At 73.4% G+C, this 112,279-nt stretch carries 103 protein-coding genes; 49 read left to right on the top strand and 54 right to left on the bottom strand.

The window, feature by feature from the left end; translation table 11 throughout:
* Positions 1-43 precede the first annotated feature (43 nt).
* A complete protein-coding gene (locus CHF15_RS09510; RefSeq protein ID WP_089223232.1) occupies positions 44-1,003 on the top strand; it encodes a LysR family transcriptional regulator in 960 nt (319 codons plus the stop codon).
* Positions 1,004-1,030: 27 nt separating this feature from the next.
* Here the strand turns inward: CHF15_RS09510 and CHF15_RS09505 are convergent, their stop codons facing one another.
* Entirely contained in the window at positions 1,031-2,698 is a 1,668-nt protein-coding gene (locus tag CHF15_RS09505; protein ID WP_089223231.1) for a substrate-binding domain-containing protein, read from the bottom strand.
* A gap of 304 nt (positions 2,699-3,002) precedes the next feature.
* Here CHF15_RS09505 and CHF15_RS09500 point away from each other — a divergent pair, with 304 nt between their 5' ends.
* The 3 genes from CHF15_RS09500 to CHF15_RS09490 all read left to right on the top strand — a co-directional run bounded on the left by CHF15_RS09500 (position 3,003) and on the right by CHF15_RS09490 (position 7,818).
* Positions 3,003-3,761: an SRPBCC family protein gene (locus tag CHF15_RS09500; RefSeq protein ID WP_089223230.1), complete on the top strand. Its 759-nt coding sequence runs from the start codon at positions 3,003-3,005 to the stop codon at positions 3,759-3,761.
* A gap of 10 nt (positions 3,762-3,771) precedes the next feature.
* Positions 3,772-4,884, top strand: a complete 1,113-nt coding sequence (locus CHF15_RS09495) for an XdhC family protein (protein ID WP_089223229.1) — start codon at positions 3,772-3,774, stop codon at positions 4,882-4,884.
* A gap of 378 nt (positions 4,885-5,262) precedes the next feature.
* Positions 5,263-7,818, top strand: coding sequence for a tetratricopeptide repeat protein (locus tag CHF15_RS09490; protein ID WP_089223228.1), 2,556 nt, complete (start codon positions 5,263-5,265; stop codon positions 7,816-7,818).
* 76 nt (positions 7,819-7,894) lie between these two features.
* On the opposite strand, the gene CHF15_RS09485 is transcribed toward CHF15_RS09490, so the two are convergent.
* The 4 genes from CHF15_RS09485 to CHF15_RS09470 form a co-directional block, all read right to left on the bottom strand.
* Complete coding sequence (locus tag CHF15_RS09485; RefSeq protein ID WP_089223227.1) at positions 7,895-8,461, bottom strand: cysteine hydrolase family protein; 567 nt, start codon at positions 8,459-8,461, stop codon at positions 7,895-7,897.
* 99 nt (positions 8,462-8,560) lie between these two features.
* Positions 8,561-9,712 carry a glycoside hydrolase family 64 protein gene (locus CHF15_RS09480; protein ID WP_245938770.1) on the bottom strand — a complete coding sequence of 384 codons (1,152 nt, stop codon included), beginning with the start codon at positions 9,710-9,712 and terminating at the stop codon, positions 8,561-8,563.
* Positions 9,713-10,290: 578 nt separating this feature from the next.
* Positions 10,291-10,854, bottom strand: a complete 564-nt coding sequence (locus CHF15_RS09475) for a glycine-rich domain-containing protein (RefSeq protein WP_089223554.1) — start codon at positions 10,852-10,854, stop codon at positions 10,291-10,293.
* 699 nt (positions 10,855-11,553) lie between these two features.
* Positions 11,554-11,967, bottom strand: coding sequence for a hypothetical protein (locus CHF15_RS09470; RefSeq protein ID WP_089223225.1), 414 nt, complete (start codon positions 11,965-11,967; stop codon positions 11,554-11,556).
* A gap of 15 nt (positions 11,968-11,982) precedes the next feature.
* On the opposite strand from CHF15_RS09470, the gene CHF15_RS09465 reads away from it, so the two are divergent.
* From CHF15_RS09465 to CHF15_RS09455, 3 genes are all read left to right on the top strand, one after another.
* A complete protein-coding gene (locus CHF15_RS09465) occupies positions 11,983-12,357 on the top strand; it encodes a hypothetical protein (RefSeq protein ID WP_089223224.1) in 375 nt (124 codons plus the stop codon).
* A gap of 54 nt (positions 12,358-12,411) precedes the next feature.
* The gene (locus CHF15_RS09460; RefSeq protein ID WP_089223223.1) at positions 12,412-12,900 is read left to right on the top strand and encodes a hypothetical protein; all 489 of its coding nucleotides are present in this window, start codon (positions 12,412-12,414) and stop codon (positions 12,898-12,900) included.
* Positions 12,901-13,025: 125 nt separating this feature from the next.
* Positions 13,026-13,448, top strand: coding sequence for a hypothetical protein (locus CHF15_RS09455; protein WP_245938746.1), 423 nt, complete (start codon positions 13,026-13,028; stop codon positions 13,446-13,448).
* A gap of 70 nt (positions 13,449-13,518) precedes the next feature.
* Here CHF15_RS09455 and CHF15_RS09450 read toward each other — a convergent pair whose 3' ends face one another.
* From CHF15_RS09450 to CHF15_RS09435, 3 genes are all read right to left on the bottom strand, one after another.
* Positions 13,519-13,779 carry a hypothetical protein gene (locus CHF15_RS09450; RefSeq protein ID WP_143681544.1) on the bottom strand — a complete coding sequence of 87 codons (261 nt, stop codon included), beginning with the start codon at positions 13,777-13,779 and terminating at the stop codon, positions 13,519-13,521.
* A gap of 15 nt (positions 13,780-13,794) precedes the next feature.
* Positions 13,795-13,992 carry a hypothetical protein gene (locus CHF15_RS09445; RefSeq protein WP_143681543.1) on the bottom strand — a complete coding sequence of 66 codons (198 nt, stop codon included), beginning with the start codon at positions 13,990-13,992 and terminating at the stop codon, positions 13,795-13,797.
* A gap of 568 nt (positions 13,993-14,560) precedes the next feature.
* On the bottom strand, positions 14,561-14,797 hold the full coding sequence (locus CHF15_RS09435) for a DUF5133 domain-containing protein (protein WP_089223219.1): 237 nt from the start codon (positions 14,795-14,797) through the stop codon (positions 14,561-14,563).
* Between the two features lie 119 nt (positions 14,798-14,916).
* Between CHF15_RS09435 and CHF15_RS09430 the strand changes: the two genes are divergently transcribed.
* Positions 14,917-15,243, top strand: a complete 327-nt coding sequence (locus CHF15_RS09430; RefSeq protein ID WP_089223218.1) for a DUF3040 domain-containing protein — start codon at positions 14,917-14,919, stop codon at positions 15,241-15,243.
* Positions 15,244-15,430: 187 nt separating this feature from the next.
* Here the strand turns inward: CHF15_RS09430 and CHF15_RS09425 are convergent, their stop codons facing one another.
* On the bottom strand, positions 15,431-15,670 hold the full coding sequence (locus CHF15_RS09425) for a WhiB family transcriptional regulator (protein WP_089223217.1): 240 nt from the start codon (positions 15,668-15,670) through the stop codon (positions 15,431-15,433).
* 1,505 nt (positions 15,671-17,175) lie between these two features.
* Positions 17,176-17,808 (bottom strand): HD domain-containing protein, encoded by a 633-nt coding sequence (locus tag CHF15_RS09415; RefSeq protein WP_378358189.1) that lies wholly within the window; start codon positions 17,806-17,808, stop codon positions 17,176-17,178.
* Between the two features lie 449 nt (positions 17,809-18,257).
* Between CHF15_RS09415 and CHF15_RS09405 the strand changes: the two genes are divergently transcribed.
* Entirely contained in the window at positions 18,258-19,475 is a 1,218-nt protein-coding gene (locus tag CHF15_RS09405; RefSeq protein ID WP_220093276.1) for a damage-control phosphatase ARMT1 family protein, read from the top strand.
* A gap of 12 nt (positions 19,476-19,487) precedes the next feature.
* Here CHF15_RS09405 and CHF15_RS09400 read toward each other — a convergent pair whose 3' ends face one another.
* On the bottom strand, positions 19,488-19,778 hold the full coding sequence (locus tag CHF15_RS09400) for a DUF6295 family protein (RefSeq protein WP_089223216.1): 291 nt from the start codon (positions 19,776-19,778) through the stop codon (positions 19,488-19,490).
* Positions 19,778-20,515: a dienelactone hydrolase family protein gene (locus CHF15_RS09395; protein WP_089223215.1), complete on the bottom strand. Its 738-nt coding sequence runs from the start codon at positions 20,513-20,515 to the stop codon at positions 19,778-19,780. The genes CHF15_RS09400 and CHF15_RS09395 overlap by 1 nt, the downstream gene beginning before the upstream one ends.
* A gap of 113 nt (positions 20,516-20,628) precedes the next feature.
* Here CHF15_RS09395 and CHF15_RS09390 point away from each other — a divergent pair, with 113 nt between their 5' ends.
* Positions 20,629-21,615: a phosphotransferase gene (locus CHF15_RS09390; protein WP_179279713.1), complete on the top strand. Its 987-nt coding sequence runs from the start codon at positions 20,629-20,631 to the stop codon at positions 21,613-21,615.
* Positions 21,616-21,631: 16 nt separating this feature from the next.
* Here CHF15_RS09390 and CHF15_RS09385 read toward each other — a convergent pair whose 3' ends face one another.
* The gene (locus CHF15_RS09385) at positions 21,632-21,904 is read right to left on the bottom strand and encodes a DUF1905 domain-containing protein (protein ID WP_089223214.1); all 273 of its coding nucleotides are present in this window, start codon (positions 21,902-21,904) and stop codon (positions 21,632-21,634) included.
* A gap of 389 nt (positions 21,905-22,293) precedes the next feature.
* Here CHF15_RS09385 and CHF15_RS09380 point away from each other — a divergent pair, with 389 nt between their 5' ends.
* Together CHF15_RS09380 and CHF15_RS09375 are read left to right on the top strand one after the other, a co-directional pair.
* Positions 22,294-23,052, top strand: a complete 759-nt coding sequence (locus CHF15_RS09380; protein ID WP_089223213.1) for an IclR family transcriptional regulator — start codon at positions 22,294-22,296, stop codon at positions 23,050-23,052.
* Positions 23,053-23,150: 98 nt separating this feature from the next.
* Entirely contained in the window at positions 23,151-24,287 is a 1,137-nt protein-coding gene (locus tag CHF15_RS09375; RefSeq protein ID WP_179279712.1) for a PP2C family protein-serine/threonine phosphatase, read from the top strand.
* A gap of 29 nt (positions 24,288-24,316) precedes the next feature.
* Here the strand turns inward: CHF15_RS09375 and CHF15_RS09370 are convergent, their stop codons facing one another.
* The gene (locus tag CHF15_RS09370) at positions 24,317-26,755 is read right to left on the bottom strand and encodes a SpoIIE family protein phosphatase (RefSeq protein ID WP_089223548.1); all 2,439 of its coding nucleotides are present in this window, start codon (positions 26,753-26,755) and stop codon (positions 24,317-24,319) included.
* Positions 26,756-26,965: 210 nt separating this feature from the next.
* Here CHF15_RS09370 and CHF15_RS09365 point away from each other — a divergent pair, with 210 nt between their 5' ends.
* The gene (locus CHF15_RS09365; protein ID WP_089223212.1) at positions 26,966-27,556 is read left to right on the top strand and encodes a TIGR03086 family metal-binding protein; all 591 of its coding nucleotides are present in this window, start codon (positions 26,966-26,968) and stop codon (positions 27,554-27,556) included.
* On the opposite strand, the gene CHF15_RS09360 is transcribed toward CHF15_RS09365, so the two are convergent.
* A complete protein-coding gene (locus CHF15_RS09360) occupies positions 27,519-28,382 on the bottom strand; it encodes a class I SAM-dependent methyltransferase (protein ID WP_089223211.1) in 864 nt (287 codons plus the stop codon). The genes CHF15_RS09365 and CHF15_RS09360 overlap by 38 nt on opposite strands.
* A gap of 327 nt (positions 28,383-28,709) precedes the next feature.
* Between CHF15_RS09360 and CHF15_RS09355 the strand changes: the two genes are divergently transcribed.
* Positions 28,710-29,168, top strand: a complete 459-nt coding sequence (locus CHF15_RS09355; RefSeq protein ID WP_089223210.1) for a lamin tail domain-containing protein — start codon at positions 28,710-28,712, stop codon at positions 29,166-29,168.
* Positions 29,169-29,431: 263 nt separating this feature from the next.
* Positions 29,432-29,617: a hypothetical protein gene (locus CHF15_RS09345; protein ID WP_089223208.1), complete on the top strand. Its 186-nt coding sequence runs from the start codon at positions 29,432-29,434 to the stop codon at positions 29,615-29,617.
* Positions 29,618-29,678: 61 nt separating this feature from the next.
* Here CHF15_RS09345 and CHF15_RS09340 read toward each other — a convergent pair whose 3' ends face one another.
* Together CHF15_RS09340 and CHF15_RS09335 are read right to left on the bottom strand one after the other, a co-directional pair.
* The gene (locus CHF15_RS09340; protein WP_089223207.1) at positions 29,679-33,971 is read right to left on the bottom strand and encodes a discoidin domain-containing protein; all 4,293 of its coding nucleotides are present in this window, start codon (positions 33,969-33,971) and stop codon (positions 29,679-29,681) included.
* 243 nt (positions 33,972-34,214) lie between these two features.
* Positions 34,215-35,240, bottom strand: a complete 1,026-nt coding sequence (locus CHF15_RS09335; RefSeq protein ID WP_245938745.1) for an AI-2E family transporter — start codon at positions 35,238-35,240, stop codon at positions 34,215-34,217.
* Between the two features lie 289 nt (positions 35,241-35,529).
* Between CHF15_RS09335 and CHF15_RS09330 the strand changes: the two genes are divergently transcribed.
* Complete coding sequence (locus tag CHF15_RS09330) at positions 35,530-36,312, top strand: glucosamine-6-phosphate deaminase (protein WP_089223205.1); 783 nt, start codon at positions 35,530-35,532, stop codon at positions 36,310-36,312.
* A gap of 10 nt (positions 36,313-36,322) precedes the next feature.
* On the opposite strand, the gene CHF15_RS09325 is transcribed toward CHF15_RS09330, so the two are convergent.
* Complete coding sequence (locus tag CHF15_RS09325) at positions 36,323-37,477, bottom strand: TDT family transporter (protein WP_089223204.1); 1,155 nt, start codon at positions 37,475-37,477, stop codon at positions 36,323-36,325.
* Between the two features lie 70 nt (positions 37,478-37,547).
* Here CHF15_RS09325 and CHF15_RS09320 point away from each other — a divergent pair, with 70 nt between their 5' ends.
* A complete protein-coding gene (locus CHF15_RS09320) occupies positions 37,548-38,573 on the top strand; it encodes a LysR family transcriptional regulator (protein ID WP_089223203.1) in 1,026 nt (341 codons plus the stop codon).
* Here CHF15_RS09320 and CHF15_RS09315 read toward each other — a convergent pair.
* Positions 38,458-39,519 carry an NAD(+)/NADH kinase gene (locus CHF15_RS09315; protein ID WP_143681542.1) on the bottom strand — a complete coding sequence of 354 codons (1,062 nt, stop codon included), beginning with the start codon at positions 39,517-39,519 and terminating at the stop codon, positions 38,458-38,460. The two genes, CHF15_RS09320 and CHF15_RS09315, sit on opposite strands and share 116 nt — an antisense overlap.
* 164 nt (positions 39,520-39,683) lie before the next feature.
* Between CHF15_RS09315 and CHF15_RS09310 the strand changes: the two genes are divergently transcribed.
* Entirely contained in the window at positions 39,684-40,181 is a 498-nt protein-coding gene (locus CHF15_RS09310) for a cupin domain-containing protein (RefSeq protein ID WP_089223202.1), read from the top strand.
* Between the two features lie 472 nt (positions 40,182-40,653).
* Here the strand turns inward: CHF15_RS09310 and CHF15_RS09305 are convergent, their stop codons facing one another.
* Both CHF15_RS09305 and CHF15_RS09300 read right to left on the bottom strand, forming a co-directional pair.
* Entirely contained in the window at positions 40,654-43,095 is a 2,442-nt protein-coding gene (locus CHF15_RS09305) for a SpoIIE family protein phosphatase (RefSeq protein ID WP_089223201.1), read from the bottom strand.
* Between the two features lie 153 nt (positions 43,096-43,248).
* Positions 43,249-45,327 carry a SpoIIE family protein phosphatase gene (locus CHF15_RS09300; protein ID WP_265737393.1) on the bottom strand — a complete coding sequence of 693 codons (2,079 nt, stop codon included), beginning with the start codon at positions 45,325-45,327 and terminating at the stop codon, positions 43,249-43,251.
* 202 nt (positions 45,328-45,529) lie between these two features.
* Here CHF15_RS09300 and CHF15_RS09295 point away from each other — a divergent pair, with 202 nt between their 5' ends.
* Positions 45,530-46,891 carry a hypothetical protein gene (locus tag CHF15_RS09295; protein WP_089223200.1) on the top strand — a complete coding sequence of 454 codons (1,362 nt, stop codon included), beginning with the start codon at positions 45,530-45,532 and terminating at the stop codon, positions 46,889-46,891.
* Between the two features lie 734 nt (positions 46,892-47,625).
* Here the strand turns inward: CHF15_RS09295 and CHF15_RS09290 are convergent.
* Entirely contained in the window at positions 47,626-47,904 is a 279-nt protein-coding gene (locus CHF15_RS09290; RefSeq protein WP_089223199.1) for a helix-turn-helix domain-containing protein, read from the bottom strand.
* Between the two features lie 65 nt (positions 47,905-47,969).
* On the opposite strand from CHF15_RS09290, the gene map reads away from it, so the two are divergent.
* A complete protein-coding gene (gene map / locus CHF15_RS09285; RefSeq protein ID WP_089223198.1) occupies positions 47,970-48,737 on the top strand; it encodes a type I methionyl aminopeptidase in 768 nt (255 codons plus the stop codon).
* Here map and CHF15_RS09280 read toward each other — a convergent pair.
* A complete protein-coding gene (locus CHF15_RS09280) occupies positions 48,724-49,638 on the bottom strand; it encodes a helix-turn-helix domain-containing protein (protein WP_089223197.1) in 915 nt (304 codons plus the stop codon). The genes map and CHF15_RS09280 overlap by 14 nt on opposite strands.
* Before the next feature lie 96 nt (positions 49,639-49,734).
* Between CHF15_RS09280 and CHF15_RS09275 the strand changes: the two genes are divergently transcribed.
* Positions 49,735-51,258 carry an alpha/beta hydrolase gene (locus CHF15_RS09275; protein WP_089223196.1) on the top strand — a complete coding sequence of 508 codons (1,524 nt, stop codon included), beginning with the start codon at positions 49,735-49,737 and terminating at the stop codon, positions 51,256-51,258.
* Between the two features lie 3 nt (positions 51,259-51,261).
* Here CHF15_RS09275 and CHF15_RS09270 read toward each other — a convergent pair whose 3' ends face one another.
* The 9 genes from CHF15_RS09270 to CHF15_RS44765 form a co-directional block, all read right to left on the bottom strand.
* Positions 51,262-51,753 carry a universal stress protein gene (locus tag CHF15_RS09270; RefSeq protein WP_089223195.1) on the bottom strand — a complete coding sequence of 164 codons (492 nt, stop codon included), beginning with the start codon at positions 51,751-51,753 and terminating at the stop codon, positions 51,262-51,264.
* A 46-nt stretch (positions 51,754-51,799) separates the two neighbouring features.
* Positions 51,800-52,333 (bottom strand): hypothetical protein, encoded by a 534-nt coding sequence (locus tag CHF15_RS09265; protein ID WP_089223194.1) that lies wholly within the window; start codon positions 52,331-52,333, stop codon positions 51,800-51,802.
* A gap of 99 nt (positions 52,334-52,432) precedes the next feature.
* Complete coding sequence (locus CHF15_RS09260; RefSeq protein ID WP_089223193.1) at positions 52,433-54,376, bottom strand: APC family permease; 1,944 nt, start codon at positions 54,374-54,376, stop codon at positions 52,433-52,435.
* A 176-nt stretch (positions 54,377-54,552) separates the two neighbouring features.
* The gene (locus CHF15_RS09255; RefSeq protein ID WP_089223192.1) at positions 54,553-55,620 is read right to left on the bottom strand and encodes a zinc-dependent alcohol dehydrogenase family protein; all 1,068 of its coding nucleotides are present in this window, start codon (positions 55,618-55,620) and stop codon (positions 54,553-54,555) included.
* An 88-nt stretch (positions 55,621-55,708) separates the two neighbouring features.
* The gene (locus CHF15_RS09250; protein WP_089223191.1) at positions 55,709-56,356 is read right to left on the bottom strand and encodes a CBS domain-containing protein; all 648 of its coding nucleotides are present in this window, start codon (positions 56,354-56,356) and stop codon (positions 55,709-55,711) included.
* A gap of 83 nt (positions 56,357-56,439) precedes the next feature.
* Positions 56,440-57,396 (bottom strand): GerMN domain-containing protein, encoded by a 957-nt coding sequence (locus tag CHF15_RS09245; protein WP_089223190.1) that lies wholly within the window; start codon positions 57,394-57,396, stop codon positions 56,440-56,442.
* Between the two features lie 56 nt (positions 57,397-57,452).
* Positions 57,453-58,211 (bottom strand): class I SAM-dependent methyltransferase, encoded by a 759-nt coding sequence (locus tag CHF15_RS09240; RefSeq protein ID WP_089223189.1) that lies wholly within the window; start codon positions 58,209-58,211, stop codon positions 57,453-57,455.
* A gap of 237 nt (positions 58,212-58,448) precedes the next feature.
* Positions 58,449-59,261 carry a polyphosphate kinase 2 gene (ppk2, locus tag CHF15_RS09235; protein ID WP_089223188.1) on the bottom strand — a complete coding sequence of 271 codons (813 nt, stop codon included), beginning with the start codon at positions 59,259-59,261 and terminating at the stop codon, positions 58,449-58,451.
* 66 nt (positions 59,262-59,327) lie between these two features.
* A complete protein-coding gene (locus CHF15_RS44765; protein WP_107418541.1) occupies positions 59,328-60,101 on the bottom strand; it encodes a hypothetical protein in 774 nt (257 codons plus the stop codon).
* A 397-nt stretch (positions 60,102-60,498) separates the two neighbouring features.
* Between CHF15_RS44765 and CHF15_RS09225 the strand changes: the two genes are divergently transcribed.
* On the top strand, positions 60,499-61,470 hold the full coding sequence (locus tag CHF15_RS09225) for an aldo/keto reductase (RefSeq protein ID WP_089223546.1): 972 nt from the start codon (positions 60,499-60,501) through the stop codon (positions 61,468-61,470).
* Between the two features lie 61 nt (positions 61,471-61,531).
* Here the strand turns inward: CHF15_RS09225 and CHF15_RS09220 are convergent, their stop codons facing one another.
* A complete protein-coding gene (locus CHF15_RS09220; RefSeq protein ID WP_089223187.1) occupies positions 61,532-62,902 on the bottom strand; it encodes an FAD-binding oxidoreductase in 1,371 nt (456 codons plus the stop codon).
* A 284-nt stretch (positions 62,903-63,186) separates the two neighbouring features.
* Here CHF15_RS09220 and CHF15_RS09215 point away from each other — a divergent pair, with 284 nt between their 5' ends.
* From CHF15_RS09215 to CHF15_RS09195, 5 genes are all read left to right on the top strand, one after another.
* Complete coding sequence (locus tag CHF15_RS09215; protein ID WP_089223186.1) at positions 63,187-64,083, top strand: glycoside hydrolase family 19 protein; 897 nt, start codon at positions 63,187-63,189, stop codon at positions 64,081-64,083.
* Positions 64,084-64,426: 343 nt separating this feature from the next.
* Entirely contained in the window at positions 64,427-66,190 is a 1,764-nt protein-coding gene (locus tag CHF15_RS09210; protein WP_089223185.1) for an endonuclease/exonuclease/phosphatase family protein, read from the top strand.
* 29 nt (positions 66,191-66,219) lie between these two features.
* Positions 66,220-68,187, top strand: coding sequence for a phosphocholine-specific phospholipase C (locus tag CHF15_RS09205; RefSeq protein WP_089223184.1), 1,968 nt, complete (start codon positions 66,220-66,222; stop codon positions 68,185-68,187).
* Positions 68,188-68,304: 117 nt separating this feature from the next.
* A complete protein-coding gene (locus tag CHF15_RS09200) occupies positions 68,305-69,084 on the top strand; it encodes a GntR family transcriptional regulator (protein WP_089223183.1) in 780 nt (259 codons plus the stop codon).
* Complete coding sequence (locus CHF15_RS09195) at positions 69,085-69,609, top strand: hypothetical protein (protein WP_089223182.1); 525 nt, start codon at positions 69,085-69,087, stop codon at positions 69,607-69,609.
* Between the two features lie 590 nt (positions 69,610-70,199).
* Here the strand turns inward: CHF15_RS09195 and tmpA are convergent.
* Positions 70,200-71,837 carry a 2-trimethylaminoethylphosphonate dioxygenase gene (gene tmpA / locus CHF15_RS09190; RefSeq protein WP_089223181.1) on the bottom strand — a complete coding sequence of 546 codons (1,638 nt, stop codon included), beginning with the start codon at positions 71,835-71,837 and terminating at the stop codon, positions 70,200-70,202.
* A 421-nt stretch (positions 71,838-72,258) separates the two neighbouring features.
* On the opposite strand from tmpA, the gene CHF15_RS09185 reads away from it, so the two are divergent.
* Positions 72,259-72,930: an enoyl-CoA hydratase-related protein gene (locus tag CHF15_RS09185; protein WP_089223180.1), complete on the top strand. Its 672-nt coding sequence runs from the start codon at positions 72,259-72,261 to the stop codon at positions 72,928-72,930.
* A 34-nt stretch (positions 72,931-72,964) separates the two neighbouring features.
* On the opposite strand, the gene CHF15_RS09180 is transcribed toward CHF15_RS09185, so the two are convergent.
* Entirely contained in the window at positions 72,965-73,693 is a 729-nt protein-coding gene (locus tag CHF15_RS09180; protein WP_179279711.1) for an SMI1/KNR4 family protein, read from the bottom strand.
* 243 nt (positions 73,694-73,936) lie between these two features.
* Between CHF15_RS09180 and CHF15_RS09175 the strand changes: the two genes are divergently transcribed.
* Entirely contained in the window at positions 73,937-74,539 is a 603-nt protein-coding gene (locus CHF15_RS09175) for a GNAT family N-acetyltransferase (RefSeq protein WP_089223178.1), read from the top strand.
* A 9-nt stretch (positions 74,540-74,548) separates the two neighbouring features.
* Here the strand turns inward: CHF15_RS09175 and CHF15_RS09170 are convergent, their stop codons facing one another.
* Together CHF15_RS09170 and CHF15_RS09165 are read right to left on the bottom strand one after the other, a co-directional pair.
* Positions 74,549-74,737, bottom strand: coding sequence for a DUF4236 domain-containing protein (locus CHF15_RS09170; protein ID WP_089223177.1), 189 nt, complete (start codon positions 74,735-74,737; stop codon positions 74,549-74,551).
* A 96-nt stretch (positions 74,738-74,833) separates the two neighbouring features.
* Entirely contained in the window at positions 74,834-75,574 is a 741-nt protein-coding gene (locus tag CHF15_RS09165; protein ID WP_089223176.1) for a TetR/AcrR family transcriptional regulator, read from the bottom strand.
* Positions 75,575-75,635: 61 nt separating this feature from the next.
* Here CHF15_RS09165 and CHF15_RS09160 point away from each other — a divergent pair, with 61 nt between their 5' ends.
* The gene (locus tag CHF15_RS09160) at positions 75,636-77,060 is read left to right on the top strand and encodes a hypothetical protein (RefSeq protein WP_089223175.1); all 1,425 of its coding nucleotides are present in this window, start codon (positions 75,636-75,638) and stop codon (positions 77,058-77,060) included.
* Between the two features lie 11 nt (positions 77,061-77,071).
* Here the strand turns inward: CHF15_RS09160 and CHF15_RS09155 are convergent, their stop codons facing one another.
* Positions 77,072-78,223, bottom strand: a complete 1,152-nt coding sequence (locus CHF15_RS09155) for a serine hydrolase domain-containing protein (protein ID WP_089223174.1) — start codon at positions 78,221-78,223, stop codon at positions 77,072-77,074.
* Positions 78,224-78,405: 182 nt separating this feature from the next.
* Between CHF15_RS09155 and CHF15_RS09150 the strand changes: the two genes are divergently transcribed.
* Complete coding sequence (locus CHF15_RS09150) at positions 78,406-79,668, top strand: FAD-dependent oxidoreductase (RefSeq protein ID WP_089223173.1); 1,263 nt, start codon at positions 78,406-78,408, stop codon at positions 79,666-79,668.
* A gap of 37 nt (positions 79,669-79,705) precedes the next feature.
* On the opposite strand, the gene CHF15_RS09145 is transcribed toward CHF15_RS09150, so the two are convergent.
* Positions 79,706-80,296, bottom strand: a complete 591-nt coding sequence (locus CHF15_RS09145) for a TetR/AcrR family transcriptional regulator (RefSeq protein ID WP_089223172.1) — start codon at positions 80,294-80,296, stop codon at positions 79,706-79,708.
* Between the two features lie 300 nt (positions 80,297-80,596).
* On the opposite strand from CHF15_RS09145, the gene CHF15_RS09140 reads away from it, so the two are divergent.
* From CHF15_RS09140 to CHF15_RS09100, 10 genes are all read left to right on the top strand, one after another.
* Positions 80,597-82,045 (top strand): MFS transporter, encoded by a 1,449-nt coding sequence (locus CHF15_RS09140; protein ID WP_089223171.1) that lies wholly within the window; start codon positions 80,597-80,599, stop codon positions 82,043-82,045.
* 76 nt (positions 82,046-82,121) lie between these two features.
* Positions 82,122-83,177, top strand: coding sequence for an aldo/keto reductase (locus CHF15_RS09135; RefSeq protein WP_089223170.1), 1,056 nt, complete (start codon positions 82,122-82,124; stop codon positions 83,175-83,177).
* A gap of 143 nt (positions 83,178-83,320) precedes the next feature.
* Entirely contained in the window at positions 83,321-83,920 is a 600-nt protein-coding gene (locus CHF15_RS09130) for a sulfite oxidase-like oxidoreductase (protein WP_089223169.1), read from the top strand.
* Complete coding sequence (locus CHF15_RS09125) at positions 83,890-84,645, top strand: ferredoxin reductase (protein WP_089223168.1); 756 nt, start codon at positions 83,890-83,892, stop codon at positions 84,643-84,645. The genes CHF15_RS09130 and CHF15_RS09125 overlap by 31 nt, the downstream gene beginning before the upstream one ends.
* Positions 84,646-84,682: 37 nt before the next feature.
* Positions 84,683-85,018 carry a hypothetical protein gene (locus CHF15_RS09120; protein ID WP_089223167.1) on the top strand — a complete coding sequence of 112 codons (336 nt, stop codon included), beginning with the start codon at positions 84,683-84,685 and terminating at the stop codon, positions 85,016-85,018.
* 152 nt (positions 85,019-85,170) lie between these two features.
* A complete protein-coding gene (locus tag CHF15_RS09115) occupies positions 85,171-85,488 on the top strand; it encodes a hypothetical protein (RefSeq protein WP_143681541.1) in 318 nt (105 codons plus the stop codon).
* Positions 85,476-85,607, top strand: a complete 132-nt coding sequence (locus CHF15_RS46380; protein ID WP_265737392.1) for a hypothetical protein — start codon at positions 85,476-85,478, stop codon at positions 85,605-85,607. Before CHF15_RS09115 ends, CHF15_RS46380 begins: the two co-directional genes overlap by 13 nt.
* A 206-nt stretch (positions 85,608-85,813) precedes the next feature.
* On the top strand, positions 85,814-87,451 hold the full coding sequence (gene abc-f / locus CHF15_RS09110) for a ribosomal protection-like ABC-F family protein (protein WP_089223165.1): 1,638 nt from the start codon (positions 85,814-85,816) through the stop codon (positions 87,449-87,451).
* Between the two features lie 82 nt (positions 87,452-87,533).
* On the top strand, positions 87,534-89,150 hold the full coding sequence (locus CHF15_RS09105; RefSeq protein ID WP_089223545.1) for an ABC-F family ATP-binding cassette domain-containing protein: 1,617 nt from the start codon (positions 87,534-87,536) through the stop codon (positions 89,148-89,150).
* A gap of 90 nt (positions 89,151-89,240) precedes the next feature.
* Positions 89,241-89,756, top strand: a complete 516-nt coding sequence (locus CHF15_RS09100) for a CGNR zinc finger domain-containing protein (RefSeq protein WP_245938744.1) — start codon at positions 89,241-89,243, stop codon at positions 89,754-89,756.
* 93 nt (positions 89,757-89,849) lie between these two features.
* Here the strand turns inward: CHF15_RS09100 and msrA are convergent, their stop codons facing one another.
* Both msrA and msrB read right to left on the bottom strand, forming a co-directional pair.
* Positions 89,850-90,362, bottom strand: coding sequence for a peptide-methionine (S)-S-oxide reductase MsrA (gene msrA, locus CHF15_RS09095; RefSeq protein WP_089223163.1), 513 nt, complete (start codon positions 90,360-90,362; stop codon positions 89,850-89,852).
* 1 nt (position 90,363) lies between these two features.
* Positions 90,364-90,831, bottom strand: a complete 468-nt coding sequence (gene msrB, locus CHF15_RS09090; protein ID WP_089223162.1) for a peptide-methionine (R)-S-oxide reductase MsrB — start codon at positions 90,829-90,831, stop codon at positions 90,364-90,366.
* Positions 90,832-90,984: 153 nt separating this feature from the next.
* Here msrB and CHF15_RS09085 point away from each other — a divergent pair, with 153 nt between their 5' ends.
* Both CHF15_RS09085 and CHF15_RS09080 read left to right on the top strand, forming a co-directional pair.
* Complete coding sequence (locus CHF15_RS09085) at positions 90,985-91,662, top strand: RNA polymerase sigma factor (RefSeq protein ID WP_089223161.1); 678 nt, start codon at positions 90,985-90,987, stop codon at positions 91,660-91,662.
* On the top strand, positions 91,659-91,874 hold the full coding sequence (locus CHF15_RS09080; protein WP_089223160.1) for a hypothetical protein: 216 nt from the start codon (positions 91,659-91,661) through the stop codon (positions 91,872-91,874). The genes CHF15_RS09085 and CHF15_RS09080 overlap by 4 nt, the downstream gene beginning before the upstream one ends.
* A gap of 6 nt (positions 91,875-91,880) precedes the next feature.
* On the opposite strand, the gene CHF15_RS09075 is transcribed toward CHF15_RS09080, so the two are convergent.
* Complete coding sequence (locus tag CHF15_RS09075; protein WP_089223159.1) at positions 91,881-92,810, bottom strand: pyridoxamine 5'-phosphate oxidase family protein; 930 nt, start codon at positions 92,808-92,810, stop codon at positions 91,881-91,883.
* Positions 92,811-92,879: 69 nt separating this feature from the next.
* Positions 92,880-93,752: an alpha/beta fold hydrolase gene (locus tag CHF15_RS09070; protein ID WP_089223158.1), complete on the bottom strand. Its 873-nt coding sequence runs from the start codon at positions 93,750-93,752 to the stop codon at positions 92,880-92,882.
* Positions 93,753-93,970: 218 nt separating this feature from the next.
* Here CHF15_RS09070 and CHF15_RS09065 point away from each other — a divergent pair, with 218 nt between their 5' ends.
* Complete coding sequence (locus CHF15_RS09065) at positions 93,971-94,567, top strand: GNAT family N-acetyltransferase (protein ID WP_089223157.1); 597 nt, start codon at positions 93,971-93,973, stop codon at positions 94,565-94,567.
* Positions 94,568-94,680: 113 nt separating this feature from the next.
* Here CHF15_RS09065 and CHF15_RS09060 read toward each other — a convergent pair whose 3' ends face one another.
* Positions 94,681-95,319, bottom strand: a complete 639-nt coding sequence (locus CHF15_RS09060) for an LAETG motif-containing sortase-dependent surface protein (protein WP_179279710.1) — start codon at positions 95,317-95,319, stop codon at positions 94,681-94,683.
* A gap of 167 nt (positions 95,320-95,486) precedes the next feature.
* On the opposite strand from CHF15_RS09060, the gene CHF15_RS09055 reads away from it, so the two are divergent.
* On the top strand, positions 95,487-96,641 hold the full coding sequence (locus CHF15_RS09055; RefSeq protein WP_245938743.1) for a HEAT repeat domain-containing protein: 1,155 nt from the start codon (positions 95,487-95,489) through the stop codon (positions 96,639-96,641).
* A gap of 23 nt (positions 96,642-96,664) precedes the next feature.
* Here the strand turns inward: CHF15_RS09055 and CHF15_RS09050 are convergent, their stop codons facing one another.
* The 6 genes from CHF15_RS09050 to CHF15_RS09025 all read right to left on the bottom strand — a co-directional run bounded on the left by CHF15_RS09050 (position 96,665) and on the right by CHF15_RS09025 (position 101,986).
* Entirely contained in the window at positions 96,665-96,982 is a 318-nt protein-coding gene (locus CHF15_RS09050) for a hypothetical protein (RefSeq protein WP_089223155.1), read from the bottom strand.
* 58 nt (positions 96,983-97,040) lie between these two features.
* Entirely contained in the window at positions 97,041-97,850 is an 810-nt protein-coding gene (locus CHF15_RS09045; protein ID WP_089223154.1) for an ABC transporter ATP-binding protein, read from the bottom strand.
* On the bottom strand, positions 97,847-98,983 hold the full coding sequence (locus CHF15_RS09040) for a FecCD family ABC transporter permease (RefSeq protein WP_245938742.1): 1,137 nt from the start codon (positions 98,981-98,983) through the stop codon (positions 97,847-97,849). Before CHF15_RS09040 ends, CHF15_RS09045 begins: the two co-directional genes overlap by 4 nt.
* Positions 98,980-99,984, bottom strand: coding sequence for a FecCD family ABC transporter permease (locus tag CHF15_RS09035; protein WP_089223153.1), 1,005 nt, complete (start codon positions 99,982-99,984; stop codon positions 98,980-98,982). Before CHF15_RS09035 ends, CHF15_RS09040 begins: the two co-directional genes overlap by 4 nt.
* A 110-nt stretch (positions 99,985-100,094) precedes the next feature.
* Positions 100,095-101,150 (bottom strand): ABC transporter substrate-binding protein, encoded by a 1,056-nt coding sequence (locus CHF15_RS09030; protein ID WP_089223152.1) that lies wholly within the window; start codon positions 101,148-101,150, stop codon positions 100,095-100,097.
* Between the two features lie 101 nt (positions 101,151-101,251).
* Positions 101,252-101,986 carry a hypothetical protein gene (locus CHF15_RS09025; protein ID WP_089223151.1) on the bottom strand — a complete coding sequence of 245 codons (735 nt, stop codon included), beginning with the start codon at positions 101,984-101,986 and terminating at the stop codon, positions 101,252-101,254.
* Positions 101,987-102,086: 100 nt separating this feature from the next.
* Here CHF15_RS09025 and CHF15_RS09020 point away from each other — a divergent pair, with 100 nt between their 5' ends.
* From CHF15_RS09020 to CHF15_RS09010, 3 genes are read left to right on the top strand one after another with little or no spacing between them, the layout of a single operon-like run.
* Positions 102,087-102,536 carry a MarR family winged helix-turn-helix transcriptional regulator gene (locus CHF15_RS09020; protein ID WP_089223150.1) on the top strand — a complete coding sequence of 150 codons (450 nt, stop codon included), beginning with the start codon at positions 102,087-102,089 and terminating at the stop codon, positions 102,534-102,536.
* Positions 102,533-104,296 carry an MFS transporter gene (locus CHF15_RS09015; RefSeq protein WP_089223149.1) on the top strand — a complete coding sequence of 588 codons (1,764 nt, stop codon included), beginning with the start codon at positions 102,533-102,535 and terminating at the stop codon, positions 104,294-104,296. The genes CHF15_RS09020 and CHF15_RS09015 overlap by 4 nt, the downstream gene beginning before the upstream one ends.
* The gene (locus CHF15_RS09010; RefSeq protein ID WP_089223148.1) at positions 104,272-104,832 is read left to right on the top strand and encodes a cysteine hydrolase family protein; all 561 of its coding nucleotides are present in this window, start codon (positions 104,272-104,274) and stop codon (positions 104,830-104,832) included. Before CHF15_RS09015 ends, CHF15_RS09010 begins: the two co-directional genes overlap by 25 nt.
* Here CHF15_RS09010 and CHF15_RS09005 read toward each other — a convergent pair.
* The 3 genes from CHF15_RS09005 to CHF15_RS08995 all read right to left on the bottom strand — a co-directional run bounded on the left by CHF15_RS09005 (position 104,813) and on the right by CHF15_RS08995 (position 110,361).
* Entirely contained in the window at positions 104,813-105,601 is a 789-nt protein-coding gene (locus CHF15_RS09005) for a hypothetical protein (RefSeq protein ID WP_089223147.1), read from the bottom strand. The two genes, CHF15_RS09010 and CHF15_RS09005, sit on opposite strands and share 20 nt — an antisense overlap.
* Positions 105,602-105,628: 27 nt before the next feature.
* A complete protein-coding gene (locus CHF15_RS09000; protein ID WP_245938741.1) occupies positions 105,629-106,198 on the bottom strand; it encodes a GNAT family N-acetyltransferase in 570 nt (189 codons plus the stop codon).
* Positions 106,199-106,293: 95 nt separating this feature from the next.
* Positions 106,294-110,361 carry a discoidin domain-containing protein gene (locus CHF15_RS08995; protein WP_089223145.1) on the bottom strand — a complete coding sequence of 1,356 codons (4,068 nt, stop codon included), beginning with the start codon at positions 110,359-110,361 and terminating at the stop codon, positions 106,294-106,296.
* A gap of 293 nt (positions 110,362-110,654) precedes the next feature.
* On the opposite strand from CHF15_RS08995, the gene CHF15_RS08990 reads away from it, so the two are divergent.
* Complete coding sequence (locus CHF15_RS08990) at positions 110,655-111,365, top strand: Type 1 glutamine amidotransferase-like domain-containing protein (protein WP_089223144.1); 711 nt, start codon at positions 110,655-110,657, stop codon at positions 111,363-111,365.
* Between the two features lie 41 nt (positions 111,366-111,406).
* Here CHF15_RS08990 and CHF15_RS08985 read toward each other — a convergent pair.
* Positions 111,407-112,279 (bottom strand): ABC transporter ATP-binding protein (locus CHF15_RS08985; RefSeq protein ID WP_107418539.1); only part of this gene is annotated, 873 nt, incomplete at its 5' end.

The following is a 112,279-nucleotide window of genomic DNA, read 5'->3' as shown; positions in this document are numbered from 1 at the left end:
TACGGACTGCGACAGTTGACGCTCGAACAGATGTAATGTCCTCATGACGCTCACGCAGTTGAGGGCCTTCGTCGCCGTGGCCCGACTGGGATCGGTCAAGGCCGCCGCCGAGTCGCTGGGCGTCACCGAGCCCGCGGTGTCCGGGGCCGTCGCGGCGCTCCGGCGCGAACTGGGCGACGTCCTCTTCATCCGCGCGGGCGGCGGCATCAGCCTCACCCCGGGCGGACAGCGCCTCGCCGCGGGGGCCGCCGAGATCGTAGGCCTCGCCGAGGAGACCCGCCACCGGGTACGGCAGGCCAGCGCCGGCACCGCCCAACTGCGGGTCGCGTCCACCGAGACCGGCGCCGAACAGGTGCTCCCCGCCCTGCTCGCGTCCTTCGGGCGGCGCCAGCCCGACCTGGACGCCGACACCCTGGCGGTACCCGTCGGCGTGTTCGGCGAACTGCTCAGGGACCGCAGGGCCGACGTCACGATCGGGCCCGCGCCCGCCCCGCACCCGGCGATCGAGTCCGTGCCCTTCCTCCGCTTCCAACTGGTCGTCGTCGCGGCGCCCGGTCACCCCTTGCGGCAGCAGTCCCGCATCGTCCCCGGCCGGCTCAGCCGCGAACCGTGGCTCTTCGGCCCCGCCGGGATGGACCCCGACACCCTCGCCGGCGCCTTCCTCGCCCGCATCGGCGTCGACCCCGCCAAGGCCACCGCCTTCCCGAGCGTCACCGCCTCGCTCAACGCCGTCGCGGCGGGCGACGGGCTGACGCTGGCCCTGCTGCACGTCGTACGCGAGGAACTGCGGCGCTCCCACCTCGTCGTCCTCGACGTCCTCGGCATGCCGGTCAACGGCATGCTCTACGCGAGCACGCTCGCCCCCGACCGCCGCTCCGCGGTCGCCGCCGCGCTCTGCCGGTTCGTCACCACCCCCGCCGCCACCCAGGCCCTGCTGGCCCGCTCCAACGGCGTGCCGCTGACGGAGTTCCGGCCGCCCGTGCACGTCACGCTCTGGAGCTGACCGGCCGCTCGCACACGTCGGTGCGCGTCAGCCGGCACCGCACCTCATCGCCTCCACCCTGGAGTCCTCCAGCTCCCGGCACGGCAGGAAGCCCCGTCCCTCCAAAAGCTTCGAGACGCCCCGGCTGCGCAGGAAGTCGAGGAAGTCGCGGGTGATCCCGGTCGCGCCCTCGCGGGTGTAGAGGACCTCGGAGGCCCAGAAGGGGTAGTCGCCGGCGAGCACGTCCTCCTTCGTGGGCGCGGTGCCGTTGACCGGCACGGTCCGGACGTGCGGGAAGAAGGGCAGGGCGTCGGCCTCGGCGTAACCCACGGCGTTCTCGGTGCGGTTGACGTAGTCCAGCAGCTCCATCGTGGACCCCACGGAGCAGATCCTCGGGGCCTCCGCGGGGCCCTCGCCGCCGGCCCCGTCGCTGTCCCGCCGGGGGACCGGGCAGGGGGAGGCGGGCGTGGTGGGGCGCGTGCCGAGCACCCGCTCCTCGAAGACGTCCCGGGTCCCCGAGCCGTCCGCGCGGACGACCGCCACGGGCGCCCCGGCGAGCCGCTCGTCCTCGTCGTCGACGGCGCCCCCGGTGAAGACCTGCCGGAGCTCTTCCTGGGTCAGCCCCCGGTCCCACAGCGAACGGTCGCGGGAGAGCTTCTCGTTGGCCACCACGGCGAAGACGAGCACCCCGACGTGGTGGCCGTCGAGCCCCTTCTCCGGCGCCAGCCCGGGCACGGTGTCCACCATCGCGATGGTCTCGTCGGTCCTGTTCGCCCGCAGCTTCGTCAGGCCCTCGCGGCTGCCGGTCGCCTCCAGCAGCACCTCGGCCTCCGTGCAGCGCTCCTCGTACGACTCCTTGACCTGGTGGGCGAGCGGGGAGAAGGCGGTCGAGCCGGCCACGGTGAGCCGGCTGCTGGAGCAGGTCGCGTTCAGTGCCAGGCTCCGGTTGTTCGCGTAGGTGCCCGCGCCGAGGCTCAGCGCCGCCACCAGCGTCACCACGATGGCGGCCGCCCACCGGCGCCTGGCGCGGCCCGCGGTCCGCTTGATTCGCCCGCCCCGGACCTTCCCGCCCGCGGTGATCTTGGGCGGTTTGACCGAGGAGCCGTTCCGGCCGTCCTCCAGGAGCACCAGCAGACGGAAGCGGTCGCGCCGGTTGAGGGTGAACAGCGGCAGGGTGATCGTGTCCGTACGCTGCTCCGTGCCCTCGCCGGCGGACTGCCGGACGGTGGAGACGGAAGCGGAGCCGGAGACGGATCCGGAGCCGGAGGGGTGGGCGCCGGCCGGATGGGTGTCCGCCGGCACCGGGGCGGCCTGCGCGGGCACCTGCGGCCGCAGGGCCGTCTCCAGCGTCTCGTTGGCGTCCCGGACCTTGAAGTGCACGACCTTGCGGCCCTCGAAGGTGAAGGTCAGCGGCCCGGGAAAGTGCTCCGGTTCCAGCGTCTGCACACCCGAGTTGCGGACCTCCAGGATGACCAGGCTGCCCTCGCTGATCTGCTGGCCCTGCCAGTGGATCTCCCACATCCCCGGTGGCGGCTGGCTGTTGATGTGCTTGTTGATGGGACCGTTGTAGACCTCGCTCCAGCTGATGCGCCGCCAACCCTGGTACCGGTCCAGCCAGAAGGCCACGACACTGGCGCTGACGGCGCAGACCACGGCCCCCGCCCACATCTGCCCGTCGCTCAGCCCGCCGAAGAAGTCGGCGATCGTGTCGAACACTCCCGTCCCCCTGCCCGAGTGCCGTCCCGGAAGCAACGAATGATCGGCAACTGAGGCTCATGGGGCGCCACGGCACGCCGTACGGCGTGTGAACAGGTCACCAACACCATGACGGTCCGTCAATTATGTGACAGCGAACGCCGTTCCGGCGGTCCGGTGCGCCGCGGAAGCCGTGCGGCCTCGGGAATCGACGTCTTAAGCGAACGCTGAACTGCGCGTTGACGGCCCGTGACGGCAGGCCCAAGGTGTGGGCACCGTCCGGGACCGCCGATGACGTCACGACCGGAAGAGAGGTCTGCCCTCGATGGACTTCACCAACGAGTTCCGAGTGAGCCTGCCGCCGGATCAGGCGTGGGCACTGCTCACGGACGTCGAGCGGATCGCGCCGTGCATGCCGGGTGCCCAGCTCACCGGGCGGGACGGCGACACGTACAACGGCCTCGTCAAGGTGAAGGTCGGCCCCGTGACCGTCCAGTACAAGGGCACCGCCGCTTTCGAGGAGCAGGACGCCGGGACCCGGACCGCGGTGCTGCGGGCGCGCGGCCGCGACGCCCGGGGCCAGGGCAACGCCGACGCGCGGATCACCGCGCGGCTGGTTCCCGAGGGCGACGCGACGATGGTGACGGTCGAGACCCGCCTGACGATCACCGGCAAGATCGCGCAGTTCGGCAAGGGCATGATCGAGGAGGTCAGCAGGAAGCTGCTGGGCCAGTTCGTGGAGGCCCTGGAGCGGCAACTGGCCGAGGAGCGGGCGCCCGAGCCCGCCGCGGTCGGCGGGGGCGAAGTCCTGGCCGCGGCACCGGCGCCGACTGCGTCCACGGCCGCGGAGAGCGCCGGGGCGGAACGGGCGGGTGCCGCGGAAGACGTCGTGGAGGGGCCCGCGGAAGGCGATGAGGCCGCGCCGGCGCCCGCGGTCGAGCCGGCGCCCGCCCCGGTGCGGCCCGCGCCGGAGCCGGAGCCGATCGACCTCATGGGGGTCGCCAGGGGCGCCGTGCTCAAGCGGGCGGTCCCGGCCGCCGTCGCGGTCGTCGTGGTGGTCCTGCTCGTCGTCTGGCTCGTCTGAGGCCCCCGCGATGCGTGAACTCGAGGGCCCGGTCCGCGCCTGGTACGCGGCGGGACGCACCTTCGGACTCGCCACCGTCGTCGCCGCCTACCGCAGCGCGCCCCGGCCCCCGGGCGCGGTGATGGCGGTGTCCGCCGAGGGCGAGGTCGCCGGGAGCGTGTCCGGCGGGTGCGTCGAAGCCGCCGTGTACGAGGTGGCGCGGGAGGTCGTCCGTACGATGACGCCGCAGCTGCACCAGTACGGGATCAGCGACGACGACGCCTTCGCCGTCGGCCTCACCTGCGGCGGCACCATCGACGTCTACGTCGAGCCGGTCTCCCCGGCCACGTTCCCCGAACTGCCCGGCGTCCTCGACGACATGGCGGCGGGCCGGGCCGTCGCCGTGGCCACGGTGGTCGCCGGACCCGGCGCCGGCACCCGCCTGGTGGTGCGCCCCGGGGAACGCGTCGGCGGCCTCGGCTCCGCCGAACTGGACGACGCCGTCACCGAGGACGCCCGCGCCATGCTGGCCCGCGGCACGAGCGCGCAGCGCCGCTACGGCGACCGGCGGGTCTTCGTCCGTGCCTTCGCTCCGCCGCCCCGCCTGCTGGTGTTCGGCGCCACCGACTTCGCCTCCGCCCTCGCCCGTCAGGGCGCGCTCCTGGGCCATCGGGTCACGGTGTGCGACGCGCGCCCCGTGTTCACCACCGCGGCCCGCTTCCCCGAGGCCCACGAGGTCGTCGTCGAATGGCCGCACCGCTACCTCGCCGCGGAGTCCGCGGCGGGCCGTGTCGACGCCCGCACGATGGTGGCCGTCCTCACCCACGACCCGAAGTTCGACGTGCCGCTGCTGGAGGTGGCTCTGCGGCTCCCGTACCTGGGGTTCGTCGGGGCGATGGGCTCCCGGCGCACCCATGAGGACCGTCTCCAGCGGCTCCGCCGCGCGGGCCTGACCGAATCCGAACTCGCCCGCCTCAGCTCGCCGATCGGCCTCGACATCGGCGCCCTGACCCCGCAGGAGACTGCCGTGTCGATCGCGGCCGAGATCATCGCCGGCCGGCGCGGCGGCTCCGGGTCCCCGCTGCGCGGCACCGCGGGGCCGATCCACGCCGTGGCCGCCCACGCGGGACGCGGCGCCGGCTGACGTGCCGTGATCCGCGGGGCAGCAGGGCCCCGCGGATCGGGAGCGTGAGCGTGCCGGCAGGGTTCCCATCCGCCGTGCGCGGTCCCGCAACATTGCGCGGCCTCCAGGAGTGGTGGGCCCGCGCCTTCCGAGGTCGCTCGCACAGTGGGCCGCCACGCGGAGCGAGCCCGGCAGGTACCTCCAGGCGGCACCGGACGAGGACCGCGTCCAACGTCCTCGACAGGGGCGGGCTTCACGGTGCCGTGTGCCTGCTTGCTGCCGGCCTCGGGAGTGTCATGTATGCCGCGATGATCCTGTTTCCCCGGAGACCGCATCATGCGTCCGTATGGGGCGCCATAATTCTGTTCCACGACATGACCGGTAGCCGGGGGGCTGGGCATGAACGACTTCGACCGGATCTTCGACCCGCAGTACACGGCGACCGAGTTGTTCACCAACAGAGTGGACGAGCACACGGCTTTCACCACGGCTCTGCAACATCACGTGAACCGGGTCCTCGATGGCTCCGCGACGCTGGGGGTCACCGCTCGCCGCAACGTCATGAACTTCTACGGTGTGGGAGGCATCGGCAAGACCGAACTGTCACGGAGACTGGAGTCGTGGTGTGTCGGGGGATCGGCAGATCCGGCGGGCTGGTCGGAGGTGCCCCGGCTCGATCGACCGCTGTCCACGGTACGGACCGATTTCCACGGTAGCCGCACGGTCAACCCGGCGGACATCGTGTTGCGTCTGCGTGCGGCCGCAGCCGGCGGACGGCGCCGGTTTCCCGCGTTCGATCTGGGATTCGCGGCTTGGTGGTCGCTGGCCCGTCCGGGAATGCCGCTTCCGGACCTCTCGGCAGGTGGCTTCGACGTACGGGAACAGATCACCGACACGCTGAACGACATCCTCAGCGACGTCGGCGCCGGTTTCGGCGTGGGACCCCTCACCGCGCGAACCGGAATCCGCATCGTCGAGGCCGTTCGGGAGAACAGGTTGCGCAGTCGGACGGTGCGCGAGTGCACCCCGCTGCTCCACGTCCTCAACCAGGCTCGGCAAGACCCATCCGAGTACGTGGCTGCGACCCTGGCCGGACTGCTCTCCTGGGACATCGAGAACCTGTCGCCTTCGCGGCGTCCCATCACGGTGGCCTTCGCGGACGCCGCGGAGTACATCCAGGGAGAAGACCGCACCCAAGAGCGGCTGTTCAACCGGATCGTGCACCTCACCCCCGGAACGCTGTGGGTCGTCACCTCTCGCAACCGACTGGACTGGGAGGCGCCGCACCTCCAGCAGATCCTCCCGGCATCCGGCCCGCATGTGTGGCCGGGGTTGCGTCTGGGAGCACAACACGATCCCCGTCAGCACCTGGTGGGCAATCTGTCCGACGCCGACGTCGAGCAGTATCTACGTGCTGCGTCCGGAGTGGCGGGGACGCCGGAGCTGCCCGAGGGGGTGATCAACAACATCCGCGCAGGATCGCACGGGCTCCCGCTCTACCTGAGTCTGTCCATCTCCGTCGCGCGATCGTTGCGGGGGAACGCGATGGATGAGAGTGCCTTCGGCGGCCCCCTGCCGGAACTCGCCACCCGGGTGTTCGCCAATCTGCCCCGGGACGAACGCGATCTGGCTCGGGCTGCCAGTCTGTTACCGCGCTTCGACGAGGAACTGATCGCCCGGGCCTCGGGGGAAACGGTCGGCGACGCACATCGGTTGTGCCGACGAACCCTGGTCACCAGAGACGACCATCCACTGTTCCCCTATCGGCTTCATGACGCTGTCCGTTCGGCCATCGCGCATGAGCCCATCAGCAACCCCGGGGCTTGGGCACCCGGCGACCGGAGGGAGATGGCAGCGAAGCTGCTCACCGCATTGCGTGATCGAAGTGACGCGTTGCTCGGAAACAGCGAGCGGCGGCTCGACGTGCTGGAAATGGCGGCATCCCTGTGTGCCGGTCAGGATATGGCGGCTCACTGGTTGGCGGACGCGCTGTCGGACATACCGGGTTTCGCCAAGACCGCCGACCGCTTGCCGAATCCCGGATCGACGACGTGGGTGGGGCAACTCTCGGGGATATACGAAGCATGGCGCCGCGGGCGGGGAAGGCGCGATCGGATCTCCTACTTGGAGGATTTTCTGGCGCAGCCCCTGTTACCGGATATTCGCCGCCGTGCGAGTCTGCGACTGGCCTACGTCTACCGGGACGGGGACTTCGACGACGCGCTGCGTGTTCTGCGCGCGTTGCTGGCCGCCGATCCCGACTCGGAGCTGGTGCGGTACCAGGTGGCCAGGACACTGCGCACCATGGGTGAGTACGAGGAGTTGGGGCGCCATCTCGACCGCTATCCGCTGAGGGACTCGACCACTTCCCAGCGCATCCGCAGTGATCTTGCCTTCGATCGCGGGTTCCTGGACGAGGCCATACTGGGCCCGACTGTGCGTGCCGGCATCCTCAGGGCTCAGGGGGAGCACCGTGTCGCCCTGGAGAACGAGTCGTCCGCTCTGTGGCGCCGCACGCTGCACGACCGAAGCACGCTCCAGGAATGCGAGGCCGTCCTGGCCGACGCCGACCGCTTTGGTGAGGTGCTCTCGATGCGTACGGCTCTGGCGGCCAAAGTCATCTGCCTTCGGCGGGAGCGTGCCGCGGCACGTGTGGTCGTCGACGAGGCTCAAAGCCTGATCGACGCGAAGGGGCAGCGGACGGGCTGGCGCGAGTGGGTGAGCCGTGGCGTTCTCGCCTTGTACCAGGAGGAGCCTGACGCGGTCGAGGAACTCCACGAGTCTTGGTTGGCGGCCTCCAGACGATGGAGTCCCAACTATCAACTGGTCGACCGCGTATTCGTCTTCGCCGGGTATCCCGCGCACTACGAGAGCCGGCGCGTGTCGCCGTCCGAGGCGCCCGCTGTGATCGATGAACGGTGGCGCTCGATCATTGAGAAATTGGTCTGTCCCTGAGACCGCCAAGGCCTCCGTCGACTGCGCTTGCCCGGGCGGGAGAGGCGCGGCGGACACCTCTCCCGCCCCCTACCGCTCAGCCCGCGTCGGCCGCCGCGAAGGAGACCTCGGCCGTGTCGACGGTGCCGCCGCGGCGCCCGGGGGCGCTCTGGAACTTCCAGTAGAGGTTGGTGTGCGCGATCACCAGTTCCGGGCCGGGCGCCCCGTACGGGCTGAGGTCCTCCGTGGTGTGCGCGTCGCCGACGAGCGTGACGTCGTAGCCGCGGACGAGGCCCCCGTGCAGGGTCGAGCGGATGCAGGCGTCCGTCTGGGCGCCCGTGACGACGAGGCGGCCCACGCCGCGGTCGGAGAGCACCGCCTCCAGCTCGGTGTCCTCGAAGGAGTCGCCGTAGAGCTTGTGGATCAGCGGCTCCGATTCCTCGCGCACGAGCTCCGGCACGTACTGCCAGCTCTCGCTGCCCTTCTGGAGGTCCTCGTCCGAGTGCTGCACCCAGATCACCGGCACGTCCTCGGCCCGCGCCTTGCCGATCAGGGTGTTGATGTTGGCGATGACGTCGTCCCGGTTGTGGGAGCCGGTCACCACCCCGTTCTGGACGTCGATGACGAGCAGCGCGGTGTTCGGACGGTCGGAAAGGGTCGTCATGGGACTTCCAGTCTCTCGTCGCGGTTCCAGTGTCGTCCCCACCCTAGGCCGGGCCACCGACAATCGGGCTCCGGCGGCCCGGCCAGGGGTCTTCGGGCCCTAACCGAGCGGGTCCAGCGTGATGTACGCCTGTTGCGGATCGGCGTCGTTGACCAGGGACTCGTGGTTGCCGACGTCGTCGAAGGCGAAGGCGTACGCCTTGCCGTCGGCCATCCGCGCGTGGATCTCGCGGGCGTAGTGGTTGGTCACGGGGTCCTGGTAGAAGCCGGCCGCGCTGGTGTCCGGCTGCGCCGGATTGGTGAGCAGGGTGGAGCGGTTGAAGCCGGCGCACAGGGTGCGTGAAATCGGCCCGCGGACCCGGTCGTTGGGCGCGTCCAGCAGTTTGTGGCAGCCGAAGACGCTGTCCGCGTCCGGTTTCTGGAACGAGGTGACCACGGCCCCTGAGGCGTCGGTGAAGCGCATGACGCCGCCGGAGACCCGCCCGTAGTACTTCGTGCCGGGCCGGTCGCCGAAGGGTGTCACCGTCAGGGTCGCCGTGGAGTACTTCTGCCAGACGCGATTGACGTAGTCGTCCATGACGGTGCGCGGGAGCGCGCCCGTCTCGGTTCCGTGGCCCGGGGAGAGCGCGCGGAGCACCGTGCCGTCGGAGCGGGTCTGCACGAGGTTCGCCCAGCCTCCCGTCCGGCCGCGCAGGGCGGCGAAGAAGCCGTTCCAGCCGCCCGGCACGAGGTGCCCGGTGGTCGTGGTGCTGCCGTCGGCGCGCTTGAGGCCGACGGCGTACGGGGCGGAGAACATGTCCACCTGGGTGCTGTTGATCCACAGCCCGGAGTCGCCCAGCGTGTACTCGGACCAGTTGAAGAGGATGTCCCGGTTGGGGTCGGATGGGTTCTGCACCGCGGGCTGCACCAGGCCGCCTGTGGTCAGCCTGAAGTCCAGTTTCCGACCGTACGAGAAGTAGATGCGGCCGGAGAACTTGGGGAGGCGGATGGTGACGGACCTGCCGTTGGCTGGGCCGGGGATCGAGGCGTCGGGCGCGGGGGTCGGCGGGTTGCCACCGGCCGGCCAGGGGTGGAAGGTGCCGCTCGCGTCGGCCCAGCCCTGGCGGCCCGTGGCGAGTTCGGTGCCCAGGTCGTAGAGGTAGACGGGTTCGTCGCGGCCGGAGTTGTTGGTGAACGTCAGCGGGATGGTGGCGGGGACGGCGGCCTCGGCGCGGGGGGACCAGGTGCCGAGGCCGGTGAGGCCGACCGTCATCAGCAGCGCGGCCAGCAGGGCCGCGACGGGCATGCGTCGGATGTGCACGCGCTTCCTCCTTGTGTGGGGGGTGGAGGGACGCCAGGAGCGGCGGAAAAGTGCGTGAGAGCGCTCTCAAGCGTCAACGCGTGAGGCGGACATGTCAATGCATCGCGTCGGGGTTGTCGGTGGGCGCGCGCCTTTGCGCGCAGCCGGGAGCGCCCGGCCCCCGGGGGTGCCGCCCTGAACAGGTGGCGATGCCCGCCTACCACGCCTCCGTCACGCGGGAGCAGCCCCATTGCGCGACGCGGCAACCCGCGCGGTCTGCGGCTCCCCATCGACTGAGGAGCGCAAGGTCAAGGCCCATGGAGATCCGGGCGTTACGGAACGATTTCTTCGCCTGCTCCATCACGCCACTGCTCTGCCGGCGCCAAGCGGTGACTATCGGCCCGGCTTGCGCGCTGGACGTCGAAACAGTCGGGGACGAGAGGCGATGTGGCCACCGCCGGCGCCGTCGCCAAGTGCTACCCGGACAGTCAGGTCCGCGAGAAGGGTCAGGAGCCGGACCTCCGGCTCCTGACCCTCCGGGCCGGGGCGGTCTACCACCAGATGACCACGTATCCGTTGCCGCCGTTGTCACCGGTGGTGTCGGCGCCGGCAGCGCCGCCGGTACCACCGGTGCCGGCACTTGCCGGCGCCGGCTGGATGATGCCGTCCACTGCCGGACGGCCTCCCAGGCCGCCGGGCGCAGTGTTCGAGAACGTTCCAGGGCTGCCGTCGGCGCCTTGACGGACCGTGCCCTGGATGCCGTTGCATTCGCCCATGCCGCCCGCACCACCAGCTGGGGGCAGGAATTTCCCACCGAGGCCCCCGCGGCCGGCCGCGAAATTGCCGAGGCTGTTGATCGCCCCGCTGTTTCCGCCGACAAGACCGTCCGATTCTCCGGACTGGCCCACGCCTCCTGCGGCTACGAACACCGTGACGGGTGTACTGGGCTGGACAGGGAGGACGCACCAGGCGAAGCCCCCGGCGCCACCACCGGATCCACTGACGGGGTTGAATCCACTCGCACCACCTCCGCCGCCGCCCCACGCCTGGACGAAGACCGTGGTGACATTCGCGGGCGGGACGAACAGGTGGACACCGGGATCGTCGTAGTCCATCAGGCCGTGAGCCGGGGCGACGCCAGGGGGCCCCTGCGGGCCGGTGTCGCCCTGCGGCCCCTGGGGACCGGTGTCACCCTGCGGCCCCTGCGGGCCGGTCTCACCTGGAGGGCCGGCGGGACCGGCGGGACCAGCAGGGCCGGCAGGACCAGCAGGGCCGGCAGGACCGGGAGGCCCAGGCGGGCCGGGAATCCCGGGACGCCCCGGGTGCCCGTGATACCCCGGGCGGCTGGGGCAGTACCCGGGGAAGTACGGGAACAACCGGCACGGGTCCGCGAGACCGGTCTCCGCGCCGGGCTTCACAGCGGCAGCCAGACCGCTGTCGGCGCTCCCTGCGTGCGCGGCACCTGTCAAAGCACTGGACGCCAGGGCCGCGCACGCGGCCACTGTCCACATCCGCATACCGCCTCGATGCCGCCGCACAGAGGCTTGAGGCATGGCTATTCGGGACAACAACGTCACCTCCAGCAAGGGGGCCCGCAACTCGCAGCGGACGCCGCTCACCAGGAGAGAAGAGCTGTCGGGGGACAGCGGCGAGCCCACAGCAAGAATCGCGCTGGGTAGCGAGCTGTGCACATTGAGTAGCCGACCGGGTGACCCCCGCAGGAACTGGCGCGAGGCATCACAGTCGCCGCGGCCGTAGCGACCTTCCGGAAGACCGGGATCGCTGGCTCCGGACCGACGCACGTGGCCACCGGGTCAATCGCGGATGCCGAGACGCCGGTCGAGCCCGCTGCGCAGACGAGAAGAAGCGCCACGGAGAGCCCCCAGCCGGCGCACCTCCTCCGCCTCGATCTCCGTACGCCCTGCAAGCGTGAGCACGGCGGCATAGGGTCGTTCGCCCTCGGCAAGCTTCGCCGCCACGGCGGCGTGGACGGCTCGCAGGACTGCGTTGTCGGCACGAGGATGGCCCGCAAGCAGACAGAGGAGCTTGTTGTCGTTCCAAGCGCTGTCTCGGGCCGCGCTCAGTTCTGTCAACGTGCCGGGCTCCGTGTGGGGATTGGCGGCCAGCGCCTGCCAGACAAAGGGGTACGTGCAGTGCGCAAGTCGATGCAGGACGGAACCGTCGCTCTCGATCCTGGCCAGTTCGAGGTGGTCGGCGGGCGTATGCACGTACGGTGGCCTCGCATGATCGCCGGGAAGGGGAAGAGGGCGGCCTCTGATCGTAAGCGGCGTGGAGTCGCCTACGGGGCTGTCCTTGGCGAGCTGCCGGACGGCATGATCGGAACCATGGAGGCATCCCCTGGAGCGGGCGAGACCGGTGGGCTCGTGGACGATGCCTTTCGCCAGGTCCGCGATGAGGTACCGGACCTTGTCGTCGAGCGGTCAACCGACTGCGGGTCTGTCTGGCTGCTCCGTATTTCGGGGAGCCTCGAAGTCGTCGAAGTCGAATGCCCGCCTGGCGCCCAGCCTCTGTTCATCGTCTCCGGCGAGTACTCGTGGCTTCAGGCGACTGATGCCGCCACCGCTGCCCAAGCCATCCTCGAACTCCTCCAGGCCTAGCCCGGCCGCTCCGGCCGACCTGCGCAGTAGGGTGCAGGCCTCATAGGGGGTGGGATGGCTTCTCTCGCGATTACTTGGACGCTGCGCCATCACGGCTGGGCCTTCATCAGGGTCGCCGACGACCACGGCGAGTCTGAGGTGTTCGCCTCGTACGTCACGGATGGGCCCGAGCAGTTCCTGTACGCGATTGCCAGGCTTGTGGGTGGCGATGAAGACGCACGAGCCGAGTTCGAGGGGGAACCTCAGGTCTACCGGTGGTTCTTCCACCGAGACGGGTCCGACGTCGACATCCGACTGGTCGAAGCAAAGGACCTTCGAGCGCCCGACAGCTCAGGGACTGTTCTGTGGTCCGGACGGCACGACGCTACCGCGCTGGCGCGGGCGGCTGTGCGCGCCTTCGACCAGGTCGCTCATGAGCTGGGCGAGGAGGGCTACGCGTCGCAATGGGGCCGTCCGTTCCCCCGAGCGGAGCTCGAAGCGGTGCGGACCGGGATGCGCACGCATGGCGACCCCACGGAACCTCGGCAACCGCGACACCCGTAGTCCGCGTCGAGTGGCGCGTGCCAGATACGTGCCACGTCGGGCGGGGCAGGACGGGAACGACGGCGAAAGCGCCGCATGGCCGCAGTCGGAGGCCGCCCATCTTTCGGGACCCGTAGTGTTCCCATGTGCGCTACCTGGCGGAGTCCTTCATTGTCGGAGCCCTGAGAAGGGGCCGTTCGGTCGAACAGTTCCTGGGGCCGATCGGTTCGTCCGAGCGTCGCGGCGTTACCTACGTCGAGGTTCGGCCGACGAAGGCGGCCTACGAGGTCTACGTCCATGCGGTGGAGGACGTCGGACACGAGGCCTTCTGGGATCTGGAGGAGTTTCCGCCGTTCGATGTGGAATCCGAGGAAGAGACTTTCGGTCACCTCCTCGCCCAGGCCGAGGGCCCGCAGGCCGCGCTGGTGACCGCCGAAGCAGCCACGAGAGCGCTCCGGACGCGATGGGTGAACGAAGGCGTGGTGCAGGACGAGTACCGGGACTTCGTCAGGGCAGGTCGGCCCGCCGTCACAGCCCCAGATGGGCAGCCGTGGCCGAGCATCCGGTGACATCCCGATGAGCTGACGCGAAGGGACAACTGCCCGGGGGGTCTGCCTCGTATTCACGGCATCGGGCCGGTCAGCGGGCGAGGCGCTTCACTTGGCTGGTCGGCTTGCGCTGAGTGTCCCGCACGATATGAGGCTGACGGTGACGCTCGTTGTACCTGCGGAAGTCGAAGAAACGGAGGCCCTCAATCGCGGTCCCTGACTCGATCTCCCCCAATGTCCAGGCGTGCTCGGAGTAGTCGTCGAATGCGACGCCGCCTTCCCGCAACAGCACGCCGGCGAGGTGGCGCACCTCAGCGGTTCCATCGATGCGTCCGGATATGTCCATCAGCACTGCCCACGTTGGGCGTTACCCAAGGGCGGCGTCAACCAGGGCCAGTTCACCGGGCTCCCAGTCTCGGAACAAGCAGCCGGTTTCCTCGTCATCGATCGCGACGTAGACGCGTTCGGCGAACGTCCACGACCCGTTGCCCGCCACCAGGTGCTGGTTGAGGCAAGCCGCTGTGCCGGCGCGATCACCAGCGGGGAACATGAACACGGTTCGCATGGACACAGCGTAGGAGCGGCAACCACCAACACCACGAGGTGGCAGGACCGCAAGGCCGGGGACGGGGATCAGCGGGAAATCACGGTGGGAACCCGGGCTCCACTCGGATCGGCGTCGACACAGCTCAAAGAAACCCGTCCTCCGGTCCGAGACCTCCTCCGCCGAGCAAGGCGCCGGTGTATCGGCGCCTTGCGTCCCGCTCGCCGTGGTGCGCGGGCGGGCGGCGTCCGCGGGCGCGGTTCGCCTTGCTCAGGTGGCGGGCTGCGGGGCGGGGCCCGGTGAGGGGAGCGGCCCCGGTTCGGGCCCGGGGCCCGGCGGCGTGGGGTCCGGGGGGATGGGGTCCGGCCCGTGCGGCGGGGGCGTCGGCGGCAGCGGGTCCGGGCCGCCCGGCGGGATGGGCCCGGGTGCGGGACCCGGCTCCGGTCCCGTGGGGCCGGGCGACGGAGTGGGGCTCGGGGGCACCGGATCGTTGGGGGGCGTGGCGTTCGTCGTCATGCGTTCCTCCCGGTTCGGGCCGTCTGCGCTGAGGGGCGCGTACCCGGGAGGCCGCCGCTCACGCTGCCCGCCCTCATGAACCGGGAACGGCGCCGTCCGCCGGCCGTGCCCCGGGCAGCCTGCCGCGGGCGGCCACGAGCGCGGCCTCCACGTCTGCGGTCCCGGTGGCCACGCACAGCGTGTACGCCACGTCCTCCAGCCGTCGGCGCGCCTCGGGGTCGTCGCTCCCGCCGTTCACGGCGTCCGCCGCCCGCAGCGCCTCGTACTGCTCGACCAGCATGTGCAGAACCACGGGATGGGCCATCAACATGATCGGGATCCCTCCGTCACGACACGGGCACATTCTGCGACTCCGCGACCGGGTACCCCTCATCCCTTCCGCCATTCGGGGTAAGTGACAGGCATGGGCGGGTGGTGGAGGGGGCGGTGATGGAGGGTTCGGGGCTCACGGAGCGCGAACGGCGTGCGCTGGCGGAGATCGAGGACCTGATGCGCGACGACGACGTGCTCGAACGTCAGTTGCGCACGATGCGGCTGGACCCGGAGCCGGACCCACGCCCGGGCCCGGCCGACCTGTTGCGGCGGCCGCGCGCCCTGCTGCTGGCGCTGCTGGCGATCGTGTGCCTGGGGTTGCTGATCGCCGCGACCGTGACGACCCTGCTGGCCGTCGTCTGCGCCTTCGTGGTGACGTGGCTGGTCACCCTGGTCGTGGCCGTCCGCCTGCCGGGCACGGCTCGCCGTCGCCGCCGGCGCTGACCCGGCGCCGGCGGCGGCGACTCGCGGCCGCGAGAGCACCTCGGCGGCCCCCGCCGGACAGGCGAGGGGCCGTCGTCGCGGTGGGGTCTGCGCCCCGGGTACCGCGCTGCGGGGAGAGCCCGCCGTCTTCGGCGCCCGCAGGCGCCGGCTCGCGCCCCGTGACGCCGGGAACGGGGCCGCGGAGCGCTCACCCGGTGCGGGCGGCGCGGCGGCGCATGGCGCGGCGCTCCTCCTCGGACGTGCCGCCCCAAATACCCGGGGACTGCCCGGTGGTGAGTGCCCATTCGAGGCAGTCGCCGATCACCGGGCACCTCTCGCAGACCGCTTTGGCACGGGCCTCCTGCCCCGCACCCGGGCCCGACGAGCCGACCGGGAAGAACAGTTCCGGATCCTCTTCTGCGCAAGCGGCGCTTCGCCACCAGCCCATCGTTTCGACTCCTTCCGGAGGAAGCGTTCGGGGGTGCCACGGACATTGCCGTGATGCCTCGCGTACCCGATGTGCCGAAGGCGATGCCACTCGATCCGCCGCGGATTCACGAACGTTCGGGAAGGCCCTCCGCCGCAGGGCGCCTTCGGGTGGATGAGGGGATCCGGTGTCGAAGCCGGTTCGCGGAGGTGAGGCCACGTGACGCAGTACGACCACGCCGCCCAGGAGGAGGCCGTCCTGGCCGTGCGCGAGCGGGTGCGCTCCTGGTAGGCCCGCATGGCCGAGCGCCTCGGGCTCGCGTCACCACCGACCTGCGCGCCGACACCCGGGCCGTCATCGCGGCCAAGGCCCCGCCCCGTGGCTGACTCCTGCTCAGTCACCCGGTCGGCCGGCGGAGGTGCAGCGGTGAACGCCCGCGGTGAGTCTTGCTGAGGGCCGCTGGTCTGGTGACGTGGAGCGGCCTGCCCCGCAGTACCGCTCTTGGAGGACACATGTGGAACCGCATGGCCGCGCTCTCGGCGGCGAGAAGGCGACGGGTGCACAAGGTGGGCGCGTGCACGGCGGCAGTGATCGCGGCACTGACGTCCAGTGCCGTTGTCGCCATGGCGTCCACGGGAAGTGCCGGGGAGACACCGGCAAGCCTCGCTGCTGCCAGTCCCGGGCAGAGTGCCGCCCACCCGTGTTTCTTCATGCCGGCGATGCCCGGCTACTGCCCGAACCGGCCGGGTCGCCATGGCCCGCCAGGCCCGCCAGGCCCGCCAGGCCCGCCCGGCCCTGCGGGGCCCTCGGGTCCGCCTGGTCCTTCCGGCCCTGCGGGGCCGTCAGGTCCTGCCGGGGCGTCGGGTGCGCCCGGCCCTGCGGGGCCCTCGGGGCCGCCCGGTCCATCGGGCCCGCCGGGACCTGTCAGCACTTCAAGGGTCAGCAGTCAGCCGGAACCCACAAACGATGAGGGTGACTCTGTGGCGACCGCTACGTGCCCACCAGGTACCACGGTGACCGGGGGCGGATTCCACTTCCTCACGGGGCCGCCCGTTCCGGTGCGGTCCTCGGACGTGGTCGGCAACGGTTGGATGGTGGTCGTCCCCGCTTCGGCCCAGCCCGGCAGCTTCATCGCGTTGGCGATCTGCGCCGGGTGAGATGCACGTGTGCGACAAAGTGGGGCCCTGGGCAGACCCAGGGCCCCTCTTACGGCCGGTGGCCGAGGGCTGTGCCGACATCGCGTACACGGCCCTCGTCGCGAGCACGGCTCGGCTCTTGAGAGCCGCGGCACGTACAACAGGACAGGCGCCAACGCAGCGCGACGTCGAACGCGAAGGACTGCGCGGTGTGCGCGCTGCTCGGCAACGAGGGCATGACCGTGCCGACCGACGCCATCCTGTCGGGCCTGGTCGACGTGGTGGAGTGGCCGCGGCGCAGCGGCGACGCCGGGACGTGGGTCGGCGGGCTCCGCGACGGCCACGCCACCCGGTGCGGCCCGCCGGCGTGCCGCCGCCCTCGTGCGCCCTTCAGGCGCCGCCCGGTTCGGGCCCCCGGGCGGCGGCGGGGCTTCCCGCGCCCCCGACCACGGGGAACGCCGTGTGGAAGGCCAGGCGCCGGTCGGCGTCGGCGGCGACGCCGCCGAGGAATCCGTCCAGCGCCAGGAACACCTCCCAGCGCTCCTCGCCGGTCGCCCCGGCCAGCCGGTCGACGACCAGGTCCTCCAGCTCCGTGACGCGCTTGCCCTTCCAGACCTTGTCGGCCACGCTCACCAGCAGGTCCTCCAAGGTGACGGCCCCGTCCGTCCACGACGCGTGCGTGGCCGCGAAGCGCGCCAGGCGCGGCGCGACGCCCCGCGCCAGCAGCAGCGCGCGGCCCGCCGTCTCGTGCGCGCTGCCCGGCCCCGACAACTCGGCGACGTGCAGTGCCTTTCCGATGTCGTGGGTGGCGGCGCCGAAGAGCACGGCCTCGCGGTCGACGACCAGGTCCGGGCTGTACTGCCGGACCCAGTCGACCAGTTCGCAGGCCACGTCGTGCACGAGCCGCAGGTGGGCCGCGAGCCGCGGCGGAGCGCCGACGTCCCGCAGCAGCCGTTCGACCTCGGGTGGCAGCGGCCGCTCCCGTCCCTGTGCGAGGGCCCGGTCGAGTTCCGACGCCGGCACGGAACGCCCGGCCCCGGCGGATCCCCGGGCCTCCGCGGTGGCCCCGGCGGCGCGCAGTGCGGCGACGGCCGCCCCGGCATCCTCCTCCGGCACGTCGCCCAGCACCACCACCGGCACCCGGCCCGTGAGGACCCGGCACTGCTCCGCGCCCCGTCCCGTCAGCCTGCCCAGCACGGCCACGACGTCCGCCACCCGCGGCCCCACCTCCACGAGCACCACCGTCGCCGGCGGCGCGCCGCCTTCCGCCCCCACCTCACGCACCACGGTCATGCGCCCTCCCCGTCGCTCCCTGTCCCCCCGCCGCGGACAGCGTGCCCCATGCCGCGCCGGAGGGGAACCGCGCCTGCCGCGGCCCCGCGAACGGCCGGGGTGCCCCACTTCCCCTCCGCTTCCTGTGAGAATGCCCGCGACCGCTGCCCCCGCCCCCGACCGCTGGAGGACGACGACGCATGGGTGGACACCCCGAAGGACATCCCGAAGGACATCCCGAAGGCCTCCCCGGCCCCGCGCTCCCGCAGGCACCGCCGATCACCTGTGACGAGCCCGGGTCCTTCGCCCGGAGCGTCTTCCAGGACCGGCACCCCGTGCTGATCCGCCGCATCCTGGACGCCGTCCCGTACGGACCGGAGCGCCGCCGGGACTTCGCGGCGCTGCTGGAGGAGTCGCGCTCCGGCACGGTCGCCGGGCTGCCGCGGGACGCGCCGGACCGGGCGGCGTGGGAGGAGTGGGGCGAGGGCCGCTTCGGTCGGAGGTGGGCCGAACTGCCCTTCCTGTGGTCGGAGTCGTACTTCTACCGCCGGCTGCTCGACCCCGCCGGTTACCTCGCCGCGGGGGCGTGGCACGGCGTGGACCTGTTCGCGCCGTTCAAGGACGCCGAGCTGGACGGTCCCGGCTTCGCCGCCGACCTCGCCGCCCTCGACGAGTTGCCCGGGCTCGCCCCCGCCGACCGCGAACACGCCCTGCTCGCGGCCGCGGTGTGGGGCAACCAGGCGGACCTCGGCTTCACCATGGTGGCCGAGGCGGCCGCCCCCGAGGCCTCCGGGACACTCGTCGCCGACGAGTCGGAGCGGCTGTGGTCCCTGCTGGACGGCGGCACGGTCGTCGTGGTCACCGACAACAGCGCCCGCGAGATCCTGGCCGACCTCGCCCTCGTCGACGACCTCCTCGCGAGCGGACGCGCCCGCGAGGTCGACCTGCTCGTCAAACCCCGCCCGTACTACGTCTCCGACGCCACCACCCAGGACGTCCTGTCCTGCCTGCGCCGGATGACCGCCGCCCCCGGCGAGGCGGCCCGCACCGGCGGGCGGCTGCTCGCCGCCCTGCGCGAGGGCCGGCTCACGCTGACCGCCCACCCCTTCGCCTGCGCGCCGCTCGGCTACCGCGACATGCCGTACGACCTGCGGGAACGTTGCGCGGCCGCGCGGCTGACGGTGATGAAGGGCGACCTCAACTACCGGCGCCTGGTGGACGACCGGCTCTGGCCCGCGACGGTGCCGTTCGCGGACGTCACCGCCTACTTCCCGGGGCCGGTCGCCACCCTGCGCACCCTCAAGTCCGACACCGTCGCGGGGCTCGCCCCGGAGACCGTGGCCCGGCTGGACGCCGGCGGCACCGCGTGGCGCACCAGCGGCACGCACGCCCTGATCCAGGTCACGGTCCCGGGGTGACGGCCCGTTCCGTCAGTGCGCCGCCGGCGCGGCCTGCCCGGACGAGGCCAGCCCCGGCGGGGCGGCCGCCAGCGCGGAGCGGATCGCGTCGACCAGGGCCAGTGCCGCCTCCTCGGTGAGTTCGACTGCGACCCGGGCCGAGGGCCCCAGCGCCGGGTTGAGGAAGTCGATGTTGACGGTGTGCTCGTACGGCGCGTGCTGCGGGTGGTCGACGTAGACCATGGCCTCGGTCAGCCCGAAGTAGCCCTGGGCGCCCTTGCCGCTGCCGTCGATGCGGATCTTCTCGGTGAGGTACGTGCACATCAGAGGTGCTCCCTGAAGAAGGCCAGGACCTTCGACCAGCCGTCGACCGCCGCCTCGTTGCGGTAGCTCGGGCGGTTCACGGCGAAGAAGGCATGGCCGGCGTTCTCGTAGGTGTGGAACTCGTACGGCTTGCCCTGCGCCTTGAGCTCGGCCTCCAGTTCGGCGACGTGCTCGGGGGAGGGGTAGCTGTCCTCGGCGCCGAACAGCCCCAGCAGCGGACCGTGCAGGTCCTTCGCCAGGTGGACGATGGGCTCGACCTGGAGCGGGAAGCCCTCCGGCGGCCGGCCCGCGACGAAGGCGCCGTAGCAGTCGACGCCGGCCTGCACGTCCAGCGAGGCCAGGGCGAGGAAGGCCTGGCGCCCTCCGGAGCAGTAACCGATCACGCCGACCTTGCCGTTGGCCGACGGAAGGCCGCGCAGGTACGCGGCGGTGCCCGCGGCGTCCCCCAGGAACCGCTCGTCGGGCACGCCGCCCCGCGCGCGTGCCGCCGCGGCCGCGTCGTCCGGCGAAGCGCCGGGCGCCTCACGGCTGTAGAGGTTCGGGCAGACGGCCGCGAAGCCCTCCGCCGCGAACCGCCGGGTGATCTCCTTGGTGGGGTCGTCGTAGCCGGGCATGTGGTGGATCACCACGACGCCGCCGAAGGGACCGGGGCTCATGGGGCGGGCGGAGTACGCCTCGATGCGGTCGCCGCCGTGGCCGGTGACGGTCACGGTCTCGGCGAGGAGTGCGTCATACATGTACGTCGATCCTTCCGGGGGGACGGATGATCAGCACTCTATGCCGCATGCGCTTTCCCCCCGCCGCCGCCCCGCCCTGGACCCCGGCGGAAGCCGCTTCGTAGGGTCGCCGTATGAGAGAACGGCCCGAAGGGATCGGCGAACCGGAGCTGGGTGAGGCCCTGCGCGAGTGGGGGATCGACGTGGCGTCATGGACGCACGAGCCCGTGGGCTTCGGCGACCACCACTGGACGGCGGCCGACGCCCGCGGCCGCCGCTGGTTCGTCACCGTCGCGGACCTGGCCCACAAGAGCCACTGCGGCGCGGGCGCCGACGCCGCCTTCGAGGGACTGAGCCGGGCCATGGACACCGCCCTCGCCCTGCGGGAGCGGGCCGGACGGGACTTCGTGGTCGCGCCGGTCCCCGCCGCGAGCGGCGGTACGGTACACCGCGTCGGCGCGCGGTACGGGGTGAGCGTCTTTCCCCACACGGACGGCGTCGCCGGCCGTTTCGGCGACCGCCTGGGCGCGCGCGAACGCGGCGCCGTGCTGGACACCCTGGCCGTGCTCCACCGGACGCCGCCTCCGGAGCCCACCCCACGCGTGCGGCTCGCGCTCCCCGGGCGCGCCGCCCTGGAGTCGGCACTCGCCGGGCTGCGCGACCCCTGGCACGGGGGCCCGTACGCCGGGCGGGCCAGGGAGTTGACGAGGGAGCACGCCGGGGTGCTCCGGCGGCGGCTCGACGAGTTCGACCGGCGTGCCGGCGCCCTCGAAGGCGGGGGAGGTGAACGCGTCGTCACCCACGGCGAGCCGCACCCCGGCAACCTGCTGCGCCAGGGCGCGGGGTACGTGCTGGTCGACTGGGACACCGTGGGCCTCGCCCCTCCCGAGCGTGATCTGTGGCTGGTCGCCGGCGGGCCCGAGGACCTCGACCGCTACCAGGACGCGGCCGGCCGCCGCCCGGACCCGGACGCCCTCGCCCTCTACGAGCTGCGCTGGCGACTGGACGACGTCGCCGCCTTCCTCGGCGACTTCCGTTCTCCGCACGCCGCCACGGCCGACTCCGACCTGGCCTGGCGGTCCCTGGCCGGCACGGTGCGCGCCCTGGCGGAGGCGGGCTGAACGGGCCGCGCGCCCCTCAGCGGTCGAGCCGTTCCTCCAGGTGCACGGTGACGGTGTCCCCCTCGCCCTTGCCGATGGCCTTGCGGATCCCGGCGTTCACCGGCAGCTTGTGGGTGCCGTCGCCCAGGGCCATGAACGAACTGCGGAACGGCTGCCCGTCGATCGTGCCCCGTACCTTGACCAGCCCGCGGGTGCCGAAGAACTCCGCGGCCTCGGGCCAGACGACGTAGGTCCAGCCGCCCTTGGCCGGGCTCTTCCGCAATGTGGCGGTGAACTGCTTGTCGATCATCGAATGCCTCCGGTGGTGTCGCCCTCACCCTTGATGACGGAGCGGGCCCCCGGAACTCATCGTCGCGGCGGTCGGCGGGGTTCACGGGCCGCTGGAGCGGAGTGCCCCGAGGCCACGGGGTGGCGGTCCCGATGTCCTGCCCGGACAGGGCGACGGTGACGCCGTCGTGCTCGAAGGTCATCTACGAGCGCAGCTCGTCCCCGGCGTCCGCGCCTGTGTCGTGACGACGATGTCCATCGGCACCGTTCCCCCAGGGACGAGCACCGTACTGCCCACTGCGGCACTGCGGCGCGCGGCGACGCGGGCATCCGCGCACAGAAGGGCACGGGACCTGCGGTGGGGTCTTCCCGTCGCTTGCCGGGGCCCGGCGGGGGGCGCAGGCTGGAGGCATGGCTGCTCAGGGCGGGCCGACGCTCATCACGTCCGTCCAGCGGGCCTTCCGCCTGCTGGAGGCGGTGGGCGCACACGAGTCCGGCGCGCCGGCGAAGCAGTTGGCGCGCGAGACGGAACTGCCGCTCGCCACCGCCTACCACCTGCTGCGGACCCTCACCCACGACGGCTACGTGCGCAAGCTCGACGACGGCTGCTTCGCCCTCGGCGAGAAGCTCGAGGCCCTGCACGCCGCGAGCCGTCCCCAGATGCCGCTCAGCCGCGTCCGGCCGGCGCTGGCCGCGCTGCGGGACGACCTGTCGGCCGCCGCCTATCTGACCTTCTACGAGGACGGCGAGATCCGGGTGGCGGACATCGTCGACGGCCCCCGCACACCGCGGGTCGACCTCTGGGTGGGCTTCGACGACGCGGGACACGCCACCGCTCTCGGCAAGTGCGTGCTGCGCGAGCTGGACGAGGAGTCCCGCGACGACTACCTCTCCCGGCACCCGCTGGCCGATCTGACCCCGCGCACGATCACCCGCCGCACCGAGCTGCTGCGGCGCCTGGAGGACGTGCCCGCCCCTCCCGCCGTCATGGACCTGGAGGAGTACGCCCTCGGCACCGTCTGCATCGCGGTGCCCGTCTACAGCGGCGGCACCCTGGGCTCGCTCGGTGTGTCGCTCCGCGCGGACCGGGTCGCCTCGCGCGACGAGGTGCGCGCCAAGCTGCTCGCGACGGCGAGCCGTGTGACCCGTGGGCTGTCGCTCACTATCTGAAATCCCCGCCCTTGTGGGCGGGCCGCATACACCCATTAACTGGTCGAAACAGACAGCAGTGGTGTGACGCCTCACACAGGCAGGGATTGCGGACGAACATGAGTCAAGCCCCGGACCAGCGGCACGGCGGCCGGCCGGCGTGGCATGCCGCCACGGGAACACCCTTTCTGGTCATCTCCGCGGTGGCCCTCGTCGCCTTCGTCAGCGGCAGCGGCCCGGACTGGCTGCCGCTGCTCGCCGTCGGCCCGGCGCTCGCCGCGGCCGTCGGCGGGCCCTGGCGCGTGCTGCGGGCCGGTGTGCTGGCCGTGGCGCTGGCCGCCGTCCTCGGCGCCTACAACGACACGCCCGGCGACAAGCTGGCCATCGTGCTGGGCGCGCTGACCGCGGTCACCCTGGCGAGCGGGCTCGGCGCAGCCGTCCGCAAGCGCCGTGAACGTGTGCTCGCGGCCGTCCGCTCGGTCGCCGAGGCCGCGCAGCACGCACTGCTGCTGCCGGTGCCGGAGACCGTCGGGCCCTTCCAGGTCGCCGTGCGCTACAGCGCGGCCGCGGCGGAGGCCCGGATCGGCGGCGACCTGTACGCCCTGGTGCCCACGCCGTACGGGGTGCGGCTGATCGTGGGCGACGTCCGCGGCAAGGGGCTGCCGGCGGTGAGCACCGCCGCCCTGGTGCTGGGCGTGTTCCGCGAGGCGGCGTACGACGAGCCCGACCTGCTCGACGTCGTCGACCGGATCGAGCGCAGTCTGGCCCGCAACCTCGGCCCGGACGACTTCGTCACCGCCGTCGTCGTCGGGCACCCCCGCCCCGGCCGCATGGAGGTCGTCAACTGCGGCCACGCCCAGCCGCTGCTGCTGCGCGGGGGCGACGTCGTCGCCGTCGAGTCCTCCGGCCACGTCCCGCCGCTGGGGCTGCGCGCGCTGGCCGGGGAGGAGCCGCAGCTCCAGGTGCTGCCGTTCTCCGAGGGCGACCAGTTGCTGCTGTACACCGACGGTGTCGTCGAGGCCCGCGACCACGGCCGCCGCTTCTACCCCCTGGACGAGCGCGTCACGCGCCATCTGACCGACGACCCGGCGCGCACCCTGGCCGCGCTCCACGAGGACCTGCTGCACCACGTCGGCGGCAGGCTGCACGACGACGCGGCGCTGCTCCTGTTGCGCAGCACCTCAGGTGTCGCTCCCGTCACCGAGCTGCCCGTCCCCGCCGTGACCGGCGGCGCGTGCGGGACCGGGGCCGCCTGAGCCACCGGCCGCCGCGGCGTCGACGGCGGTCAGGTGTCGTCCGGCGCGCCGTCCGGTGCGGGCAGCGGCTGCTCGGCCCAGAGGGTCTTGCCGCGGGCGTGGTAGCGCGTGCCCCAGAGCGACGCGAGCTGCGAGACCAGGTAGAGCCCGCGGCCACCCTCGTCCGTCTCCAGGGCGCGACGGACGTGCGGCGAGGTGCTGCTCCCGTCGCCGACCTCGCAGATCAGCCGGCGGTCGCGGATCAGCCGCAGCCGCACCGGCGGCGAGCCGTAGCGGATCGCGTTCGTGACCAGCTCGCTGACCAGCAGCTCGGTGGTGAACTCCAGCTCCGCCAGCTCCCATTCGGCGAGTTTCCCGGTCACCAGCCCGCGCGCCCGCCCGACCGACTCCGGCGCGTCCGGCAGGTCCCAGGTCGCGTACCGGTCCGGCGGCAGCCGGTGCAGCCGTGCCACCAGCAGCGACACGTCCTCCCCGGGATGCCCGCCCGGCACGAGCCGGCGCAGGGTCTCGTCGGCGACCTCGCCGGGTTCGCTCCCGGCGGAGGCACCGGCCCCGGCCAGCGCCTCGCCCAGCCGGAGCACCGCCCCGCCCCCGGACTCCGGGGCGAGCAGCCCGTCGGTGTAGAGGGCGAGCAGGTCACCGTCGGCGTGGGCCATCTCCGCGCACTCGAACGGCACGCCACCGGTGCCCAGCGCGGGTGTCGCCGGGGTCCCGGTCACCGACACCTCGCCTTCGGGGCTCAGCCGCGCCGGCATCGCGTGTCCGGCGCTCGCCATGAGCGAGCGCATGGTGATCGGGTCGAAGATCGCGTACAGGCACGTCGGGGCCGCGGCCCCGGGCGTGGGACCGCCCTGCTCGTCCTGGAAGCGCTTGACCTGGTCGCTCAGATGCGTCAGCAGTTCCTCGGGCGCCATGTCCAGGTCCGCCAGCGTCCGCACCGCCGTCCGCAGCCGGCCCATGGACACCGCCGAGTGCAGCCCGCGCCCGCCCGCCTCGCCGATGACCAGGGCGGTACGTGCTCCGGAGAGCGGGATGACGTCGAACCAGCTGCCGCCGAGCCCGGCGTGGCTGCCGCGGGACAGGTGGCGCGAGGCGGTCTCCACGGTCGCCAGCAGCGGCAGCCGCTGCGGCAGGAGGTTCCGCTGCAGCGTCATCGCCGTGGCGCGTTCACGGGTGTAGCGGCTGGCGTTGTCGATGCAGACCGCGGCACGTGCGACGAACTCCTGGGCGAGCAGGACGTCGTCCGCCTCGAAGGAGTGGGCCCGGCTGAACCGTACGAACAGCACCACGCCCAGCGCCGCCCCCCGCGCGAACATCGGCACCAGCAGCCAGGACCGCACGGCGAAGCCGCGGATCAGCTGCGCCCGGACGGGATCGGCGGCCTCGAGCTCGACCAGCAGTTCCTCGCCCGTCAGCAGGACCGGCTTTCCGGTGGCCAGGGCCCGGGCGGCCGGGGTGCCGGGCATGGAGGCGAAGTGGTCCACCTCACCCGGCGAGACCACCGTCCGCGCCGGGCCGTCGGGGACCATGGTCGCCGCCGCCCGGCGCAGGGGCACCGTCTCGGCGACCGGCCCCGGCCGCGGCTCCTCACCGCCCAGCACCGTGTCCAGCAGGTTGACGTAACTGAAGTCGGCGAACCGCGGCACCGCCACGTCCGTCAGCTCCTGCGCCGTGTGCAGCACGTCCAGGGTGCTGCCGATCCGCGCGCTGGCCTCGTTGACCAGGTCGAGCCGTTCCCGGGCCCGGGCCTCCGTGGTGAGGTCGAAGACCATGTGCGCCAGGGCCACCACGTCACCGTCGGCGCCGCGCAGGGGCAGGATCGTCTCCGACCAGACGGTGTCCCGGTCCGGGTCGCGGGGGTCGCGGCCGCGCACCTCGCTGCCGATCATCGCCCGCCCCGAGGTGAGCACCAGGCGCTGGCGCGCCTCGAAGGCGTCCGCGTCCAGCAGGCCGGGTGGCGACACCTCGCGCATGGTGCGCCCGACGAAGTCGTCGGGGAAGCCCGTCGCGCGGATCCGGGAGTCGTTGCGGGCCAGGAAGCACAGGTCCGTGTCGAAGACGTCGATGATGAACGGGGACTCCGTGAACAGGCCGTGCAGCAGCGCACCGAGCAGGTCGTCGTGCCGCACCGCCTCGGCGTTCTCCGCCTGCAGCAGCCACTGGTCCGGCGCGAGGGGATGTCCCCACAGAACCACCCCGACGGGCGTGCCCTCCCGGTGCCGCAGCAGCAGGGGGCCGAGGAAGACCGAGTGCTCGGGGCAGACGAGGCCCGCCAGGCGGGCGCCGTCGGCGCGGGACCACAGCAGCCGGGACACCGGCCCGCGGGCCTCGGCGGCCGCCCAGCCGAGCAGCCGTTCCGCGCCGGGGGTCCAGTTCGTCACGGTGCCCCGTGCGTCGACGACGGCGAAGGCGTCGCCTCTGGACCGGGGGAAACCGTCAGGGGCGTCGGCGAACAGCGTGCCGCGCATGTCCACCCGTCACGCCCACCCGGCCCTGGCACACCCAAGGATTCCCACAGACCAATACTGCCCGCCGTCAAGATCTGAGGCACGCGGTGCGTGCCCCACCGCCGTGACCAGCCAGAACACGACCGACGGAGGCCGTTTCGGCGTACGGCGATGAGTTCGGCGCACCGCACCGGTCGTCAACGGTGACGACAACCGACCCAGGGGATCCCCATGACGTCTCATCCCGACCTCCGTCCGGCCGCCCGGGACGTGAGCGCGCTGCTGGAGCAGATCGGCGACAAGCACCTCGACGCGCCCACACCCTGTCCCGACTACACCGTGGCGCACCTCATCGGGCACATCGCCGGGCTCTGCGCCGCCTTCCGCGACGCCGCCCGCAAGGACTTCGGCCCGACCACGGACACCGGCCCCGGCGCTTCCCTCCCCGAGCTCCCGGCCGCCTGGCGCGAACAGCTGCCCGTCCTGCTGACCGAGGTGGCGGAGGCCTGGAACGCCCCCGGGGCGTGGGAGGGCGAGACGAGAGCCGGCGGGATCTCCCTGCCGGCGGATGCCGCGGGCCGTTTCGCCCTGAACGAGCTGCTGGTCCACGGCTGGGACCTGGCCCGGGCGACGGGGCTCGGCCACCACCCCGACGAGTCGGGCGCGGAGGTCGTGCTCGCCCTGCTCACCGCTGTCGGTGCGGCGTCCGGCGACGGCTCGGGGCCCTTCGGCCGGCCCGTACCGGTCCCGGACTCCGCGCCGGCGCTCGACCGGCTGGTAGGTCTCACCGGCCGGGATCCGGGGTGGACCCCGCCGCGCTGAGCGGCCGGCGGCCCCAGGCGGAGACCATGGGCGCCGTGGCCAGGTCGAGCGTGCCCGTGGCCACGTTCGCCAGATGGCGGTCGACCTCCTCGTCGGTGGCCAGCCCGGCCGCCACGAGCCGCTCCCTGATGTGGCGCACCGTGGCCGCCTCCAGGACGGCGCACGCCGGTGACGTGATCGGGAAGTACGCGTCGGCCCCGACCTCCTCCAGCCCGGCCTCCCGCAGCAGGCGCGGCAGCGTCCGCCCGTAGGCCAGGTCCGCCCCGCGCTCGGCCATCAACGCGCGGAAGCCCGAGCGCAGGCGGTTGGCGAGCCGCTGCTCAGGTCCGGACTCGTCCGGGCAGAGCAGCGGCTGCAGCCCGGGATCGGCGTCCTCCAGCAGCAGCCGGCCGCCCGGGCGCAGCGCGCCGACCATGCGCCGCAGCGCCTCCGCCCGGTCGGTGACGTGCACCAGCACGAGCCGGGCGTGGACGAGGTCGAAGCCGCCCGGCGGGGCGGGGTCGGCGGCGACGTCGTGCCGCAGCACCCGGACGACCCCGCCTGCGGCGTCACGGGCCCACGACACGTCGATGTCGGTGGCGACCACGGTGCCGCCCGGACCGACCCGCGCGGCCAGTCCGAGAGGCACCGACGCGCCCCCGGCACCCACCTCCCAGCAGCGCATTCCGGCTCCCACGCCGAGCGCGTCGACGTGCCGGAACGTCACCGGGTCGAAGAGCTCGGCGAAGGCCTCGAAGCGTGTCCCCGCCTCGGCCCGGCGGTTGTCCAGCAGATAGCCGTGGTCGTGCCCCGGTACGTCCCCGTGGTCCGTGCCGCGTGTCGTCATGGCGCGATTCTCCGTTACCGGGGCCCTTCTCCGGCTGCCGGGGGCCGCCCGGCGATCAGGCCACTCGTGTGGGTGACACCGAAAAGCCCGCTCAGCGGTGCCCGGCGGGTGGGTGCATCACGCAGGCAGTCGATATTTCATCCGAGATTGACAGATGTCGCTTACAGCTAACAGTTACGGATATGTCCGCATTCTGTAACGCGAAGCGATTGTTCCGCTTGTGCGCGCCGCCACTGGGTCAGAGTTGGGTCATCGGCAACCGCCGAAGCATCCGCACCGCGGGAACGGCCCGAAAGGGCCTGGAACGCACCTTGTTGAGGGGGCATCATGTCTGCTCGTATCACCCGTCGCGTCATCGCCACCGTCCTCGCCTCCGGAGCGGTCGTCGCCGGCGCCGCCCTGCCGGCCACCGCGGCGGACGGCCGTGACCACGGCCGCGACCGCGGCCGGTCCTCGGTGGTCATCGGTGAGGTCAACACCCGCGACGGCCACGGCCGTTTCGGTCGCGGCGGCGGCGAATGGATCGAAGTGGTGAACACCGGCCGCGGCTCGGTCAACCTGCGCGGCTGGACGCTGTCGGACCGCGACGGCAACCGCTACCGCTTCAACAACGTGTGGCTCGTCGGGCACTCGAAGGTGCGCGTGCACACCGGCTTCGGTCGTGACACCCGGCGCGACGTCTTCCAGGACCGCCGCAACTCCGTCTGGGACCGCCGCGACGCCGCGACCCTGCGCAACGACCACCGCCGGGTCGTCGACGTGAAGTCCTGGAGCGGCCGCCGCTGACCGGCACCCGATCCGGGCCGTGCCGCCGCATCCCCGTGGCCGGCACGGCCCACCCCGTCCCCTCCACGGCGTGCCGCGGCGAAATCCTGCTGCGGCACGCCGTCGTGCTGCGCGAGCATGGGGGCATGGACCGTGAACCTGACGCATGGGTGACCCTCTTCAGCTACCAGAACCTGCCGGGCTGCCCCCGGCCCGCCGAGCTGACGGTGCGTTGACTGCGGGACCGGGGGATCGACTGGTGGCCGTTCGCCGGCCATGAGCTGATGATCGACCACGTGTGCGGGATCGGGGAGGACGGGCACTGGCACGGCACCCACGTCGTACGGGTCGACGCGGCCGCCCTGCGCAGGCTCGGACTCCACCCGGACCAGCCGACCTCCGCCCCCGCAGATCCGCCGATCCCCGCGTGGTGGGGCCCTTGGGCGTACGGCCGCGGGCGCCGCGGATGACGGAGCGCCGTGGTCCCGGCCGGAGAACCGGCCGGGACCACGGCGCCTGCGCGTCCCCGCGCTACGGGTTGACGTTGATGGTGAAGGCGGGCGTGGTGTTCTTGATGTTCAGGTAGTTGTCGTTCATGGTCAGGTTGTTGAAGGTGACGGAGCCGACCGCCGGACCCTGTCCCGACTCCGGCATCTCGTTGGCCCACAGGCCGAAGCCCGACTTGGCGTCGTAGGCGTCACCACTGCGGTGGGCGCCGGTGATGGACACATTGGTGAGGACCGTGTCCTTGATCGGGTTCTGCGGCTGACCGCCCACGTAGTTCGTCTGGAACATGATCCCGCTGTAGGTCGGGTCCACGATGTCCACGTCGCTGACGCGGATGCCCTGGAAGACCTTCGAGGCGGAGAAGAGCCAGATGCCCGGGAAGGTCTGGCTGCCCCAGAAGTGCCCGCCGCAGCGGACGATGGAGATGTTCTGGAGGTTGGTCGGGTCGGTCCCGAAGCCGTTCATCGGGTAGCCGAAGTCCAGCGAGCTGATCGTGACGCCCGAGTAGACCAGGGTGTCCGCGACGAGGATGTTGCGGAAGGTGTTGGCGTAGCCGCCGTAGACGGCGATGCCCGCGGCGCGCCAGGTCAGCAGGGACGTCAGGTTCTCGTAGAGGTTGTTCTTCTCGTCCGCCCCGCCGGCGTCGATCGCCGAGAAGAGGGCGAAGCTGTCGTCACCCGTGGCACGGGCCTCGATGTTGTCGAGGTGGTTGTCCGTGCTGCCGTTGGTCATGTTGACGCCGTCGGCGAAGGTGTCGCGGATCCGGGAGTTCTTGATGGTGACGTTGTCGGTGTTGGCGCCCCAGTAGAGGCAGACCGTGTGCTCGTTCCAGACGTTGTCGATGGTCATGTCGGCGACGCCTGCGAAGTCGAAGACCTTGCCGGGGCCGTCGATGCGTGAGGTGTAGTTGCCGAAGAAGGAGAAGCCCGAGAAGGACGAGCCGTTGGCGGTGGAGTCGGCGCGGAAGCCCGCGTCGGTGTTGGACTGGCCGGCCGGCGTGTGGAAGCGGGAGTACCAGGGGCCCGCGCCGATGATCTTCACGGACTTGCCGTAGACCTGGAACTTGCTCCCCGTCTCGTAGTCGCCCGGCGGCAGGTAGACGCCCTTCAGGGTGCCCGTGGTGTCCATCCGGGCCTTGTCCAGGGCGTTCTGCACGTCCTGGTGGGTGAACCCGGTCGGCGCGGTGTAGGCCGCGGGGTCGGGGTTGGCGATCGGCGAGACCTGCTCGGTGTTGACGAAGTCGATCGCGTACTGGCTGCCGTTGGCGGCGTCCTTCTGCAGCTTGATCTTCGACCCGGCCGGCACGGTCGTGCCGAGCATCATGTTGGCCTCGTCGTAGATGTGGCGGGGGCTGCCGTCACCCGGGTTGTTGCCGGGGGCGGTCTCGCTGCCGTACAGCCACGCGTACTTGGAGGTGAGGTCGATGGCCTTGAGGAAGCTGCCGTTGACGTAGACGTTCAGGGTGGAGTCGATCCCGCCGCCGCCCGCGGCGTCGGGGATGGAGTAGCGCACGACCAGGGTGTTGGTGCTGGCCCTGGTGGTGAACTCCACCGAGCTGCCGGTGCTGTTCAGCGTGACGGCCTTGCGGCCGGACGCCTCGCCCGCCGGGTCGCCGACGGTGCGGTTGGGGCCGACCAGGGCGGCGCTCCCGCCGAGGACCCCGTCCTCCGCCTCGTACATGTCGTACGGCATGTTGGCGCCGCGCCCGACGAAGAGGGACTGGGTGCTGGTGTTGTTCTGCTGCTTGACCGCCAGTTCGTTCGTGTCGGGCGCGATGACGGTCTTGACGGTGTACTTGCCGTTGGCGGCGGTCCAGGTGCCCAGCGAGACGGGGCTCGTGGTGCTGCCCGCGGCGATGGCGCCGTTGTAGGAGCCGGTCAGCGTCTTGACGACGGAGCCGGAGACGGAGTCGGTGACCGTGACGGTGATGCCGTGGGAGCCGCCCGCGGAGGCGACCGTTCCCTGGTTCCTGATCGCCACCGAGAAGGTGACGGTGTTGCCCTTGGCGGGGTTGCCGGGGGACCAGGCGGTGGGGGAGGCGATGAGGTCGGAGCTGTCGACCGGCCTGACGACCAGCGGGCTCGGGCTGCTGTAGGCGTTGTTGGTGTCGTTCTGCTCGATGACGTCCCCGGCTTCGTCGACCTTGGCGCTCAGCGGGTAGCTGCCCGCGTCGCGTACGCCGATGTTCGCCGTCACCGTGGTGGAGGCACCGGCGGCCAGGGCGCCGACGGCGGCGGTGCCGACCTTGGTGGTGCCCAGGTAGAAGGTGACGTTCGTGGCGCCCGAGGCCAGTTCGCCGATGTTGCGCACGGTCGCGGACAGGCTGACCGAGTCGGTCTCGACCGGCGCGCCGGGGGAGACGGACATGCCGGTGACGGTGAGGTCCGGGTTCGGCGCCGGGGTGCCGATCACCTGGAACTCCGCCAGCTGGCCGGCGGCGGCGCCGCTGTTGGCGGTGAACTGCAGCCGTACGTCGGCGACCCGGGCGCTGACCGGGATGGTCACCGTGTTCGCGGAGGACGGGTTGAAGGTGTAGCCGGCGGCCGCCTTGAGGCTGGTGAAGCCGCTCGCGCCCTGTTCCCGGCCGAGCACCTGGACGGTCTGGGTGCGGGTGCCCCAGGCGCCGTCGGGGTTGAGCTTGAGGACCAGCGAGGTGACGTCGGCGTTCGCCCCGAGGGAGACGGTCAGCGTGTTCGGGTAGCTGCCGCCGGCGCCCTCCCAGTAGGTGGTGACGCTGTTGTCGTTGGCGTTGGCCGCGACGAAGTTCTGCGTGCTGGACGACGCCGTGATCGGCTTGCCCACGGCGAGGTTGGAGCCGGTGCCGCCCGAGCCGTTGCGGGTGACCGTGGCGCTGGCGACGCTCCGGTTGCCCGCCGCGTCCTTGGCCCTCACGTAGTAGGAGACGGTCGCGCTGTCGGGCTGGCTGTCGGTGTAGGTGAGCGTCGTGCCCGACACCGTGGTGCGCAGCACCTCGTTGGCGTATACCTCGTAGCCGGTCACGCCGACGTTGTCGCTGGAGGCGGTCCAGGTCAGCTTGACCTGGCCCGAGGCGGGCTGGGTGAGGGCGAGACCGCCCGGCTGGCTGGGCGCCTGCGTGTCGCCGCCGGAACCCGTCCGGGTGACGGTGCTGCTGTTGCCCGAGACGTTGCCGGCCGCGTCCTTGGCGCGCACGAAGTAGCTGACGGTGGCGCTGTCGGGCTGGTTGTCGGTGAAGGCGAGCGTGCTGCCGGAGAGGCTGGTGCGCAGCTCGCCGTTGGCGTAGACGTCGTAGCCGGTGACGCCGACGTTGTCGGTCGCGGCGTTCCAGGTCAGCCGGATCTGGCCGGAGCCGGGCTCGGTGTAGGCCAGGCCGGTGGGCGCGTTCGGCGCGGTGGTGTCACCGGTGGCCGGGCCGTAGACCTCCAGCTGGGACAGCTGCGCGGCGGCCCATCCGGTGTTGCCGGTGACGTCGACCCGCAGATAGCGGGTGGTCGTGCTGCTCAGGCTGATCGTGACGGTGTTGTTGTCGGCCGGCTTGAAGGCGTAGTCGCGGGACGCCACCAGGTCGCTGAAGGACGAGCCGTTGGTGCTGCCGCGCAGGGACAGCGTCTGCGTCCGGGCCTCCCAGGAGGGCGGCAGCTTCAGCACCACCTTGGTGACCGCGACGGAGGAGCCCAGGTCGGCCTGGATCCACTGCGGGAAGGTGCTGCCGGCGCTCTCCCAGTAGGTGGTCTGGTTGCCGTCGTTGGCGTTGGCGGCCGCATAGGGCGCGTTGGCGCTGCTCGCGGTGAGGGTGCGGCCCTGGGCGAGGTCGTCGGTGGAGGTGGCGGAGCCGTGCACCTCGAGCTCGGAGATCTGGGCGGCGGGCCAGCCGGTGTTGGCGGTGATGTTCAGCCGTACGAACCGGGTGGGGGTGGCCGCGAAGTCGATGGTCACCGTGTTGCCCGAGCCGGGGCCGAAGTTCCGCCCGGCCGAGCCGGAGAGCGTGGAGAAGGTGGTGCCGTCGGGGCTGCCCTGGACCGCGAAGGTCTCGGTCCTGGCTTCCCAGGAGGCGGGGAGCTTGACGACGACCTGGTCGATGCTGGTGCTGCCGCCCAGGTCGACCTGGACCCACTGCGGGAAGGAGCTGCCCGCGCTCTGCCAGTAGGTGTTCTGGTTGCCGTCGGTGATGTTGCCGACCCCGTACTCGGCGTGGGAACTGCTCGCGGTGGCCGGCGCCCCCGCGGCGAGGTTGGGGCCGCCGGCGGCCGCGGCGGGCAGGGCCGACTGGCCGAGCAGCACCAGGCCGGCCGCGATCACCCCCGCCAGCAGCCGTCGGATGAACCGTTTCCTTGGCATGTCGTCCCTGTGCCTCTCGTCAGAGTTGTTGGTGCCATGACACGTCACATGCGGTACGGCTGCCACGCTGCGAAAATTGCGTTGATTGCTTTGGTAATTGCGCGGCCCGAGCCGATAGTTGCAGAGGTGTTTCCAGGCGTCTATGCCCTCGACCGGGCTTTCATCTCAGCTGACATGGGCTTGCGCTGGAGTGTCGTCCAGCCGACAGGGGTGTTGCGGAAGCACCGCAAAAACTTGCGCGTCCTACTCCGCGGTGCGCAGCGCCTGGTACATCGACCAGAGGACGGATACCAGCGGGACCGCCACCACCGCGCCGATCACCCCGGCGGCGATGGCCCCGCCGATGACGGTGAGGGCGACGACCACCGGATGCAGGCGCACCGCCCAGCTCATCACCAGCGGGTGCAGCACATGGCCCTCGATCTGGCCGATGACGACGATCAGGCAGACGACGACCGCGGCGATGATGGGCCCCTTGGCGGCCAGCGCCACCACGGCGGCGACCGCCAGGGCGATGGGCGAGCCGATCAGCGGCACGAACGCGGCGAAGAACTCCAGCAGTGCCAGCGGCAGCGCGAGCGGCACCCTGAGCAGGTACAGCGCCACCCCCACCAGGATCGCGTTGGTCGCCGCCACCAGGACGATCCCGTGGGTGTAGCCGGTGAACGTACGCCATGCCGCACGGCCCGCCAGCGACACCCGGCCGCGGACCCTTCGCGGCAGCTGCCCGCAGAACCAGGACCACTGCCGGTCGCCGGAGTGCAGGAAGAACACCGAGCAGAACAGCGCCAGCGCGAAGACCGTCAGCACCTCGACCAGGCGCCCGGCACCGCTGAGCGCGGTGCTGATCAGGGCCGCCCGGTGACTGGAGAGCCACTGCCCGATCTTCGACTGCAGGTCGGTGAGCGCCTCGGGGTCGAGCCGGAACGGCGGGGCCTCCAGCCAGCGCTCGATCCGGGTCAGTCCCGCGCTGAACTCGCGCTGCAGCCCGCCGGTCTCGCCGGCGACCACCTCGCCGACCAGCGCCAGGATGCCGAACACGACGAGGATGCTGCCGATCAGCGAGACGGCGACGGCCAGCGAGCGCGGGATCGCGCGGGCCAGCAGATCGGTGAGCGGCCGCAGCATGGCGGTGCCGACCAGCCCGAGGAAGACGGCCACCGCGATCTCGTGGAACCGCCCCAGGGTGGCGAACACGGCGTAGACGACGGCCCCCACGACGAGCAGCCGCCAGGAGTAGGCGGCGGCCGTGTTCAGTGCGGGGAACACCCGGACACCGGGCCGCCTCGCGGGCCCGCGCACCTCCCGGCGCCCCGCGCGGATCCGGATCCGCCGTCCTTGGGACACCGTCCCGCACCTCCCCGTCGCGCCACGGCCGCACGCCCGCGTCAAGCGCGCCTGTCCCTGCTTGCTACCACCGGCGGCGAGCGGTCCAACGCGGTGCGCGCCGCATTCGCCCGAAGGCACCCCCCGGCCGGCGGTGGATCTCCGGGGGTCCCGGCTGCTAAATTGGTCTAAACCAGTTTGCGGTCTCTCTCACCAGATCGGCGGTCCCGAAGTGGAAGTCGTCATCGTTCCGGACGCAACCGCGGGCGGCGGACTCATCGCGGGCGCCATCGCGGACCTGCTGCGCCGCAAGCCCGACGCGCTGCTCGGCGTCGCCACCGGATCGACCCCGCTCCCGGTCTACCGGGCCCTCGCCGGACTGGCCGGCGAGGGCCGCACCGACGTGTCCCGCGCCCGGATCTGCCAGCTGGACGAGTACGTCGGCCTGCCCGCCGGGCACCCGGAGTCGTACCGCTCGGTGGTGCTGCGCGAGGTCGTCGAGCCCCTCGGCCTCGCCGAGGAGTCGTTCATGGGACCGGACGGCACCGCCGAGGACATCGTCGAGGCGTGCGCGGCGTACGAGCGGACGCTCGCGGAGGCCGGCGGGGTCGACCTCCAACTGCTCGGCATCGGGACCGACGGCCACATCGGCTTCAACGAGCCGTGCTCCTCGCTGGCCTCGCGGACCCGGATCAAGACGCTGACGGAGCAGACCCGCAAGGACAACGCGCGCTTCTTCGACCGCCCCGAGGACGTGCCGCACCACGTCATCACGCAGGGCATCGGCACCATCCTGGAGGCACGGCACCTCGTGCTGCTCGCCACGGGCGAGGCCAAGGCGGAGGCGGTCGCCCTCGCCGTCGAGGGCCCGCTGGCGGCGGTCGTCCCCGCCTCCGCGCTCCAGATGCACCCGCACGCCACCGTCGTCGTCGACGAGGCGGCCGCGTCCAAGCTGAAGCTGGCCGACTACTTCCGGGCCACCTACGCGGCCAAGCCGGCCTGGCAGGGTCTCTGACCCCGTCGGTTCACGCGCGGGGCGCCGGGACGGGCGGCAGGAACAGCGTCCCGCGCGCCCCGGCGCGTACGGTCCGCAGCGCGACCAGCGCCCACGCCGCCACCAGGCCCGCGTAGAGCACCAGCGCCGCCCCCTGGAAGGCCGTCGAGTGCAGCCGCAGTGCCAGGGCGCTCGTGCCGGTCACACAGGTGCCCAGCGGGAAGGTGAAGCTCCACCAGGTCAGCGTGAACGGCAGACCGTTCCGCGCGGTGCGCACGGTCAGAGCCGCCGCCAGGGCAAGCCACATCATGGCGAAACCCCAGACGGGCACGCCGTAGAGACAGCCGAACACCTCGGCCCCGGTGGCGTAGGGCCGGGGCAGGGCGGTGGGCGCCGCGTGCCCCAGGAGGTTGGCCGCGGTGACGGACTGGCCCAGCGGGCCGAGCACGATCCACAGGGTCGGCACCATGGCCGCCGGCCCCGTCTTGTGGCGCACCAGCCTGCCCCAGATCTGCGGGATGATCACCAGGCTCGCGAGCAGGCTCATCCCGAACATCGCGTAGCACGCCAGCAGAAGCGTCAGCCGGGCCTGCCCGGCGGGCAGGTGCGGGACCAGGGCGGCCCCGGTGGCGGCGGACACCATCGGCGGGACGACCGGCATCAGCCAGCCGCCGAACGCCGAGTCGTCGGAGACCCGGTGGTCCGTCATCGCCCGGTACGGGATCCACACCCAGGTCACCAGCCCCAGCGCGGTCCCGGCCGACCAGAGCACCGCGTCCACGGCCAGCGCCGCCTGCGGCCCGATCCAGTCCGAACCCAGCGCCAGGGTGCCCGCGCCGACGGTCAGCAGCGCCATCGCCGGTGCGCCCCAGAAGTGCGCCATCACCGGATGGCCGGCGTGCGCCCGCGCCCGCTCGCGGTGACGCGTCCAGTGCACTGCCCAGGCCGCGGAGAGCACCACCAGCCACACGGCCGCCAGCGCCCACACGACCGTGGCGGCCGTCCGCAGCCCCGGTACGTGCGCGGGGAGTCCGGCCGCCGCCGTGGCCACGATTCCGGTGCCCATCACGGAGGCGAACCAGTTGGGGCCGAGGTCGCGGAAGAGCCGGGAGCGGTGGTCGGGCTCCGGCGGCCCGGTGCGGGGGTGGGCGCCGGGCGGGGAGGGGACGGCGAGCGTCGAAGGCATGTCCTCAGCGTCGCCCCGGCCGGGTCCCGCCGGTAGGGAGCACTTCCGGATGGGGTCATAGACTGGACTTATGCCCCTGCCCGAGCGTGTGAGCGACCTCGCGGCGTTCGACCTGCTGCTGTCGGTCGCGAGCCTCGGCAGCGTCGGCGCGGCCGCGCGTGCCCACGGCGTCAGCCAGCCCGCCGCCAGCTCGCGCCTCCGGCACCTCGAACGCAGGCTCGGCCTGCACCTGCTGGAACGGTCACCGCGCGGCTCGCGGCTCACCGAGCACGGAGCGCTGGTCGCCGACTGGGCGCGCACCGCCGTCGACGCCGCCGCCTCCCTGGACGCCGGGATCACCTCGCTGCGCGGCACCACCGAGTGCCGGCTGCAGGTGGCGGCCAGCATGACCGTGGCCGAGTACCTGCTGCCGCAGTGGCTGCTGGCCCTGCGGGCAGGCGCGCCGCGCACCACGGTCGCGCTCACCGCGGGCAACTCCGAGGACGTCGCCGCCGCCGTCCTGGCCGGCGAGGCCCACCTCGGCTTCGTCGAGGGCCCGGACGTACCGCGCGGCCTGGTCGCCCAGCCGGTCGCGCACGACGAGCTGACCGTCGTCGTCGCCCCCTCCCACCCCTGGGCGCGCCGCCGCTCCGGCATCGGCGCCGCCGAACTCGCCGCGACACCCCTGGTCAGCCGTGAACGCGGCTCCGGCACCCGCCGTCACCTCGAACACGCCCTCGCCCGGGCGGCAGGGCTCGCGCTCGCCGACCCGCTGCTCGAACTCCCCTCCACCACCGCCATCAAGACCACCGTCGCCGACGGGCTCGCCCCGGCCGTCCTCAGCTCCCTGGCACTCACCGCGGAACTGGCGAGCGGCAGCGTCGTCGCCGTCCCCGTGACCGGACTCGACCTGACGCGGACGCTGCGCGTGGTGCGGGCCCGCGGGCGTGATCTGACGGGGCCGGCGCGGGAACTGGCCGGGATCGCGCGACAGGGCGGGGTCAGCGTCCGCCCGGCGGCGGGAAGCGCAGATTCCGCAGATCAGGGGGAACGGGCGCGGACGGCCGGTACAGCGGGGGGACCTCACCGTCCGCGGCCGCGGCCGGCGCGTCACTGAGCCGGAAGCGGTCGCGCACCCGCCCGTAGAAGTCGGTCGGCCCCAGCCGGACCAGCCGCAGCCGGTGCCGGGCCTTGTACACCCCGACCCAGTCGCCCGGATCGAGGACGCCTCTCAGCTGGCCGTCGATGCTGACCGCGACCCGTCCCGAGCGGGTCAGCACCCGGACCCCCAGGACCTCGTCGGGGGCCGCCACCAAGGTGCGGTCGAAAGCCATGTGCGGCGCGACCGGGGTGAACACGATCGCGTCCATGTGCGGCGAGACCACCGGCCCGCCGGCGGCGAAGCTGTACGCGGTGGAACCCGTCGGCGTGGCCGCCACGACCGCGTCCGCGGAGTAGGACGCGAACAGCCGGCCCGCCAGATACACCGCGAGGCTCGCCTGCCGGTCCCGGGCCAGCTTCTCGAAGACCACGTCGTTCACGGCGTTGACGGCCATCGGCACACCCCAGCCCACCTCCTCCGGGTCGCTGGGCCGTACCCGCGGCGGCGGGAGCGCGGGCCCGCGCCCGTACCGCAGCAGCGACTCGATGCCCTCGGGGATCTCCAGCGGCCGCGACGCCCGCAGCGTCAGCGTCATGCGGTCCTCGACGGTGGCCCGGCCCTCGTGCACGCAGTCGAGCGCCCGCTCCACGTCCTCGGTGCACACCTCGGTGAGGAAGCCGACGCGCCCCAGGTCCACGCCCAGCACGGCCGCCCCGCACGCCGCGGCCACCCGCGCGCCGCGCAGGAAGGTGCCGTCGCCGCCGAGGGTCACGACCAGGTCCGGATAGCCGGCCGCGGCCGCCTCCTCCTCACCGCTGTGCCGGGGGCGGTCCTTGCGCCACACGTCGATCTCCACCGCGGGGACCCCGTGCCGCGCACACCAGCGCTCCACCGCCGCGGCGGCCTCGCTCGCGTCCTCGCGCGCCCCGTGCACGACCAACCCGATCCGGCCCACTGGCATCACGGCCTCCCCGGCGGCGTCCGCTGCGGCGTCATGCCCCCATCGTCCGCCTCCCCGGTGCGCGCGTCGCGTCGGGTGCCGCGCGTCGCCGCTCCCCGCCGCCGTGCGGCGGCGCGCGCGGCGGAGTAGCGTTCGGCTGTTCCACAGGTGCAGGGAGGACGAACGTGGAGACCAAGCCCGCGCCGGGTGTCCTCGCCCAAGTGGCGGACCTGATCGGCCGTACGCCCGTCGGGCAGCGCGGAGCGCTGTGGCGGCTCGGTGCGGACCGCCGCCAGCTCGACGCCAACGTCATCCGCCTTCCGGCGGGCACCGAGGTCCGGCCGCACGTCGAGGCCGACCTGGACGTCCTGCTATACGTCGTGGACGGCGGCGGACACCTCTCCGGCGACGACGGCGGACGCCAGACGACCTTGGCGCCCGGCGCCCTCGCCTGGCTGCCGCGCGGCACCTGCCGCTCGCTGTCCGCGGGCGCCACGGGCCTGACCTACCTCACGGTGCACGCCCGCCGCCCCGGCCTCACCATCGCCGGCCCCGCCCCCGCGCCGGAAGCGGGCGACGCGGCCTGCCTGCTGCACCGCGTCTGCGTGGAGTGCGGCCGCCTGTCCGGCGAGAGCGACGCCCTGTACTGCTCCCGCTGCGGCACCGCACTGCCACCGCGCTGAGCCCGCCCGGCGGGCCCGGCAGGCATGTACGGAGGCCGCCCCCGGTCCGCCGAGCGCGGGCCCCGGCAGCTGGGAGTGCGGCGTCGTGCGGAAACAGGTCGACGCGCCGGCCGTCGGCGCGATCACGCCGCAGTCGTGCTCGGCCCCGCAGCGGGCAGCGGCCGGGCTCCTTCCGAAAGGCGACGCGGTCCGTGGCGACCCGTCCGCACGGCCGTCGCACCGGACGCGGCAACGGGATGGGCGATTCCGGCGGCCAGCCGACCGCATGGCGATCGCGCCGCGGTCGTGCCCGCGCGGCGCCGCGAGCCGCGGGATCCGGCTTCGGGGGGCCGGCCGTCGTGGGGGAAGCGGCTGACGTGGTCGCGCGGTCGCGGCCGTCGCGCCCTCGGGCCTTCCGCCCCCTGGGGCGGAGCCCAGGCGCGGGGCGCGGTACGGCGGGCGCACGGGCCGGAAGCCCACGTGCCGTACCCGGTCAGAAGTCCCCCTGCAGGGGCTGCTCGGTCCAGATCGTCTTGCCCTCGCGCGTGTAGCGGGTGCCCCAGCGCTCGCTGAGCTGGGCCACCAGGAACAGCCCGCGGCCTCCCTCGTCCGTCGTCCGCGCACGCCGCAGGTGCGGGGACGTGCTGCTGGTGTCGGAGACCTCGCAGATGAGGTGGCTGTCGCGGATCAGCCGCAGCGTGATGGGCCCGCCCGCGTAGCGGTACGCGTTGGTGACCAGCTCGCTGACGATCAGTTCGGTCACGAAGGCCGCCTCCTCCAGCCCCCACTCCGCGAGCCTGGACTCCACGAGGGAGCGGGCCTGCCCGGCGGCGGTGGCGTCCGGGGCGAGGTCCCATGTGGCGACCTGCTCCGGCGCGAGGACGCGGGTCCGGGCGACGAGGAGGGCCACGTCGTCGGCGGCCTCGGTGGCGCGGCGCCCCTTGAGGAGGGTGTCCTCGACGGCGCCGCAGGTCTCCTCCAGCGAGCCGGACGGCGCCGTCAGCGCCCCGCACAGCATCGCGATGCTGTCGTCGACGTCGCGGCAGCGGGTGCAGAGGAGGCCGTCGGTGTACAGCGCGAGCGTGCTGCCCTCGGCCAGTTCGATCTCGGCGGTCTCGAAGGGGAGGCCGCCGAGGCCCAGCGGCGGGCCCGGGGGGATGTTGACCAGACTGGCCCGTCCCTCCGGGGTGACGACCACGGGTGGCGGATGGCCGGCCCGGGCGAGCGAGCAGCGCCGGGAGACCGGGTCGTAGACGGCGTACAGGCAGGTCGCGCCGACGACCGGCGGGGCGTTCTCGTCGGTCTCGCGCTGCTCCGAGGCGAGCCGGTCCACGAGGTCGTCGAGGTGGGACAGCACCTCGTCCGGGGTGGGGTCCAGGTGGGCCAGGGTGTGCACGGCGGTACGCAGCCGGCCCATGGTGGCCGCCGCGTGCAGCCCGCGGCCGACGACGTCCCCCACCACCAGCGCGATGCGGAGCCCGGAGAGCGGGATGACGTCGAACCAGTCGCCGCCGACCCCGGTGGCGGTGTTGGCGGGCAGGTAGCGGTGGGCCACCTCGGCGGCCGGGTGCCACGGCACGTTTCCCGGGAGGAGGCTGTGCTGCAGGGTGAGGGCCGCCTGGTGCTGCTGGGTGTAGCGGCGGGCGTTGTCGATGCTGAGGGCCGCGCGGGCGGCGAACTCCTCGGCCAGGGTGAGGTCGTCGGCCTCGAAGGGCTCGCGGCGGCGCGTCCGCCAGAGGCTGATCAGCCCGAGCACGAGCCCGCGGGCGACCAGCGGCACCACCATCAGGGAGTGCGCGCCGACCTCGCGGGCCGCCCTGGCCCGCGCGCGGTCGTCGTCGAGCCAGGCCATGGCCCGGTCCATGTCCGACTCGAAGACCGGGCGGCCCTCGGCCAGCGAACGCGCCTGCGTGGAACCCGGCGGGATGCCGATGGTCCGGCCCACCGGGTACATGATCTGCTCGGTGTCCGGGAAGACCGACTGCACCGCCGCGCGGCAGACCACGGGGAAGGCGTCCTGGGCGGGTTCCTCCCCCTGCGGCACGGCCTCCAGCAGGTCGACCGAGGCGCTGTCGGCCAGCCCCGGCACGGCCACCTCGGCCAGTTCGCGGGCGGTGCGGCCGACGTCCAGCGTGGTGCCGATGCGGGCGCCTGCCTCGCTGAGCAGGGCGAGCCTGCGGCGGGCCCGGAAGCGCTCGGTCACGTCCTCGACGGTCTGGGTCACCCCGAGCACGTGGCCGTAGGTGTCCTCCATGCGGAACGCCGAGACGGCGACGTACAGTTCGCGCTGCGGGTCGCGGCGCAGCCGGCAGGGCTGCTCGGAGAAGATCGAGGACCGGCCGGTCTCGAGGACCCGCCGCAACTGGTCGTCCACGGCTTCGGCGTCCGGCCCGAAGAGGAAGTCCGCCGTGCGCAGGCCCTGGTGCTTCTCCGCCGGGACGCCGCTGAACTTGGTGATCGCCCGGTTCACGCGAAGGAAGGTCAGGTCGGGCGCGAAGACCGCCAGCCCGATGGGGGATCGGCGGAACAGCCCGTCCAGCACCCAGCGGTCGGTCTCCCACTGCACGACCTCCGAGGCGGGCGCCGCGACCACGTACCACTCGCGGCGGTCGTCCTCCCGCGCGACGGCGCGGACCCGGCAGCCCACTTCCACCCGGCGTCCGTCACGGTGCAGCACGGGCACGACGCCGAACCAGCCGCCCTCGCGCAGGCACGCCGCGCTCACGCCGAGGACCAGCTCCAGATCGGCGGGGTGGACGAGGAGTTCGGGGGCCGGCCGGCCCAGCACGTCCCCCGCCCGGTGGCCGAGCAGCGTCTCGGCGCGCGCGCTCCACCCCACCACGGACGCGTCGTCGTCCAGTACCACCGAGGCCGCGCCGTGCACCGAGAACGGGTCCTCCGGTGACTCGCTGAACGTCTTGGCCGGGTTGTCCATCGCTACCACCGTCGCACGTGCGGGAGAACCGGGCGAACTGCGTCACGTGGGGTGGTTCCCCGCCGGGGCCCGGGAGGGGCGCCCGTAAGGGCACAGCTCCGGTATCGGCCCGTCCGGCCGGTGGCGCGTGGCCCGCCGGGCGCCGTCGCGCGCTCAGTCCGGGGGCTCATGGCGGGTGGCCGGGTGGAGTGGCCGGGCCAGCAGGATCGCGACGTCGTCCTGCGCGCCCCGGGGCAGCAGGCGGGCGAGGACGCGGTCGCAGACCCGGGAGAGCGGCCGGCCGCGATGGCGCAGGGCGCGGGCGAGTTGGAGCATCCCCTGGTCGAGGTTGCGGTCGCGGGCCTCGATCAGTCCGTCGGTGTAGAGCACCAGCACGGCGCCCGGCGGCAGCGGCACCCGTTCGGTCTGGAAGTCCCGGCGGCCCACGCCCAGCGGCGTCCCGCTCGGGCCGTCCAGGAAGGCCACCTCGCCGCCCGCGCCGGCCACCGCGGGCGGCGGGTGCCCGGCGCGCGCGACCAGGCAGCTGCCGTCCGCCGGGTCGTGGACGGCGTAGACGCATGTGGCCATCTCGTTCTCGCCGACGTCGGCGACGGCCGCGTCCAGCGACCGGAGGAGCTCGACCGGGGGGATGTCGTGCCGGGCCAGGGTGCGCACCGTGGTCCGCAGCTGCCCCATGACGGCCGCCGCGTGCACCCCGTGGCCCATGACGTCCCCGATGACCAGGGCGGTCCTGTCACCGGGCAGCGCGATGACGTCGAACCAGTCGCCGCCCACCTCCTGGTCGCTGGCGGGCAGGTAACGGCCGGCCAGTTCCAGCCCGGGCACCGTGGGCAGCGCGGTGTTGGCGAGACTGCGCTGCAGGGTCAGTGCGGCGCGGCGCTGGGCGGAGTACATCCGCGCGTTGTCGATGCCGAGCGCCGCGCGGGCGGCGAGTTCGTCGATGAGCAGGTTGTCCTGGTCGTCGAAGGGTTCGCGCCTGCGGGACCGGGTGACCATGACGATGCCCAGCACCGTGCCGCGGGCCACCAGCGGGACCATGCGGGCGCAGCCCAGGGTGCGCAGATAGCTCCGGAGCCGCTCGTTCTCCGGCCCGGGCACCAGCCGGGGTATGTCGGCCCTGGTGAGCCTCATCGGCCGCCCCTCCACCATGACCTGCTCGTACGCCGACGCCCGGGGGACCTGGTGCGTCATGCCGACGGCCAGGTCCTCGGCCGGGGCCGCGGGGTCGGCGAAGGCGACCGCGAGGCGGCGCACCATGCCGTGGGCGGAGGCCGTCGCCTCGTCCGGGTCGAGGACCTCCTCCAGCAGGTGCACGTCGGCGGAGTCGGCCACCCGGGGCACGAGCACCTGCACCACCTCCTCGGCGGTCTGCCGCAGGTCGAGCGTGGTGCCGATGCGCGTGCCCGCCTCGGCGAGCAGGGCGAGCCGCTGCCGTCCGCGGGTGGCCTGGAGCTGCGCCCGCTCCTCGCGGGTGATGTCGATCAGGCTGGCGATCACGCCGAGCCGGCGGCCGCCGCCGCCGAGGAGCGGCGAGAAGGAGCACGACCACACCCGCTCCATGCGGGGGTCGGCGCCCGTCCGCCCCAGGCCCCGGAAGTCCACCACGGGTTCGCCGCGGGCCAGCACCTGCCGCATCACGGTCTCCAGCGCCATGGTGTTGAGCCCGGGGACGACCTCGCTCACACGCCTGCCGATGTGCTGGGCGGCGGGGACGCCGTTCATGCGCGCCAGCGCCTCGTTGACCCGTACGTAGCGCAGGTCGGGCCCGAGCATGGCCAGACCGATGGGGGACTGGGTGAACAGCCCCTCCAGGGCCGCCAGCGAGTCCCGCATGCGCAGCACCGCGGAGGTCTCGGCGGCGATGCCCATCAGCCCGGTGCGCCCCTGCGGATCGGCGGTGGGGCAGATCCACATCTCCATGGTCACCAGATGGCCGTCGCGGTGGCGTACCGGCAGCGTGCCCACGACGGCCTCGCCCGACAGCACCCGGCGCGTCAGCTCGTCGGCCAGCTCCCAGTTCGCCACCGGGACCAGCAGGGGGGTGGCGCTGCGCCCGAGCACCTCCTCCGCGGTGTGGCCGAAGAGCTCCTGGGCGGCCAGCGACCACTGGGAGATGCGCCCCTCGGAGTCGATCCGCCACATCGCGATGGGCAGCAGGTCGCGGAACACACCTGCCTGCCCCACCGCCGTCTGGGGCTGACCGACATCCTTCGCCGACTGCTGTATGTCCACCGCGACGACCCATCCCCGGGAACGAGGGGTTCTCATCCGGTCGAGCACCGTCGGCGCCACGCGCCGGAGCCGACCGGTCGATGTCGCTCATTGTCGGGTAATCCTGACAGAACAGCCTATCGGAGATGCCGGACACCGCCCGGGGAGCCGGGAGCGGGTTCCCGCGGGCCGCGGCGGCCCGATCTGGGTTAGCGTCGTAGACATGGGGACCGTCCGGCGGATCCTCCGCCTCGTGCCGGTACTCGCCGTGATCTGCGGCGTGCTCTGCCTCGTCGTCGCGACGGGCGCCGGGGCACGTGCCGCGGGCGGTCTGGACACGGCGGCGGCCGCCCTGCGCGAGGGACCCGTGTACGTCGACCCGCGGGCGCGCGACGTGCTGTCGCAGGGCGAGGCGGACACCCTGGCCGGGCGCATCGAGAAGGCGGACCGGCCGGTCTTCGTCGCCGTCCTCCCGGACACCGCGGAGTTCCCCGCCGCCACACTCCTGCAGGACCTGCGGACCAAGGTCGGCATCACCGGCGTGTACGCCGTCGCCCTCGGCGACCGCTTCGACGCCGGCGCGGACCCCGCCGTGATGTCGCGCGACTCCGTCGAGAACCTGGCCGGCGCCGTGCGCCGGTCCGACCCCGGCGACCCCGCGGCGATGGTCACGGGCTTCGTCGACCAGGCACTGCCGCAGGCCGGCGGCCACGCCCCCGCCTCGTGGGGCGGCGGCTCGGTCGGCGTCGGCACGGGCGGCGGGACCGGAGTCCTCGTCGCGCTCGGCCTCCTGGTCCTCGTCGGGGGCGGCGGGGCCGTCCTGGTGTCGCGGCGCGCCAAGCGGCGCCGCGAGGAGCAGGACCGTGCCCGGCTCGACGAGCTGCGCCCGGTGGTGGACGAGGACATCACCGCGTTCGGCGAGGAGCTGAGCCGGATCGGGTTCGACCCGGGCGGCGCGACGGCCGACGACGCCATGCGCGAGGACTACACGCGTGCGCTGGACGCCTACGACACCGCGAAGACCGCCATGGACCGGGCGCACGCCCCCGGCGACGTGCGGCAGGTCAGCCACGCGCTGGAGGAGGGGCGCTTCGCGCTCGCCACGCTGGAGGCGCGCATCGACGGCGGGCCTCTGCCGGAGCGCCGCCCGCCGTGCTTCTTCGACCCCCGGCACGGGCCGTCGGTCCAGGACGTGCCGTGGACCCCGGACGGCGGCGGGGCCGAGCGGACCGTGCCGGTGTGCGCGGCCGACGCCGCGCGGCTCGAGGACGGCCTCGAACCCATGGCCCGCCAGGTCGACACGCCCCGCGGCCCCCGCCCGTACTGGGAGGCGGGCCCGGCCTACGCCCCCTGGGCCCAGGGCTACTTCGGCGGGGGGATGCTGCCCGGGATCCTCGTGGGGACGCTGCTCGGCGGTTCCCTCGGCGGGTACGGCGGCGGGCCGCCGTACGACCAGGGCGTCGACTACTCGGGGGGTGACTACTCGGGCGCCGACTTCGACCCCGGGGATTTCGGGGGCGGGTTCGGGGGCGGGTTCGGGGACGGTGGGGGGTTTGGTGACGGTGGGGGCTTTGGGGGCAACTGAGGGGGCGCCCGGTTGTTGTGGTTGCGGTCCGTCGTTGTGTGCGGGTGCGTTGTGGTTGCGGTTGGGGGTTTCCCCGCCCTCCCGCCCGATTGCCCCGGATGGTTGGTGCGGGCCTCGCGCGGTGCGTGGTGGGCCGGGGTCGGGGCCTCCGGGGCTGGGCATTCTGTACCGCATATTTATGTGCATGGCGGGCGGTCCAGGTCGGACCCCGGATGCCGCACAACAAATACACGTCGGCGTCCAGAACGCCCACCCCTACGACCCCGCCCCCTCCGTACCGTCGGGCGACCAACGGCCGGAGGGTGGTGATGGGGGGCGCCCCTCCCCGCACCGCTGACATCCGCCTCACCAGGGAGTCCCCCAGCCGCAGGCCGAGACAGGGTGCACGCGCCAGTGGCCGGGGGCACGGCGAGCGCCGGGGTGGGGGCCGCATCGGCCCGAACGCCCCTCTGGCCCGCGCCTGACGGCCGTTGGCGTTCGGTGAAGCGTGTACGGCAACCCCGGACCGCCTTCTCACCCCCCTCCGGCCGTCATGCCGGGAGGGGGTGTGGCGGGGTGCTCCCCCCTGCCGAAGGTTGGGGGAGACGAGCGGCGGACCCGGGCGCCGAATGATGTGGGCGTAAACCGCGAGCGTTCTGGGGGTCCCCCCGGCCGAAGGCTGGGGGAGGGCGGGAGGGCGGGTGGACGCCCGCCGCAGGCGCAACGCACCCGCACACGACAACCGGCCGCAGCCGCTACGCGGACAAGGCGCCGTCCGCCGTCGCGTCCGCCTCGGGGACGCACGCGAAGGCGAGCTCGTCCAGGGAGACGTCCAGCGCCGCGGCCAGCGCCGCCACCGTGAAGAACGCCGGGGTCGGCGCACGGCCGGTCTCGATCTTGCGGAGGGTCTCCGCGGAGACGCCGGCCGCCGCGGCGACCTCGACCATGCTGCGGTCGCCGCGCGCCCGGCGCAGCAGCGCGCCGAAGCGCTCGCCGCGCTGCCGTTCCCAGGGGGTCAGAGGAGTTCGCACCATGTCCGTGATACTAATACCGGTATAAGAATTGGGTGCCCCCGGGGGCGGAACGAGGAGCCACGGACATGGTGGAGATCAAGACGGACGCCGCGCTGGCGGCCATGCGGGAGGCCGGGCGGGTCGTGGCCCGTGCGCTCGCCGCCGCCCGTGAGGCGGCGCGGGTCGGCGTGTCGCTGCGGGAACTGGACGATGCGGCCCGCGCCGTGCTGGACGAGGCGGGCGCGCGGTCGCCCTTCCTCGGCTACCGGCCGTCGTTCGCCCCCACACCGTTCCCCGCGGTGCTCTGCACGTCCGTGAACGACGCCGTCGTGCACGGCATCCCCACCGGCTACCGGCTGCGGGACGGCGACCTGGTGAGCGTCGACTGCGGCGCCGAACTGGAGGGCTGGACCGGGGACGCCGCGATCAGCTTCACCGTCGGCACGCCCCGCCCCGCCGACCTGCGCCTCATCGAGGCCACGCGGCGGGCCCTCGACGCCGGTATCGCCGCGGCGACCGTCGGCAACCGGATCGGCGACATCTCGCACGCCATCGGCACCGTCGCCCGCGAGGCCCGGTGCGGAATGCCCGGGGACTTCGGCGGCCACGGCATCGGCCGACGGATGCACGAGGACCCCCATGTGCCCAACCAGGGCCGCCCCGGGCGTGGTTACCCGCTGCGGCACGGACTGGCCCTCGCCATCGAGCCGATGCTGATGGCGGGTGGACGCGGCGGCTACCGCACGGCTACCGACGGCTGGACGCTGCACACCGAGGACGGAAGCCGCGCCGCCCACTTCGAGCACACCGTCGCCGTGACGGACGAGGGCCCCCGCATCCTCACCGCGCTGTGACCTCGCCCTCGAGCGCGGAGCGCAGCCAGGTGTGGGCGGCACCCGGGGTCGGTTCCCCCGGGCCCCTGAGCTCGCCCACGAGCTGCCAGTAGCGGTCGATACGGGGTTCCACGGCGAGCATGCCGCTCAGCCGGCGGCGGAAGCCGGGGGTGTCGCGCGCCTGGAACGACCGCGCGTGGGCGGTGACGAAGCAGTCGAGCGCTTCGCCCGCGCCGGGGGCGCGGCCGGCCAGGACGTCCGGCGCGGCCAGTTCGTAGGCCTCGTAGAGCCCCTCGTACAGGACGGCCGGTCGGGGGCCCGCGTCGGGCCGGTGCGCCGCGAGCCGGTGCACGGCACCGGGCGGGCAGGAGGCCGAGGTGAAGGCGTGCAGCTTGGCGAAGGCGAGGACCTGCGCCGGGCCGGGCTCGTCCGGAGGCTGCGGCACGGCCAGTTCGACGACCCGGGACAGCACGGGAGCGGGCAGCCGCGCGGGCTGCAGCCAGCGGCGCCAGAAGCGGGCCATCGGGTCCGTGCTCGGCGGTACGGGGACGGCGCCGACGAGTTCGAGCCGCTCGGCGCGTTCCTCGGCGGTGCAGTCCTGGAGCAGCCGCAGAGCGGCCTCCCGCCAGCGCAGGGCGGCCAGTTGGGAGCCGAGGGCTCTCAGGTGGCCGGCGACGGCGTCCTCCAGGGCGTCCTCCCGCTCCAGGGCCCGCGCCACCTCCGGCACCGGCAGGTCCAGGGCGCGCAGGGAGCGGATGAGGCGGAGGCGGGCCAGCGCCTCGGGGGCGTAGCGGCGGTGGCCGCCCGCGCTGCGCCCGGACTCGGGGAGCAGTCCGCGGTCCGAGTAGAAGCGGACGGTCTTGACGGAGACGCCGGCCCGCTCGGCGAGCTCCCCGATGCCCAACGTGCTGTCGGCCTCCACCGCTTGAACCTCCCTCAGGGGGAGTTCCTACCGTACCGGCGAGCGCGGACGGCCGGGACGGCCGGACCGCGGACCACCGCGTGCGGGGAGGCACACATGACCGTGTTCGTACTGGTTCCCGAGGCCCACACGGGCGGCTGGGTGTGGGGGGACGTCGCCGGGCGGCTGCGGGAGTCGGGCGCCGGAGCCCGTCCGGTGAGCCTCACCGGTATGGCCGGCTCCGGCAGCCCGGCCGGGCCCGGCACCGACCTGGAGACCCACGTCGAGGACGTCCTGCGCGTCATCGACGGCACCGGCTCCCCGGACGCGGCGGACGTCGTGCTCGTCGGCCACGGCTACGGCATCCACCCGGTGGTGGCCGCAGCCGACCGGCGGCCCGGACGCGTCGCCCGCGTCGTCCACCTGGACGCGGGCATGCCCCGGGACGGCGACCCGCCGCTGGCCCTGGTGCCCGACCAGGAACTGCGCGCCCGGCTCTCGGACCCGGCCGCACCGCGTGACGACGCGCGGCCCGTCGCCCCGCCCGCGCCCGGGGCGTGGGAGCACTGGGGCAGCACGGCCGGCGTGCCCGCCGCGGCACTGGCGCGGCTCGCCGCCGACGCCGAGCCCCAGCCCGCCGGGACGCTCACCCGGCCGCTGCGCCTGTCGGGGGCGGCCGCCGCCCTGCCGACGACCGGCGTCCTGTGCGCGGGCAACGGTTCGAGCATCGCGATGGTGGAGGCGCTGGTGGGCCTCGGGCACCCCGAACTCCAGGCGCTCACCGACCCCCGCGTCACCTTCTTCGAACTCGCCACCGGCCACTGGCCGATGCTCTCCGCCCCCGGCGAACTCGCCGGAGTCCTGCTGAAGGCCGCCGCCGGGGAGGGCCACCGCATCACCGCGACGGGCGAACCGCCCGCGCACCTGCGGCCGTTCCTCCTCGACGTGCCCGAACGGCCCCGCGAGCGCCGCGGGCGGACCGACCTGTACCTCCCGGATCCCGCCGACGGCGACGGACCCCGACCGGCCGTGGTGTTCGTCCACGGCGGCCCGGTGCCGGCCGGCGCCCGGCCGACCCCGCGCGACTGGCCGGGCTTCGTCGGTTACGGCCGGCTCGCGGCGGCTCTCGGAGCGGTCGGCGCGACCGTCGACCACCGGCTGCACGCACTCGGCGACTTCCCACGCGCCGCCGGGGACCTCGCCGAGGCGGTCGAGAACGTCCGCGCCGATCCGAGGGTCGACGCCGACCGCGTCGCGCTGTGGTTCTTCTCCGCCGGCGGCCTGCTGTCCGCGGACTGGCTGGCCGCGCCCCCGCGATGGCTGCGCTGCGTGGCGGCCACCTACCCCGTCCTCGCACCACTGCCCAACTGGGGCCTGACCGGCCCCCGTTTCCGGCCCGCTGCCGCTGTGCACGCCGCGGGCGCGCCGCCCATCGTCCTGACCCGGGTGGGGCGGGAGCGGGCGGAGATCGCGGCGACGGTCGAGGAGTTCCTCTCCGCCGCCAAGGACGCCGGGGCGGACGTGGAGGTCCTCGACCTCCCCGACGGTACCCACGGCTTCGAGACGACCGACCACGGCGAGGCCGCGCGCGGCGCCGTGGAGCACGCGATGCGCACCGTCCTGGAGCACCTGCGGGGCTGAGGCTCAGACCCCGGCGGGCAGCCGGGACGGCGGTACGGCCAGCACCGGGCAGGCCGCGTGCGCGACGCAGTAGCGGGCGACCGAACCGCGCAGCGCACGCGGCAGCAGTCCGCGTGACCCGGTGCCGACGACCAGCAGGTCCTCACCGCGGGCCGCCTTCACCAGCACGTACCCGGCGGGCCCGCGCCCGGTCCCGGCGCGGAAGTCCGGCATACCGGGCGGCTCGTCGGCGCCGAAAGCCGCCTCCAGGGCGGCGCGCAGGCGCTCCCGCGCCTCCTGTTCCCAGTCGAACGGCCGCGGCGGAAGCGGTACCCGGCGATGCGCGAACTCCTCGGGGGGCGGTTCCCACGCCAGCACCGCCAGCAGCCCCGCGGAGCGGGACCGGGCCTCCGCGACCGCCCGGTGCAGCGCGGCCAGACTGCCGGGGGAACCGCTCAGGCCGACGACGACCCGCCGGCCCGCACCTGATGCGTCCCGATACGGCGACTCGATCACGGACTGCCTCATTTCTCGACGTACCACCAACGACTGACGCGGCCGGTCAGCCGATCCCGGACGCATCGAGCACCGCGCGCGCCGCGGTGCCGTCGATCCGCTCGCCGAGCCGCCTCAGCACCTCCGCCCCCTCACGGAACGTGCCGGCGGTGCGGGAACGCCGCGCGCCGGCCTCCAGCCGGTGCCACAGCAGCGGATTCGCCTCCAGTACGCGCGGATCGAGCTCCAGCCACCGGCCGTGCGCGTCGCACAGGAGCAGAAGCCGCGACACCCCGGGGGACTGGCGGACCACGGTCAGCGCGTCCGTCCGCACCCGCCGCTCCCGCAGCGGGCCGCGCACCGCCAGCCACCCGTCGCCCGCGGTCACCCGGTCCGGGTGGAGCAGGGCGAGCACGATCACGGCCAGGAGCAGCCACAGCGCCGCACGCCGCGGGGTGAGCGTGCCCGCGACCGCGTCGAGCGGCACCGTCAGGGAGAGGAACGCGAGCGCGCAACCCAGCGCGCGTCGCAGGTCGGCACGCCAATGGCGGTCGCCGATCGTGCCCCGCCGTTCGGGCCGGGGAGCCCTTCGCCGTTCCATGGGGCCGACCGTAGACAGGACCGGACCCTTCCGGCGCGGCCCTGACGGCCCCTTGACGGGGGCCGGTCCGGTCTTTGCACGCCCCTGACGTGCGGGGGCTCAGCCGACGTGGACGCGGGGCCTGCGGCTGCGGTCGGGCTCGGCCTCGCGCAGCACCTCGCGGGTGACCGGGGCGACCTCGCCCTGCCCGAAGAGGAAGAAGCGCCAGAAGTTGGCGAACGGGGTGCCCTCGGTCCACTCGAAGTAGATGTGCGGACGCTGCCCGGTGGTGTCGCGGACGTGCAGCAGGAACGCCGCCAGCGCGTTCGGGATGGAGGAGCTCTCCAGGGTCAGGACGCGGTAGCGGTCGTGGAGGACCTCGCCGCGGACCACCAGGCCCGCCTCGAACTCGGACGGGTCGGCGACGGTCACCTCGACGAAGACGAAGTCCTCCTCGGCCGGCAGGTCGTTGTCGGACCGTATCTGCTTGATCTTGTCGCGGTACTCGGCGGCGTCCCGCCGGTCGGGCTCGTTGGCGATGAAGCGGATCGTGCGGTGGGAGATGTCCCGTATGAAGCGCTCGGCCATGTCGTCCGTGCTGATGCCGGTGATGCGCAGTTCGAAGGCGCGGGCGAGCCGCGACAGCAGCGAGATCAGCATGATGCCGACGATGAAGCAGGCGCCGATCTTCACACCGTCCGGCCGCTCGAAGACGTTGACGACCGTGGTGTAGAGGAAGACCGCCGAGATCACCCCGAAGGCGATCGTCCAGTTGCGCTGCCCCGCCTTGCGGGCGGCGATGGTCACCGCGATCGCCGCGGAGGAGATGAGCACCAGGACACCGGTCGCGTACGCGCCGCCCTGGGCGTCGACGTCGGCGTCGAAGATCCACGTGACCAGGAACGCGACAAGGGTGAAGACCAGCACCATGGGCCGTACCGCGCGCGCCCAGTGCGGCGCCATGCCGTAGCGCGGCAGGTAGCGCGGCATGAGGTTGAGGAGCCCGGCCATCGCCGAGGCACCGGCGAACCACAGGATGCAGATCGTCGACACGTCGTACACGGTGCCGAAGACGTTGCCCAGGTACTCGTGCGCGAGGTAGGCCAGCGCGCGGCCGTTGGCCTTGCCGCCGGCCTCGAACTCGTCCGCGGGGATCAGCAGCGTGGTGATGAAGCTGGTCGCGATCAGGAAGCAGCTCATGATCACGGCGGCCGTGGTCAGCAGCTTCTTCGTGTCGCGGATGCGCCCGGCGGGACGTTCCTCGGTGTCGGACGCGTCGCCCTTGACGTGCGGCATCACCGCCACACCGGTCTCGAAGCCGGACAGGCCCAGCGCGAGCTTGGGGAAGACCAGCAGCGCCACCCCGACCATCACCAGGACGTTGCCGTGCTGCGTGGTGAGGGCGTTCGACCAGTCGGTGACCACGTGCCCGGCCGTGGCCACGTGCCACAGTCCCACGACCACGACGACCACGTTGAGCGCGAGGTAGACGCCGACCAGGGCGACCGCGACACCGATCGCCTCCAGGAAGCCCTTCATGAAGACCGCGCCGAGCAGCGCGACCAGCAGCAGCGTGATGAGCATCTGCTTGCCGTGCAGCGCCTCCGTCAGGTGCGGGTTCTCCACCAGGTGGGTCGAGGCGTCGGCCGCCGAGAGCGTGATCGTGATGAGGAAGTCCGTCGCCGCGAAGCCCAGCAGCGTCAGGACGAAGAGCTTGCCCTTCCAGAACGACAGCAGCCGCTCCAGCATGGCGATCGAGCCCTCGCCGCGGGGGCTCTCCTCCGCCACCCGACGGTAGACGGGCAGGGCGCCGGCCAGCGTGACGACGACCAGCACGACGGTGGCCACCGGCGAGAGCAGGCCCGCGGCCAGCGCCGCGATGCCGGGCTGGTAGCCGAGCGTGGAGAAGTAGTCGACGCCCGTCAGGCACATCACCCGCCACCAGCGCTGGCCGTGGTCACGCCGTTCCGGGACCGCCTGTCCGCCCTGCTGGTGCCGGGCCATGTCGGACAGGCCCTCGAGCATCCACGCGCGCAGGCGACCCGTAGGGACGGGGGAGGTCATGGAAGCTCCTGACGTACTGCGACTGGTTCCCGCCACCACGAGATGGCCTGGTCAGCGTACGCATCGGCCGGCATCCGATCCCCCGTACCGGCGCCTCACGCCGTTAAGATTCCGTCAAGAGTCGCCGCCGTGTCCCTGACGCGCCCCTTACGCCCCGCTCCGCCCGCCCGCTCCGGTCAGAACCTGGGCACGAGGACGTCGTGGTGCGGCCCGCCCAGGACGACCTTGAGCGCGCCGGTGTCCGCCGCCGCCGCGAACACGTCGTAGGCCTCCGCCATCTCGTGCAGTTCGAAGGTGTGCGTGACGAAGGGGCCGGTGGGCAGCTTCCGGGCCTCCAGCAGGCGCAGCAGGGTGGGCGTGGAGTAGGTGTCGACCAGGCCCGTGGTGATGGTGACGTTGCGGTTCCACAGCTTCTCCAGGTGGAGCGTGACGGGCCTGCCGTGCACCCCCGCGTTCGCCACCCGGCCGCCGGGCCGGACCATCCGCGTGCACAGCTCGAAGGTCTCCGGCAGCCCCACGGCCTCGATCACCACGTCCGCGCCCAGCCCTCCGGTGAGGTCGTCGACCAGCTGCTCCGGCTGCTCGCCCGCCGGGACCACGGCGTCCGCGCCCAGGTTCTTCGCGGCCTGCAGACGGGACGCCGCCAGGTCGACGGCGATCACGGTGTGCGGGGAGCACAGCTGGGCGGTCGCGACGGCGGCCAGGCCGATCGGGCCGCAGCCGACCACGGCGACCGTGTCCCCGGGCCGGACCCGGCCGTTGAGGACGCCCACCTCGTAGGCGGTGGGGAAGACGTCGGAGAGCAGGACCGCGTCGTGCCCGGTCACGTTGTGCGGCAGCGCGTGCAGCGAGGTGTCGGCGTACGGCACGCGCACGTACTCCGCCTGCGTGCCGTCGGCGAGATGCCCGAGCACCCAGCCGCCGCCGTCCAGGCACTGCCCGTAGGCCTGCTCACGGCAGAACCGGCAGCGTCCGCACCCGGAGACGCAACTGACGAGTACCCGGTCGCCGGGCCGGACGGTGTCCACGTCCGCGCCGGTCTCGACGACCTCGCCCACGGCCTCGTGGCCGAGCACCGTGCCGGGAGCGACGTCCGGCACGTCGCCCTTGAGGATGTGCAGGTCGGTGCCGCAGATCGCGACGGTGTCGACGCGGACGATGGCGTCGCTCGTTTCCTGGAGGACCGGATCGGCCACCTCCTGCCAGGCGGCCCGTCCCGGACCCTGGAAGACCCATGCCTTCATGGCGTTCCGCTCCTTCGGGCTGAGCTGTGTCCCCCCTCCCAGCGTGGGCGCGGCCGGCGGCCCTCGCATCCGGCGCCGGGACCGCCCGTCACACGCGGTTCGGCGTCAGCTCGAAACGCACGTCCACGACGCCCTCCACGGACCGCACCAGGCGGTCCGCGACCGGCACCAGGGAGCGGTCCCCGAGCAGCCCGCTCAGCGTGACGACCCCTTCCTCGACCTCGACCTCCACGGACCGCCACGCGCCGGGGAAGAGCCGGCCGACCACGTACTCCCGGACGTCGCGGGCGATGTCCTCGTCGGACCGCAGGAAGACCTTCAGCAGGTCGCCCCGGCTGACCACACCCTTGAGCATGCCCCGGTCGTCGACGACGGGCAGCCGCTTGACCTGGTGCCGCGCCATGGCGCGGGCGGCCCACGCGAGCGAAGCGTCACCGCGCACGGTGACCGCGGGCGAGGTCATCAACTCCTCGGCGGTCGGCGCGGCCGCCCTGCGTGAGGCGGCGGACGCGCCCACCGGGGGCGGCCCGTCCTCGCGGTGCTCCTCCTTGCGCAGCAGGTCGGCCTCGGAGACGACGCCCACGACGCGCGTGCCGTCCTCCACCACCGGTACCGCGCTGACGTGCCACTGCTCCAGGGCCCGCACGATCTCCTTGAACGACGCGCGGCGGGTCACCGCGACGACCCTGCACGTCATCACGTCGTCCACCGTCATCGGCTGCCGGACGGCGTTCATGGCGGCCTCCTGAACCCGGGACGTGCCCCCTGGTTCCAGTCTCGGCCGGTGCGGCGGCGCGCGCACGGTCCGGCCGGGCCAGTTCACCGCGCGAGCGTGAGCGGCACCGTGTCCAGGACGACCCGGTGGCCGTCCTCGGCGGACAGGACGTACGCGGTGAGGGTGCCCGGTCCCGTTCCGCCGGTCGCGCGGTAGGGCACGGTCACGTCGAAGGTGCCCCGGGTGCCGCTGCCGGAGGTGGCGGCCACCCGTACGTCGGCGACCGCGCGGCCGGAGCCGTCGGAGACCCGCAGCCGGAACTCCGCCTCGAAGGTGTTCGCCGTGCCGTGCACGCGCAGCGGGGCGGTGACGGTGTCGCCGAGGAGCGGTGACTCCACGAGGACGGCGGGGGAGAGGTCCTCGAAGTCGCCGCGGCCGAGCGGGCGGCCGCCGGCCGCCGGACCGAGGCCGGCCGCCGGCCTGCCGTCCACACGGAAGCGCACCCTCTCGACGCCGGGGAACCGGGTCGCGGTGAACACCACTTGGGCCAGCCGGGCGTCCGCGGAAGCGCCGGGGGCGTCGTCGTAGCGGCCCGAGAGGTCCACGGTGGCGACGCGGTCGCGTACGGCCAGGGACCGCAGCGCCGTTCCGGAGGGGATCGCCGTCGCACGGTCGTGGCCGCGCTCGACGCCGTTCGGCCCCGCGAGCAGGGCCCGCAGGGCCGCGGCGGCGGTCGCCGGGCCGGTCACCGTGCGCGGCGCCGCGGACAGCTTGCCGTCGTGGAGGAAGTAGACGGCCGCCCGGACCGGGCGGGGCGCCGCCGTGCCGGTCCCGGACGCGGGCGGGGGCGCGGAGGCGGGGGTGGTCGGGTCCTGCGGTGTGCCGCTCGATGTGCCGCTCGATGTGCCGCTCGGCGTGGCGACCGGTGTGCCGGTCCGGGACGGGGCCCCGGAGGCGGCTTCCCGGCCGGAGCCGCCGCAGGCGGACAGCAGGGCCAGGGACAGCAGCGCGGCGGCGAGCGCCCGCGCGGGGCGTGAGGCGGCGAGCCGGGCACCGTCCATGTGGAACCTCCCCTCCGGCATGTGCACACAGTGCCCGCTCCCGCCCCCGTGCGCCATCACCCGGGAGGGTCACCCGCCGGCCCCCGCGGTGCCCGGAACAACGCCGCCCACAGGAAGTCCTCGCCGAAGCGCGCGGAGTCCGCCGGTTCGTCGCGCATGCGGCGCAGCTCGACCTCCGTCAGACCGGAGAAGATCCGGCGCAGCGCCTCCGGGGTGTAGGCCAGGCCGCCGTGCAGCCGGGACTCGCGGTAGAAGTCCGCGTCGTCGAGCTCGGACCCCATCGCGCCGGCGGCGAAGCAGGTCAGCGCGAGGTGCCCGCCGGGTGCCAGGACCGCGTCCAGCAGCGCGAGGTAGCTGATGCGCCGGTGCGGCGGCAGATGGTGGAAGCAGCCCGAGTCGTGGACCAGGTCGTACGGGCCGCGCAGCACCGTCCCGGCCAGGGCGAAGGCGTCACCGCGGTGGAACCGCACGGCCGCCCCGGCCTCGCGGGCCCGCTCCTCGGCCCAGGCGATGGCGGCGGCGGAGAGGTCGACGGCGTCCACGGTGAACCCCCGCGCCGCCAGGTAGCGCGCGTTGCGCCCCGGACCGCACCCGAGGTCGAGGACCCGGCCGCCCGGCGCGATCAGGCCCCGGTCGAGCCACTCCACGAGGTTCTCGTCCGGCTTGTCCACGAAGAACGGCACCGGCCGGGCCCGGTCCGCGTAGAACGCGTCCCACCAGCCGGCCGCCCCGTCCGTCCAGCGGTCGGCGCCGGCGGCGAACAGGTCGTCCAGGAGCCTCAGCACATCGTCGACGTCTCGGATTCCACGGTCCATCAGTTCCCCTTTCCCGATGGGGAGACGCTAGGCCGTGCGAGCCCGAAAGCCCAGCTCAGCGGCAGTGTGCGAACCCCGCGTACGCCCGTCTCCCGCACCCCGGCCCCGCCCTGCGCCCGCCCTGTCCGCACCCCGCCCGCGGGCACGCCCCCGCCCCCTTCGAGGCCCCTCCGCGGTGCCTTTCCGGGGCACGCCGGGCGTGGTTTTCCAGGGGATTCCCAGCGGATCCGGGCGGCGTCACCGGCGCAGGGTCGCCGCGTGGTCCGGGACGTAGGTCTGCAGGTCGCGGGGCGGGCGCTGGTAGCCGGTCGACTCGGGGCGGGGCGGGAGTTCGATGGCGGGGAGCGGGACCTCCTCGTACGGGATGCCGGCCAGGAGGTGGGCGATCATGTTGATGCGGGCGGCGCGTTTGTCGTCGCTGCCGACGACGTGCCAGGGGGCCTCGGGGATGTCGGTGTGCACGAACATCTCGTCCTTGGCCCGCGAGTACGCCTCCCAGCGCGTGATGGACTCCAGGTCCATCCCCGACAGCTTCCAGCGGCGCGTCGGGTCCTCCAGGCGGGCCCGGAAACGCTGCTCCTGCACGGCATCGCTGACGGAGAACCAGTACTTGCGCAGGATGATGCCGTCCTCGATCAGCAGCCGTTCGAAGATCGGGCACTGGTGCAGGAAGCGCACGTGCTCCTCGGGGGTGCAGAAGCCCATCACGTGCTCGACGCCCGCGCGGTTGTACCAGCTCCGGTCGAACAGCACGATCTCCCCGGCGGCCGGCAGATGGTCGACGTAGCGCTGGAAGTACCACTGGGTGCGCTCGCGTTCGGTCGGCGCGGGGAGCGCCGCGATGCGTGCGATGCGGGGGTTGAGGTGCTCCGTCACCCGCTTGATCGTGCTGCCCTTGCCTGCCGCGTCGCGCCCCTCGAAGACCACGACGAGCCGGTGCCCGCCGGCCCGCACCCACTCCTGCAGCTTGACCAACTCGACCTGCAGCCGCAGCAGTTCCCGCTCGTACACACCGCGCGGCAGGCGGTCCTGCCGCTTCTTGTCACCCATGCCCCGGCGCCCTCGCTTCCGTAGGACGCCCACGGTACGGCTCCCGGGGCGGCCTCCGGGGGAGGCTCAGCCGACCGGGCCGGTGCCGCCCGGGGCGCCGGCGGAGTGACCGGGGGCGGTCGCCGGGAAGGGCAGCCAGGGGCCGTGGGCGTGCCCGCGGCCGTGGAGGTGCGGGATCCCCGCGAAGGGCGGCGGCAGCTCGGTGTCGGCGAGTTGCGGGGCGGTTCGCGGGGCGGACGCCGCCGGGGGCTTGGCGGTTTCGACGGCCGGGGGCGCGGGGGTGTACGGGGCGCTGGTCGTGGGTGCCGGAGTCGGGGCCGGGGTGGTCGCCGGCGGGGTGGGGTCCGGTGTGTGCGTCGGCGTCGGAGTCGGAGTGGGCGTCGCCGGCGGGGTGGTGGAGTGGGTCGGCTTCGGGGTCGGCGTGCTCGCGGGAGGCTTCGGCTGGGCCGGCTTGGTGACGGTGGGCCTGGCCGTGGTCTTCGCGGGCTTCGGCTTCTTGGCCTTCGTCTTCGCCTTCGACGTGGCCTCGGTCTTCGCCGGGGCCGGGCGCTCGGAGGGCGCCGTGCCGGTGTCCTTCTTCTCCTTCGCCTCCGGGGCCGCGTCGCGGTGACCGCTGTCGGCCTCGACCAGCCCGTGCTCCGGCTGTTCGGACGCGCTCGGCACGATCGAGGTGACGTGGACCTTGGAGGAGCCGGACGAGCGGTCCGCCCCGGAGCCTTCCGAGCCGGACTGCTGGAGTGCCCATGCGGTGCCGCCGAAGGCCGCGGCGGAGGCGACAGCCGCGGCGGACAGCTTGAGCCGCAGGGAACGCCCGCGGCGGTGCTTGGCCTGGTTGCGCATGTGAGACGAGGACCCTTTCGGCTGGCCCCCCGCCCGGAATGCCGGCTGCCGCGCTGCGCGGCCGGGGCCGGATACGTCAGGACTCTGCGCGAGCATTCCCGCGGGCGCAAGGGCCTGACCTGCGCAGTCGCCGGAAGCGGAGTGGCATGTTCCGGAAAGTCGCAGGTCAAAGCCATGATGAACGTCGCAAATCGGTGCATGTGACATCGCCCACGTCGCTCACGGGATGGAAGTCCCTCAGTGGTGCACAGCGGACATCCAGTCATTTTCCGGGTGATGCGGACGGATGCCTGCGTCCGTCGGGCAGGGGCCGTCGACGCGAAGATCCACCGGCTTGCATACTCGGGTGCGCCGTTCGGCGATCGAAGCCACCACACCACCACGCGGAGGCATGGACGTGGAGTACACGAAACTCGGCAGCACCGGTCTGGACGTCTCGCGGATCTGCCTGGGCTGCATGAGCTACGGCACACCCGACCGCGGCAGCCATCCGTGGACGCTGGAGGAGGACGCCGCCCGCCCCCTCATACGCGCCGCGGTCGAGGCCGGCGTCACGTTCTTCGACACCGCCAACGTCTACTCGGACGGCACCAGCGAGGAGATCGTCGGCCGGGCCCTCGGGGAGTACGCCCCGCGCGAGGAGATCGTGCTGGCCACCAAGGTGCACGGCCGGATGCGCCCGGGCCCCAACGGGGGCGGTCTGTCGCGGAAGGCCGTCCTCACCGAGATCGACGCGAGTCTGCGCCGCCTCGGGACGGACTACGTGGACCTCTACATCGTCCACCGCTGGGACCCGCACACCCCCGTCGAGGAGACGATGGAGGCCCTGCACGACGTGGTGAGGTCGGGCAAGGCGCGGTACATCGGCGCGTCCTCCATGTACGCCTGGCAGTTCTCCAAGGCCCAGTACACGGCGGAGCGCCACGGCTGGACGAAGTTCGTCAGCATGCAGAACCACTACAACCTCCTCCACCGCGAGGAGGAGCGCGAGATGCTGCCGCTCTGCGCGGACCAGGGCGTCGGCGTGACCCCGTGGAGCCCGCTGGCCCGGGGGCGGCTGACCCGTGACTGGGACGCCGGCAGCGCCCGGCAGGACACCGACGAGTTCGGCGGCACCCTCTACCTCGAGGAGGACCGGGTGATCGTCGAGGCCGTGGCGTCCATCGCGGCACGGCGCGGGTTGTCGCGGGCGCAGATCGCCCTGGCGTGGCTGCTGGGGAAGCCCGGGGTGACGGCGCCCGTCGTCGGCGTCGGCAAGGAGGCGCATCTGCGCGATGCCGTCGCCGCGCTGGACGTGCGCCTCACCGAGGAGGAGCTGAAGGAGCTGGAGAGCCCGTACCGGCCGCACGCCGTCGTGGGCTTCTCCTGAGCCGCCACCGGGGCGGGACCGGGGCCGGGATCCCGGCCCCGGTCCCGGCCGGGGCGGCCGTTCAAGGCGTGATGTTCTGGTTGAGGTGGAACAGGTTCCCGGGGTCGTAGGCCCGTTTGACCTCGACCAGGCGGTCGTAGTTTCCCTTGTAGTTGGCCCGGATCCGCCCCTGGTCGTCCCCGGCCATGAAGTTGACGTACCCGCCCTCCTCGGAGAGCGGCGCCAGGTCGCGGTAGTAGTCGCGCACCCAGGCGATGTTGGCCTCGTTGGCCGCGGGATCCGGCCACATGCCGGCGATCACGGTGGCGAAGGACGCGTCGCGGTAGGCGAAGGCGGTCGCGTCCGCGGGGACGCGGTGGCAGGCGCCGTCGATCGGGTAGATGTGCACGGTCGAGTTCACCGCCGGCAGCCCGGGCGCGTGCTCGAGGTGCGCGGCGACGGCCCCGTCGGTCAGCTCGGTGACGAAGTTGGCCTTCCAGTAGTGCTGGAGGCCGGGCGGCACGAGCCCGTCGAAGGCGGTGTTGAGCGCCGGGTACGGCATCGGGCCGACGTGCTCGGCGACGACCGGCGCCATATCGCGGAAGGGCCGCAGTGCCCGCTCGCCCTCCTCCAGCGGTCCGGCCCAGCAGGTCACGGTGGCGACGTGGACCCTGCCGTGCCGCTCCGGCGGGATGAAGGGCAGGGGCGGGGCGATCTGGAACGCCGGGAAGGCACCGAGCTGTTCGGGGGCGTCGGCGATGACCTCGCGGTACGCGTGCAGCACGCCGCGGGCGTCCTCGAGGTCGTAGAAGATCGGGCCGCCGTAGATGTCCCTGACCGGACTGAGCCGGAACCGGAACGAGGTCACCACGCCGAAGTTGCCACCACCGCCACGCAGCGCCCAGAACAGGTCGTCGTACTCCTTCTCGCTGGCGACGAGGAAGCGTCCGTCCGCGGTGACGACGTCCGCAGAGACCAGGTTGTCGCAGCTGAGTCCCAGTCCCCGGGACAGGTAGCCGATGCCGCCGCCGAGGGTGAGTCCGCCGACGCCGGTGGTGGAGATGATGCCGCCGGTGGTGGCCAGCCCGAAGGCGTACGTCGCCGCGTTGACGTCGGCCCAGGTGGCGCCGCCCTCGGCGCGGGCGGTGCGCGATCCGGGGTCGACGCGTACGGAGCGCATCGCCGACAGGTCCGCCACCACCCCGTCGTCGCAGGTGCCGAAGCCCGGTACGCAGTGCCCGCCGCCGCGCACCGCGAGGTCGAGCCCGTTCTCCCGGGCGAAGTCCACCGCCGTGATGACGTCGCCGGCGTTGGCGCAGCGCACGATGACGGCGGGCCGCCGGTCGATCATCGCGTTGTGGACCTTCCGGGCCTCGTCGTAGGCGCTGTCGTCCGCGGTGATCACCGCCCCGTACGCACGCTCCCGCAAGTGGTCGATTGAGGGCTTGCCCATGGCCGACGCTCCTCGTGCGCTTCCGACGCGGGCTCCGCCCGGGGGCGCGGCCCGCCTGGGGCCGGCGGCGCGGCTCGACGTGGCGCGCACCCCGCCCCGCGGGCCCGCCCGCCCACCGGCGCCGGCCTGATTCCACGCTACGCCGACGGGGCGGAGCCTCAACCCGGGGCCGTGGCCGGGCACACGCGGGATGTTGGTCTAGACCTTGACAGGTATAGGCCAATCCGGTTCATTGCTCAGTGCGAAGCGCAACAACTCCCCCCACACAAGGAGCAGTTACGGTGATGCGACGTATCCTCGCGGCCCTGACGACACTCACGGCCGCCGCCGGCCTGGCGGTGGCCCTCCCCGCCGGCACGGCCTCCGCCGCGACCTGCGCCACGCCCTGGAGCGCCGGCGCGGTCTACACCGGCGGCATGAGCGCCTCCTACGGCGGCCACAACTGGCAGGCCAAGTGGTGGACGCAGGGCGAGACCCCCGGCACCACCGGCCAGTGGGGCGTCTGGGCCGACCAGGGCACCTGCGGCGGCACGACCGACCCGGGCAACCCCGGCAACCCGTCGGGATTCGTGGTCAGCGAGGCCCAGTTCAACCAGATGTTCCCGGGCCGCAACTCCTTCTACAGCTACAGCGGCCTGGTCGCGGCCCTCTCCGCGTACCCCGGCTTCGCCAAGACCGGCAGCGACACGGTGAAGAAGCAGGAGGCCGCGGCCTTCCTCGCCAACATCGCCCACGAGACCGGCGGACTCGTCCACATCGTCGAGCAGAACACCGCCAACTACCCGCACTACTGCGACACCAGCCAGCCCTACGGCTGCCCCGCCGGCCAGGCCGCCTACTACGGCCGCGGCCCCATCCAGCTCAGCTGGAACTTCAACTACAAGGCCGCCGGCGACGCCCTCGGCATCGACCTCCTCCGCAACCCCTGGCTCGTCGAGCAGGACTCCGCCGTCGCGTGGAAGACCGGCCTCTGGTACTGGAACACCCAGAGCGGCCCCGGCACCATGACCCCGCACAACGCCATGGTGAACCAGGCGGGTTTCGGCCAGACCATCCGCTCCATCAACGGCTCCCTCGAATGCGACGGCCGCAACCCGGCCCAGGTGCAGAGCCGCGTCAACAACTACCAGCGCTTCACCCAGATCCTGGGCGTCGCCCCGGGCGGCAACCTCACCTGCTGAACGACCTCACCTGCGCACAGCAGAGCGTGCACCGTTGAACGGTGCATGACGCCGCCTCCCCCCGAGCGGTGGCCCGGGGGGAGGCCGCGGCTTCGCGCGCGGAAACCGTGGTGGAGCGCCCCGTTCTCCGTGACACGGCTGTTCAGAGTGGGTACGGGGGCGGCGGGCAGCCCGCCCCGCCCTGAGCTCGGTCCTCAGATTTCCGTCTGATTCCCGGACGGCGGCAACCCCTCGTTCATGGATTCGTCGCCATGGGACGGCTTGCTGGGAGCGAAGTTATCTAGACAACTTTGCCCACCCGTACGCCGCCGCGGCGGCGCCGGGGCGGAGAGGACCCAACACCGTGCCATCCCTCTCACAGGTCGCCGCATCCGGGAGCAGCGTCGCGCTCGACTCCACGACGCCTCCGCAACGCGGTGACAAACTCACCTTCACCTGGTCGACGGACGCTCCGGACCCCAAGAACTGGATCGGCGTCTACGACGGCGACCGGCAGCCCGGCAGCGGCAGCGGGTCGCTGGTGTGGACGTACGTCACCGGCACCTCGGGGAAGACGACCCTCGACACCTCCGGCCTGAGCGGCGGCCCGTACACCGTGTACCTGCTGGCCAAGGACGGCTACGGCATCCTCGCCAAGACCGAGCCGTTCACCTTCGCCGGCCCGCCCACCGGCGACTCGGTCGAACTGCGGACGCCCCACCCGTTCGAGGGCGACAAGGTCTCCTTCCACTGGACGACCGACGCGCCCCACGCCAAGAACTGGATCGGCGTCTACGACGGCGACCGGGTCCCCGGCAACGGGGGCTCCCTCGCCTGGGAGTACACCCCCGCCGCCTCCGGCGACATCACCATCGACACCTCCGGGCTCAGTGGCGGGCCGTACACCGCCTATCTGCTGGCCAAGGACGGCTACGGCATCCTGGCCCGCACCGCGCCCTTCAGCTTCGTACCGCGCCCCGTCATCCCGCGCCCGCACGCGGCGGTGGACGCCGTCACGACCGCCGCGCAGACGGCGGGCAGCGCCTTCTCCGTCGAACTCGGCGGCCTGTGGATCCGGCCGGAGGGCAACGCCGAGGGCGGCGCCACCTTCAAGCGCGCGGGCGGCGACCCCTGGCTGACCGTCGCCGCCGACGGCACCGTCAGCGGCAAGGCCCCGTCCCTCGCGCCGCGCACGCCCGGACGGCTGGTCGTCACCGTCACCGACAGCGCCGTGGGCACCGACACCGTCACCGTGCAGGTGCCGGTCCGCGCGAGCAGGGACCGGCTGACCCTCAAGGTCGCCACGCTGAACCTGTGGGACGCAGGCGGCCACATCGACGGCGCGCTGGAGAAGCAGCTGCGGCTGGTGCTGACCCAGGGCCTCGACGCCGTCGCGCTCCAGGAGTGCGGTGACGACGCCGCCCAGCGGCTCGCCACCGCGCTCGGCTGGCACGTGCACCAGGCCGGCGGCCTCGGCATCGTGAGCCGCCACCCGCTCGGCGACACCGTCGCCCCCACCGCCTCGCTGCCCGCTGCCGCCGCGACCCTGCGGCTGCCGGGCGAGCGCACCGTGCGACTGTGGACGGCGCAGCTGGACGAGGCCGGCTACGGGCCGTACGCCGTGCTCGCCGGCCGTACCGCCGCGCAGGTCGAGGCGGCGGAGAAGGGCAGCGCGCGCTACCGGCAGACGCAGGCCCTGGTGGCCGCCATGCGCCGCGACATCGCCTCGCGCGGTCCCGTCGTGCTCGCCGCCGGCCTCGCCTCGCCGTCGCACCGCGACTGGACGAACCGCACGTCGTCCGCGCACGGGGGGACCGGCCGGCTGCGCTGGCCCGTCACCGAGGCGCTGGAGGACGCCGGCCTCACCGACGCCTTCCGCGCCGAGCACTCCAACCCCGTGAAGGACCCGGGCACCACCTGGTCGCCCGTCAGGCCGCAGCACGAGGGCGGCGGCGCGGAGCCGCAGGACCGCATCGACCAGATCCAGTACGCGGGCCCGCTCAAGGTCGTCGAGGCGCACACCCTGGTCACCGGCCGGCCCCGGGCCCTCCCGGACACCGCCGGCAACGGCTGGCCCTCCGACCACGCGGCCGCCGTCGTCACCTTCTCCCTGTCCGCCCGCGGCTGACCCCGAACGACCTAAGGACACATTCACTCATGACCGAGTTCAGCCGCCGCGCCTTCATCGGCACCGCCGCGGGAGCCGCCGCGGCCGTCGGGCTCTCCGGCACGGCCGAGGCCGCCGGGCACGGCCCGCGGCACGGCAGCATCGAGGACGTCAAGCACGTGGTGATCCTGATGCAGGAGAACCGCAGCTTCGACCACTACTTCGGCACCCTCAGCGGCGTACGGGGCTTCGGCGACCGCCAGGCGGCCGTCCTGTCCAACGGCGACCCCGTGTTCCGCCAGCCCGCCCGCGGACGCGAGGAGGGCCACCTCCTGCCGTTCCGCATGGACACCACCAAGTACAACGCCCAGAACGCCGGCGGCCTGCCCCACGACTGGGACAGCGGCCACTCCGCCGTCAACAACGGCGCCATGGACAAGTGGGTGTCCGCCAAGGGCGAGCGCACCATGGGCTACTTCACCCGCGAGGACATCCCCTACCAGTACGCGCTCGCCGACGCCTTCACCCTCTGCGACGGCTACTTCTGCTCGCTGAACGGGCCCACCGACCCCAACCGCCTCTACCTGTGGACCGGCACCGCCGGCCCCGGCGTCGACGGCACCACCGGCCCGTGGACCGACAACACCCCCGTCACCGGCAACCCGGTGGCGGACTGGACGACGTACGCGGAACGGCTGCAGGACGCCGGCGTCACCTGGCGCGTCTACCACAACCCGGACGGCTCGGACGACCGCAACGGCGACTACGACGACAACGCCCTGTCGTACTTCAAGCAGTTCCACGAGTTCCCCAAGGACGACCCGCGCTACGTCAACGCCATGACGAAGTTCGACCTCACGGCGTTCGACAAGCACTGCAAGGACGGCACCCTGCCCACGGTCTCCTGGCTGGTGGCGCCGTACCTCTTCTGCGAGCACCCCGACGCCAGCCCCGACTACGGCGCCCACTGGGTCAACACGGCGCTGCAGTCGCTGTTCTCCAACCCCGACGTGTGGAAGCACACCGTCTTCCTGCTCATGTACGACGAGAACGACGGCTACTTCGACCACGTCATCCCGCCCTTCCCCGAGCCCGGCACCAAGGACGAGTTCGCGAACGGCAAGGCCATCGGCCTGGGCAGCCGGGTGCCGCTGTGGGTCGTGTCGCCGTGGTCGCGCGGCGGCTACGCCAACTCCCAGGTGTTCGACCACACGTCGGTGCTGCGCTTCCTCGAGCGCGTCACCGGGGTGAAGGAGCCCAACATCTCCGACTGGCGGCGCACCGTCTGCGGCGACCTCACCAGCTGCTTCGACTTCACCAAGCCCGACTACAGCATTCCCGCGCTGCCGGACACCGTCGCGCTGATGGCCAAGGCCGACGCCAACCAGTCGCTGCCCGCGGTGAAGGTGCCCGACCGTTCCACCATGCCCGGGCAGGAGGAGGGGCGGCGGCCGCACCGCCCGCTGCCGTACCGGCCGTGGGCCGACGCGACCGTCGACCGCGACACGGGCAAGGTCACCTGCCGGCTGACCAACGACGGCACCGTCGGCTACCACTTCACGGTGCTGCCCAACACGGCGCTGCCCTTCACCGGGACGCCGTTCACGGTGCCGCCGCGCTCGACGCGCACCTATGTGTGGGACGCGGCGGCCACCGACGGCCGCTACGACTTCTCCGTGCACGGCGCCGACGGCTTCGTCCGCCGCTTCTCCGGGACGATCGTCCCCGAGGGGCAGGACGACGTCGCCGTGCCCGGCGTCACCGCGACCCTGCGGCACGACGGGCGGCCGGAGAACGCGAACGTCGAGTTCTACCTGCGCAACGACGGCGGCACCGAGGTGGCCTTCACGCTCACCCCGAACGACTTCGCGGGCAAGGAGCAGACCGTGTGGGTCCGGCCGGGCGACCGGACCCGGGTGACCTGGCGCACCGACGGCGGCCGCTACGACGTGACCGTCACCGCGGGCACCGGCACCCGCTTCGTCCAGCGGTACGCGGGAACCGTCCACGCGGTGTGACGCACGGCGGAGGGGACGGGGGACGGGCCGACGCCCGTCCCCCGTCCCCTCCGGGTAGGGTCGGGGGCACCGGCCGCGGGCGCGGCCCGCACGGCACGAGCAGCGCAGGAGAGCACGGTGCGGCAGGAGCAGGGCACCCCGGACGGCGAGCTGCGCTACCGCAAGGTCGCGGCGGAACTGCGCGAGGCGATCATCGCGGGCGAGTACGCCGCCGGAACGAAACTGCCCCCCGAAGGCACCCTCGCCGAGCGCTACGGCGTCTCGCGCGGCACGGTCCGGCACGCGCTGGCCGTGCTCCGCTCGGACGGCCTGGTCACCTCGCGCCGCGGCACCCGGCGCACCGTGCTCGGCGGCCCGCGCGCGCAGAGCTTCTCGGAGCTGCTGAGCTTCACCAACTGGGCCCGCTCCATCGGGGAGACCCCGGGCGGCCGGGTGGACAGCGTGGTGCGGCGGCCCGCCGAGCCCTTCGAGGCCGGCCAGCTCGGCCTGGCGGACGGCGCCGAGGTCCACCTGGTGCTGCGGGTCCGGACGCTGTCCGGGGAGCCGGTGATGGTCGAACGCTCCCTCTACCCGGCCCGGATCGGCGAGCTGGTGGCCGAACTGCCGCCCGACACCGTCTCGCACACCGAGGCCCTCGTCGCCCACGGCGTGCTGTTCACCGACGCCGACCACACCATCGACCTCGCCTGGGCCGACGCCGACGACGTCCGCCTCCTGGACTGCCCGCCCGGGCAGGTCCTGCTGCGCGAGCGGCGCCGCACCACCGACCCGGAGGGCGCGCCGGTGGAGTGGTCCGAGGACCGCTACCTCCCCGGCACCATCGCCTTCACGGTCCACAACTCCGTCGCGGCCTCCACCCTCGGCCGCCACCACAGCCCGCGCGGCGGGAAGGGCTGAGTGTCCCGGAGCCTGGGCCAGGTCACCGCGGCCCTGGCCCATCGCCTCGGCGCCGCTCCCGGCGACCTCTCCGGCCTCCTTCACGACGAGCACGAACGCTGGGCGCTGTACCGAAGGGCCCTGGAGCACCCCGCCTGCCTGCCCGACCTGTTCGACGCCGTGGCCGTCGAACCCGACCCGAGCGTGGCCCTCGGCATCGTCCTGCAGGTCCTCGGCGGCCTCCCGCCCGACGAACGCGCGGCCTGGACCGACCGCCTCGGCACCGAGCGCGGCCGTGCGTATGCGGCCCGGCGCGCCCGTGAACTCGGCATCCTGCAGGGCGCGTCGGTGACCGCCCTGCTCCAGGACGCGTCCGTTCCGGAGTCCTGGTCGGACTGGCTCCAACTGCGCCTCGCCGAGTCCTCGCAGGAGCCCGCGGTGCTGAACCGCCTCGTGGCCGCGGGCCGTACGAAGCGCATCCGCCGCCTGGCGTCCGAGCGGGAACGTGCGATCCGCCGCCACAGCCCGCGTGCGGAGGGGGCCTGAGCGCGCAGACGCAGTGGACGGGTGCGGGTTCGTCTCGCGCCCTTCGGGCGCAAAGCGGCGGGCTGCGGACGGGGAGGGTGCCGGTCTGGGGCCGGTCTCCGCTGCGTGGGTGGTGGGTGGCGGGGGTCAAGGCTCCGGAGCGGGTGGGCTTGAGGGTGGGCGCGGGTCTCGTCGCCGTCCGCGGGTGCAGATGGCCGCTTCCACGCCTTCGGTGGGTGGTGGGCGCGCCCGCCGTAACCCGCGTCCGCCGATGCTTCGGGGTGCTGCTGAGCCGTTGGCAGGAGATCGGGCTCGCTTTCGCCGACACGTTCGGTGAAACAGAGCCCGATGTCGGGGAAGCACCCGCAGACGCCGGTTACGGCGGGCGCGCCGCCCACGAACGGTGGGCGTCGCAACCGGCCATCTGCACCCGCGGGCGGTGACGAGACCCTCAGCCACCGGAAAGGCGAACCGCTCCGGCGCCTGGACCGTGGCCACGAACCCACCCGCACCGCGCCCACCAGCCCCGGACCGGCACCCTCCCCGTCCGTAGCCCGCGTCTTTGCGCCCGAAGGGCGCGAGACGGTGCGACAGCCGGACCACCAACCGTTCTAGCCGCGCATCAGCGCGGTGAGCAGCGGGAGGAAGTGCTCGAACGGCGGTGTGGCGGCGTCGGGGTCCTTCGCCTCCTCGTCCCAGCGGCGGACGGCGACCGCGTCGGCGGCGCCCGGCAGGCCGGCGAACTCCGCCGCCTGGACGGGCGTCATCACACCGCCCTGAACCTCCAGGGTGTACTTCGAGGCATCCGACAGCCGGTCGTGGTAGCCCGGCTCGACCGCGCAGAGGTAGCGCTTGGCGGCCACGTGCAGCCGCACCGGCTCGGTGACCTCGGGACCGAACCAGCGGCCCAGCAGGTCGGCGCCCGTGTGGCTGTGCCGGTTGTCGTTGCCGGTCATCAGGTCGCGGCCGGTGACGACGTCGCCCCGCACGTGGCCGACGTCGTGCAGCAGCGCGGCCGCCACCAGGTGCGGCGGGGCGCCGGCCGCCTGGGCCAGTGCCCCGGCCTGCAGCATGTGCTGGGCCATGGTGACGGGTTCGCCCAGGTACTCCGCGGACACCGCGCCCGCGAACAGCTCGGCGAGCGGCTCCAGGGTGTCCGCGCGGCGCAGCACGGCCAGGGTGCTCGCCAGCCCGTCCAGATCGGCGTAGCAGCCCTGCAGGTGGCGCGCACCGTCCTGGGCGAAGGCCGTGCGGGCGTGCAGCAGCCGGGTGTTGTCGAAGACCAGGCAGTCGCCGGGCGCGAGCCGCAGGTCCAGCTGCAGTTCGGGGCGGAGCAGCAGCTCGGCGAAGGTGCGGTAGGCCGCGTAGAACGCCTCCAGTTCGTCCGCGGCGAGCCGCAGGGTGCCGATCGAGCGGTTGTTGAACCGCACCTCCCGTACGCGGCCCAGCGGGTCGGTGCCGATCAGCGGGCGGTCGGCGCGCAGTTCGGTCCCCGCGTCACGGAAGACGAACGGCACGGGCGTGCGGGTGAGCACGTCGAACGCCTCCGGGTCCTCGCGGCGCAGCAGCGCGGCCGCAGCGAAGCCGTCGACGAGGCCGGAGTCGCCGCCGGCCGCGTCGTTGACCAGGCAGTGCAGCAGCTGGAGCGTCGGAACGGGGTCCCGGTACGGGTTGTCGGTGTGCGGCGTGATGGCGGCCGAGGTGAAGGCCAGATTGTTCGGGTCCGGCTCGACGCGCACGTCGAAGAGCTTCCCGTAGTTCGTCTCGCGGACGTACCCGAAGGTCTCCGCCACCTCGAGCACCTGGCCCTCGCGCCCGGGGACGCCGCGCAGCAGCATGAAGCCCAGCCGCAGCACGGACTCCAGCATCCGGGCCCGTATACCGGGCTCGCCGAGGTACTCCTCCCAGTCCGCCTCGGGCAGCCGTCCGGCGACCTCGCGCGCGGTCCACAGTTCCTTCCCGGCCTCTGTGCGCAGGTCACCGTGCCCGGTCCGGCCGGGCCGGACGGCCTCCAGCCACGCCAGCGGGTACGACGAGCGGTGCCCGTCGGGCTCCCAGACGACCTCCACGGCGGGTGCCGCCTCCCCGGCAGCGTCGGCCGCCGAGCCCACCCGCAGCCCGGGGGGCAGGGCACCGATCTGGAACAGCTTCTGCCCCGACCGCGGGTCGCGGCACCCGGCGCAGGGGCAGTTGTCACGAAGCCACATCGCCGGCAGATCACCGACGGGGAAGCTGGGCAGGGTGGACATGGTCACTCCTCTGGGCAAAGTTGTATAGCCAACTTTGCCGACCGTCACAGGCGGACACGACCGGGAGGTGACCCCGGCGTGTCGCGGCGGCGAACACCCGCCCCCCAAGGCCGGACCGGCTCGCCGACCTGCTCGGTCCCGATGGGGCCGCCGGTTCCTTCTGCTGCGCGAGCGGGTGGAGGCGGTCCGAGGGGACCCCGGCGACCAGGGGCCTCGCGGTCACCCGGCGCAGGGCTGCGTCTTCGACGGCGTAGAGCGGTACCCGCGGGTGGGGACAGGCCGGGCCGCTCCATGTACGATGCGGACCATCGAGGTTACCGGCTGGTAGGTACGCGGTCCGCGGAGCCGGGGCGAAGGCGACGGCCCGGCCGTGGTTCCGGCAGCCTCCCGGCCGTCCGGCCCTTCGCCCCAAGGAGCAACCATGCCCACGCTCGACCGCCAGGACGACGTCTTCATCCTCGACCTCGGGGACAGCGAGAACCGCTTCCATCCCGACTGGCTCGCGTCCGTCGACGCCCTTCTGGACGAGGTGGAGAAGGCGGAGGGGCCGCGGGCCCTGGTCACCGCGGCCACCGGCAAGTTCTGGTCCAACGGGCTCGACCTGGAGTGGCTGTTCGCCCACGCGGACCGGGCCGGCGCGTACGTCACCGGCGTGCAGGCGCTGCTCGCCCGCTTCCTGACCCTGCCGGTGGCCACCGTCGCCGCCCTGCAGGGCCACACCTTCGCCGCGGGCGCGATGCTCTCGCTGGCCCACGACTTCCGTGTGATGCGCGCCGACCGGGGCTACTGGTGCCTGCCCGAGGCGGACATCAACATCCCCTTCACCCCGGGCATGTCGGCCCTCATCCAGGCCCGGCTGCACCCGCAGACGGCCCACGAGGCCATGACCACCGCACGCCGCTACGGCGGCCTCGACGCGCTGGCCGAGCGCATCGTGGACCGTACGGCGGGCGAGGACGAGGTCCGCGAGGCGGCCGTCGCCCTCGCCCGTCCCCTGGCCGGGAAGGCGGGTCCCACCCTCGGCACGATCAAGACCCGCCTGTACGGACCCGCGCTGGAGGCCCTCCGCCAGGAGGACGTGCCCCTCGGCTGACCCCTGCGCCGGGGGCCGCCGGGGGCCGCCGGGGTCAGCGGGGGTCGTTGAGCCAGTCGCCGGGGAGGTCGTCGCGCACCCGGTCGAGCGCCTCCTCGGTGCGGGCCCGCGCCCACAGCCAGGTGCGGTCCTCCTCGCGGAGTATCACGTCGGTCCCCGCGTACCAGCGCGCACCCGGGTCCTCGCCGGGCGGGTACGCGGGGAACGGCAGCGGGGTGAACCGGCCGCCCAGGGACTCGGACTGGGCCTCGTCGAGGTCGTCACGGAAGTCGCCGAGCTCGAACGGCGCGTGCAGCGACTCCGACAGGACGATCTCGACGCACGCCCACGAGAAGCGGTCCAGCCACGCCGACCACCTCTCGGCCTCCTTGTCCGCGAGGTCCGGCTTCATGACGACCGGCGGATCGGCCTTGTGCAGGTCGGTGAGGAGGATGCCCCACGACGCGGCGCCCTGGTTCTCGTACCGGAAGACCAGCGCCTCCTCGCGCGTGTCCACATGCAGCTCCGCCGGTGCGAGCAGCCTGTCGTGATTGCTCGTCAGGTCCGGACGCCGGCCGAGGAGCCGGTAGGCGTCGCGCAGTACGGCGGGGAGGGCGAAGCCCAGGCGCTCCTCGGCGGCGGCCAGTTCGGGCTCACCGCACCCGTCGCCCTCCTGCAGGGGCGTGAGCCAGTGCCGGGCGAAGCCGCGCACGAACCGCAGCGCCCCGGCCGGGTCCGTCATCCCCGCGGCCAGCTCCCGCCGCACGTCGAAGTCGTCCTTCATGCCGCGCACGTTATCGCGCCGCCGCCCGCCGCCCGCCGCCCGCCGCCCGCCGCCCGCCGCCCGCCGCCCACCGCCTCGGCCGCCGCCCCGGCCGCGTCCTGCCCCCGGGCGCGGGCCGGACGTCCCGTATGCGACGACACTCCGTATCCGAGACGTGACCCGGGGGTGATGGGGCGCATGGGGCGCGTGGGCGGGAATCCGCGACTTGGTGCGGTGGCGAGCGCGCCGGATTAGCGTGCGGATATGGCAGTTCGCTTCCCCGCTTCGGTCACCATCGACGGCCGGTACGCGCGGCTGGTCCCGCTCTCGCCGCTGCACGTCCCGGCGCTGTTCGCCGCGGCGCGCGCCGACGAAGGGATGTGGCGCTGGCTGTCGACGACACCACCCGGTTCACCGGGCGAGATGGCCTCGCTGGTGGAGCAGCGGCTGGCCCAGGCCGCGGCGGGGGAGTCCGTGGTGTTCGCGGTCGTCCCGCACACCACGGAGCGCCCGTCGGGGTGGGCCGCGTACATCGACATCTCGGTCGTCGACGAGCGCGTGGACATCGGCTGGAGCTGGCTGGACCCGGCCCTGTGGGGCAGCCCGGTGCACCTGGAGACCCACTTCATGCTGGTGTACTACGCCTTCGAGGACCTGGGCTTCGGCCGCGTCCAGTGGCGCCTGGACGACCTCGACGTGGCGACCCAGGACGCGGTGTCCCGCATCGGCGGCATCCGCGAGGGCGTGCTGCGCCGGCACTGCCGCCGGATCGACGGATCGTGGCGCGACACCGTGTACTACTCGCTGGTCGCCACGGAGTGGCCGGCCGTGCGGGAGCGCTGGATGGCGGGCTGGATCCTCGAATGACGACGGGCGTCAGTGACCCTTGCGGGTGCGCCGCCAGGAGAACGGCCCCGGGAGGTCGACGGATTCGGTGCGTTCACCGCGGGTGTTGACCGTGTGGTGGACGCCCTTGCTGCCCGTGGTGACGGACAGCGAGCGCTTGTTGATGTTCAGGCGGACGCCGGGCAGGATCCGGAACGACTTGCGGAAGCGAAGAGGCATGTGGTGCTCCTTTCCGAGGCTTCGGTCTGGAGTACGTGTGCCCTGCTGACGGCCTTTCAACGGAGGCCGCCCCCACGCGAGTCGCGCAGGCCCGTCTCAGGCCGGGGGGCCGCCCCGCGGGAGGCGGGCGGCGATGCCGTCGACGAGGAATCCCAGGCTGAGCGCGAACTGCTCGTCGAGGCCGGGCCCGGAGGGTGCCTCCATCCACCGCGCGAGCAGCGGGTGCCGCCCGCCCTCCGCGGCCAGTTCGCGGGCGGCGGTCACGGCCGCGGCGAGCTGCCCCGGGGTGTGGATGCCGTGGCGGCGCCGCATCGCGAGCTCCTCGGCCTCCTGCTGGGCGCTGCCGAGGATGTGCCGGTCGAGGAGTGCCGCGTAGGTCATGGCCTCGCCCAATGTGGCGCCCCGGCCCACGAGCACCTGGAGGACGAACTCGGTGCGGCGCATCATGTGCGGCCCCAGCGGCGGGCGAGTGGGGGCGAGCTGGGCGAACCACAAGTGCCGTTTGACCACGGCCCAGCTCCCGTCGGCCACCGTGTGCAGATCGGCCCGCCAGTCGGCACCCGGCGCGGCGGGCAGTGGGATCTCCGCCGTGACGGCGTCGAGCATGAGGTCGACCAGACCGTCCTTGCTCAGCACATGGCGGTAGAGGGCCATCGGCGTGTACGGGCCGAGCCGCTTGGCGACCGCGGCCATGGTCAGGCCCTGCGGGCCGCCCTCGTCGGCGACGGCGATCGCGGCGCGCACGATGTCGTCCCGCTCCAGCGGGCTGTGGCGGCGCCGCGGCGCGGGCCGCGTCCAGATCAGGGGGGCCGGGACGCCCTCCGGGTTCTCCTTCACGGAGGGAGTTTACAGCGTCAGGTAGAGTTTATGACGTATACGCAAGAGCGAGGGAGCAGTCATGAGCCGGCACACCGCCCCGGCCGGGGTCCGCCTCGGCGTCGTCCGGGGCATCAGCTACGGCATGTTCGGGGCACCGGACAGCTTCGTACCGGAGGCACGGGAGCTCGGCGCGACGCTGGTGCGCGTCTTCCTCTACTGGGGCCAGGTCGAGCCGGAGCCCGGACGGTACGACTGGTCCGTCGTCGACGCCGTCCTCGGGCAGCTCGACCCGGCGGCCGAGCTCTGGGTCACCGTCTGCTCCAGCTCCCCGTGGGCGACCCGGCAGCCGGCCGGCTTCCTCCCGTCCTCACCGGCGCTCGACCCCGCCGGGTACGAGCGCTTCGTCGGCGACCTGGTCGCCCGGTGCCGGGGCCGCGTGGACCACTGGCAGTGCGGCAACGAGCCCAGCAACACCGGGCTGCTCTGGGCCGGTACGGCGTCGGAGTACGTCGGGCAGCTCACCGCCTTCCACCGCGCCGTGCGGGCCGCCGACCCGTCCGCCTCGGTCGTCCTCGGCGGCTGCGGCCACGACGTGCTGTCCGGCCCCGCGGACAGCGAGGCCCGGCGGTTCTTCGACCACGTCGTCGAGCACGGCCGCGACGCCTACGACCTCTTCGACGTCCACCTGTACGGCGACCCGCACGCGATCCCGGACCAGGTCGCCCAGGTGCGCGCGATGATGCGCCGGCACGGGTACGAACGCCCGGTGGTGGCGGGGGAGTACAACGGTCCCACCCTCTTCGAGTTCCCCCGCGCCCAGGCGGAACTCGAACGGGCCATGACGGCCGCCTTCACGGGTGCGGCGGAGCCCGGCGAGGCCCCGGACCGCGCGACCATGCGCCTGCTCTACGAACGCGCTCCCGAACTCCCGCCGGAGCTGCTCATGTTCATGGAGGACTGCCCGCCGGAGCTCGCCGCCCGCCGCGACCGCGTCAACCGCCGCCAGATCGTCACCCGCACCCTCCTGGCCCTCGCCTGCGGCCTCACCCGCACGGCCTGCTGGAACCTCGCCCCCGAGATCCCCGGCTACCGCGACCGTCTCAACCTGATGGGCTTCCTCTTCGGCAGGCTCGCCCTGATGGACTACGAGGGCACCGCACTGACCCGGCGCCGCCCCTCCGCCGACGCCTTCGCGCTCCTGACCGCGTACCTCGACGGCGTCACGGACGTCCGCCGCCTCACCACGGAGGACCACCCCGGCCTGTACGCCTTCGAGGTGTCCCGGGAGGGCCGCGGCCCGCTCCGGGTCCTCTGGCGCTCCGGCGACCCCTTCACCGGCGAGGACGGGCCCGCCACCCCCGTCGACCTCCCCTGGCCCCACGCCACCGCCCATGCGGCCGACGTCTTCGGCGCCGCCGTACCGCTGCGCCGCGCCGCGGGCAGGGTGGGCGTACCGCTCTCGGTCACCCCGGTCTTCCTCTCGACGGAACCGCGGGAGGGGTGACGCCCCCGGGCTCAGATCCCGGCCGCGTAGGACCAGAAGGCGCGCATCGTCCCCGGCGCGGCAGGGCCGGTCAGTTCGACCTGTGTGAGCAGCACCGCCACGGTGTCCGTGGCCGGGGTGATGTGCGCCGCCGTGCCGGTGCCGCCGATCCAGCCGTAGCGTCCCGGTACGTTCCACGGGGCGATCGGCGCGACGTCCACCGAACCTCCGAAGCCCCAGCCCTGCCCCTCCAGGAAGATCTCGTTCGCGGCACGCTCGGCGGGCGGCAGGTGGTCGGTGGTCATCAGCCGCACGGACTCCGCCGACAGCAGCCGGCGGCCGTCCGCGGTGCCTCCCGCGAGGAGCATCCGGCCGAAGGCGTACCAGTCGTCCACGGTCGACACCAGGCCGCTTGCTCCTGACGGGAACGCCGGAGGCCCGCTCCACTGCCCGTCGGGCGCGTCCGCCAGCTCCAGCCCTCCCCGCGGATCCGGACGGTAGAAGGCGGTGAAGCGGCCGAGGTCGGCACGCGGCACGGCGAAACCGGTGTCGGTCATGCCCAGCGGCTCGAAGATCCGCTCGGCCAGGAACTCGGGCAGCGGCCGGCCCGACGCGCGCGCGACGAGCACGCCCTGGATGTCCGAGCACGTGTTGTACAGCCAGGCCTCGCCCGGCTGGTGCAGCAGGGGGATCCCGGCCAGTGTCGCCATCCAGGCGTCCGGCGCCATGACCTGCTGCGGCCGCGGCGGGCCCTGTTTCAGCTCGCCGAACAGCGGGGCGAGTGCGGGCAGGGAGAAGTCCGCGGGGAAGCCGTAGCCGGCGCGCGAGGTCAGCAGGTCGAGGACGGTGATCGGCGCCGCGGCCGGCACCACGTCGTCGAGCGGGCTCGCCGGGGTGCGGACGACCACGGGCCCGGCCAGTTCGGGCAGCCATGTCGCGACGGGGTCCGACAGGGCGATCCGCCCGTCGTCGACGAGCATCATGACCGCCGCTGCGACCACCGGTTTGGTGATCGAGGCGATGCGGAAGACCGAGTCCCTGGCCATGGGGGCCGGGTCCCCGACGCCCAGGGTCCCGACGGCCGCCACCTCGACCCGGTCGCCGTGCGCCACCAGGCCCACCGCCCCGGGCACCGATCCATCGTCCACGAACGCCTGCAGGACGTCGCGCAGCTGCCGCTCCATCGCTCCACCTTCCCTCGTGTGCCGTCAGGGGGAGGACTCCCGAAGCGGCGCGGACTCATCGGTGTGCGGGAGCCGGGCGCCCCGTTCGGCGGTGTGTGGCAAGGGGCGGCCCCGGGCACCCGCGTAGCGTACGGAAGGCCGGCCCGTATCGGGGTGTACACGGAGGAAAGGGCACCGGATCCATGCAGCAGGAACGCGGTGGCCACTGTGACGTGATCGTGGTCGGGGCGGGCGCCGCCGGTCTCGCGTGCGCGGCGGACCTCGCCGTGGCGGGCCTGGCGGTGCGGGTGCTGGAGGCCTCGGACGCCGTCGGCGGGCGGATGCGTACCGACCGGCACCGCGGCTTCCTCCTCGACCGCGGCTTCCAGGTCTTCAACACCTCCTATCCCCAGGTGAAGCGGCGCCTGGAGCTGGAGCCGCTACGGCTGCGGCCCTTCACCCCCGGTGTGCTGGTGCACACCTCCCGCGGGCGGCTGCGCTTCGCCGACCCGACCCGCCCGCCGTACGCGACCGCCGACCTGCTGCCCGGACGGCTCGCGTCGGGGCGCGACCTGGCGGCGCTGGGGGTGCTGAGCGCCCGTGACATGGTGCTGCCCGCGGGAAGGCTGCGCGCGGGCGCCGACACCACGACGCTCACCGCGCTGGCGGCCGCGGGCATCTCGCCCGAGCTGGTGGAGACGCTGTTCCGGCCGTTCCTGTCCGGGGTCTTCCTGGAGGACGAACTGGAGACCTCCAGCCGCTTCTTCCACTTCGTCTGGCGCAGCATGCTGCGCGGCACCCTCGCCCTGCCCGCCGAGGGGATCGGCGCCGTGCCGGGGCAGCTCGCCGGGCGACTGCCCGGGGGTACGGTGCGCACCGAGGCCCCGGTGCGCGAACTGACCGGCGACGGGGTGCTGCTGGAGGACGGCACGGACGTCACCGCGCCCGTCGTGGTGGTGGCGACCGGACCGGGGGCGGCCGTACGGCTGCTGCCCGGCCTCACGGCCCCGCCGACGCGGACCGTGACGACGTACTACCACGCCGCCGACCGCTCGCCGCTCGCCGAACCGACGCTGATGGTGGACGAACGCCGCCGCTTCCTCAACACCGTGGTGCTCACCGAGGTGCAGCCCGGACTGTCCCCGGACGGCCGCGCCCTGGTCGCGACGTCCGTGCTCGGCACCCCGGGGCCCGCCGACGAGCCGGCACTGACCGCGGCGCTGTCGGACGTGTACGGCACGGACGCCGCCGCCTGGGAGCCGCTGCACCGCTGCACCGTGCGCGAGGCGCTGCCCGCGATGCCGGCGCCGCACGCGATGACCCGCACCACCCGCTTCGCCCCGGGGCGCCATGTGTGCGGCGACCACCGGGCGACCGGCTCGCTCCAGGGCGCGCTGGCCTCGGGCGCGCGGGCCGCCCGCGAGGTGCTGGCGGACCGCCGCCGGGCGGCGACGCGGCTGCGCTGAGGCGCCGGGACGGCCGGGACGCGGGGGCGCGGGGCGCTCAGTCGATCGCGGCGTCCACAAGGAGCGTGGCGATCGCGCGGGCGTGGGCGCCCGGCCCGGTGGAGTTCAGCGCGGTGCTGCGGGCGACGGCGCCGTCGTAGAGCAGGGCGAGCCGTTCGCCGAGCGCCTCGGGGTCGCGGGCCCCGGCCACCCGTGCCAGGGCCGCCAGCCTGCGGGCGAACTCCCTCTTGTGGGCGGCCGCCAGCAGGTGGACCGGGTGGTCGGGGTCGGGTACCTCGACGGCGGCGTTCAGGAAGGGGCAGCCGCGCAGTGGCCCGTCCGTCCTCGGCGGCGGCCAGTCGAAGATCGCCAGGAGCTGCTCCCGAGGATCCGGGCAGGGCTCCCCGGGGGTCGCCTCGGCGGGGAACAGGCCGTCCTCGAGCGCGCTCAGGTAGGCGTGGACGAGGTCGTCCTTGCCGGCGAAGTGCGTGTACAGGGTGCGCTTGGACACGTTGGCGACGGTGGCCAGCTGGTCCATCCCGGTCGCGTTGACCCCCTGGGCGGTGAACAGCTCCGTCGCCGCCTTGAGGATCCGCTCCCGGGCGCCTCTGCCACTGCGCCTGCGTACGGGGGAGGGTGCTTCGCTCATGCCTCAAGGATACCGATCGTTTTACTTCGCCGGAAACGGCTGCTACGGTGGAGCGCATAAGGAAACCGATCGGTTTACTTAAGCCGGGCGGACCCTCCCACCGGCCCCCGCCGTTCCAGCCCCAGACCCTGCCCAAGCCCTTGCCCCAGCCCTCGTCCGCGTCCCGCGGACGCGTGCCCGGGTCCTCGCGCACGCCCCCGTTTCGCGCCGCAACGCCGCGGCGACCCTCCGGTCCCACCGTCGGCCGGGCCGGCCGGCCCGCGTACGGCGCGACCGCGCCCCTTCCCCGGAGACAGATCGATGACCCGTACCCCCTCGCGCCTCCTCGGCGGCACCGCCGCCGTGCGGGCGCCGGCCCCCGGCCGCCGGGCGGCCGAACGCCGCACCCCGCGCCCGGGGCTCGTGCTCGCCGTCCTGGCGACCTCGGTGTTCCTCTCCGCCCTCGACGCCTTCGTCGTCAACGTCGCCCTGACCCCCATCGGGCACGGCGTGGGCGAGACCTCGCTGTCCCGGCTCAGCTGGATCCTCAACGGATACGCGATCGTGTACGCCGCGCTGCTCGTCCCGGCCGGGCGGCTGAGCGACCGCTACGGGCGCAAGGCCGGATTCCTGCTCGGGCTGGGCGTGTTCACCCTCGCCAGCCTCGGTGCCGCCCTCAGCGGCGACCTGTGGGTCCTGGTCGCGTTCCGCTTCCTGCAGGCGGCGGGCGCCGCCGTCCTCACCCCGGCCAGCCTCGGCCTCGTACTGACCACTGCGCCGCCCGCGAAGGTCACCCGCTCCGTGCAGATCTGGGCGGCCAGCGGTTCGCTCGCCGCGGCGGCCGGGCCCGTGGTCGGCGGTCTGCTCGTGCAGCTGGCCTGGCAGTGGATCTTCCTGCTCAACCTGCCGATCGGCGCCGTGGCGTTCGTCCTGGCGGTACGGCTGCTGCCGGGCGGGCGGCCGGACACCGACGCCCGGCTGCCCGACCTCGTCGGCGGTGCGCTGCTGGTGGTGGCGATCGGCGCGCTCGCGCTGGGCCTGGTCGAGGGCCCGGAATGGGGGTGGGCGACCGCACCCACCGCCGGCGCCTTCGCCGTCGCCGCCGCGGCGCTCGCGGCCTGCCTCCTGCGCTCGGCCCGCCACCCCGTCCCCGTCGTCGACCTGAACCTGCTGCGCGACCGCGTGTTCGCCTCGGCGAACGTCGCCGCCCTGCTGTTCTACGCCGCCTTCGGGCTCCAGTTGCTGGCCCTGACCCTGTGGCTGCAGCAGGTGTGGCACTGGTCGGCCATCGAGACCGGGCTCGGCGTCGCACCCGGGCCGGCGATGGTGTTCGCCGCATCCGCCCTCGGGCGGCGGATCGGGCGGCGCGTGCCGGTGGGCACGGTCGCGGCACTCGGCTCGGCGCTGGTCGGCCTCGGCACCGTATGGACCGCCCTCCACGCCGGGGGGCGCCTCGACTACGCCGTCGACATCCTGCCCGGCTGGCTGGTGGCCGGGGTCGGCGTCGGACTGGCGCTGCCCACGATGATCTCGTCGGCCACCGCGGGCCTGCCCAGGGAACGGGCGGCCACCGGCAGCGCCGTCGTCACCATGGCCGGCCAGGTCGGCACGGTGCTCGGCGTCAGCGGCCTGGTCGTCGTCCTGGCCGCGGCCGGTCCCCGGGACCCGGCGCACGCCTACTCCCTCGCCTGGTGGATCTCGGCCGGCGTCGTGACGCTGAGCGCGCTCGCCGCACTGGGGATCAGCCCCCGCACCGCCCGGCGCAGCTGACCCATCGCCGGCACCCCCCGAAACCCCTCCCGCACCACCACCCCACGACAGCACCCCCCCGTCAAGGAGAGACCTGATGCGTTACACGACCTTCGGACACCGGACCGGACTCCGCGTCTCCGAGTACGCCCTCGGCACCGGCAACTTCGGCACCCGCTGGGGCGCCGGCGCGGACCCGGACGAGTCCCGCCGGATGTTCGACAGGTTCGCCGAGGCCGGCGGCACCTTCGTCGACACCGCCGACAACTACCAGTTCGGCGAGTCGGAGGAACTGCTCGGCGGCTTCCTCGCCGTGGACCGCGACCACTTCGTGGTGGCAAGCAAGTACAGCGTCGGCGCCACCCCGCGCACGGACGTCTCCCGGAGCGGCAACGGCCGCAAGAACATGGTCCTGTCGCTCGAGGCCAGCCTGAAGCGCCTCGGGACCGACCACCTGGACCTGTTCTGGGTGCACTTCCCGGACGACCTGACGCCCGTCGAGGAGATCCTGCGCGGTCTGGACGACCTGGTGAGCTCCGGCAAGATCCTGCACGCCGCCCTGTCGAACTTCCCGGCCTGGCGCGTCTCCCGCGCCGTCACCCTCGCCGACCTGAGGAACTGGGCGCCCGTCGCCGGCATCCAGGTCGAGTACAGCCTCGTGGAACGGTCCGCCGACCGCGAACTGCTGCCGATGGCCGAGAGCCTCGGGCTGGGCGCCGCCCTGTGGTCCCCGCTCGGCGGCGGCCTGCTCACCGGCAAGTACCGCGGCGGCGACGAGGGCCGGCTCAGCGACCTGAAGACGCTGATCCACACCGAGTCGTCCGCCCAGAAGACCGCGGTCGTCGACACCGTCCTGGCCGTCGCCAAGGAGACCGGGGCGACGCCGGCGCAGGTGTCCGTGGCCTGGCTCCGCGAGCGCGCCGCCCGCGCCGCCACCTCCTTCGTGCCGATCATCGGCCCGCGCAACAGCGCCCAGCTCGAGGACTACCTCGGCGCGCTCGACGTACAGCTCACCCCGGAGCAGTACACGCGCCTGAGCGAGGTCAGCGCCGTACCCCTCGGCGTCCCCCACGAGGCCACCGCCGGCGTGCTGGAGCGGCTCCGCGGCGGCGACGCCTCCCTGGTGGTGGAGCCGTCCAGGCCGGTCGCCTGACCTGCCGCGGCGGCGCGGCGCCGGTCACGACGGCCGGGGCCGCGCCCCGCGGGCTCCGGTGGACCGGATCCCCCGGGTCCGCGATGCTGGGGTTCCGCACCACGGGCGAGCCGGGGCGGCGAGGAGAGGAAGGACGGCGCGGCATGCCCATCATCTCGCGCGGATTCCACGGCCGGCGCCCCACGTCGGGCCACAACCTCCCGCCCGGACAGTACGAGACCTTCGACTTCCCCGTCATGTCCGCCGGCCCCACACCGCGGATCGCCCACGAGGACTGGGAGTTCACCGTCACCACCGAAGACGGCACCCGTCACCGGTGGGGCTGGACGGAACTCATGGGGCTGCCCGCCGAGACCCCGACCGTCGACCTGCACTGCGTGACCAAGTGGTCCAAGTTCGGCACCCGCTGGCGGGGCGTCTCCCTCGACACGCTGCTCGCCGACGTCGAGACCGCCGCCGAGTACGCGCTCGTTCACTCCTACGGCGGCTACACCACCAACCTGCCCCTGGAGGACCTCCTCGACGGGCAGGCGTGGATCGCCCACGAGTACGACGGCGACGAGCTCGCCCCCGAGCACGGCGGCCCCGCCCGGCTGCTGGTCCCGCACCTGTACCTGTGGAAGTCGGCGAAGTGGGTGCGCGGCATCCAACTGCTCCCGGAGGACGAGCCGGGCTTCTGGGAGAGCGTCGGCTACCACGACTACGGAGACCCATGGCGCGAACAGCGGTACCAAGGCGACTAGGCGACCGCCTGCGCTGGCTGGCCGCCGAACTGGTGGAGCGGCGCGCCGAGTCCGTGGCGGCGTGGACCCTGGTGTTCGACGTGCCCGGCTGGCCCGGTCACCTGCCCGGCCAGCACGTCGACGTCCGGCTCACCGCGGAGGACGGCTACAGCACCCAGCGCAGCTACTCCCTGGCGTCCGCGCCCGACGGCGGCCGGGTCGAACTGACCGTCCAGCGCGTGGAGGACGGCGAGGTCTCGCCCTACCTGACCGACGACCTCGCCGTCGGGGACGCCGTCGAGATCCGCGGCCCTGTCGGCGGCTGGTTCGTCTGGCACCCCGAGCAGACCGAACCGGTCCTGCTGGTCGGGGGCGGCTCCGGGCTCGTCCCGCTCATGGCGATGGTCCGCGGCCGCGCCGCGGCGGACAGCCGCGCCCCGTTCCGGCTGCTGTACTCCGTGCGCGCCCCCGAGGACCGGTTCTACGCGGCCGAACTGGACCGGGGTGCCCCCGGCCTCGACACGACGTACGTCTACACCCGTTCGGCACCGGACGGGTGGACCCGCCCGGTGGGCCGGCTCCACGCCCGTGACCTGGCCGAATGGGGCTGGCCCGCGGACTTCGAGCCCACCTGCTACGTGTGCGGCCCCACCGGCTTCGTCGAGACGGCCGCGGGACTGCTGGTGGCCCTGGGCCACTCCCCGGACCGGATCCGCACCGAGCGCTTCGGCCCCAGCGGGGGATGACCCCGCGCCACCTCACCGGAAGGAGACCACCCCGACCATGACCGAGCGCTACGCCGCCCGCCTGATCGAGGTGCCCGACGAGGGCATCCGCCTCCACCCGACGCAGGGCACGGCGCCGCCCGAGCGGCCGACCGAGGTCAACCTGCTCGGCATGGCCGTCGCCCTGGCCCTCGGCGCGGCCGGCTACGAGCACCACCCCGCCCTGCGCGACCCCCGGCTGCAGACCCTGGAGGCGCTGCTCGCCGGCGAGGCCGTGATGCCCTGGCGCCCGCCCGCCGCGCGGGCCGGGACCGCCGCGTACGTGGAATGCGAGCGGTCCGGCTCCGGCGTCTTCACCTGCGCGGTCCGGCACCGGCCGGCCGAAGGGGCCTGAGCGCCGCCCGCGCACCGGGGTGGTACCACCGTTCCCAGGTTCACCGGGGCCCGGCCGACCTGCGATGGAGGGCACCGCGCCCGCCGTTCCAAGGGATCGGAGGGTGGTGGTCCGGGACACGGCCGCCACGGAGACCGCGAACGAGGAGAGCAGTGACGATGCTTGCCACCGTCGCCCCCGAGGACCGATGGTTCGTGGGATTGCGGTTCAGTACGGCCCGGGGTGCCGTGCGCAGCCACTACTACGTGGTCGGCGAGGCCGACGACGCCGAGGACGCGGTGCGGACGGCCATGCACCGCGCCGCCGACGCCCACGAGTGCGCGGCGCGGGAGAACGCCGTGATCGACGGGGTCGAGGTGCGCCGTCTGCGCTGGAACCCCCTGGGCTGGGCCTACCTCACCGCGTCCGACCGGGACGCCGGGGCATCCCTGCACCTCGGGCCCGGCGCCGGGACGGCGTGGAGCGCCTGATCGCCCTGAGCGACCTGATCGCCGTGGACGACCGGGACGACCCGGCCGACCGCGGGCGCGCGGCGGCGGGACCGGCCCACCAGGCGCTCTCCCGGAGCGCCCGCCGGGACGGCTGGTAGGGTGACGCGCATCTCCGAATCGGGAACCAAGGGAGTGCGAACGTGGCGGGTGACGACGACATCTCCGGGTGAGACCGGGTGTCCCCGGCCATGGGCGGGCGCGCACGACGCGCCGATGCCGTGGCCGCTTCGTCATGCCTTCCCACACTTCCTTTCCCGCGCGGCGGCCCCCTGGCCGCGCGCGGCGACCTCCCGAGGGCCCACCCATGTCCGACGCGTACGTCATCTGCTCCCACCTGTCCTTTTCCTGGCCTGACGACACCCCCGTCTTCGAGGACCTGTCCTTCACCGTCGGCGGCGGCCGCACCGGTCTCGTCGCGCCGAACGGCGCCGGCAAGAGCACCCTCCTCAAGCTGATCGCGGGGGAGTACCGGCCCCGCGGCGGCACCGTGACCGTCGACGGGACGCTCGGGTATCTGCCGCAGAGCCTGCCGCTGGCCGGAGGCCTCACCGTGGCCGAGGTCATGGGCGTCGCCGACGTCATCCGCGCGATCGACGCCATCGAGTCGGGGGACACCGCGGAGGAGCACTTCGCGACCATCGGCGACGACTGGGACATCGAGGAACGCACCCGCGTCGAGCTGGACCGGCTCGGCCTCGGGGACGTCTCGCTCGACCGGCCGCTGCGCACGCTGAACGGCGGCCGGATCGTCTCGCTCGGCCTGGCGGCGCAGCTGCTCCGGCGCCCCGACGTCCTGCTGCTCGACGAACCCACCAACAACCTGGACATCGACGCGCGCCGCGCGCTGTACGCGGTCCTGGACGAGTGGCGCGGCTCCCTGCTGCTCGTCAGCCACGACCGCGAACTGCTCGACCGGGTGGACCGGGTGGCCGAACTCGACCAGGGCGCCCTCCGCTTCCACGGCGGCAACTACACCCGGTACGAGGAGGCCGTGCGAGCCGCCCAGGAGACCGCCGAGCGGAACGTCCGCAGTGCCGAGCAGGAACTCAAGCGCGAGAAGCGCGAGTTGCAGCAGGCCCGGGAACGCGCCGCCCGCCGGGCCGGCAACGCCGCTCGTACCCTCGACAGCGCGGGACTGCCCAAGATCTTCGCCGGGACGCTCAAGCGCCGCGCACAGGAGTCGGCGGGACGGTCGAACGAGACCCACACGGCCCGGGTCGGCGAGGCCAAGGCACGGCTGGACGAGGCGGGCCGGGCCCTGCGTGACGACCAGCGCATCGTGGTCGAACTGCCCGGCACCCGAGTCCCCGCCGGACGCACGCTGTTCGCCGGCGAGGGGATGCGGATCCGCTACGACGAGCGGGATGTCTTCGCGGGCGACGGCGCGGCCCTGACGATCCGCGGACCGGAGCGGATCGCCCTGACCGGCCCCAACGGCGCCGGCAAGTCCACCCTGCTGCGGCTGCTCCACGGCGACCTCGAACCCGGGGACGGCGGCCGGGTCAGGCGCGCCGACGGCCGGGTCGCGTACCTCTCGCAGCGCCTCGACCTGCTGGACGCCGACCGCACGGTGGCGGAGAACCTCGCGCGGTTCGCCCCGGCGACGCCCGAGGCCGAGCGGATGAACCTGCTGGCCCGCTTCCTGTTCCGGGGCGCGCGCGCCCACCTCCCGGTCCGGGTGCTCTCCGGAGGCGAGAGGCTGCGCGCCACCCTGGCCTGCGTCCTGTGCGCCGAGCCCGCCCCGCACCTGCTGCTGCTGGACGAGCCGACCAACAACCTGGACCTGGTCAGCGTCGGACAGCTGGAGAGCGCACTGGCCGCCTACGAGGGCGCCTTCGTCGTGGTCAGCCACGACGAGCGGTTCCTGGAGCGGATCGGCGTCGGCCGCCGGCTGCACCTGTCCGAGGGACGGCTGACGGAGACCGGCGCCTCCCCGGCGTAGCCCGCGGCCCGTCCCCCAGCCCTTCCCGCCCCGGCCGCCGTCACGGCGGCCGGGGCCGCCGACCCCTCTTGTGGTGATCCCCGTGACCCAGCCCGCCCTGTCCGCCCATGACCTCGTCCGCACCTTCGGCAGCCGACGCGTGCTCGACGGCTTCTCCCTCACCGCTGCCCCCGGACACCGCATCGGTCTCATCGGCGAGAACGGCGCCGGCAAGTCGACCCTCCTGGAACTGCTCGCAGGAGCGGCCGAGCCCGATGCCGGAACCGTGGTCCGCCCTCCCGACCTGGGCTTCCTGCGCCAGGAACTGCCCTTCCCCGGCAGCGCGACGGTCGGCGACGTCCTCGACGACGCCCTGCGCGAGGCGCGCCGTCTCCTGGCCGAGCTCGACCGCCTCGCCGCCGCCCTCGCCGGGACCCCGCAGGACGCGCCCGCCCAGGCCGGGCTGCTCGACGCGTACGCGGGAGCCCTCGACGCCGCACAGGCCCAGGAGGCCTGGGACGCCGACCGCCGCGCCGACATCGTGCTGGCCGGCCTCGGCCTCGGGGACGTCCCGCGCGACCGCGCGCTGTCGCGGTTGTCGGGCGGCCGGCGCGGCCGGCTGGCGCTCGCCGCGCTCCTGGTGCGACGCCCCACCGCTCTGCTGCTCGACGAGCCCACCAACCACCTGGACGACGCCGCCGCGGCCTTCGTGGAGGAGCAACTGCGCGGCCTGCCGGGGGCCGTGGTGGTCGCGAGCCACGACCGGGCCTTCCTCGACGCCGTCTGCACCGATGTGATCGACCTCGACCCGGCGGCGGACGGCCCGACCCGCCACGGCGGCAACTACAGCGCCTACCTGAAGGAGAAGCACGCCGAACGGGCCCGCTGGCAGCGGCGCTTCGACGCAGAACAGGAGGAACTCGCCGAACTGCGGCGCTCGGTGGACGTCACCGCCCACCGGGTGGCACACGACCGGCCCAAGCGCGACAACGAGAAGATGGGGTACGGCCACTCCGGCGGACGCGTGCAGCAGCAGATCTCCCGGCGCGTGCGCAGCGCCGCCCGCAGGCTCGGGGAACTGGAACGCGAACAGGTCGCCCGGCCGCCGGAGCCGCTGAGGCTGCGCGCCGCCGCACTGGCCGCCCGGTCCGCCGAGGGTGTCCTGCTGGCGCTGCGCGACGTCCACGTGCCCGGAAGGCTCACCCTGGACCGCCTCGACGTGCCGACGGCCGACCGGCTGCTGGTCACCGGAGTGAACGGGGCGGGGAAGTCGACCCTCCTGTCCGTGCTCGCCGGGCACCTGGCGGCCGGTGGCAGCGTACGCCGCAGGGAGGGCCTGACCGTCGGGCTGCTCACCCAGGACACGGTCTTCGAGCGGCCGCACCGCACCGCGCGGGAGACCTACACCGCGTCCCTCGGCGCCGAGCGCGCGGAGGCGGTCCCGCTGGCCGACCTCGGGCTGCTCGGCACCCCGGAGCTGGACCGGCCGGTCGGGGGGCTGTCCGTCGGGCAGCGGCGCCGGCTGGCCCTGGCCCTCCTGGTGGCCGACCCGCCCGAGCTGCTGCTGCTCGACGAGCCCACCAACCACCTCTCGCCGCGGCTCGCGGACGAACTGGAGGAGGCGCTCGGCCCGGGACCGGGCGCGATCGTCGTCGCCAGCCACGACCGGCGGCTCCGCTCCCGGTGGAGCGGCCGTGAGCTGCGGCTGGAGGCCTCGTGAGCCCGCCGGGGCGCCCGCCGCGGGTGCGCGCGGCGAGGTGTAACCTTCAAACGACCGATGAAGGGTTACCCGGGATTGGGGGCGCCGAGCATGACGGCCGACACCGCGGACGACGACTTCCTGCTGGAACTGCTCAACACGACCCCGGTCGCCGACGGGACCCAGGTGGACGAACTGGCCGACCCCGACGCCGGCCGCCGCTGGCTGCGCGCCCACGGCGGAACAGGGACGACGCAGGAGCTGCGCCACCTCCTGGCGGCGCGTGACACACTGCAGCGCGTCACGCGCGGGGACGGGGCGCCCGCCGACCTGCAGAAGCTGCTCACCGGGGTCGCCCGGGTGCCGCGGGTGACCGCGCACGGCATCGACTGGGTGGTGGAGGCCCCCGCCGAGCGCATGCCGGCCGTCCGGGCCGTCACGGTCTGGGGCGCGCTGCAGGAGGGCAGGCCCGGACGCCTGCGGCCCTGCGCCAACGACGAGTGCCGGCTGTTCCTGCTCGACCGCAGCAAGGCCAACACCGCCCGCTGGTGCTCCATGGCGGCCTGCGGCAACCGCATGAAGGCCCGGCGCCACCACCGGCGCGCCCGCGCCACGGCCGCCGACTGACGTACGACGGCGGCCCGGGGCCGCAGGGGCCCCGGGCCGCCGAGGGCCGCCACGCCGCCCGAGCCCGTCACCAGGGCGGCGCGACGGGGTCCGTCAGCCCTTCGTACGGGCGGGCAGCCGCCAGTTCGGCCGCGGGAAGTGGCAGGTGTACCCCTCCGGGTAGCGCTCCAGGTAGTCCTGGTGCTCCGGCTCGGCCTCCCAGAAGGGCCCGACGGGCTCGACCTCGGTCACGACCTTGCCGGGCCACAGGTCCGAGGCGTCGACGTCGGCGATGGTGTCCTCCGCGACGCGCTTCTGCTCGTCGTCCACGTAGTAGATCGCCGAGCGGTAGCTCACCCCGATGTCGTTGCCCTGGCGGTTCCGCGTCGACGGGTCGTGGATCTGGAAGAAGAACTCCAGCAGCGCCCGGTAGTCCGTCTTCTCGGGGTCGAAGAGGATCTCGATCGCCTCGGCGTGGGTGCCGTGGTTGCGGTAGGTGGCGTTGGGCACGTCGCCGCCCGTGTAGCCGACGCGGGTCCCCACGACGCCGGGCTGCTTGCGGATCAGGTCCTGCATGCCCCAGAAGCAGCCGCCCGCGAGTACGGCCCTCTTTGTCTGTCCTGCCATGTCAATCCTCCGAATCGGTCCTGTCACCATTGTCGAACAACCCGAGGTAGGCCCCGTAACCTTCCCGCTCCAGGTCATCGGCGTGGATGAAGCGCAGCGAGGCGGAATTGATGCAGTACCGCAGGCCACCGGTCTGCCGGGGGCCGTCGGGGAAGACGTGCCCCAGGTGGCTGTCGCCCGCCGCCGAGCGCACCTCGGTGGCCAGCAGGCCGTAGCCCGGGTCCGGCCGCTCCACGACGGTGGTCCGGTCCAGCGGCCGGGTGAAGCTCGGCCAGCCGCTGTGGCTGTCGTACTTGTCGACCGAGGCGAACAGCGGCTCTCCCGAGACCACGTCCACGTAGATCCCGGGCTCCTTGTTGTCCAGGTAGGCGCCCGTGAAGGGGCGCTCGGTGCCGTTCTCCTGTGTCACGCGGTACTGCTCCGGTGACAGTCGCGAGACGGCCTCCGGGTTCCTGCGGTAGCCGGTCACGGTCCCTCCTTGCTCGCGGCTCTCTCTTTTCCGTACGCCCATTGGTGGCGCGGAACGACCGGGTCTTACCTCCCGAGGGCGGCCGGTTTCCGAGGGGGCGCGGCGGGCGCCGCCGTGGAGGTGGGGGCGGGCGGCCGCGTCTAGGATCGCTGCATGGGTTCCGCAGAGAACGAGGGCCGGGCGGGCGACGGGGGCCGGGGCGGCCGGTCCATGGACGCGGAGTCCGCGCGGTGGGTGCGGGCGCTGTCGGCGGACGGCGAGGCGTACGAGGAGGCGACCGGCCGGCTGCACGCGCTGCTGCTGCGCATCGCGTACGCGGAGCTGAACCGGCGCGGGTCGCGGCACGGCATCACCGGACCGGAGCTGGACGACCTCGCCCACCAGGCCGCGGCCGACGCCCTGCTGTCGATCACCCGGAAGATCGGCGACTTCCGCGGCGACAGCCGCTTCACGACCTGGGCGTACAAGTTCGTCATGCACGAGGTGTCCAGCAAGCTCGGCCGGCACTTCTGGCGGACGGCCGGTGTGCAGCTCGACCCCGAGGCGTGGGAGCGGCTCCCCGACCGGCTCGGCGCCGATCCCGTGCGGCAGAGCGAGGCCAGGGAGCTCGTCGCCGCCCTGCGCGAGGCCGTGGACGAGGAGCTCACCGAGCGCCAGCGCCGGGTGTTCACCGCGCTCGCCGTGAACGGCGTGGACGCCGACACGCTCGCGGCGGAGCTCGGCACGAACCGCAACGCGCTCTACAAGACGATGTTCGACGCACGGCGTAAGCTCCGTGCCCGGCTCGCCGCCAATGGACATCTGCCCCTGACGACAGCGAGGCGTTCATGAACGAATGGCAGGGCCTTGACGACCTCCTGCGCAGCGATCCCCTGGACCCCGGCTGCGACGCGGCGCTCGACCTGATGGACGTCTACCTGGAGCTGTTCCTGGCGGACGCGGCACCGGAGCGGCGCTACCCCGGTGTCGCGGCGCACCTGCGCGGCTGCCCGGCCTGCGAGGAGGACTTCCGGGGACTGCTGGCGGCGGTGACCGGCGCCTGACCGCGGTCAGGTGGTGAGCGGCGGGTTGAGCCGGTAGGGGAGGACGGCGTCCGCTCGCACCGGGACCCGCCCGGTGGCCACGTGCCGCGGGGTGAAGCGGACCCGGCGGCCCGTGCCGCCGTCGTCGCCCGGGGCCCCGGGCGCGGTCCAGTCGACGGCCGCGGTGCCGGACAGCTGCAGCGTCGTCCCCGTGACGAAGTCGACGAAGAGCAGAGCCGCGGCGGGGTCGCTCGCCAGGTTGCCGAGGCTGTTGAACATGTTGTTGCCGGGATAGTCCGGCCACCACAGGCCGCCGTCGTCCGTCACCCGGACGAAGCCCGGCGGGCCGCCCCGGTGGGAGACGTCCGCGCCGCGTTCGGGGTGGGCGGTGCCGAGGAAGAAGGTGTCGGCCCGGCCCACCACGGCCGCCTGCGCCGCGTCGAGCCGGTCGGCGGGCCGGGCTCCGGCCGCGGGGGTGTCCTCGCCGCCCGGGCCGTCCGCCGGTGCGGGGGCGAGCAGGCGCTGCTGGATGTACTGGGGGCAGTTCCCGTACGCCTGGTCGACGGCGAGCTCAAAGCCGGCGTCGTCGGCCGCGGCGAGGGTGCCGTTGAGGCGCAGCCGGCGGCGGCTCGCGAGGTCGATCACGATCAGGGCCGCGGCCCCGCCGGAGGGCAGCCCGGCGAGCGGGTCGCCCGCTCGCGGACGGGTCCCGACCCGTAGGGCGTCACCCCGGGTGGAGAGGAAGCCGGGGGCGCCCGTGAGCGGGGAGGCCCACAGGCGTCCGTCCTCGTCGCGTGCGCCGAGCACGGCCAGGTCGCGGTCGGCGAGGAAGAGGGACACTCCGCGGCCCAGGTGCGGCGGGTCGAGCATGCCGCGCAGTCGGGCGGCCTCCCGAGCGACGCCGGCACGTCGCTGGACGGCGAGTTCTCCCTCGTGGAAGCCGGTGTGGCGGGTCATGGCCCTCGCAATCTTCGTACGGCGGCGGGTGATGCGGGATGCGGGCTGCGGGCTGCGGGCTGCGGGAGCTCAGCGGGGCGGCGCCGTCCGGTCGAGGAAGCCCAGGATCAGCTCCGCGACGGGCTCGACATGGGTCTCCAGGAGGAAGTGGCCGCCGTCGAGGAGGTGCACCTCCGACCGCTGCGCGTCCTCGGCGAAGGCCCGGGCGCCGTCGGGCCCGAAGATGGGGTCGTGCTCGCCCCAGACCGCGAGCACGGGCACGGCGTGCGTGCGCAGGTACTCGTGCAGGCGCGGGTAGAGCGGGATGTTCGTGGCGTAGTCACGAAAGAGCGTGAGCTGCACGAGGTCGTTGCCGGGCCGGGAGACCAGCTGGAAGTCGTGGTGCCAGGTGTCGGGGGAGACGCTGGTCTCGTCCGCCACTCCCGTGACGTACTGCCACTTGATGCCCTCGAGGCTCAGCGCTACGCGGACGCCCGCCTCGGTCTCGGGGGTCTGCTCGCGCTGGTAGGCGCGGACGTCGTCCCAGAACTCCTTGATGAGCCCTGCCTCGTAGCCGTTGCCGTTCTGGGTGACGATCGCGGTGACGGCTCCGGGGTCGCCCAGCGCGAGGCGCCAGCCGATCGGCGCTCCGTAGTCCTGGACGTAGAGCGCGTACCGCGTGACGCCGAGTTGGTCGAGCAGGCCCTTGGTGAGGCCGGCGAGGGCGTCGAAGGAGTACGCGAACGCGTCGGCGGCGGGGGCGTCGGAGAAGCCGAAGCCGAGGTGGTCGGGCGCGAGGACGCGGTAATGGCCGGCGAGCCTCGGGATCAGCTCGCGGAACATGAAGGAGCTGCTCGGGAAGCCGTGGAGGAGCACGATGACGGGGGCGTCGGCCGGGCCCGCCTCCCGGTAGAAGAGCCGGTGCCCCTGGACCTCGGCGTAGCGGTGGTGCACGGTGGCCATGTCTAACCCCTTCGATTCGCTTCGGTGGTTACATGCAAACAGGATCGAGGTAACCTGTCAAGCGAGTGATTGGGGTTAGCGCGGGGTGGGTGGGGTGCCCGTCCGGTGCGGGGCGGGAAGCGACGGCGCTCCCCTGGTGTTGTGCATGGTCACAGGGGACTTCGGGTGCCCGCCGGACGTACGGCCGGCGGAGCCCGCGACAGGGACGGAAGACGCAGATGACTGGTACGGCCACGGCACAGCGCGCGAAGGGCAACGAGGAAACCCGGATCGTCACCCCCCGGCTCGTCCTGAGGCCGTGGCGTACCGACGACGCCGAGGCGGCGCTGGCCGTCTACGGCACCGACGACGTGACGCGCTGGCTGGCCCCGGCGATGACCCGGCAGCCCGACGCCGCGTCCATGCGGGAACTGCTGCGCGCCTGGCAGGAGGGCGGCGCCGCCCTGGAACGGCCGGCCGGACGCTGGGCGGTCGAACTGCGCGAGAGCGGCGAACTCGTCGGCGGAGCCGCCGTCCTGCCGCTCCCGCCGTACGGCGTCGACCTCGAGATCGGCTGGCAGCTCGCCCAGCCGTTCTGGGGCAGGGGCCTGGCCGCCGAGGCCGGACGCGCGCTGGCGGGATACGCCTTCGCGGCGGGCGTGGACGAACTCTTCGCCGTGGTCCGCCCGCGGAACGACCGCGGAGCGGCCACCGCCCGCAGCGTCGGCATGGAATGGGTCGGTGAGACCGAGAAGTACTACGACCTGAGGCTGCAGGTGTACCGGCTGCGCAAGGGGGAGTTCGAGGCCTCCACCGCGCCGGGGCCCGTGGCCTGACGCGGAACTCGCGCGGCGGGGCGCAAAAAGCCGGGTGCCGGACCGTACGGAGCACGGTCCGGCACCCTTGTGTCATGCACGGCGCGTCACCGCGCCGCCGTCAGCGACCTGGGTCAGTGACGTGCCGCGGCGCGGCGCTTGCGGTTCGCGAAGAGCAGACCGCCGCCGGCGAGCAGCGCGACGGCCGCACCACCCGCGAGCAGCGGGGTGGAGCTGGAGGCACCGGTCTCGGCGAGGTCGCCGGCCGGGGACTCGTCGGTGAAGGGGGTCGAGGGCGCGGCGGAGGGGGCCGTGCTGGCCTCCTCGCTGGGCGTCTCGCTGGGCTCCGGAGACTCGGTGGTCTTCGTCTCCGTCGGGGTGGGCGTGGGGGTGGGCGTGGTCTCGTCCGAGCCCTCGCACACCGGGGCGACCTTGTCGTCTTCCTTCGAGAAGTTCTTGCCGTCCCCGGCCACCACGCTGAGGTGAAGCTTCACCTCGGCGGTGTGCGCCGGCAGGTCGATCGTCTTCTCGAACGAGGCACCGAAGGTCGTCTTCGGCAGCAGGTCCTTGCCGTCCGCCGTGATCGTGACGGTGTTCTCGACGTTCCGGTTGTACGCCGTCAGGTGGACTTCCACCTTGGAGCAGTCCGCGCTCCAGTTGGGCGTGTGGGCGGACGCCGGGGTGGCGCACAGGCCGAGACCGATGATGCCGGTCGCGGCCGCTGCTATCAGGGTGCCGGGTCGGGACCAGGCACGGCGGGGGGATGCGGTCACAAGTTCTCCAGGCTGTCGCTAAATCCGATGCCAATGGCAGGCGCAATCTACTCCCCCTCTTCACACCGCTCACTGCCGCCCCACAGCTAACGTGGAAACACGGGGGAAAGAGCCGGATTCGCCTGATGTGCGCGGCCGTTGTCCGAGCTCCGCGCCAGACTGCCGCCATGTCCGCGAACGACGCCACCGCCGCACTGCCCGAACCCGCCGCCCTGTTGGCGTCGACCGACTGGGCCGCACTCACCCACGCGTACGGGCCCGCCGACGGCACCCCGGACGATCTGCTCGGCCTCCTCCACGACGACCCGGAGGTGCAGGCGGAGTCGCTCGGCCGGCTGGAGATGTCCGTCCTGCACCAAGGGTCGTTGTACTCCGCCACCGCGCCGGCCGCGCTGTTCGTCGCGGGCATCCTGAACGACGCCCGCACACTCGCGGTTCACGAGAGATTCTCCCCCTGGGACGACCGGGTCCGGCCGCTGCGCGCCGCGCTCCTGGAATGGCTGGGCGAACTCGCCGAATCCGCGGCGTACGAGGACGACGGGGAGGACCAGGAGGACGACGGCGAGGAGTGGGCCGAGGAGATCGCGGCGATCGAGGCGTGCCGTGCCGTTCGTCCGCAACTGTTCGACGCGGTCGCGCCCTGGCTGGACGACGCGGACGGCATCGTCAGGGAGGCGGCCCTCGGCGCCGTGACGCATCTGCTCCGGGCACCCGAACTCGCCGACCGCATACCGGCCGCGGCCGAACGACTGGAGCGGATCGCCAGGGGCGACGGCGACCGCCGCGAACGGGCCGGCGCCCTCCTGTCGCTGGGCTCCTGGGGCCGTGACACCGGCGGGCTCCTGACGGACGCCGACCCGGCGGTGCGCGCCTGCGCCGCCCTGGGTACCACCGCCCCCGGCGCCGTGCGGGCCCTGCTCGACGCGCTCGCCGACCCCGCGGCCGCCGACGCGTGGTTCGACGAGCCGCTGCCCCACTTCGACGGCTGGTTCCGCTTCACCCTGCTCCGCGGACTGCTCGACCGGGCCCGGCACTTCGACGAGGTCCTCCCGGCCGCCCTGGCGCTCGTCCCGATGTGCGGCCAGTACACCGTCGACAGCGATTGGGGCCCGCTCCTCGCCTCCGCCTTCCCCGAGCCGTACGCGCCCGGCCGTCCCCTGACGGCCGCCCAGCAGGCGTACCTGCGGGCCCTGGCCGACCGGGACGCCTGCTGGGGCGACATCGCCAACCGCGTCTCCTGGCTGCGGTCCGCCGGACTGCCCACGCAGCGGGACCCGCTGCGCGCCCTCCTCGCCGCCGGGGCGGCGACGCCGTCATCCTGATGCCCGCCTGACGGCGCGCCGCCTCAGCCCGCGTCGAGGGGCAGCGACGCCACGAACTCCGCCAGACCGGCCGCCCGCGGCGGCGCCTCGCGGGGGAGGAAGCGACGGTAGTGGTCGGCGACCAGGCGGCGCAGAGCCGCCTCGTCCGGTGCGGCGCCCGTGAGTTCGAGGGTGACCCGGTGGGGTTCGCCCGTCATGCGCAGGGGGCGGGCCCGCGCGTCGAATCCGCGGGTGTACTCGCCCGGCTCCTCCCAGTAGGCCTCCGCGTGGGCCGCGTTCGCGAGGACGTACATGTAGAGGTCGTCGTCGAAGAGGATCACGGGGCCGGTCGGTGCGGTCATCCGGGCAGTATGGCGGAGCCCGCCGCGCTCCCGCCGTGCCGGGTGACGCGGGAGCGCGTCAGTCGGCCGCCGCGGGCTGCCAGGGGACTCCGGGGACGACGAGGGGGCTGCCGGTGACGGGGTCGGGGACGATGACGGACGTGAGGCCGAAGACCTCATGGACGAGTTCGGCCGTGACGATGTCGCGGGGCGGGCCCTCGGCGACGATGCGGCCGGCCTTCATGGCGATGAGATGGTCGGCGTAGCGGGCGGCCTGGTTGAGGTCGTGGAGCACCGCGACGACCGTGCGCCCGCGCCCATGGTTGAGGCGGCGGACCAGGTCCAGCACCTCGACCTGGTGGGCGATGTCGAGGTAGGTGGTCGGCTCGTCCAGCAGGAGCAGATCGGTCTCCTGCGCCAGGGCCATGGCGATCCACACCCGCTGGCGCTGCCCGCCGGACAGCTCGTCGACCGGCCGGTCCGCGAGGTCGGCGGTGCCCGTGTGCTCCAATGCCTCGGCGACGGCGCGTTCGTCGGCCTCGGACCACTGCTGCCACCACTTCTGGTGGGGCTGGCGCCCGCGCGCCACGAGGTCGGCGACGGTGATGCCGTCCGGCGGCGTGGGGCTCTGCGGCAGTACGCCGACCGTGCGGGCGATCTGCCGGCCGGGGATGCGGGCGAGTTCTGTGCCGTCCAGCAGGACCGTGCCGGAGCGGGGCTTGAGCAGCCGGCCCAGCGCGCGCAGCAGCGTGGACTTGCCGCAGGCGTTGGGGCCGACGATGACGGTGACGCGGCCGTCCGGGATCTCCAGGTCCAGGCCGTCGACGACGGTGCGGTCCTCGTACGCCAGGGTCAGTGCCCGGGCGGTGAGTCGGCTGGTACGGCTCATGGGGTGGTGCCTCCGGAACGGCTGCGGGTGCGGGCGATCAGCCACATCAGGTACGGGGCGCCCACCGCTGCGGTGAGGACGCCGACGGGGAGTTCGACGGGGGAGAACAGGCGCCGGGCCAGCAGGTCGGCGACGACGACCACGAGCGCGCCCGTCAGCGCCGAGGACAGCAGCGGGATGTGCGCCGTGCGGGTCAGCCGCCGGGCGATCTGCGGGGCGAGGAGGGCGACGAAGTCGACCGGTCCGGTGGCTCCCGTCGCCACGGAGGCCAGGACGATGCCGAGCGCGGTCAGGCCGAGCCGCACCCGGTCCAGCCGGATGCCGAGGGCCACGGCGGTGTCGTCGTCGAAGGAGGCCCCGCGCTGGGCCCTGGCCGCCCACAGCGCCGCGGGGACCGCCAGCAGGAGCACCGTCGCCAGGGGAGCGGCCTGGTCGTAGCCGCGGCTGTTGAGCGAGCCCGTCAGCCAGACCTTGGCCTGCTGGGCGACGATGAAGTCACCCTTGGTGAGGAAGAGTTGGGTCAGCGAGCCCAGGGCGACCGAGACGCCGATCCCGACGAGGACGAAGCGTGAGGCGTGCAGTCCGCGGCGCCAGGCGAACACGTAGACCAGCAGCGCCGCCGCGAGTCCGCCCGCGATCGACACATAGGGGAGCGCGGTGTACGAGACGAGGCCGAAGCTCATCGCGGCGACCGTCGCGGCGCCCGCGCCGTGGGTGACGCCGATGACGTCGGGGCTGGCCAGCGGGTTGCGTGCGACGGTCTGCACCAGCGCCCCGGCGACGCCGAAGGCGAGCCCGGCGAGCAGGCCCACGACCAGCCGCGGCAGTCGCAGCGTGCCGACGACGAGTTGGTCGGGGCTGGGCCGGCCGAGGAGGACGTTGACGACCTCCACCGGGGAGACGAAGGACTCGCCGACGCAGAGGTAGACCACGACGGCCGCGGCCAGCAGCACGGCGAGCACGACGGCGACGAGCACGGCCCTGCGGTGGACGAGGAGGCTGCCGCGCCCGCGGCGCAGGACGGCGTGCCCCGCCGGGCGCACCCGTCGGCCGGCGGCGGCCGGCGAGGAGTCCCGCGCCACGGTGTTCGCGGGGTTCGTGTTCTCGGGACTCGTGGGGGTCGTGCGGCTCATGCGGCGACCACCGTCCGGCGCCGTACCAGCGCGATGAGGAAGGGCACGCCGAGCAGGGCGGTCATGACGGCCACCGGCACCTCCGAGGGCGGGAAGACGATACGGCCGAGCACATCGGAGGCGAGGATCATCACCGGTCCCAGGAGGGCGGCCACCGGGAGCACCCAGCGGTGCGCCGCACCGACCAGGGCCCGGGCGATGTGCGGAACGGCCAGGCCGGTGAAGGCGATCGGGCCCACGGCCGCGACGGCGGCGCCGGTCAGCACGGTCGCCCCCACCGCGCCCAGGACGCGCAGCAGCGCCACGTTGTGGCCGAGGCCCTTGGCCGCGTCGTCGCCGAGCGCGAGCGCGTCCAGGCCCCGGGCCAGCACCGCGGCCAGGAGCAGTCCGGCGGCCACGAACGGCCAGATCTGGCCGATGACGTCGCTGCCGCGGCCGCTGATCGAGCCGACCTGCCAGAACCGGAACTCGTCCAGGGCGTGGGCGTCGGTGGTGACGATCCCGGAGACCACGGAGGCGAGGAAGGCGTTCATCGCTGCGCCCGCGAGCGCCAGTTTCACGGGGGAGGCCCCGCGGTAACCGCCCGCGGCGACGGCGTAGACGGCGACGGAGGCGACCGCCGCGCCCACGAAGGCGAACCAGACGTAACCGGTGAGGGTGTGCACGCCGAGGAACGCGATCGCGCACACCACCCCGACGGACGCGCCCTGGCTGACGCCCAGGATGCCGGGTTCGGCGATGGGGTTGCGGGTGATGCCCTGCATCACGGTCCCGGCCACGGCGAGGGCGGCGCCGGCCAGCACGCCGATGACGGTGCGCGGTACGCGCAGCGCCCGCACCACCTGGGCGTCGTCGGTGGTGCCGCCGTGCAGCAGGGCCTGGACCACCTCGCCGGGGGCGATCTGACGGCTGCCGACGGCCAGGCTCAGCAGGACGGCGATCAGCAGCATCACCGCGCACCCCACCAGCCAGGCGATACGGCGACGGGTCGGTCGCGCCATGCGCCGAGCTCACTCTCTCTTTCCGGTTCGAGTGTCGTACGGGCGCCGGGCACCGGCGGGCACGACGGCCCGCCGGCGCCCGGCGCACGGCTCTGGAGCAGCCTGGAGGCTCAGGCCGTGAGGTGCTTCTCCAGGTCGTCGAGGACCGCGTCGGCCGCGGTGACCCCGAGCCCGAGGTACCAGGTCTCGTCCGGGACGTCGAAGGCGTGGCCGTCCTTGACCGCCTTCAGGTTCTTCCACAGCGGGTTGCCCTGGGCCTTGGACTTCTCGGTGGCCTTGGGGTCGCCGTAGACGCCGGTGAAGATGTAGTCGGCGTCGGCCTGGTCGATGTTCTCGGCGCTGATCTCGGCGGCCAGGTCCTCGATGTCCTGGTTCTTCGGCCGCGGGATGCCGACGTCCTTGAGGATGGTGCCGATGAAGGAGTCGTTCGCGTAGAGGCGGATCTTGCCCTCGGGCATGTAACGCACCATCGACACGACCGGCTTGTCGGCGCCCAGCTTCGTGCCGAGGTCCGACGCCTTCTTCGCGTAGGCGTCCAGGTTCGCCTTGGCCTGCGCGGTCTTGTCCAGCGCGGCGGCGTTGAGGAGGTAGTTCTCCTTCCACGTGAAGCCGGGGCGGATGGAGAAGACGGTCGGCGCGATCTGCGAGAGCTCGTCGTAGGAGTCGGCGGCGCGCAGCTGGCTGCCCAGGATCAGGTCCGGCTTGAGCGCGGCGATCGCCTCGAGGTTGAGGCTGTTGATGGTGCCGATGTTCGCGGGCTTGCCCGCCTTCCCGTCGAGGTAGGACGGGAGCTCCGGTGAACCCTCGGTGGGCGCGAGGCCGACCGGCTTGATGCCGAGCGAGACGACGTTGTCGAGCTCACCCACGTCCAGGACGACGACGCGCTTCGGCTGCGCCTTGAGGACGGTGCTGCCCATGGCGTGCGTGATGGTCCGCGGCCACTCGCCCGGCTTGGCGGTGGTGCCCATCGCGGCGGTCTTCTCCGCGGCGTCCCCGAAGTCCTCGCCGCCCTGCGCGACGGACTTGGAGTCCTTGGACCCGGCGGTCGCCGAGGCGGCTGCGCTGCCCTCCTTCCCGTTGCTGCTGGACCCACCGCAGGCCGCGAGGGACAGCGCGGCGGCGATGGCGACAGCGACGGCGGCTGAGCCGCGGCGCCGAACAGACATGTGGAGCTCCTGTACGTGGTTCACCTTTGAAGTATTAGGCGAGCCTAACCTTATGCGCTGTCTGTGGGTCTCCCGCAAGCGGGGGGTCCCGGGCGCCCCCGTCACCCTCGTTTGAACTGCGCGGGGCCCCGGTCCATGACGATCGTTCCGTCCGTGTGCAGGACGGGACGGCTCTCGGACCACCGCCGGCCGTAGCGCTCGACGTGCTGGATGCCCACTCCTCCCGGATCCGTGAAATCGATGAAGGCGATGGCGACCCAGTAGGCGAAGCTGTTCTCCTCGTACAGGGGAACGGTCACCGTCGAACCGCGGCCGTCGGTCACCACCGCGCGGGCGCCGTAACTCCGGAAACTGCCGAAGCCGTTGGACACGGCGCTGTAGGCGCAGATCAGCGCGTATCCCTGCGCGGAGGCGCGCCGGACGCGGATGGTCTCGGTGCCGGGTTCGCGGGAGTCGCCGTCGAGTTGGATGAACGGCGCCTCGTCCAGGGCCCCGAGGTTCTTCCAGAACACCGCGTGCCCGGCGTCGACACGCCTGGCGAGTTCGGCGCCGTGTGCCTTCCTCGCCTCCCGGGCGGCGTGGTTCAGCATCCCGCCGGGGGGACGCTCCAGGACGTGACCCGGTGGCAGGTCGGCCCCGTGGACGGCCTCGGCGGCCGGGACGAAGAGCGCGTAGAGGTCCAGGTCGGCCCCCTGGCTCCGGCGTGCGTCGCTGCCGCCGTCCCATTCGAGGGACGCCACGATGGTCGGTTCCGGGTCCTTCTTCTCCAGGGGGATGGTCGCCCTTGATCCCTTGTCCAGGCTGACCCGGCCGATGGGCCGCTTGCCGAGGTCCATGACCCTCCCTGTCGGACGGTTCGGCGGGAGCCGGCTTTTGGCCCGCTCTTGACCGGAGTCGGATAGTTACATCAGATTGATCAACCTACTGTTACTGAATATGGATGCCAAGGCACTCGAAGCCGGTGAGCCGACCGAGGTCGGGGCCGCGTTGCGGCTGAGCGTGGGGCGGATCGCGCGGCGCTTGCGGCAGGCGCACGCCGTCGGCGACGTCACGCTGTCGGAGGTGTCGGTGATCGCCCGGCTGGACCGGGACGGCCCGGATTCGCCGGGGTCGCTGGCCGAGCTGGAGCGGGTGCGCCCGCAGGCGATGGCGACGACGCTGGCCGGACTTGAGGAACGCGGGCTGGTGAGCCGCAGGCCGGACGCACACGACAGGCGGCGCGTCGTGATGACGGTGACGGAGGCGGGGCGGAAGGTGCTCGCGGACCGGCGGTCGGAGTCGGTGCAGCGGCTGGCCGCCGTGCTGGGAGGGCAGTTCACCGCCGAGGAACGGCGGCAGCTCGTCGACGCGCTGCCCCTGCTGGACCGGCTGGCGGAGAAGCTGTGACCACCGCGCGGGTGGACGACGGCGGCCGCTACAAGTGGGTGGCGCTGTCGAACACGACGCTCGGCGTGCTGATCGCGACCATCGACGCCTCGATCGTGATCATCTCCCTGCCGGCCATCTTCCGCGGCATCGGCCTCGACCCGCTCGCCCCCGGCAACATCGGCTACCTGCTCTGGATGATCCTCGGCTACCTGCTGGTCTCCGCCGTGCTGGTGGTCGTGCTTGGCCGGCTCGGCGACATGTTCGGCCGGGTCCGGATGTACAACATGGGCTTCGCGATCTTCGCCGGCGCGTCGCTCGCGCTCTCCCTCGACCCGCTCAGGGGCGGGGGCGGCGCCCTGTGGCTGATCGGCTTCCGGATCGTGCAGGCCGTCGGCGGGTCGATGCTGACCGCGAACTCCGCGGCCATCCTCACCGACGCCTTCCCCGCCCGGCAGCGCGGCATGGCGCTGGGCATCAACCAGATCACCGCGCTCGCGGGCCAGTTCCTCGGGCTGATCGCGGGCGGCCTGCTGGCGACCATCGACTGGCGCGCCGTGTTCTGGGTGAGCGTGCCCATCGGCATCGTCGGCACCGTCTGGTCGTACCGCAGCCTGCGGGAGACCGGCACGCGCAAGCCCGGGCGCGTCGACTGGATCGGCAACCTCACCTTCACCGCGGGGGCCGGGGGACTGCTCGCCGCCATCACGTACGGCATCCAGCCCTACGGCGGCCACCCCACGGGCTGGACCAACCCGTGGGTGCTGGGCGGCCTGGCGGCGGGCGTGCTGCTGCTCGTGGTGTTCTGCTTCGCGGAGACCCGGGTCGCGGAACCGATGTTCCAGCTCGCGCTGTTCCGCGTCAGGGCGTTCGCCGCCGGCAACCTGGCCGTGCTGCTCACCGCGATCGCCCGCGGCGGCCTGCAGTTCACCCTCATCATCTGGCTGCAGGGCATCTGGCTGCCGCTGCGCGGCTACGACTTCGAGCAGACGCCCCTGTGGGCCGGCATCTTCATGCTGCCGCTTACCGTCGGCTTCCTGCTGGCCGGGCCGGTGTCAGGGCACCTGTCGGACCGCTTCGGCGCGCGGCTGTTCTCCACCACAGGACTCGTCCTGGTGGCGGCCTCGTTCGTCGGCCTGCTCGCCCTCCCCGTCGACTTCCCGTACCCCGCCTTCGCGGCGCTGCTGCTGGTGAGCGGCATCGGGCAGGGCATGTTCTCGGCCCCGAACACCTCGGCGATCATGGGCAGCGTCGCGCCCGAACACCGCGGCGTCGCCTCGGGCATGCGGTCCACCTTCCAGAACTCCGGGACCGCGCTCTCCATCGGCCTGTGCTTCTCGCTGATGATCGCCGGGCTGGCCGGCTCGCTGCCGCGGACGCTGGAGAGCGGCCTGCGGGCGAACGGCGTGCCCGCCGGCACCGCCGAGCAGGTCGCCGGACTGCCGCCGGTCAGCACCCTGTTCGCCACCTTCCTCGGCGACAACCCCATCGGCCACCTGCTCGGGCCCAGCGGGGTGCTGGCCACCCTGCCCGAGCACCAGGTGCACGTCCTGACCGGAACCGCCTTCTTCCCCACGCTCGTCTCCGGTCCCTTCCACCACGGACTCGTCACCGTCTTCGGCGCGGCCGCCGTCATGGCCCTGATCGCCGCGCTCGCCTCCGCGCTGCGCGGCCGCCGCGACACCCCCGCGGCGCGCCGGCCCGGCGGCGGGGACGACCCGAACGAACCCAACGGCACGAACGAAGGACAGCAAGAATGGCGCACAGCGCACTCCTCGTGATGGACGTCCAGCGGGCCATCACGGACCGCTTCACCGTGGACGCCGGCTACCTGTCCCGGGTGCGCGACGCCATCGACGCCGCGCGCGCCGCGGACATCCCCGTCGTCCACGTCGTCATCGGGTTCCGCGCCGGGCACCCGGAGGTCAGCCCGCGCAACAAGACCTTCGGCGCGCTCGCCCGCGGCGGCGGCTTCGCCGCGGGCGACCCGGGCGCGCAGATCCACCCCGACGTGGCGCCCGCGCCCGGCGACGTCGTCGTCACCAAGAAGCGTGTCAGCGCCTTCGCCGGCAGCGACCTCGACATGGTCCTGCGGGCGCGCGGCGTCGACAGCCTCGTCCTGACCGGCATCGCCACCTCAGGGGTGGTCCTGTCCACGCTGCGCCAGGCGGCCGACCTGGACTTCGGCCTGACCGTACTGGCGGACGGGTGCCTGGACTCCGACCCCGAGGTGCACCGCGTGCTCACCGGGAAGGTCTTCCCGCGGCAGGCGGACGTCGTCACCGTGAAGGAATGGGTCACGTCGATCGCGCACTGACCCCCGCGGACGGCTCCCCGTCCCGGCCGAGGGCGCGGGCCAGCCGCTCCTGCTCGGCGGCGGTCAGGCCGAGGCCCGGCGACGGCCACGAGACGGGCCGTCCGGCGGCCTCCCCGGAACGGGAACCGCCGCCGCTGAGCGGCGAGCGCCACGTCGGCTCGTGCCAGATCCCGTCCTGCGTCCCGCCGATGAGGCACCGGGCCGCGAGTGCGGCGGTCTCCCCCGGGGCGCCGACCGCCGTGAGCGCGGAGGCGATCCGCGGAACGGCCTCCGCCGCATGCCGTGGGCCGTCGGTGAGCAGGGGCAGCAGGAGCAGCAGCCGGGCGGCGGGGTCGGACAGGCCCTCGTCCGGGCCGTGACCCGGCCCGGCATCCGGCACGGAGGCGGCGACGTGCAGCAGCTGGCGCCAGCGCAGACCGGGGCCGCAGCGGTCGCCGTCGTACGAGAGCAGGGTCTCCGCACGCGTCCAGCCGGGGTGGGTCAGCAGGAAGTCCAGCCCGGGGTCGCCGTCGAGGTTCCGGAAGACCGCCGCGGCACAGTGGCCGCCCCCGAACGGTACCCGCAGGACCGGCCAGGCCCGCCCGTCGTACAGCACCTCCGCCAGGGCGTCGGTGTCGGCCCCGTCGTCCCCGAACCACTCCGGTTCGGGACGCGCTCCGTCCGGCCCGGCCTGGCACCACCCCAGGAGGTGGTTCGCCCAGAAGCCGGGCCGGTCCGTCAGCGTCTCACCGGCCGTCAGCGGTCCGTGGTCGTAGCCTTTGATCAGCACGCCGCACAGGATGCCAGGCGCCGCCGGTCAGTCCAGCGGCACGGTGCTGCCCGACGCCGCGGTCGCGGCGACGCGGCCGCGCAGGTCGAGCCGGAGGCGCAGGAAGTCGACGCCACCCGGGCCCGGGCGGCGACCGCCCTGCGGGACCCAGCCGTGGCGGGTGTAGAAGGCGAGGGCTCGGCTGTTGCGCTCCCAGGCGTCCAGCAGCCCCGTCTCCAGGGAGGACTCCTGCAGGAAGCTCACGAACTCGGCGTGCAGCAGCCCCCCGACGCCGCGGCCCCAGCGGTCCGGACGCACATGGATCCGGTGCAGCTCACCGCACGAGGGCGCGGCCTCCGCGCCCTCCTTGGGCGGCCCCATGGCCACCACACCGACCACCTCGGTGTCCTCGACGGCGCACAGCACCGTCGTCGCGCTCGACTGGATCGCGTGCGCCCAGGTCGCACGGCGGCGCGCCCACCCGTCGGGACTGTCGATCTCTGAGCCGGGCAGGCCGCCCGCCTGGTAGTAAGCGGCACGTGCCTGCGTGTGCACGTCCACGATGGCCGCCAGGTCGCCGAACCGCGCCGGGCGCATCAGGGTTGGAGAAGTCGTCACCTCCTGTCAGACGTGCGCGATGTGGGACGGGTTCCCGGCGCGCGGGACCGCCGTGGCGGCCACCCGGAAGGCGACCGCCACGGCGGCGCGAGCGGCTACGGCTGCGCGGTGACCGCGGGCACGTTGTACCCGTCGACCCGCAGCTTCGGCCGCTTCGACGGCAGCGCCCCGGCCGGCCAGGACAGCGTCACCGTGCGGCTCTCACCGGGCAGCAGCCACAGGTAGTTGTCGCTGTACAGCGTCGGCAGCACCCGGTCGCCGGAGCGGGAGTCCAGCAGGGAGAGCCGGACCAGGGCGGCGACCGAGGATCCCCGGTTGCTCACCCGCGCGGTCAGCCCGTGGCGGTCGCCCGACAGGTCGGTGTCCGTGACGTCGGCGGAGACCCGGGTCCGTGCCGCCTTGTTGAGCGCCTGCATGTGCTCGGGCTTGCGGTAGCGCCAGTAGACGTTCTCCGACAGCACCTCGCCCTGCCGGTCCGCCAGCCGCAGCCGCAGCAGGTGGAAGTCCGGCAGGTCGTCCGTCCAGGCCACGGTGAACGCGTCGGCCTTCTCGGACGCCGCCACGTCCACCGTGCCGCGCCGCTCCGCGGACAGCGGACGGCCGGACAGGTCGAGCAGGCGGGCGGTGACCGTCACGCCCTTCAGGGCCCGGGGCGTGTGGTTGACCGCCACGACCTTCCCGCTCACCGGGTCGGCCTGCACGTGGACGGGCTCGGAGGCCTTGCGGACGCCGTAGTAGGCGCCGTTGACGTCGAAGTCGTAGTCGTACGTCTGCCACACCGTGCTGTACCACGCGGGGTGCGACATCCACAGCATCAGGCCGGAGGCGTCCTCCCACAGCCGGCCGTTCCAGGCCTCGAACATGGCGCGGAAGTTCTCGTAGTTGACGAACTGCGCCTTGCGGGCGAAGTCGTCGAGGTCCTCCGCGGTACCGAGCCGGCCCTCGATGGCCGCGCGGTAGTTCTGCGGGGCCTGGTTGCCGCGGGTGCTCCAGTCGTGGTGGTACCAGACACCGCCGACCGGCCACTCGGGCTCGTCGCCGGCCATGCGCCGCATCGTCTCGGCCGTCGAGACGACGGGCATGCCGATCTCGGTGTGGAACCCGAAGCCGCCGCCGCCGTAGGTGGACGCGGAGTAGTACCGCTCGGGCTCGACCCAGCCGTAGGGGCCGCCGCCGGAGACGATGCCGCCGGCCGAGTTGTTCTGGTAGAGCAGGGCGGGGGCCTCCGCGCGGACCGCGGAGCGCATCCCGTCGTCCACCGGTCCCGGGGGGTTGCCCTCGTTGGCGCCGCACCACACCACGACGCTGGGGTGGATGCGGTAGCGCCGCACGGTGTCCCGCGCCAGGTCGAGGAAGGCCTGGCGGTTGGGCGGGTCCATCGCCCAGGCGTTGGGGAAGTCGTTCCACACCAGGAGGCCGTGCTCGTCGCAACTGGCGTAGAACTCCTCGCGGTTGCTGCTGCCGACCCAGTTGCGGATCATCGTGAAGTTCATGTCGCGGTGCATGCGCACGGCCGCGTCCATGCGCTCCGCGGGCATGCGGCGCAGCAGCTCGTCCCAGCCCCAGTTGCCGCCGCGGGCGAAGACGCGGACGCCGTTGACGCTGATCTTGAGCGGCACGGTGGAGTTGTCGACGGACTTCACGTCGGTCCACTCGTCGCCGTCGTCGGAGACCTGGACGGTGTACGTCCTGGCGTACGCCTGCTCCCAGGTGATGACGACCCGGTCGAACCGCACCGCGGAGCCCAGGTCGACCTGGATCCACTGCTCGTCCTCGTACTTCGAGGACCAGCGGGTGCCCGGCTTGCCGTCCACCGCGTTGCCCGGCCCGCTGCCGTCGCCCTCGAAGGACGAGGCGGTGGCCTCCTTGCGCAGCGCCAGGTCGGTGCCGGGCGTGCCGCTGTCGACCACCGACAGGCCCCACATCGACGAGCCCCAGCTGGTGGCGCGCGTGTGGCAGAGGATGCGCAGGTAGCGGGCCGTGGTCGCGGCGAACTCCACGTCCTGCAGGCTCGCCGAGCCCGAGGTCTGGAAGGGCAGCGGGACGGCGGAGTTGTCGACGGACGCGGCGTCGGTCCACTCGTCGCCGTCGTCGGAGACCTGGACGGTGTACGTCTCGGCGTACGCCTGCTCCCAGGTGACGACGACGCGGTCGAAGGCGACCGCGGAGCCGAGGTCGACCTGGACCCACTGGTCGTCCTCGAACTTCGACGACCAGCGCGTGCCCGGGTCCCCGTCCGTGACGTTGCCGGGCCGGTTGGACGGGTCGTCGGTGGAGGAGGCGGTGGCGTCCTTGTGCAGGGCGAGGTCGAGATCGGGCACGGTGCTGTCGGCGACCGACAGGGCCCACATCGACGAGCCCCAGTCGGTGGCCCGGGTGCGGCACAGGACGCGCACGTAGCGGGCGGTCCGCCGGGTGAACGTCACCGTCTGCGCGTAGGCGTTGGAGCCCGACTGGAAGGTGAGCGGGACGTCGTACTCGTAGCCGAACTGGCGCAGGCCGAAGCGCGTGGTGCGCCGGTCGCTCTCCTGACCGGCCACGGAGGCGGTGAGGGTGAGGCGGTGCAGCTCCGGCTCGCCGTAGCCGTTGGGCCACCACAGCTTCGGGTTCCGCAGACGCAGCTTCGGGTCCGAGGCCGGGGTGAAGACGACGTCGGTGCCGCCGCCCCCGGGCACGGTGACCGTCCGCTGCACGCGTACGCCGTCGAACGCGGCGGTGACGGTGACGGAACGGGCGTCCGAGGCGGCGTTGCGGACCGGGACGACGACGGTCACCTCGGCCGTGCCGGTGCCGGGCAGGTCCGGCAGGACGGTGTCGACGCGGGGGTCGCCGAGGACGGCGTCGCCGGTGGAGCGCAGCCGTACGTGGTTCCAGATGCCGGCGGCCCGGTCGCGTACGGCGGGCATCCAGTCCCAGCCGGAGGAGGCCAGGTAGGTCGGCGAGTTGCGGTTCATCATGTTCGCGCCGGCGTCGACGAAGGCGAGCCCGGCGGAGCCCTTGTCGCCGGGGCTGCCCGGGAACGGCATGGGGCTGATCTTCACCGCGAGGGCCTGCGGGCCGTCGGCGGCCAGCAGCGCGGTCACGTCGTAGGCGGCGCGGGCGAAGGGGAAGGTGAGGGTGCCGGCCTGCTTGCCGTTGAGCCAGATGTCGGCCTCGTGGTTGACCCCGTCGAACTCGAGCCAGACGCGGCGTCCGGCGCCGGTGCGCAGGCCCTTGGGCAGGCGGAACTCGCGCCGGTACCACCAGGAGTGGCGGGAGAGGGCCTCGGGGATGTGCAGGTTGGCGAAGCCGGCGACGGGGTCGGGCAGGTGCCCCTCCGCCACGAGCGAGGACAGCACGGTCCCGGGCACGACGGCGGGCAGCCAGGCGCTGGTGTCCACGGACGGCGCGGACAGTTCCGAGGCGGTGCCGCCCGCCCAGTCGTCCATGGTCAGGTCCCAGCCGGACTCCAGCGGCACGGTGCCGTCCTCGGCGACCTCCAGGGCCGGGGGCGTGCGGTGGTGGGTGCCCCAGTCGGTCCAGCCGGTGGCGTCGGGGCGGTGGCCGCGCGGGGTGCCGTACACCTGGAAGCCGTTGAGGCCGAGCGGGTTGGCGTTGGAGCGCTTGGTGACGGTCATCCGCACCCAGCGGGCGGTGACGGGCTTGGGCAGGGCGATGTCCACGACCCCGCCCTTGCCGTCGTCGGTGCGGTGCGCGACGCTCCACGACGTGCCGTCGCGCGAGGTCTCGATCACGAAGGCGACCGCGCAACTCGACAGGATCTCCTGGCCGGTGGTGTTGTCGCGGGGATTGCCGCCGGTCCCGGGGGTGTACGGCGGGTCGTCGGCCGTCGCCTCGAAGGTCAGGCGCACCGACTCGACCTCGCACAGGGCCTGGAGGTCGACGGATATCCACTGGGGGTCACCGGCGGCGGCCCGCCATCCGGAGCCCCGCACGCCGACCCGGTCGAGGCCGTCGACGGCGAACTCGCCCGGTGTGGGGGCGTAGTCGGTGGAGGACACGGTGACCGGGCGGTACGCGGCGAGTTCGCCCCGGGCGCCGGTGGGGTCGGAGGGCCGCGTCCCGGCGGAGGCGGCGGCGGGGAAGGCCATGCCGAGCCCGAACCCCGCGAGGAGGGTGGAGCCGGTGGAGAGTACGGCGCGTCGGGAGGGCAAGGAGGACATATCCGGCATGAACAGCGGCTCCGTTCAGGGATGTTCAATGACGAGACGGCCTGGCATCATGGCGATGACAACGTTGCCATCGCGATGACAACGTTGCCGAACATGCACCCGCCGGGAAGAGCCTGTCAAGGTTTTGGGCGCAGCGCGTTCCGGGATTCTCGTAAATTAGGAATACATATTGACATGCGTCCGACTTCGCGTCAGAGTCGTTGGTCCGCCGGCGCCGGGAGCCGTTCCCGAACCCGTCCGGGGTGAGCGGCGTGGCCCGTCGAGGGGGCGTCAAGGATGACCCCATGACCGCGAAGAGAAGGATCGTGCTGCTGGGCGGCGGGTTCTCCGGAATGCCCGGTACGCCCGGCTCACCGCTCGACACGTATCTGCTGCGCACCACCGGACGGCCCCGCCCGAAGGTCTGCTTCGTTCCCACGGCGAGCGGTGACGCGCGGGCGTACGTCGAGGAGTTCCACGCGGCGTTCGCGGCGCGCGACTGCGAACCCACCGACCTGCCGCTCTTCAGCCGCGACCACCGGGACCTGCGTTCCTTCGTCCTCTCCCAGGACGTCGTCTACGTCGGCGGCGGCAGCACCGCGGCCATGCTCGCCGTGTGGCGGGTGCACGGCCTCGACGCGGTCCTCCGCGAGGCCTACGAAGCCGGGGTGCTTCTCTGCGGCATCAGCGCCGGGGCCAACTGCTGGTTCGGGGCCTGCCTCACCGACTCCTTCGGTCCTGTCACGCCCCTGCGCGACGGCCTCGGCCTGCTCCCGGGCGGCTTCTGCCCGCACTACGACAGCGAGCCCGCCCGCGGGCCTGCGTTCCGTGCCGCCGTGGCCGCGGGGGAACTGCCCGCGGGCTGGGGCCTGGACGACGGCGCGGCGGCCCTGTTCACCGACGGTGCGCTCACGGAGGTGGTCGCGGAACGACCGGGCCCGACCCTGCACCGCGTGGAGCCCGGGAGCGGCGGCGCGGCCTGTGAGACGGCGCTGCCCGCACGCCTGCTGCAGTGAGGCCGGCGCGGCGCGGGGGCGCAGCGCCGATCGCGCCGGAGCTACGAACTCGGCGTGCCCTCGGCGTTGTCGTCGGGGCGGACGGCGATGTGGTCGGGTTCGAGTTCGAGCATGACGCGGTTGCGGATGTCGAGGGCGTGGGTGTAGTCGCGGGGGAGTTGGAGGCGGCCGGAGCGGTCGACGGTGGCGTATTCGCTGGCGTGGACGGTGGTGCGGCCTTCGTCGTCGACGCTGGTGCGGCGGACGACTTCGGAGGCGGTGCGGCCGTCGCGGATGGCGACGGTGCGGTCGACGGCGGTGGCGACGGCCTGGTCGTGGGTGACGACGACGATGGTGGTGCCGAGTTGTGCGTTGGCGGTGCGGAACGCGGCGAAGACCTGTTCGCCGGTGGCGGAGTCCAGTTGCCCGGTGGGTTCGTCGGCCAGGACGAGGGAGGGGTGGTTGGCCAGGGCGACGGCGATGGCGGTGCGTTGCTGTTCGCCGCCGGACATCTGCTGGGGGCGGCGGTCGGCGCAGTAGCCGACGCCCATCATCTCCAGGAGTTCGGTGGCGCGGTCGGTGCGTGCCTTGCGGCCCTTGACGCGGCCGGAAAGGCGCATGGGCAGGACGACGTTCTGGAGGGCGGTGAGGTAGGGCAGCAGGTTGCGTGAGGTCTGCTGCCAGACGAAGCCGACGACTTCGCGTTGGTAGCGCAGGCGTGCGCCGGCGTCGAGGGCGAGCAGGTCGAACCCGGCCACCGAGGCGGCGCCGGCGGTGGGGGTGTCGAGGCCGGCGAGGATGTTCAGCAGGGTGGATTTTCCGCTGCCGGACGCGCCGACCAGGGCCATCAGTTCGCCCTGCTGGACCAGCAGGTCCAGCCCTTGGAGGGCCTGGACCTCCACGCCCTGGGCGGTGAAGATCCGCACCAGGCGGTC

Origin of the sequence: Actinacidiphila glaucinigra (genome assembly GCF_900188405.1) — a bacterium.
In the GTDB taxonomy this organism is placed as follows: domain Bacteria; phylum Actinomycetota; class Actinomycetes; order Streptomycetales; family Streptomycetaceae; genus Actinacidiphila; species Actinacidiphila glaucinigra.
Note: the sequence above shows the minus strand (reverse complement) of the source record. Positions and strands in the feature narration are given on the sequence as shown.

Bases quoted from the DNA above. Each gene is read 5' to 3' on its own strand.
- CHF15_RS09510 (WP_089223232.1), top strand. From the start codon at position 44: ATGACGCTCACGCAGTTGAGGGCCTTCGTCGCCGTGGCCCGACTGGGA.
- CHF15_RS09500 (WP_089223230.1), top strand. From the start codon at position 3,003: ATGGACTTCACCAACGAGTTCCGAGTGAGCCTGCCGCCGGATCAGGCG.
- CHF15_RS09495 (WP_089223229.1), top strand. From the start codon at position 3,772: ATGCGTGAACTCGAGGGCCCGGTCCGCGCCTGGTACGCGGCGGGACGC.
- CHF15_RS09490 (WP_089223228.1), top strand. From the start codon at position 5,263: ATGAACGACTTCGACCGGATCTTCGACCCGCAGTACACGGCGACCGAG.
- CHF15_RS09485 (WP_089223227.1), bottom strand. From the start codon at position 8,461: ATGACGACCCTTTCCGACCGTCCGAACACCGCGCTGCTCGTCATCGAC.
- CHF15_RS09480 (WP_245938770.1), bottom strand. From the start codon at position 9,712: ATGACGGTCGGCCTCACCGGCCTCGGCACCTGGTCCCCCCGCGCCGAG.
- CHF15_RS09475 (WP_089223554.1), bottom strand. From the start codon at position 10,854: ATGGACTACGACGATCCCGGTGTCCACCTGTTCGTCCCGCCCGCGAAT.
- CHF15_RS09465 (WP_089223224.1), top strand. From the start codon at position 11,983: ATGATCGCCGGGAAGGGGAAGAGGGCGGCCTCTGATCGTAAGCGGCGT.
- CHF15_RS09460 (WP_089223223.1), top strand. From the start codon at position 12,412: ATGGCTTCTCTCGCGATTACTTGGACGCTGCGCCATCACGGCTGGGCC.
- CHF15_RS09445 (WP_143681543.1), bottom strand. From the start codon at position 13,992: ATGCGAACCGTGTTCATGTTCCCCGCTGGTGATCGCGCCGGCACAGCG.
- CHF15_RS09435 (WP_089223219.1), bottom strand. From the start codon at position 14,797: ATGTTGATGGCCCATCCCGTGGTTCTGCACATGCTGGTCGAGCAGTAC.
- CHF15_RS09430 (WP_089223218.1), top strand. From the start codon at position 14,917: ATGGAGGGTTCGGGGCTCACGGAGCGCGAACGGCGTGCGCTGGCGGAG.
- CHF15_RS09425 (WP_089223217.1), bottom strand. From the start codon at position 15,670: ATGGGCTGGTGGCGAAGCGCCGCTTGCGCAGAAGAGGATCCGGAACTG.
- CHF15_RS09405 (WP_220093276.1), top strand. From the start codon at position 18,258: ATGGGTGGACACCCCGAAGGACATCCCGAAGGACATCCCGAAGGCCTC.
- CHF15_RS09400 (WP_089223216.1), bottom strand. From the start codon at position 19,778: ATGTGCACGTACCTCACCGAGAAGATCCGCATCGACGGCAGCGGCAAG.
- CHF15_RS09395 (WP_089223215.1), bottom strand. From the start codon at position 20,515: ATGTATGACGCACTCCTCGCCGAGACCGTGACCGTCACCGGCCACGGC.
- CHF15_RS09390 (WP_179279713.1), top strand. From the start codon at position 20,629: ATGAGAGAACGGCCCGAAGGGATCGGCGAACCGGAGCTGGGTGAGGCC.
- CHF15_RS09385 (WP_089223214.1), bottom strand. From the start codon at position 21,904: ATGATCGACAAGCAGTTCACCGCCACATTGCGGAAGAGCCCGGCCAAG.
- CHF15_RS09380 (WP_089223213.1), top strand. From the start codon at position 22,294: ATGGCTGCTCAGGGCGGGCCGACGCTCATCACGTCCGTCCAGCGGGCC.
- CHF15_RS09375 (WP_179279712.1), top strand. From the start codon at position 23,151: ATGAGTCAAGCCCCGGACCAGCGGCACGGCGGCCGGCCGGCGTGGCAT.
- CHF15_RS09370 (WP_089223548.1), bottom strand. From the start codon at position 26,755: ATGCGCGGCACGCTGTTCGCCGACGCCCCTGACGGTTTCCCCCGGTCC.
- CHF15_RS09365 (WP_089223212.1), top strand. From the start codon at position 26,966: ATGACGTCTCATCCCGACCTCCGTCCGGCCGCCCGGGACGTGAGCGCG.
- CHF15_RS09360 (WP_089223211.1), bottom strand. From the start codon at position 28,382: ATGACGACACGCGGCACGGACCACGGGGACGTACCGGGGCACGACCAC.
- CHF15_RS09355 (WP_089223210.1), top strand. From the start codon at position 28,710: ATGTCTGCTCGTATCACCCGTCGCGTCATCGCCACCGTCCTCGCCTCC.
- CHF15_RS09345 (WP_089223208.1), top strand. From the start codon at position 29,432: ATGATCGACCACGTGTGCGGGATCGGGGAGGACGGGCACTGGCACGGC.
- CHF15_RS09340 (WP_089223207.1), bottom strand. From the start codon at position 33,971: ATGCCAAGGAAACGGTTCATCCGACGGCTGCTGGCGGGGGTGATCGCG.
- CHF15_RS09325 (WP_089223204.1), bottom strand. From the start codon at position 37,477: ATGCCTTCGACGCTCGCCGTCCCCTCCCCGCCCGGCGCCCACCCCCGC.
- CHF15_RS09320 (WP_089223203.1), top strand. From the start codon at position 37,548: ATGCCCCTGCCCGAGCGTGTGAGCGACCTCGCGGCGTTCGACCTGCTG.
- CHF15_RS09315 (WP_143681542.1), bottom strand. From the start codon at position 39,519: ATGCCAGTGGGCCGGATCGGGTTGGTCGTGCACGGGGCGCGCGAGGAC.
- CHF15_RS09305 (WP_089223201.1), bottom strand. From the start codon at position 43,095: ATGGACAACCCGGCCAAGACGTTCAGCGAGTCACCGGAGGACCCGTTC.
- CHF15_RS09295 (WP_089223200.1), top strand. From the start codon at position 45,530: ATGGGGACCGTCCGGCGGATCCTCCGCCTCGTGCCGGTACTCGCCGTG.
- CHF15_RS09290 (WP_089223199.1), bottom strand. From the start codon at position 47,904: ATGGTGCGAACTCCTCTGACCCCCTGGGAACGGCAGCGCGGCGAGCGC.
- map (WP_089223198.1), top strand. From the start codon at position 47,970: ATGGTGGAGATCAAGACGGACGCCGCGCTGGCGGCCATGCGGGAGGCC.
- CHF15_RS09275 (WP_089223196.1), top strand. From the start codon at position 49,735: ATGACCGTGTTCGTACTGGTTCCCGAGGCCCACACGGGCGGCTGGGTG.
- CHF15_RS09265 (WP_089223194.1), bottom strand. From the start codon at position 52,333: ATGGAACGGCGAAGGGCTCCCCGGCCCGAACGGCGGGGCACGATCGGC.
- CHF15_RS09260 (WP_089223193.1), bottom strand. From the start codon at position 54,376: ATGACCTCCCCCGTCCCTACGGGTCGCCTGCGCGCGTGGATGCTCGAG.
- CHF15_RS09255 (WP_089223192.1), bottom strand. From the start codon at position 55,620: ATGAAGGCATGGGTCTTCCAGGGTCCGGGACGGGCCGCCTGGCAGGAG.
- CHF15_RS09250 (WP_089223191.1), bottom strand. From the start codon at position 56,356: ATGAACGCCGTCCGGCAGCCGATGACGGTGGACGACGTGATGACGTGC.
- CHF15_RS09245 (WP_089223190.1), bottom strand. From the start codon at position 57,396: ATGGACGGTGCCCGGCTCGCCGCCTCACGCCCCGCGCGGGCGCTCGCC.
- CHF15_RS09240 (WP_089223189.1), bottom strand. From the start codon at position 58,211: ATGGACCGTGGAATCCGAGACGTCGACGATGTGCTGAGGCTCCTGGAC.
- ppk2 (WP_089223188.1), bottom strand. From the start codon at position 59,261: ATGGGTGACAAGAAGCGGCAGGACCGCCTGCCGCGCGGTGTGTACGAG.
- CHF15_RS44765 (WP_107418541.1), bottom strand. From the start codon at position 60,101: ATGCGCAACCAGGCCAAGCACCGCCGCGGGCGTTCCCTGCGGCTCAAG.
- CHF15_RS09220 (WP_089223187.1), bottom strand. From the start codon at position 62,902: ATGGGCAAGCCCTCAATCGACCACTTGCGGGAGCGTGCGTACGGGGCG.
- CHF15_RS09215 (WP_089223186.1), top strand. From the start codon at position 63,187: ATGCGACGTATCCTCGCGGCCCTGACGACACTCACGGCCGCCGCCGGC.
- CHF15_RS09205 (WP_089223184.1), top strand. From the start codon at position 66,220: ATGACCGAGTTCAGCCGCCGCGCCTTCATCGGCACCGCCGCGGGAGCC.
- tmpA (WP_089223181.1), bottom strand. From the start codon at position 71,837: ATGTCCACCCTGCCCAGCTTCCCCGTCGGTGATCTGCCGGCGATGTGG.
- CHF15_RS09185 (WP_089223180.1), top strand. From the start codon at position 72,259: ATGCCCACGCTCGACCGCCAGGACGACGTCTTCATCCTCGACCTCGGG.
- CHF15_RS09180 (WP_179279711.1), bottom strand. From the start codon at position 73,693: ATGAAGGACGACTTCGACGTGCGGCGGGAGCTGGCCGCGGGGATGACG.
- CHF15_RS09175 (WP_089223178.1), top strand. From the start codon at position 73,937: ATGGCAGTTCGCTTCCCCGCTTCGGTCACCATCGACGGCCGGTACGCG.
- CHF15_RS09170 (WP_089223177.1), bottom strand. From the start codon at position 74,737: ATGCCTCTTCGCTTCCGCAAGTCGTTCCGGATCCTGCCCGGCGTCCGC.
- CHF15_RS09160 (WP_089223175.1), top strand. From the start codon at position 75,636: ATGAGCCGGCACACCGCCCCGGCCGGGGTCCGCCTCGGCGTCGTCCGG.
- CHF15_RS09155 (WP_089223174.1), bottom strand. From the start codon at position 78,223: ATGGAGCGGCAGCTGCGCGACGTCCTGCAGGCGTTCGTGGACGATGGA.
- CHF15_RS09150 (WP_089223173.1), top strand. From the start codon at position 78,406: ATGCAGCAGGAACGCGGTGGCCACTGTGACGTGATCGTGGTCGGGGCG.
- CHF15_RS09145 (WP_089223172.1), bottom strand. From the start codon at position 80,296: ATGAGCGAAGCACCCTCCCCCGTACGCAGGCGCAGTGGCAGAGGCGCC.
- CHF15_RS09140 (WP_089223171.1), top strand. From the start codon at position 80,597: ATGACCCGTACCCCCTCGCGCCTCCTCGGCGGCACCGCCGCCGTGCGG.
- CHF15_RS09135 (WP_089223170.1), top strand. From the start codon at position 82,122: ATGCGTTACACGACCTTCGGACACCGGACCGGACTCCGCGTCTCCGAG.
- CHF15_RS09130 (WP_089223169.1), top strand. From the start codon at position 83,321: ATGCCCATCATCTCGCGCGGATTCCACGGCCGGCGCCCCACGTCGGGC.
- CHF15_RS09125 (WP_089223168.1), top strand. From the start codon at position 83,890: ATGGCGCGAACAGCGGTACCAAGGCGACTAGGCGACCGCCTGCGCTGG.
- CHF15_RS09120 (WP_089223167.1), top strand. From the start codon at position 84,683: ATGACCGAGCGCTACGCCGCCCGCCTGATCGAGGTGCCCGACGAGGGC.
- abc-f (WP_089223165.1), top strand. From the start codon at position 85,814: ATGTCCGACGCGTACGTCATCTGCTCCCACCTGTCCTTTTCCTGGCCT.
- CHF15_RS09100 (WP_245938744.1), top strand. From the start codon at position 89,241: ATGACGGCCGACACCGCGGACGACGACTTCCTGCTGGAACTGCTCAAC.
- msrA (WP_089223163.1), bottom strand. From the start codon at position 90,362: ATGGCAGGACAGACAAAGAGGGCCGTACTCGCGGGCGGCTGCTTCTGG.
- CHF15_RS09085 (WP_089223161.1), top strand. From the start codon at position 90,985: ATGGGTTCCGCAGAGAACGAGGGCCGGGCGGGCGACGGGGGCCGGGGC.
- CHF15_RS09080 (WP_089223160.1), top strand. From the start codon at position 91,659: ATGAACGAATGGCAGGGCCTTGACGACCTCCTGCGCAGCGATCCCCTG.
- CHF15_RS09075 (WP_089223159.1), bottom strand. From the start codon at position 92,810: ATGACCCGCCACACCGGCTTCCACGAGGGAGAACTCGCCGTCCAGCGA.
- CHF15_RS09070 (WP_089223158.1), bottom strand. From the start codon at position 93,752: ATGGCCACCGTGCACCACCGCTACGCCGAGGTCCAGGGGCACCGGCTC.
- CHF15_RS09065 (WP_089223157.1), top strand. From the start codon at position 93,971: ATGACTGGTACGGCCACGGCACAGCGCGCGAAGGGCAACGAGGAAACC.
- CHF15_RS09055 (WP_245938743.1), top strand. From the start codon at position 95,487: ATGTCCGCGAACGACGCCACCGCCGCACTGCCCGAACCCGCCGCCCTG.
- CHF15_RS09050 (WP_089223155.1), bottom strand. From the start codon at position 96,982: ATGACCGCACCGACCGGCCCCGTGATCCTCTTCGACGACGACCTCTAC.
- CHF15_RS09045 (WP_089223154.1), bottom strand. From the start codon at position 97,850: ATGAGCCGTACCAGCCGACTCACCGCCCGGGCACTGACCCTGGCGTAC.
- CHF15_RS09040 (WP_245938742.1), bottom strand. From the start codon at position 98,983: ATGAGCCGCACGACCCCCACGAGTCCCGAGAACACGAACCCCGCGAAC.
- CHF15_RS09035 (WP_089223153.1), bottom strand. From the start codon at position 99,984: ATGGCGCGACCGACCCGTCGCCGTATCGCCTGGCTGGTGGGGTGCGCG.
- CHF15_RS09030 (WP_089223152.1), bottom strand. From the start codon at position 101,150: ATGTCTGTTCGGCGCCGCGGCTCAGCCGCCGTCGCTGTCGCCATCGCC.
- CHF15_RS09025 (WP_089223151.1), bottom strand. From the start codon at position 101,986: ATGGACCTCGGCAAGCGGCCCATCGGCCGGGTCAGCCTGGACAAGGGA.
- CHF15_RS09020 (WP_089223150.1), top strand. From the start codon at position 102,087: ATGGATGCCAAGGCACTCGAAGCCGGTGAGCCGACCGAGGTCGGGGCC.
- CHF15_RS09010 (WP_089223148.1), top strand. From the start codon at position 104,272: ATGGCGCACAGCGCACTCCTCGTGATGGACGTCCAGCGGGCCATCACG.
- CHF15_RS08995 (WP_089223145.1), bottom strand. From the start codon at position 110,361: ATGTCCTCCTTGCCCTCCCGACGCGCCGTACTCTCCACCGGCTCCACC.
- CHF15_RS08990 (WP_089223144.1), top strand. From the start codon at position 110,655: ATGACCGCGAAGAGAAGGATCGTGCTGCTGGGCGGCGGGTTCTCCGGA.